This window comes from Bifidobacterium callitrichos DSM 23973, from assembly GCF_000741175.1.
GTDB classification, from domain to species: Bacteria; Actinomycetota; Actinomycetes; order Actinomycetales; family Bifidobacteriaceae; genus Bifidobacterium; species Bifidobacterium callitrichos.
In genome coordinates, this window is record NZ_JGYS01000022.1 from 57,672 (window position 1) to 173,014 (window position 115,343).

At 64.2% G+C, this 115,343-nt stretch carries 93 protein-coding genes and 2 riboswitches (2 of these 95 cut by a window edge); of the genes, 34 read left to right on the forward strand and 59 right to left on the reverse strand.

Annotation, left to right across the window (positions count from 1 at the left end):
* From BCAL_RS10225 to BCAL_RS13325, 4 genes are all read right to left on the reverse strand, one after another.
* Nucleotides 1–90, reverse strand: the start of a protein-coding gene (locus tag BCAL_RS10225; protein WP_052119211.1) for an ABC transporter ATP-binding protein. The gene continues 1,464 nt to the left of window position 1, outside the view; only the first 90 of its 1,554 coding nucleotides appear in the window; it begins with the start codon at nucleotides 88–90; its stop codon lies off the left edge, out of view.
* The gene (locus BCAL_RS10230) at nucleotides 90–689 is read right to left on the reverse strand and encodes an ECF transporter S component (protein ID WP_043166385.1); all 600 of its coding nucleotides are present in this window, start codon (nucleotides 687–689) and stop codon (nucleotides 90–92) included. Before BCAL_RS10230 ends, BCAL_RS10225 begins: the two co-directional genes overlap by 1 nt.
* Nucleotides 690–950: 261 nt before the next feature.
* Nucleotides 951–1,496 carry a hypothetical protein gene (locus BCAL_RS13320; RefSeq protein WP_043166384.1) on the reverse strand — a complete coding sequence of 182 codons (546 nt, stop codon included), beginning with the start codon at nucleotides 1,494–1,496 and terminating at the stop codon, nucleotides 951–953.
* Nucleotides 1,497–1,586: 90 nt separating this feature from the next.
* Entirely contained in the window at nucleotides 1,587–2,096 is a 510-nt protein-coding gene (locus BCAL_RS13325) for a hypothetical protein (protein WP_152600374.1), read from the reverse strand.
* A 138-nt stretch (nucleotides 2,097–2,234) separates the two neighbouring features.
* Here BCAL_RS13325 and BCAL_RS10240 point away from each other — a divergent pair, with 138 nt between their 5' ends.
* Together BCAL_RS10240 and BCAL_RS10245 are read left to right on the forward strand one after the other, a co-directional pair.
* Nucleotides 2,235–2,897: a response regulator gene (locus tag BCAL_RS10240; protein WP_043166382.1), complete on the forward strand. Its 663-nt coding sequence runs from the start codon at nucleotides 2,235–2,237 to the stop codon at nucleotides 2,895–2,897.
* Between the two features lie 11 nt (nucleotides 2,898–2,908).
* Complete coding sequence (locus BCAL_RS10245) at nucleotides 2,909–4,051, forward strand: sensor histidine kinase (protein WP_152600372.1); 1,143 nt, start codon at nucleotides 2,909–2,911, stop codon at nucleotides 4,049–4,051.
* A gap of 95 nt (nucleotides 4,052–4,146) precedes the next feature.
* On the opposite strand, the gene BCAL_RS10250 is transcribed toward BCAL_RS10245, so the two are convergent.
* A complete protein-coding gene (locus tag BCAL_RS10250) occupies nucleotides 4,147–5,514 on the reverse strand; it encodes a dipeptidase (RefSeq protein WP_043166378.1) in 1,368 nt (455 codons plus the stop codon).
* A gap of 144 nt (nucleotides 5,515–5,658) precedes the next feature.
* Between BCAL_RS10250 and BCAL_RS10255 the strand changes: the two genes are divergently transcribed.
* From BCAL_RS10255 to BCAL_RS10280, 6 genes are all read left to right on the forward strand, one after another.
* Complete coding sequence (locus tag BCAL_RS10255) at nucleotides 5,659–6,282, forward strand: DUF3043 domain-containing protein (protein WP_043166376.1); 624 nt, start codon at nucleotides 5,659–5,661, stop codon at nucleotides 6,280–6,282.
* 75 nt (nucleotides 6,283–6,357) lie between these two features.
* Nucleotides 6,358–7,902, forward strand: coding sequence for an FAD-dependent oxidoreductase (locus tag BCAL_RS10260; RefSeq protein WP_043166375.1), 1,545 nt, complete (start codon nucleotides 6,358–6,360; stop codon nucleotides 7,900–7,902).
* Between the two features lie 81 nt (nucleotides 7,903–7,983).
* Nucleotides 7,984–8,769 carry a DUF4191 domain-containing protein gene (locus tag BCAL_RS10265; protein WP_043166373.1) on the forward strand — a complete coding sequence of 262 codons (786 nt, stop codon included), beginning with the start codon at nucleotides 7,984–7,986 and terminating at the stop codon, nucleotides 8,767–8,769.
* 321 nt (nucleotides 8,770–9,090) lie between these two features.
* A complete protein-coding gene (glnA, locus tag BCAL_RS10270; RefSeq protein WP_043166424.1) occupies nucleotides 9,091–10,524 on the forward strand; it encodes a type I glutamate--ammonia ligase in 1,434 nt (477 codons plus the stop codon).
* Nucleotides 10,525–10,677: 153 nt separating this feature from the next.
* A complete protein-coding gene (locus tag BCAL_RS10275; RefSeq protein WP_043166371.1) occupies nucleotides 10,678–11,709 on the forward strand; it encodes a cation diffusion facilitator family transporter in 1,032 nt (343 codons plus the stop codon).
* Between the two features lie 564 nt (nucleotides 11,710–12,273).
* Nucleotides 12,274–12,939, forward strand: a complete 666-nt coding sequence (locus BCAL_RS10280) for a hypothetical protein (protein WP_238549687.1) — start codon at nucleotides 12,274–12,276, stop codon at nucleotides 12,937–12,939.
* A gap of 148 nt (nucleotides 12,940–13,087) precedes the next feature.
* On the opposite strand, the gene BCAL_RS10285 is transcribed toward BCAL_RS10280, so the two are convergent.
* The 3 genes from BCAL_RS10285 to BCAL_RS13520 form a co-directional block, all read right to left on the reverse strand.
* A complete protein-coding gene (locus tag BCAL_RS10285; protein ID WP_043166370.1) occupies nucleotides 13,088–14,215 on the reverse strand; it encodes an Mrp/NBP35 family ATP-binding protein in 1,128 nt (375 codons plus the stop codon).
* Nucleotides 14,216–14,284: 69 nt separating this feature from the next.
* Nucleotides 14,285–16,960, reverse strand: coding sequence for an NAD-dependent DNA ligase LigA (ligA, locus tag BCAL_RS10290; protein WP_043166369.1), 2,676 nt, complete (start codon nucleotides 16,958–16,960; stop codon nucleotides 14,285–14,287).
* A gap of 221 nt (nucleotides 16,961–17,181) precedes the next feature.
* Nucleotides 17,182–20,646, reverse strand: a complete 3,465-nt coding sequence (locus BCAL_RS13520; RefSeq protein ID WP_238549692.1) for a tetratricopeptide repeat protein — start codon at nucleotides 20,644–20,646, stop codon at nucleotides 17,182–17,184.
* Between the two features lie 263 nt (nucleotides 20,647–20,909).
* Here BCAL_RS13520 and BCAL_RS10300 point away from each other — a divergent pair, with 263 nt between their 5' ends.
* The 3 genes from BCAL_RS10300 (at nucleotide 20,910) to BCAL_RS10310 (ending at nucleotide 25,844) form a co-directional block, all read left to right on the forward strand.
* Nucleotides 20,910–23,102: a hypothetical protein gene (locus BCAL_RS10300; protein WP_238549688.1), complete on the forward strand. Its 2,193-nt coding sequence runs from the start codon at nucleotides 20,910–20,912 to the stop codon at nucleotides 23,100–23,102.
* A gap of 209 nt (nucleotides 23,103–23,311) precedes the next feature.
* Nucleotides 23,312–24,988 carry an aryl-sulfate sulfotransferase gene (locus BCAL_RS10305; RefSeq protein WP_043166367.1) on the forward strand — a complete coding sequence of 559 codons (1,677 nt, stop codon included), beginning with the start codon at nucleotides 23,312–23,314 and terminating at the stop codon, nucleotides 24,986–24,988.
* A 64-nt stretch (nucleotides 24,989–25,052) separates the two neighbouring features.
* Nucleotides 25,053–25,844, forward strand: coding sequence for an ATP-binding cassette domain-containing protein (locus BCAL_RS10310; protein ID WP_043166366.1), 792 nt, complete (start codon nucleotides 25,053–25,055; stop codon nucleotides 25,842–25,844).
* Between the two features lie 46 nt (nucleotides 25,845–25,890).
* Here BCAL_RS10310 and BCAL_RS10315 read toward each other — a convergent pair whose 3' ends face one another.
* Entirely contained in the window at nucleotides 25,891–27,078 is a 1,188-nt protein-coding gene (locus BCAL_RS10315; RefSeq protein ID WP_043166365.1) for a pyridoxal phosphate-dependent aminotransferase, read from the reverse strand.
* A gap of 181 nt (nucleotides 27,079–27,259) precedes the next feature.
* Nucleotides 27,260–28,030, reverse strand: a complete 771-nt coding sequence (gene ppgK, locus BCAL_RS10320; protein ID WP_043166364.1) for a polyphosphate--glucose phosphotransferase — start codon at nucleotides 28,028–28,030, stop codon at nucleotides 27,260–27,262.
* An 89-nt stretch (nucleotides 28,031–28,119) separates the two neighbouring features.
* Here ppgK and BCAL_RS10325 point away from each other — a divergent pair, with 89 nt between their 5' ends.
* The 4 genes from BCAL_RS10325 (at nucleotide 28,120) to BCAL_RS14105 (ending at nucleotide 32,253) form a co-directional block, all read left to right on the forward strand.
* The gene (locus tag BCAL_RS10325; protein ID WP_043166419.1) at nucleotides 28,120–28,902 is read left to right on the forward strand and encodes a nitroreductase family protein; all 783 of its coding nucleotides are present in this window, start codon (nucleotides 28,120–28,122) and stop codon (nucleotides 28,900–28,902) included.
* A gap of 117 nt (nucleotides 28,903–29,019) precedes the next feature.
* Nucleotides 29,020–29,175: riboswitch (FMN riboswitch) on the forward strand.
* A 7-nt stretch (nucleotides 29,176–29,182) separates the two neighbouring features.
* Entirely contained in the window at nucleotides 29,183–29,782 is a 600-nt protein-coding gene (locus BCAL_RS10330; RefSeq protein ID WP_043166363.1) for an ECF transporter S component, read from the forward strand.
* A 25-nt stretch (nucleotides 29,783–29,807) separates the two neighbouring features.
* Entirely contained in the window at nucleotides 29,808–30,806 is a 999-nt protein-coding gene (locus BCAL_RS14100; RefSeq protein ID WP_043260112.1) for an ATP-binding cassette domain-containing protein, read from the forward strand.
* Between the two features lie 40 nt (nucleotides 30,807–30,846).
* On the forward strand, nucleotides 30,847–32,253 hold the full coding sequence (locus BCAL_RS14105; protein WP_162178551.1) for a CbiQ family ECF transporter T component: 1,407 nt from the start codon (nucleotides 30,847–30,849) through the stop codon (nucleotides 32,251–32,253).
* A gap of 9 nt (nucleotides 32,254–32,262) precedes the next feature.
* On the opposite strand, the gene BCAL_RS10345 is transcribed toward BCAL_RS14105, so the two are convergent.
* Complete coding sequence (locus BCAL_RS10345) at nucleotides 32,263–33,549, reverse strand: MFS transporter (RefSeq protein ID WP_081887442.1); 1,287 nt, start codon at nucleotides 33,547–33,549, stop codon at nucleotides 32,263–32,265.
* Nucleotides 33,550–33,560: 11 nt separating this feature from the next.
* Nucleotides 33,561–34,898 carry a type I glutamate--ammonia ligase gene (glnA, locus tag BCAL_RS10350; RefSeq protein ID WP_043166362.1) on the reverse strand — a complete coding sequence of 446 codons (1,338 nt, stop codon included), beginning with the start codon at nucleotides 34,896–34,898 and terminating at the stop codon, nucleotides 33,561–33,563.
* A gap of 72 nt (nucleotides 34,899–34,970) precedes the next feature.
* On the opposite strand from glnA (BCAL_RS10350), the gene BCAL_RS10355 reads away from it, so the two are divergent.
* On the forward strand, nucleotides 34,971–36,428 hold the full coding sequence (locus BCAL_RS10355) for a DUF2252 domain-containing protein (RefSeq protein ID WP_043166361.1): 1,458 nt from the start codon (nucleotides 34,971–34,973) through the stop codon (nucleotides 36,426–36,428).
* Between the two features lie 7 nt (nucleotides 36,429–36,435).
* Here the strand turns inward: BCAL_RS10355 and priA are convergent, their stop codons facing one another.
* From priA to BCAL_RS10395, 8 genes are all read right to left on the reverse strand, one after another.
* Entirely contained in the window at nucleotides 36,436–37,161 is a 726-nt protein-coding gene (gene priA, locus BCAL_RS10360; RefSeq protein WP_043166360.1) for a bifunctional 1-(5-phosphoribosyl)-5-((5-phosphoribosylamino)methylideneamino)imidazole-4-carboxamide isomerase/phosphoribosylanthranilate isomerase PriA, read from the reverse strand.
* Between the two features lie 33 nt (nucleotides 37,162–37,194).
* Nucleotides 37,195–37,839 (reverse strand): imidazole glycerol phosphate synthase subunit HisH, encoded by a 645-nt coding sequence (gene hisH, locus BCAL_RS10365; protein WP_043166359.1) that lies wholly within the window; start codon nucleotides 37,837–37,839, stop codon nucleotides 37,195–37,197.
* A 52-nt stretch (nucleotides 37,840–37,891) separates the two neighbouring features.
* The gene (locus BCAL_RS10370) at nucleotides 37,892–38,644 is read right to left on the reverse strand and encodes a hypothetical protein (protein ID WP_043166358.1); all 753 of its coding nucleotides are present in this window, start codon (nucleotides 38,642–38,644) and stop codon (nucleotides 37,892–37,894) included.
* Nucleotides 38,644–39,246, reverse strand: coding sequence for an imidazoleglycerol-phosphate dehydratase HisB (gene hisB, locus BCAL_RS10375; RefSeq protein ID WP_043166357.1), 603 nt, complete (start codon nucleotides 39,244–39,246; stop codon nucleotides 38,644–38,646). The genes BCAL_RS10370 and hisB overlap by 1 nt, the downstream gene beginning before the upstream one ends.
* A gap of 63 nt (nucleotides 39,247–39,309) precedes the next feature.
* Entirely contained in the window at nucleotides 39,310–40,494 is a 1,185-nt protein-coding gene (locus tag BCAL_RS10380; protein ID WP_043166356.1) for a histidinol-phosphate transaminase, read from the reverse strand.
* Nucleotides 40,491–41,870, reverse strand: a complete 1,380-nt coding sequence (gene hisD, locus BCAL_RS10385; RefSeq protein WP_107044887.1) for a histidinol dehydrogenase — start codon at nucleotides 41,868–41,870, stop codon at nucleotides 40,491–40,493. The genes BCAL_RS10380 and hisD overlap by 4 nt, the downstream gene beginning before the upstream one ends.
* Before the next feature lie 296 nt (nucleotides 41,871–42,166).
* Complete coding sequence (locus BCAL_RS10390) at nucleotides 42,167–43,681, reverse strand: xylulokinase (protein ID WP_043166354.1); 1,515 nt, start codon at nucleotides 43,679–43,681, stop codon at nucleotides 42,167–42,169.
* 69 nt (nucleotides 43,682–43,750) lie between these two features.
* Nucleotides 43,751–44,311 (reverse strand): GNAT family N-acetyltransferase, encoded by a 561-nt coding sequence (locus tag BCAL_RS10395; RefSeq protein WP_238549689.1) that lies wholly within the window; start codon nucleotides 44,309–44,311, stop codon nucleotides 43,751–43,753.
* A 95-nt stretch (nucleotides 44,312–44,406) separates the two neighbouring features.
* On the opposite strand from BCAL_RS10395, the gene BCAL_RS10400 reads away from it, so the two are divergent.
* A complete protein-coding gene (locus BCAL_RS10400) occupies nucleotides 44,407–45,234 on the forward strand; it encodes an aldo/keto reductase (RefSeq protein ID WP_043166353.1) in 828 nt (275 codons plus the stop codon).
* Between the two features lie 220 nt (nucleotides 45,235–45,454).
* On the opposite strand, the gene BCAL_RS10405 is transcribed toward BCAL_RS10400, so the two are convergent.
* The 4 genes from BCAL_RS10405 to BCAL_RS12895 form a co-directional block, all read right to left on the reverse strand.
* Nucleotides 45,455–45,877, reverse strand: a complete 423-nt coding sequence (locus BCAL_RS10405; RefSeq protein ID WP_043166352.1) for a hypothetical protein — start codon at nucleotides 45,875–45,877, stop codon at nucleotides 45,455–45,457.
* Entirely contained in the window at nucleotides 45,874–46,614 is a 741-nt protein-coding gene (locus tag BCAL_RS10410; protein WP_052119204.1) for an ABC transporter ATP-binding protein, read from the reverse strand. The genes BCAL_RS10405 and BCAL_RS10410 overlap by 4 nt, the downstream gene beginning before the upstream one ends.
* 45 nt (nucleotides 46,615–46,659) lie before the next feature.
* Complete coding sequence (locus BCAL_RS10415) at nucleotides 46,660–48,615, reverse strand: hypothetical protein (RefSeq protein ID WP_043166351.1); 1,956 nt, start codon at nucleotides 48,613–48,615, stop codon at nucleotides 46,660–46,662.
* Nucleotides 48,616–48,692: 77 nt separating this feature from the next.
* The gene (locus tag BCAL_RS12895; RefSeq protein WP_081887429.1) at nucleotides 48,693–49,100 is read right to left on the reverse strand and encodes a lactococcin 972 family bacteriocin; all 408 of its coding nucleotides are present in this window, start codon (nucleotides 49,098–49,100) and stop codon (nucleotides 48,693–48,695) included.
* Between the two features lie 192 nt (nucleotides 49,101–49,292).
* Here BCAL_RS12895 and BCAL_RS10420 point away from each other — a divergent pair, with 192 nt between their 5' ends.
* Both BCAL_RS10420 and BCAL_RS10425 read left to right on the forward strand, forming a co-directional pair.
* Nucleotides 49,293–49,982, forward strand: a complete 690-nt coding sequence (locus BCAL_RS10420; RefSeq protein WP_052119203.1) for a response regulator transcription factor — start codon at nucleotides 49,293–49,295, stop codon at nucleotides 49,980–49,982.
* A 59-nt stretch (nucleotides 49,983–50,041) separates the two neighbouring features.
* Nucleotides 50,042–51,274: a sensor histidine kinase gene (locus BCAL_RS10425; protein WP_052119202.1), complete on the forward strand. Its 1,233-nt coding sequence runs from the start codon at nucleotides 50,042–50,044 to the stop codon at nucleotides 51,272–51,274.
* 246 nt (nucleotides 51,275–51,520) lie between these two features.
* Here BCAL_RS10425 and BCAL_RS10430 read toward each other — a convergent pair whose 3' ends face one another.
* Nucleotides 51,521–53,398, reverse strand: a complete 1,878-nt coding sequence (locus BCAL_RS10430) for an oleate hydratase (protein ID WP_043166350.1) — start codon at nucleotides 53,396–53,398, stop codon at nucleotides 51,521–51,523.
* Nucleotides 53,399–53,687: 289 nt separating this feature from the next.
* On the opposite strand from BCAL_RS10430, the gene BCAL_RS12900 reads away from it, so the two are divergent.
* Nucleotides 53,688–54,149 (forward strand): DUF4258 domain-containing protein, encoded by a 462-nt coding sequence (locus BCAL_RS12900; RefSeq protein WP_081887430.1) that lies wholly within the window; start codon nucleotides 53,688–53,690, stop codon nucleotides 54,147–54,149.
* A gap of 3 nt (nucleotides 54,150–54,152) precedes the next feature.
* Nucleotides 54,153–54,386 carry a DUF2283 domain-containing protein gene (locus tag BCAL_RS12905; RefSeq protein ID WP_081887431.1) on the forward strand — a complete coding sequence of 78 codons (234 nt, stop codon included), beginning with the start codon at nucleotides 54,153–54,155 and terminating at the stop codon, nucleotides 54,384–54,386.
* Between the two features lie 237 nt (nucleotides 54,387–54,623).
* Here BCAL_RS12905 and BCAL_RS10440 read toward each other — a convergent pair whose 3' ends face one another.
* Nucleotides 54,624–55,982 (reverse strand): ABC transporter substrate-binding protein, encoded by a 1,359-nt coding sequence (locus BCAL_RS10440; RefSeq protein ID WP_043166346.1) that lies wholly within the window; start codon nucleotides 55,980–55,982, stop codon nucleotides 54,624–54,626.
* Between the two features lie 141 nt (nucleotides 55,983–56,123).
* Between BCAL_RS10440 and BCAL_RS10445 the strand changes: the two genes are divergently transcribed.
* Nucleotides 56,124–57,284, forward strand: coding sequence for a LacI family DNA-binding transcriptional regulator (locus BCAL_RS10445; RefSeq protein ID WP_052119201.1), 1,161 nt, complete (start codon nucleotides 56,124–56,126; stop codon nucleotides 57,282–57,284).
* Between the two features lie 8 nt (nucleotides 57,285–57,292).
* Here the strand turns inward: BCAL_RS10445 and BCAL_RS10450 are convergent, their stop codons facing one another.
* Nucleotides 57,293–57,718 (reverse strand): DUF4186 domain-containing protein, encoded by a 426-nt coding sequence (locus BCAL_RS10450; protein ID WP_052119200.1) that lies wholly within the window; start codon nucleotides 57,716–57,718, stop codon nucleotides 57,293–57,295.
* Between the two features lie 548 nt (nucleotides 57,719–58,266).
* Between BCAL_RS10450 and BCAL_RS10455 the strand changes: the two genes are divergently transcribed.
* Nucleotides 58,267–58,479: a hypothetical protein gene (locus BCAL_RS10455; protein ID WP_043166344.1), complete on the forward strand. Its 213-nt coding sequence runs from the start codon at nucleotides 58,267–58,269 to the stop codon at nucleotides 58,477–58,479.
* A gap of 122 nt (nucleotides 58,480–58,601) precedes the next feature.
* Here BCAL_RS10455 and BCAL_RS10460 read toward each other — a convergent pair whose 3' ends face one another.
* Nucleotides 58,602–59,288, reverse strand: coding sequence for an ECF transporter S component (locus BCAL_RS10460; protein ID WP_081887432.1), 687 nt, complete (start codon nucleotides 59,286–59,288; stop codon nucleotides 58,602–58,604).
* Nucleotides 59,289–59,640: 352 nt separating this feature from the next.
* Here BCAL_RS10460 and purB point away from each other — a divergent pair, with 352 nt between their 5' ends.
* The 3 genes from purB to BCAL_RS10475 all read left to right on the forward strand — a co-directional run bounded on the left by purB (nucleotide 59,641) and on the right by BCAL_RS10475 (nucleotide 63,951).
* Complete coding sequence (gene purB, locus BCAL_RS10465) at nucleotides 59,641–61,077, forward strand: adenylosuccinate lyase (protein WP_043166343.1); 1,437 nt, start codon at nucleotides 59,641–59,643, stop codon at nucleotides 61,075–61,077.
* Nucleotides 61,078–61,093: 16 nt separating this feature from the next.
* Nucleotides 61,094–63,550, forward strand: a complete 2,457-nt coding sequence (locus tag BCAL_RS10470) for a lysylphosphatidylglycerol synthase transmembrane domain-containing protein (RefSeq protein ID WP_052119199.1) — start codon at nucleotides 61,094–61,096, stop codon at nucleotides 63,548–63,550.
* Between the two features lie 116 nt (nucleotides 63,551–63,666).
* Complete coding sequence (locus tag BCAL_RS10475; protein WP_043166340.1) at nucleotides 63,667–63,951, forward strand: HU family DNA-binding protein; 285 nt, start codon at nucleotides 63,667–63,669, stop codon at nucleotides 63,949–63,951.
* Between the two features lie 143 nt (nucleotides 63,952–64,094).
* Here the strand turns inward: BCAL_RS10475 and BCAL_RS10480 are convergent, their stop codons facing one another.
* The 6 genes from BCAL_RS10480 to BCAL_RS10505 form a co-directional block, all read right to left on the reverse strand.
* Nucleotides 64,095–65,636: a proteasome accessory factor PafA2 family protein gene (locus BCAL_RS10480; RefSeq protein ID WP_420796831.1), complete on the reverse strand. Its 1,542-nt coding sequence runs from the start codon at nucleotides 65,634–65,636 to the stop codon at nucleotides 64,095–64,097.
* Nucleotides 65,636–65,842, reverse strand: coding sequence for a ubiquitin-like protein Pup (locus tag BCAL_RS10485; protein ID WP_043166336.1), 207 nt, complete (start codon nucleotides 65,840–65,842; stop codon nucleotides 65,636–65,638). The genes BCAL_RS10480 and BCAL_RS10485 overlap by 1 nt, the downstream gene beginning before the upstream one ends.
* A gap of 123 nt (nucleotides 65,843–65,965) precedes the next feature.
* Nucleotides 65,966–66,814 (reverse strand): inositol monophosphatase family protein, encoded by an 849-nt coding sequence (locus BCAL_RS10490; protein WP_043166335.1) that lies wholly within the window; start codon nucleotides 66,812–66,814, stop codon nucleotides 65,966–65,968.
* Nucleotides 66,815–66,860: 46 nt separating this feature from the next.
* Nucleotides 66,861–68,552 (reverse strand): depupylase/deamidase Dop, encoded by a 1,692-nt coding sequence (gene dop / locus BCAL_RS10495; RefSeq protein WP_043166333.1) that lies wholly within the window; start codon nucleotides 68,550–68,552, stop codon nucleotides 66,861–66,863.
* A gap of 18 nt (nucleotides 68,553–68,570) precedes the next feature.
* Nucleotides 68,571–70,148, reverse strand: coding sequence for a proteasome ATPase (gene arc / locus BCAL_RS10500; RefSeq protein WP_043166331.1), 1,578 nt, complete (start codon nucleotides 70,146–70,148; stop codon nucleotides 68,571–68,573).
* A gap of 46 nt (nucleotides 70,149–70,194) precedes the next feature.
* Nucleotides 70,195–70,803: a DedA family protein gene (locus tag BCAL_RS10505; RefSeq protein ID WP_238549694.1), complete on the reverse strand. Its 609-nt coding sequence runs from the start codon at nucleotides 70,801–70,803 to the stop codon at nucleotides 70,195–70,197.
* A 149-nt stretch (nucleotides 70,804–70,952) separates the two neighbouring features.
* Here BCAL_RS10505 and serB point away from each other — a divergent pair, with 149 nt between their 5' ends.
* Nucleotides 70,953–71,642 (forward strand): phosphoserine phosphatase SerB, encoded by a 690-nt coding sequence (gene serB / locus BCAL_RS10510; protein WP_043166329.1) that lies wholly within the window; start codon nucleotides 70,953–70,955, stop codon nucleotides 71,640–71,642.
* On the opposite strand, the gene fmt is transcribed toward serB, so the two are convergent.
* The 18 genes from fmt to BCAL_RS10600 form a co-directional block, all read right to left on the reverse strand.
* On the reverse strand, nucleotides 71,639–72,640 hold the full coding sequence (gene fmt / locus BCAL_RS10515; RefSeq protein ID WP_043166328.1) for a methionyl-tRNA formyltransferase: 1,002 nt from the start codon (nucleotides 72,638–72,640) through the stop codon (nucleotides 71,639–71,641). The genes serB and fmt overlap by 4 nt on opposite strands.
* 38 nt (nucleotides 72,641–72,678) lie before the next feature.
* Nucleotides 72,679–73,392, reverse strand: a complete 714-nt coding sequence (locus tag BCAL_RS10520; RefSeq protein WP_043166326.1) for an HAD family hydrolase — start codon at nucleotides 73,390–73,392, stop codon at nucleotides 72,679–72,681.
* Between the two features lie 113 nt (nucleotides 73,393–73,505).
* Nucleotides 73,506–75,893: a primosomal protein N' gene (locus BCAL_RS10525; RefSeq protein ID WP_043166323.1), complete on the reverse strand. Its 2,388-nt coding sequence runs from the start codon at nucleotides 75,891–75,893 to the stop codon at nucleotides 73,506–73,508.
* A 244-nt stretch (nucleotides 75,894–76,137) separates the two neighbouring features.
* Nucleotides 76,138–77,367, reverse strand: a complete 1,230-nt coding sequence (gene metK / locus BCAL_RS10530) for a methionine adenosyltransferase (RefSeq protein WP_043166322.1) — start codon at nucleotides 77,365–77,367, stop codon at nucleotides 76,138–76,140.
* Nucleotides 77,363–77,442: riboswitch (SAM riboswitch) on the reverse strand. It overlaps the preceding gene by 5 nt.
* A gap of 248 nt (nucleotides 77,443–77,690) precedes the next feature.
* Complete coding sequence (gene rpoZ / locus BCAL_RS10535; protein WP_052119197.1) at nucleotides 77,691–78,023, reverse strand: DNA-directed RNA polymerase subunit omega; 333 nt, start codon at nucleotides 78,021–78,023, stop codon at nucleotides 77,691–77,693.
* A 195-nt stretch (nucleotides 78,024–78,218) separates the two neighbouring features.
* A complete protein-coding gene (locus BCAL_RS10540) occupies nucleotides 78,219–79,064 on the reverse strand; it encodes a sugar phosphate isomerase/epimerase family protein (RefSeq protein WP_043166320.1) in 846 nt (281 codons plus the stop codon).
* 30 nt (nucleotides 79,065–79,094) lie between these two features.
* Nucleotides 79,095–80,315, reverse strand: coding sequence for a DUF993 family protein (locus tag BCAL_RS10545; RefSeq protein ID WP_043166318.1), 1,221 nt, complete (start codon nucleotides 80,313–80,315; stop codon nucleotides 79,095–79,097).
* Between the two features lie 50 nt (nucleotides 80,316–80,365).
* Complete coding sequence (locus BCAL_RS10550) at nucleotides 80,366–81,517, reverse strand: Gfo/Idh/MocA family protein (RefSeq protein ID WP_043166316.1); 1,152 nt, start codon at nucleotides 81,515–81,517, stop codon at nucleotides 80,366–80,368.
* A 228-nt stretch (nucleotides 81,518–81,745) separates the two neighbouring features.
* Nucleotides 81,746–82,786: a LacI family DNA-binding transcriptional regulator gene (locus BCAL_RS10555; protein WP_043166315.1), complete on the reverse strand. Its 1,041-nt coding sequence runs from the start codon at nucleotides 82,784–82,786 to the stop codon at nucleotides 81,746–81,748.
* A gap of 107 nt (nucleotides 82,787–82,893) precedes the next feature.
* Nucleotides 82,894–84,504, reverse strand: coding sequence for an MFS transporter (locus tag BCAL_RS10560; protein ID WP_238549691.1), 1,611 nt, complete (start codon nucleotides 84,502–84,504; stop codon nucleotides 82,894–82,896).
* A gap of 41 nt (nucleotides 84,505–84,545) precedes the next feature.
* Nucleotides 84,546–86,093 (reverse strand): glycosyl hydrolase family 28 protein, encoded by a 1,548-nt coding sequence (locus tag BCAL_RS10565; protein WP_052119073.1) that lies wholly within the window; start codon nucleotides 86,091–86,093, stop codon nucleotides 84,546–84,548.
* A gap of 135 nt (nucleotides 86,094–86,228) precedes the next feature.
* On the reverse strand, nucleotides 86,229–88,367 hold the full coding sequence (locus tag BCAL_RS10570) for a beta-galactosidase (protein ID WP_052119072.1): 2,139 nt from the start codon (nucleotides 88,365–88,367) through the stop codon (nucleotides 86,229–86,231).
* Between the two features lie 68 nt (nucleotides 88,368–88,435).
* Nucleotides 88,436–90,475: a hypothetical protein gene (locus BCAL_RS10575; RefSeq protein ID WP_043165214.1), complete on the reverse strand. Its 2,040-nt coding sequence runs from the start codon at nucleotides 90,473–90,475 to the stop codon at nucleotides 88,436–88,438.
* 62 nt (nucleotides 90,476–90,537) lie between these two features.
* Complete coding sequence (locus BCAL_RS10580; RefSeq protein ID WP_043165212.1) at nucleotides 90,538–91,452, reverse strand: family 43 glycosylhydrolase; 915 nt, start codon at nucleotides 91,450–91,452, stop codon at nucleotides 90,538–90,540.
* Between the two features lie 92 nt (nucleotides 91,453–91,544).
* Nucleotides 91,545–93,335 (reverse strand): ABC transporter ATP-binding protein, encoded by a 1,791-nt coding sequence (locus BCAL_RS10585; protein ID WP_043165210.1) that lies wholly within the window; start codon nucleotides 93,333–93,335, stop codon nucleotides 91,545–91,547.
* Nucleotides 93,336–93,660: 325 nt separating this feature from the next.
* Nucleotides 93,661–94,623, reverse strand: coding sequence for a carbohydrate ABC transporter permease (locus BCAL_RS10590; RefSeq protein WP_043165208.1), 963 nt, complete (start codon nucleotides 94,621–94,623; stop codon nucleotides 93,661–93,663).
* A gap of 24 nt (nucleotides 94,624–94,647) precedes the next feature.
* Nucleotides 94,648–95,640 carry an ABC transporter permease gene (locus BCAL_RS10595; RefSeq protein WP_043165206.1) on the reverse strand — a complete coding sequence of 331 codons (993 nt, stop codon included), beginning with the start codon at nucleotides 95,638–95,640 and terminating at the stop codon, nucleotides 94,648–94,650.
* Nucleotides 95,641–95,805: 165 nt separating this feature from the next.
* Nucleotides 95,806–97,401 carry a type 2 periplasmic-binding domain-containing protein gene (locus BCAL_RS10600; RefSeq protein WP_043165205.1) on the reverse strand — a complete coding sequence of 532 codons (1,596 nt, stop codon included), beginning with the start codon at nucleotides 97,399–97,401 and terminating at the stop codon, nucleotides 95,806–95,808.
* Between the two features lie 456 nt (nucleotides 97,402–97,857).
* Between BCAL_RS10600 and BCAL_RS10605 the strand changes: the two genes are divergently transcribed.
* Nucleotides 97,858–98,916, forward strand: coding sequence for a LacI family DNA-binding transcriptional regulator (locus BCAL_RS10605; protein ID WP_043165204.1), 1,059 nt, complete (start codon nucleotides 97,858–97,860; stop codon nucleotides 98,914–98,916).
* Here the strand turns inward: BCAL_RS10605 and BCAL_RS10610 are convergent.
* Nucleotides 98,910–101,117, reverse strand: coding sequence for a beta-galactosidase (locus BCAL_RS10610; RefSeq protein ID WP_043165202.1), 2,208 nt, complete (start codon nucleotides 101,115–101,117; stop codon nucleotides 98,910–98,912). The genes BCAL_RS10605 and BCAL_RS10610 overlap by 7 nt on opposite strands.
* 197 nt (nucleotides 101,118–101,314) lie before the next feature.
* On the opposite strand from BCAL_RS10610, the gene BCAL_RS10615 reads away from it, so the two are divergent.
* Entirely contained in the window at nucleotides 101,315–102,349 is a 1,035-nt protein-coding gene (locus BCAL_RS10615) for a LacI family DNA-binding transcriptional regulator (RefSeq protein WP_043165200.1), read from the forward strand.
* On the opposite strand, the gene BCAL_RS10620 is transcribed toward BCAL_RS10615, so the two are convergent.
* A complete protein-coding gene (locus BCAL_RS10620; RefSeq protein WP_043165198.1) occupies nucleotides 102,330–103,013 on the reverse strand; it encodes a YesL family protein in 684 nt (227 codons plus the stop codon). The genes BCAL_RS10615 and BCAL_RS10620 overlap by 20 nt on opposite strands.
* A 493-nt stretch (nucleotides 103,014–103,506) precedes the next feature.
* On the opposite strand from BCAL_RS10620, the gene BCAL_RS10625 reads away from it, so the two are divergent.
* The 4 genes from BCAL_RS10625 to BCAL_RS10630 all read left to right on the forward strand — a co-directional run bounded on the left by BCAL_RS10625 (nucleotide 103,507) and on the right by BCAL_RS10630 (nucleotide 107,197).
* A complete protein-coding gene (locus tag BCAL_RS10625; RefSeq protein ID WP_043165197.1) occupies nucleotides 103,507–104,391 on the forward strand; it encodes a Fic family protein in 885 nt (294 codons plus the stop codon).
* A 563-nt stretch (nucleotides 104,392–104,954) separates the two neighbouring features.
* Nucleotides 104,955–105,080 (forward strand): hypothetical protein, encoded by a 126-nt coding sequence (locus tag BCAL_RS13985; protein WP_258175602.1) that lies wholly within the window; start codon nucleotides 104,955–104,957, stop codon nucleotides 105,078–105,080.
* Nucleotides 105,081–105,268: 188 nt separating this feature from the next.
* Nucleotides 105,269–105,397 (forward strand): hypothetical protein, encoded by a 129-nt coding sequence (locus BCAL_RS13990; RefSeq protein WP_258184550.1) that lies wholly within the window; start codon nucleotides 105,269–105,271, stop codon nucleotides 105,395–105,397.
* A gap of 270 nt (nucleotides 105,398–105,667) precedes the next feature.
* On the forward strand, nucleotides 105,668–107,197 hold the full coding sequence (locus tag BCAL_RS10630; protein WP_043165195.1) for a xylulokinase: 1,530 nt from the start codon (nucleotides 105,668–105,670) through the stop codon (nucleotides 107,195–107,197).
* A gap of 710 nt (nucleotides 107,198–107,907) precedes the next feature.
* On the opposite strand, the gene xylA is transcribed toward BCAL_RS10630, so the two are convergent.
* Together xylA and BCAL_RS10640 are read right to left on the reverse strand one after the other, a co-directional pair.
* The gene (gene xylA / locus BCAL_RS10635) at nucleotides 107,908–109,254 is read right to left on the reverse strand and encodes a xylose isomerase (protein WP_043165193.1); all 1,347 of its coding nucleotides are present in this window, start codon (nucleotides 109,252–109,254) and stop codon (nucleotides 107,908–107,910) included.
* A gap of 253 nt (nucleotides 109,255–109,507) precedes the next feature.
* Nucleotides 109,508–110,737, reverse strand: a complete 1,230-nt coding sequence (locus tag BCAL_RS10640) for an ROK family protein (protein ID WP_043165191.1) — start codon at nucleotides 110,735–110,737, stop codon at nucleotides 109,508–109,510.
* Between the two features lie 692 nt (nucleotides 110,738–111,429).
* Between BCAL_RS10640 and BCAL_RS10645 the strand changes: the two genes are divergently transcribed.
* The gene (locus BCAL_RS10645; protein ID WP_052119070.1) at nucleotides 111,430–112,647 is read left to right on the forward strand and encodes an ATP-binding protein; all 1,218 of its coding nucleotides are present in this window, start codon (nucleotides 111,430–111,432) and stop codon (nucleotides 112,645–112,647) included.
* A gap of 280 nt (nucleotides 112,648–112,927) precedes the next feature.
* Here the strand turns inward: BCAL_RS10645 and BCAL_RS10650 are convergent, their stop codons facing one another.
* From BCAL_RS10650 to BCAL_RS10660, 3 genes are all read right to left on the reverse strand, one after another.
* The gene (locus BCAL_RS10650; RefSeq protein ID WP_156101984.1) at nucleotides 112,928–113,203 is read right to left on the reverse strand and encodes a hypothetical protein; all 276 of its coding nucleotides are present in this window, start codon (nucleotides 113,201–113,203) and stop codon (nucleotides 112,928–112,930) included.
* A gap of 400 nt (nucleotides 113,204–113,603) precedes the next feature.
* Nucleotides 113,604–114,491: a sugar phosphate isomerase/epimerase family protein gene (locus tag BCAL_RS10655; RefSeq protein WP_043165187.1), complete on the reverse strand. Its 888-nt coding sequence runs from the start codon at nucleotides 114,489–114,491 to the stop codon at nucleotides 113,604–113,606.
* A 2-nt stretch (nucleotides 114,492–114,493) separates the two neighbouring features.
* Nucleotides 114,494–115,343, reverse strand: the 3' portion of a protein-coding gene (locus tag BCAL_RS10660) for a glycoside hydrolase family 43 protein (RefSeq protein ID WP_043165185.1). It continues 815 nt past the right edge of the window; only the last 850 of its 1,665 coding nucleotides appear in the window; its start codon lies beyond the right edge, outside the window; its stop codon occupies nucleotides 114,494–114,496.

Sequence of the window (115,343 nt, forward strand, 5' to 3'; positions counted from 1 at the left end):
GAGTTTCACGTCACGCAGCGCGAAGTCCTTGCGCGTGGAGTGACGCCATCCCCATTCCCTCGCTTCGACGCCGGCGGGTGTGATGCGCATCAGACGCGGGCCTGACTACGGCCGGACGGGAAACGGTCGAGCGCGCCGGTGGCGGCGATCGCCTTGTGCAGGAACCACACGACGAGTCCGGCGATGACGATGCCGGAGATGATGGAACCGATGAGGTACCAGCTCACGCGCAGCATGTTCCAACCCGGGTTGGTCATCCAGTAGTAGGCCCAGCAGCCGACGCCGGCGAGCGCGCCGGAGAGGATGGTGGTGCCGATGTTCCACTTCCTCCATGCGAAGACCGCGAAGCCGATCTCGGCGCCGAGGCCCTGGATGATGCCGACGATCAGCGATCCGCCGACGCCCCATTGGTTGCCGAGCGTGAGCTCGAGGAACGCGGCGAGGGTTTCGGCGAACAGGGCGGCGCCCGGCTTGCGCACGATGATCGCGGCGAGCGGGCCGGCGAACAGCCAGAAGCCGTTGAGCAGTCCCTCGAAGCCCGGGGTGACGGCCTCGAACAGGGCGATCGGGGCCGCGCAGACGATGTCCCAGCCCCAGAAGATGACGCCGGATGCGACGGCGATGATCGCGGCGACGACGATATCGACGACGCGCCACTTGTAGTTGGCTTTGGCGACGGTTTCGGCCATGGTGATGTGCCTTTCCTCTCTCAATCGAAGGCACGGGTGAAGGTAAGAGCGACAATTCCGCGGCCGGCATTGCCCAGCCGCGTCCCATCGGTCGAGACCCGTGAGGTCTCCTCTCAGCCGCCTCAAGGCAGCTCCCGTGTCAGCGCACCACCATAAGTGACGTAGCCGACGAAATCAAGAGTCAAATCGTCAAAGTCCCAGCGCAAACCTTGTTGATAAGGCACCGACCGTCATGTCGCAGCCGTCGATGATCGTGGTCGTTTACGAATAGGTGAGGCGCTCGTCGCTTCCCTTCCACTTGGAGTCGATCGGATAGTGGGAGGGGATATTGACCAGATCGACTACGTGGCGTCCATCCTCGACGCGTACCCTCATGTCGCGCGAGAAGCGCTTGTCGTACGTCACCCATTGCCGAGTGGAGCAGTCGTAGATCCACTCGCGGATCTGCCCGGGTCCGGATGCCTTGCTCACCGTGACGGCGTGATCGCTCGTCGTCACGCCGCCGAGATCCTCCTGATAGAGGTCGAACATCAGCACACGAACCTTGGGGCCGTCACCGGATGAATCGTCTTCGATCATTCTCAGCACGGACTGTCTGTTGGCGTTGACGTCATCGATGAAATTCGCAACGGCATTCGTACTGTCCGCTTCGGATGAAGAGAGATAACCGAGTTCACGCAGCCGACCATCGGATGCATCGGCACTCAGCGAAAGCATCTCCCGTTCGATCGTCTTTCCGGTGACCTCCCTGGATGTCTGCCATATATATGAGATCCCGACGAACGCCACAAGCACGATCAGCGCCACGACAGGACCCCATATGAGTCTGCTCCCATAACTTTTGCCGTTCATCATATACCCCCTCCGCTTGCATAGGGAACTATAGTTCCATCATTATTATTTTACCCGCTGCACAAAACCAGAACAATTAATATAAGTGCTATGGTTCAATGTGGTTGAGTATTTATAAACACCATATTCATAATAATCATGACGAACTCTTTGAATGAGGTACTTCTTCTTCAGCCTTGCTATATAATAATGATTATCTGCAGGAACATTAATTGTTATCCCTCTCAAACCGGTAGCAACATATCCCACGCTGACACCGGTCGACACGACACCCCAACTGACACTGAACGATGCAGTGACCGTAGGACCACCAGTCGGATTCACAATAATAGAACCGCCACCGGGGAAATTGAAGCCACTCCCCTGATTGGCAGGCGTTACAGTATAATACTTGTATTCGGAATTCAAGATCGTGGTTTTTTCACTTTCTCCATATCTCAATGACGACGCAACAGTATCATGCTGCAATAAATCATTATCTTCCGCAGAAGCCAAAGGACAAACAGTCATCATCACAACGATGCAAAGCACCCATGACACCAGCTTCTTAAACATCAGATTCTCCTTTGAAACGATGTATCATTTACTTTTTATAAGATATCATACCCAATACATGGAAACAACTATTCGTGTACGCGTTTCGTGTATGCATCCATACGCGATCATCACATGAACGCGCTACCATCATGTGCCATGAAGGATCAGAAGCATACGTCTCACCCAGCCCTTTCGCCAAGCATCGCGATCGTCGACAACGACACGCGCTCATTGGAATCACTGCGACAGCTGCTGTCGGACCGCCTGCCATCGGCACGCATTGCATGGATGACAACCTCTGGCAAGGAGGCACTTACCATGATTGGTGAGCATACACCATCCCTGTTGCTGCTGGACATGTCATTGGAGGACATCCAAGGACCCAGCATATGTAGACGTATACGACGGGAGTCTTCAGCCTTCCCGGTGCTCGCAATGACCAGTTTCTCGCTGAAACTCTACGCAGCAAAAGCAAAAACGGCGGGAGCGCAGGGGCTGGTGAGCAAGAACGTAGATGAGGATCTCGTTCAGACAGTCATATCAGTGCTGCGCGATGGCTCGATGCATGGATTCGAATCGCAACAAATTGCACACATCCGTATAGCAAATGAACAAACCAGCATCCCGCAACTCACTCTTCGTGAGGAGGAAATCATCAACCTATGTGCGGACGAGGGCCTACTCGACGCCGAAATCGCCGACAAACTCGACATCTCAGAGGCGACTGTACGCAAGCACATGCAGCATGTCCTACAGAAGCTCGGTGCGCGCACATCACGCCAGGCGGTGGCGATATGGCTCTCCCCGCGCAGCTACTAGGATTCGACAAGATGAAGCGGCTGCTGCTCCCGACCGATCCTCCGTTGCCCGTGAGAGGCACACTAGTAATGGCCTTTTTCGTACCGGTCGTCATTCAGTGGCTCTTCGTCCCTCCATCCGATGGACTCTCGCTTGTCCTATCGACCATGTTGGTGATTGTGCTTGCCGCGGTCGTCGTCCTGCCTGCACCGTCGTCCGCGGCACTCATCGCCATCGACGCCCTGACTACGGTCCTTTCCAACGGCACTGGCCCTACATCCACGTACGGAGCTCTTTTCGGATTAGGTTTGCTGTCTTACCTATCATCCAACTGCACGACGACGATACTGACCGCCATAACATGCGTGATGCAAATCGGTTGCGCAATGCTATCGAACGACTGGCATCTCGATTGGTACATGTTCATGTCGATCGTTCCGTTCAATATCATCGCGGCGATGACGGGCAGATCTCTGCACTGGCGTGAGGACACCTTCAAGCAGCGGGAGGAATTGCTACGGGCGCAGGAACGTCTCAACCAGACGGAATTCACTGCCCATACCGCACAACGCATGCATGACGCCGTCACTGGGGAGCTGTCGTTCATCGCTCGCATGGCACAGCGCAGAATCGGGGAGGGCAGCGCAGACGCCGAAGACTGGAGACAGATCAACGAGTCGGCTCTCAATGCCTTGGACAACACACATCAGGTCATTGACTCTCTCGACGAATGGGCCCGAGGCTCAAAGCGCGAGCGATCCAGCAACGTCGAAAGGGATACCATCGCCCATCTTCGCCACATATTGGATGACAACGACCGGCGCATCCGGCATCTGGGATTCCATGGCCAGAGCATTCTCAGTATCAGCGAGATGCATGGGACCATGGACGGGCAACGGATCAAACTCTGCATCGAGTTCATCGGCGAGGTGTACTCCAACATCATTCGCCACGCCAAACCGGAGTCGAAGTACGAGATATCCGTGATGTGGACCGCCGAGGGGATCGAGATCACCACGTCCAACCAAGTAGACGATGATCAGCTGCCACAGCACGGCCAAGGACTGGAATACTACCGACGGCAGGTTGAGCGCATCGGCGGCAGAACCGTCACCGAACGCTCGGATGACGGTTCATGGTTCTCTTTCACCCTCGTTCCCGCACTGCGGGAATAATACGGGAATAAACGACGATGGGCCGGCGGACTGCATATCCCGCCGGCCCATCGTCATGGTGTCCTAAAGAATCGGAGATCGAATATCGAGGATCGTCACGCGCCGAGCTTGGCGAGCAGCAGAGCCTCGGTGACGACGTTGTTCTTGAGTCCCGACAGCGAGATCGACTCGTTGGGGCTGTGCGCGTTGGCCTTCGGATCCTCCGGACCAGTAACGAGCACCTGCGCGGACGGGAAGAGACGCTGCAGTTCGGGGATGAACGGGATCGAACCGCCCTCGCCCTTGTTGATCGGGGCGACACCGAACGCCTCCTCCATCGCCTCGAGCGCGTCCCTGGTGGCCACGGCGTTCGGGTCCATGGCCCAGCCCATGCCGTTTTCAAGCCTGGCCACCTCGACCTGAGCGCCGAACGGCGGGTTGTTCTCGAGGAACGTGGCGAGTGCGTCCTGCGCCTGTTCGGGGCGCTGGTTCGGCGCGGTGCGCAGGGACAGACGGAATCGGGTCTCGGGGGCAATCACGTTGAACGAGCCGTCGACCGGATGGGCGTCGAAGCCGATGACCGTCAGGCTCGGCTTGGTCCACAGGCGCGAGGCGAGCGAGCCGGAGCCGGCGAGCACGTAGGAGTCGACGATGCCGGCGTCCTCGCGCACGGTGGCCTCGTCGAGGTCGCGCTGCAGGCCGCCGATCGGTTCCTCGGCGGCGATGCCCGGCACCGCGAGGTCTCCGTTGTCGTCGTACAGGGAGGCGATGAGCATCGCGGCGAGCGTGTTGGAGTCGAGAATCGGGCCGCCGTACTGGCCGGAGTGTACCGGGTGCTTCAGGGCGCGCACGGTCACGTCGACGCAGGTGTTGCCGCGCAGCGAGGTGGTCAGGGACGGGATGTCGGCGGACCAGTTGCCGGAATCGGCCACGATGATCACGTCGGAGGCGAACTCGTCGCGATGCGCCTCGATGAACGGGATGAAGCTCGGCGAGCCCATCTCCTCCTCGCCTTCGATGAAGATCTTCACATTGACCTTGAGGTCGTCGCCGAGGGCCTTGAGCGCGCCGGAGTGGATGGCGATGCCGCCGCCGTCGTCCGCCGAGCCGCGGCCGTAGAGACGGCCGTCGACCTCGGTGCCAACGAACGGGTCGGTGTCCCAGGCGGCCGGATCCGGCACGGGCTGCACGTCGTGATGGGCGTAGAGCAGGACGGTCGGAGCGTCGGAGTCGACGACGCGCGAGCCGATGACCTCCCACGCGCCCGGCGTGCCGTCCGGGTTGACGGACTGGACGACCTTCGCGTCGACGCCGACCTCGCGCATCTGCTCGGCGACGAATTCGGCCGAGCGCTTCATATGCTCGCCGGTGATGCCCTTGGCGGACACCGAGGCGAGGGCGATCTTGCGGTTGAGCACGTCGACGATGCGGTTCCAGTCCGCCTCCACGCGGGAGCGGATCTCGTCTGCGCTGATCTGTGCCATCAGTGGACTCCTTCTACTACTACCTATCTGTCTGCGGTTGTCCGCATGGCCCGGCCCCAAATGGCCTCAAATGGCCTTCACCGGCGGAATACCGCCGTTCGCACGCCTTCGACGCGCGTCTAGACGTCACCGTAACCTGCAAGCATGACATGGAATCCGTTCAAGAAGAAGGAAGACGCGCAGGAGTCCGTCGAGGCGACTCCGGCGAGGACCGAATCGGTCAGGGGCGAGAAGAAGAACCGTCCCACCCCGAAGATGAAGCAGGCGCAGGCCGCCGGCATCCGACCGCTGGTGCCGACCGACCGCAAGGCCGCGGGCAAGGCCGCCAGGGAGCGTCTGCGCGAGCGTGAGAACGCCGAGTACGAGGCGATGCAGAAGGGCGACATCAACCACATGCCCAAGGCCGAGCGTCTGCCCTACCGCGTCTACATCCGCGACTACGTCGACGCCCGCTTCAACATCGGCGAGTTCTTCATCCCGGTCGCCATCGTGATCCTGATCGGCTCGATGATCATCAGCACCGTGTGGCAGAGCCCGCTCGCCTCGATGATCATGATGATCCTCATGTACGTCTACCTGTTCGCCGTGATCATCGACGTGTGGATCATGTGGCGAGGTCTCAAGAAGAAGCTCATCGAGAAGTTCGGCGAGCGTTCCGTCGCCAGGGGCAGCCGTTCCGGCTCCTACGCGTGGAGCCGTGCGATCCAGGTGCGCCGCTGGCGTCTGCCGAAGCCGCGCTATGACAAGCGCGGTCACTGGCCGGAGTGATCTCGTCCGACACCATCCTTTGGAGGCCCCGATCGGGGGCCTCCTTTTTTGTTCCACGCGGCTACGATGGATGGCATGAGTGAATCATCCGACATGGAAGCATTCGACAACGTCATCATCGGCGCGGGTCCGGGAGGCTACTCGACCGCACTGCGCGCCGCCGAACTAGGCAGGCGCGTCGCGCTCATCGAACGCGACGCCACCATGGGCGGCACCTGTCTCAATCGCGGCTGCATCCCCTCGAAGGCCCTCATCACCGCGACGCACACGATCGACACCGTGCACCGCGCGGCCGAACTCGGCGTCCAGGCGCACGTGGACGGCATCGACTACGGCACGCTGCGCGACTATCGCGTCCATATCGTCGAGACGATGACGCAGGGCCTGTCGGCGCTGCTCGCCCATCGCGGCGTGACGGTCTTCCGCGCGTCGGGATCGCTGGAACCGGCATCGGACGGCGCGGGGGCGACGACGCGTACGGTCCGTCTCGTCGCCGCCCCCGGTCAGACGGACGTCCTGCGATCCGACGAGGCGGACGAGCCGAAGCCACAGGGCGCATCGCTGGAGCTGCACGCCACGGACGTGGTGCTTGCGCTCGGCGCATCCCCGCGGCCGCTGCCGGGCAATCCGTTCGCCGGAGCGCTGATCGACTCGACCAAGGCGCTGGAGCTCGACGAGTTCCCCGCCTCCGCGGTGATCATCGGCGCGGGTGCGGTCGCGGTCGAATTCGCGTCGATGTGGAACGCCGCCGGGGTGGACGTGACCATGCTCATCCGCCGCGATCGCGTGCTCTCGCACTGGGACAGGCGCACCGGCGTGACGCTCACGCGCGAGCTGGTCCGTCAGGGCGTGAAGGTCGTCAGGAACACGGCCGTCAGGCACGTGGACACGGGCGCGAACCTCGGGGCGACCGTTCACTACATGCAGGGCGGCCCGTCCGGCGCGAACGGCGCGAACGGCACGGAGCACACCGTCGAGGCGGAGATGGTCCTCGCCGCGATCGGACGCGACCCGAACACCGACGCCGACTGGCTGGAGGCGGCCGGCGTGCGGCGCGACGCCGACGGCTACGTCACGTGCGATCCGCTCGGACGCACATCGGCGGAACACGTGTGGGCGGTCGGCGACATCGTAGCTGGGCACGCGCTCGCGCATCGCGCCTTCGAGCACGGCATCACCGTCGCCGAGGCGATCGCGGGCCTCAACCCGAAGCCGGTCGACGAGGCGAGCGTGCCGCAGGTCGTCTTCTCGCATCCCGAGGCCGCGTGCGTGGGGCTCACCGGACGCGAGGCGATCGACGACCCGCGCTTCAACAACGTCAAAGAGACCATCTATCCGATGATGGGCAACTCGCGCATGCTCATGAGCGGCGTTGGCGGTTCGATGACCGTCGTCAGCGGCGAACGCGCCGACTCGGATCATCCGGACACGCCCGAGGTGCTTGGCGTGCACATCGTCTCCCCCGTCGCCTCCGACGTGATCGCCGAGGCCGAGCAGCTGGTCGGCAACCACGTGGCGCTCAGCGACGCGGCACGGCTCATCCACCCGCATCCCACGTTCGGCGAGACGCTCGGCGAGGCGCTGCTCAAGGCGGATGGCCGCCCCCTGCACACGCGCTGAACCCGCCGCAGGCACGCGCGGTCACAGCTGCTGGTAGAGTGTAGGGCCAGTATGCGTACATTCCGATGCAAGTGAGGGAGCATGGCCGACAAGGACGAGAAGAAGCCCAAGAAGCAGAGCACGATCAAGCAGATCATCCAGATCTACAAGTACACCGTCAAGGACGACAAGCAGCTGCCGTGGCTGCTGGCCGGCGCCATCCTCGCCCCGATCGTCGTGGCCGTGATCATCGGACTGATCTTCCAGTGGAACTGGCTCAACTGGATCTTCATCATCATCGCCGCCATCATGCTTGGCCTGCTCTTCGGCACGATGACGCTCACCAACCGCGCCGACAAGGTCGGCTACAGGCAGCTCGAAGGCCGTCCGGGCGCCGCGATCGGCGTGCTGAGCAACATGAACAAGGCCGGATTCAACTTCCCCGAGCAGCCCGTGTGGGTCGATCCACGCACCAAGGACGCGATCTGGCGCGGCACCGGCTACAACGGCATCTACCTGCTCGGTGAGGGCGACTACGGCCGCGTCAACCGTCAGATGGACCGTGAGGAGCGCGCCATCAAGGGCGTGACCGCCGGCTCGCAGATCCCCGTCTACCGCATCCTCGTGGGCAACGGACCGAAGCAGACCAAGCTGAGCGACCTGCGCAAGACCGTGACCCGTCAGAAGAGCTATGTGCCGATCCAGCACAAGAGCAAGCTGATGGACAAGATCCACCCGCGTCGTCGCTTCATGCTCACCAAGGAGGAGCTCGCCATCCTCAACGACCGTCTACGCACGCTGCAGATGAAGAGCGGCTACGGCATCCCGAAGGGCGTGGATCCGAACCGCGTGCAGAAGGTCAGCCGTCGCGCGATGCGCGGCAAGTGATCGACTTGGCTGTTACCAGAACGATGGGCCCGGCGGCAAACACCGCCGGGCCCATCGTCGTATCCGCCCATGCGTCCCCATCCGTCCATAGGACGGACGCGCACGCGTATGCGCCGATCCGCTCCCGAAAAGGTGCGATCGGACGCAAAACAAGTCATCGCAACGGAAATCGCACGCATAGACGCTCCTCGTTACCGTTCACGAAACATTCTCGTAACCGAAGTTTCGAGCGGGCGAAACGCTTGTTCCTATGCTTAACCCTTGTAAGTTGTCAATCAACAAAACGTTCTCACCAAAGGAGCGATCGTGGCAGAGAATAAGATCTTCGCCCATACGCCGGAAGAAGTCGAGGCCCTCATCAACAAGGAAGGCATCGAGTACGTCTCCGTTCGTTTCACCGACCTCATCGGCGTTCAGCAGCACTTCACCGTGCCGGTCAGCGAGTTCCTGGACAACGCGTTCACCGACGGCATGCCGTTCGATGGTTCCTCCGTGCAGGGCTTCCAGGCCATCAACGAGTCCGACATGAAGCTGGTCCCGGACGTGACCACCGCCTTCGTCGACCCGTTCCGCAAGCACAAGACCCTCGACGTGGCCTTCTCCATCGTCGATCCGCTGACCGACGAGCCGTACTCCCGTGATCCTCGTCAGGTCGCCGGCAAGGCCGAGGCCTACCTGAAGTCCACCGGCGTGGCCGACACCGCGTCCTTCGCGCCCGAGGCCGAGTTCTTCATCTTCGACAAGGTCCGCTACGAGAACTCCATGCAGCGCTCCTTCTACGAGGTCGACTCCATCGAGGCCCCGTGGAACTCCGGCGTCGACACCGAAGAGGACGGCACCCCGAACATCGGCTTCAAGAACCGCATCAAGCGCGGCTACTTCCCGGTTCCGCCGATCGACCACAACCAGGACCTGCGCGACGACATGGTCGCCAACCTGCAGAAGGTCGGTCTGCAGCTCGAGCGCTCCCACCATGAGGTGGCCGGCGCCGGTCAGCAGGAGATCAACTACCGCTTCAACACCCTGCAGCACGCTGGCGATGACCTGATGAAGTACAAGTACATCGTCCACGAGACCGCCGCTCTGGCCGGCAAGTCCGTGACCTTCATGCCCAAGCCGATCGCCGGCGACAACGGCACCGGCATGCACTGCCACCAGTCCCTGTGGAAGGACGGCAAGCCGCTGTTCTACGATGAGCAGGGCTACGGCGGCCTGTCCGATATCGCCCGCTGGTACATCGGCGGTCTGATCAAGCACTCCTCCGCGGTCGTGGCGTTCACGAACCCGTCGCTGAACTCCTTCCACCGTCTGGTCCCGGGCTTCGAGGCCCCGGTTTCGCTGGTCTACTCGGCCCGCAACCGCTCCGCCGCCATCCGCATCCCGCTGGCCGGCACCTCCCCCGCCTCCAAGCGCATCGAGTTCCGTGCCCCGGATCCGTCCTGCAACCCGTTCCTGGCCTTCTCCGCCCAGATGATGGCCGGCCTCGACGGCATCCTGAACCACATCGAGCCGCCGGCACCGGTCGACAAGGACCTCTACGAGCTGCCGCCGGAAGAGCACGCCAGCATCAAGCAGGTGCCGAGCTCCCTCGGCGAGGCGCTGGACGCCCTTGAGGAGGACAACGACTTCCTCACCGCCGGCAACGTCTTCACCCCGGATCTGATCGAGACCTGGATCGACCTCAAGCGCGACGAGATCGATCAGGCCCGTCTGGCCCCGACCCCGCTCGAGTACGAGCTGTACTACCACATCTGATAGTCGCATGACTCGCGCCTGAAGCGCAATGGAAACGCCCTGACCACGCTGCTGGTCAGGGCGTTTTCGTATGCACGCATGCGCACTACAATGACGTTCCGGATGCCCGAGGGTTTTACGGGCGAACACATGCACATCTGGGAGATGGGAATCATGTCGCAGGATACTGCGGACGGCAGCATATCAGTCACTAGGCCGGATCGGGACGGCCAGGCCAGTCCCAAGGCCAATCCCAAGGCCAAGACCGGAGTCGCGGTCAAGGCCGCGCTGGCCGCGAACGTCGGCGTCGCCATCGCGAAGTTCGCGGCCGCGGCGTTCACCGGATCATCATCCATGTTCTCCGAATCCGTGCACTCGGTCGCCGACTGCGCGAACGAGCTCGTGCTCATGGTCGGAGACAAAGCATCCGATCATCAGACCGATGGCGATCACCCGTTCGGTCTGCACCGCGTCAAGTATCTTGCGAGCTTCATCGTCGCGACGCTGCTGTTCTTCGTCGGCGGCGTGTTCGCCGTATCGCAGGCGGCGGGCAAGCTCACCGGGCTGATCGAGGGCACGCTCCCCCGTCAGGCCAACTCGCTCGAGCTCGTCGCCGCGCTCGTCGTGGTCGGCGTCTCCGCATGTCTCGAGGGCTACGGTCTGCACACGTCCGTGCATGAGGCACGTGGCCGCATGAAGCGCGTCAAGGTGGAGAGCACGTCGCTGGTCCGGTTCTGGCGTCGCACGAAGTCGGCCGAACTCGCCTCCGTGATGATGGAGGACACGCTCGCCCTGATCGGCCTGGCCTTCGCAGGGCTCGGCATCGGCCTGTCCATCGCCACGGGCGACGAACTCTACGACGCGATCGGCGGCCTGATGGTCGGCCTCGTGTTGGTCTGCGGATCGGCGGCCCTCGCGTTCAAGTCCGGCTCGCTGCTGATCGGCGAGGACATCGACCCGCGTACACGCGAGATGCTCGTCGAGGCGATCGAATCCACCCCCGGCGTCGACCGACTCATCAACATGCAGGCCATCCACATGGACGAGGATGCGGTGCTGCTGTGCATGAAGGTCGAGACCTCGAAGCTCGACCGCGATTATGACGTGCAGACCGTCGACAAGATCGAATCAAGCATCCGCAGCCGAATGCCCTGGTACGAATGGGAGATCTATGTCGAGCCGGACATCTGGAGGAGTGGGAAGTAAGCCAGCTCGCTTGCAGCGAATCGTTCTCAATAAGGAACGTGTGAGGCAACCGCACTGAAACGCACAATCGCACATCACCCTTTAACGGCGGAATACCGACGATTCCAAGCAATCGGATGTGTGATTGACAACCCGTCAACCCTCACACTTTTGTTATCGAGAACGATTCGCTGTAAGGTCACCCATGCCGCCGTCCCCATATGGCAAGTCTCCTGCCGAGCACTGCGTCGGCCACATGATCGGCATACAGCGAGGAATGTTTGCCGATCAGATATTCTGTCATGTGCCCGATGTGGCTCATCCACCGTGTTATGCACCATATGCACATGGGAAAGTGAGCGGCGGAGAACATCCCGTATGGTCGGGGGCATGGTCTCATTCATGCAAAGCAACATCGTGGCGAACAGGAAGATGGAGCGGGACCGATGCAATGCGGCGGCCCGACGCACGAGTGCACCGTTGCACGTCGGGTATCTCAACGCGGTGCGGTATTGGGGTGCGCCGATTCCGGGTGACTGTGATCTCAGGGATGACACCGTGCATGTCTCGGTTCCGGAATCGTCCATGCGCAAGCGGGTCGCGGGAGTCACGTTCCATGTGTTTCGCGGAATGGAATCCTATCGCAAACAGGACTATGAGCGGTTCTGGGTGGCGTCGCCGGCGATGACCTGGGCGCAGATGGCGGGCCATTGCGGCGTGGAGGACCTTGCGGCGATCGGCTCGGCGATGCTCAGTCGCGATGAACGGCGCAAGGTAGCCACCCTCGCCGAGCTTCGGGAATACGTCGAGAACAGTCCCCGATTCCGAGGACGGAAGAACTGTCTCGCCGCATTGCCATATATCACCGAGAACACCGACTCGCCTCCGGAGACGCAGCTGTTCAAGGCGTTGAAGGATGCCGGCTTGGGGAATCCCTCGCCGAATCACCGAGTGGAATTGGACAGGTCCTACGCACTGCTGGACATGGCGTATCCCGACTGCAAGGTCGCGTTCGAATATCAGGGGTATCACCATGCCGAACCCGATCAGATGATGGCCGATGCGGCAAGACTGAACCGGCTGCAGGTGCGCGGATGGGTGATCGTGTACGTAACGGCCGACGACTTCCGCACGCCGGAGGCGCGTCGATCGTTCATGGCTCTGGCGCGGACCATGGTCGCACGACAGCGGTATCTGGCGGAATTTTGCAAGTTGTGGCAAACTCCCGTTGCAGCGAATCGTTCTCACTAAGGAACGTGTGAGGCAACCGCACGGGAACACACAATCGCACATCACCCCTTAGCGGTGGAATACCGCCGGTTTCAGGCAATCGGATGTGCGATTGACAGCCCGTCAACCCTCACACTTTTGTTATTGAGAACGGTTCGCTGTAAGGGAACTAGCCGATCAGCCGCTCGGCGAGCGCCTTGAACTCGGCGCCTAGGCCATCGGCCCTCAGTGCGCCGTCCTCGTCAAGGACCGCGGGGCGCCCCGCCTCGCCGGTCTCACGCAGTTCAGGCTCCAACGGCAGCTGCGCCATCAGCGGCACGTCATAGCCGAGGGCATCGGTGAGCTGGCGGGAGACGCGCTCGCCGCCGCCGCGGCCGAAGATGCGCAGTCGCTCGCCCTTGTGCTCGTAATAGCTCATGTTCTCCACGACGCCGCGCACCTTCATCGGCACCTGCAGCGCGACGAGTCCGGAACGCACGGCCACGTCGGAGGCGGACGGCTGCGGGGTCGTCACGACGACGAGCTCGGCGTTGGGCAGCGCCTGGGCGACGGAGATCGCCATGTCGCCGGTGCCGGGAGCGAGATCGAGCAGCAGCACATCCGGCTCCCCCCACCACACGTCGGACAGGAACTGTTCGAGCGACCGCTGCAGACGCGGACCGCGCCACAGGATCGCGCGGTCGGCGCCGGCGAACATGCCGATCGAGATGAGCTTGACCCCCCATGCGGTGACGGGCATGAGCATGCCGTTCAGGTTCGTGGGCTGCGTGTGCACGCCGAACAGGCGCGGCAGGGAGAAGCCGTAGATGTCCGCGTCGATGGCGGCCGTGTCGTAGCCGAGGGCCGCGAATGTGGCGGCGAGGTTCGCGGTGACGGACGACTTGCCGACGCCGCCCTTGCCGGAGGCGATCGCGAAGATGCGCGTTTTGATGCCGGGCTTGTTGAACGGGTTCTGCTTGCGTTCGGCCTTGAGGTCGGCGACGAGATCGTCGAGCTTGTCTCGGCTCATCGAACTGACCTCGATATGCGGGGTGAGCGACGCGTTCGGATAGGAGGCGACCGCGCCGTTGATCTGGTTGGTGATGGTCTCCGACAGAGGGCAGCCTTCGACGGTGAGTTCGACGTGTACGGTGACGTCGTAGGCAGGGCGATTGCCATCGGTCGACGACTCGGCCGGGACCGCGTTGATCGCGGCGATCATCCCCAGATCGGTGACGGAGCGGCCGAGCTCCGGGTCAATGACGCGGCTCAGCCGCTCGTAGATGTCCGCTTCGATCCGTCGGGTGTCTGCTGTCATGAATCCTCCTTAATTGCCGCGTACCACACTAGCGTGCCAATCGGCGGATTGCCAGACCCTTCGATCGCCCTATTCGCCGTCCGCTTCGCCGGTCTCCAGCAGGCGGTTGAACCCGGCCTCGTCGAGCATGGGGATACCGAGCTCCTCGGCCTTGGCGGCCTTGGATCCGGCGTTTGCGCCGACGACGACGTAGTCGGTCTTTTTGCTCACCGATCCGGCCGCTTTGCCGCCGCGTTCGATGATCGCCTCCTTGGCGGAGTCGCGCGAATAGCCTTCCAGCGAGCCGGTGACGACGACGGTCTTGCCGGCGAGAGTCTGCGGCAGCGTGCTTGTCTCCGCGGCGGCGACTCCCACGCCGGCCGCCCTCCACGCACGCAGCGTCTCGCCTCGCCAGTCGCCCGGCTCGCGTGCGGCGGCGAACCAGCCGACGACCGATTCGGCGATCTCCGGACCCACGCCGTCGATTTCGGTCAGCTCGTCGACGCTCGCCTCCGCGATCGCATCCAACGACCCCAGCGACGAGGCGATGAGACGGGCGGTGGGCGGCCCGAGACGCCTGATCGACAGGGCGACCAGCACGCGCCACAGGTCGGCGTGACGCGCCTTGTCGATCTCGTCGAACATCTTGCGCGTGTTCTCGCCCGGACGGATGTACACCGGCACGTCGGTCTCGCCTGCGCGCGTGCGCTTATGGTCGACGCGCACGATCTCGGCGTCCGCCGGCACGTCGTAGTCCGGATACGCCGATTCCGCCGACTCGTCGCGCCCCGCAAGCTGCTTGGACGTAAGCTTCCTCGCCGCCGTGGGCGTGGTCCAGAACGCCGGCACCTGATGCCACAGGCCCGATCCGCCGACGCGCCGACGCGTCTTCTTCTTGCGACCGTTCGCGTCGACCGTCTCGTGCACCTCGATGATCGGCGCTTCACGCCACACGCGCACGTCCTTCAAGTCGGCGGCGGTCAGGGCGAACAGTCCCGCCTCGCTGGAGAGCACCGGCACCTGCGGCTCGGGCAGGGCAAGACCCGGCACCGGATCGTACGGTTCCGGCTCCTCGCCCGGCGCGACGAGGATCTCGGTGGTGTTCGGCGCGAACGTCGCGACCGAACCGGGCCGGTTCTCCTCCGGGTTCGTCAGCGCGATCGCCGACTGGTCGCCCAGATGCTCGATGTCGAACGCCTTGCGCGAGGCGAGCGAGATCACGCGTTCGGTCAGCTGCGCGGGGCAGCTTTCGACGTTCGGGCAGCGGATGTCCTTGTCGCCCTCCTTGGCGGGGGCGAGCTTCGCCCCGCACGACGGACAGTATTCGGGCATGACGAACTCGCGCAATTCGCCCTCGCGGCCGCGGCGACGCTCCAGCACCGGTCCGACAAGCTCGGGGATCACGTCTCCCGCCTTGCGCACGACGACCGTGTCGCCGATCAGCACGCCCTTGCGCTTGACCTCGAACGGATTGTGCAACGTGGTGCGCGCGACCGTCGACCCGGCCACGTACACGGGCTTCAGAATCGCGACGGGCGTCACACGTCCGGTGCGTCCGACCTGCACGGTGATGTCGAGCAGTTCGGTGTTGACCTCCTCGGGCGGGTACTTGTAGGCGATCGCCCATCGCGGCGCGCGCGAGGTCGCGCCGAGGGAGCGCTGCAGCGCGAGATCGTCGACCTTGACGACGATGCCGTCAAGCGCATGCTCGATGTCGCCGCGATGCTCGCCGTAGTAGTCGATCATCGACAGGATCTCGTCAAACGACTTCACGGTGCGGTTGTGCGGGGAGACCGGCACGCCCCACTTCTCATACAGCTCGTACGCCTCGGATTGGTCGTTGACCTCATCGTGGGAGTCGGCCGCGCGTCCCGCACCCCAGCGCAGCGTGCCGATGCCGTGCGCGTAGAAGCTCAGCCGGCGGGTGGCGGTGATGCGCGGATCCTTCTGACGCAGCGATCCGGCCGCCGCATTACGCGGGTTCGCGAACGGCGTGCGACCGGCGTCCTCCTGTTCGTCGTTGAGCTTGCGGAAGTCGTCCCAGCGCATGAACACCTCGCCGCGGATCTCGACGAATTCGGGGATGTCGTCCTTGTCGCCGCCGAGATTCACGGGGATCGACCCGATCGTGCGCACGTTCAAGGTGATGTCCTCGCCGGTGACGCCGTCGCCGCGCGTCAATCCCTGCTCGAGCACGCCGTTCCTATAAATGAGATTCAGGGCAAGGCCGTCGATCTTGACCTCGCAGCTCATCGGCAGCGCCTTGCCGTCCGGCCAGTCGAGATCGCGGCGTACCGAATCGTACCAGTCCCTGAGCTCCTCGATGGAGAACACGTCGTCGAGGCTCATCATGCGCGACGGGTGACGGACGGACACGAAATCGTTGGAGAACGTGCCTCCGACGCGATGCGTGGGACTCTGCGGGTTGTCAAGCGCGGGGAACGCGGCCTCGAGCCGCTGCAGGCAGCGCAGTCGCGCGTCATACGCGGCGTCGGAGGAGACCGGCGAGTCGTCGATGTAATAGGCGATCTGATCCGACTCGACCCATGCGGCGACACGCGCCCACAGGCGCTGTGCGTTCTCCGCACTCAGCGATGCGACATCAAGCCGGTCGAGTCGCACCGCGTCGGAGTCGGTGGGCTGGAGCGCGGCGATCCATTGCTCGCTGCCGGGCCGGCCCTCATCGGCGACGATGTCGGGCGACCCATCCGCCGTATCGAAGTCCCACGCAAGCTGTTCGTCTGCCATATTCCCGCCTTTGCTCATGGTCCGATTGCTCTGTCGATTGTACCCATGGAGCGATCACGGCTTACAGCGAACCGTTCTCGATAACAAAAGTGTGAAGGTTGACGAGCTGTCAATCGCACATCCGATTGCCTGCAATCGGCGGTATTCCGCCGCTAAGGGGTGATGTGCGATTGTGCGTTCCCGTACGGTTGCCTCACACGTTCCTTATTGAGAACGATTCGCTGCAACGGGTTGGAGCCTCACACGCTCAGGGAGCGGATGAACTGGGCCTGCACCACGTCGATGCCGCTGTCGTCGTCATCGGCCATGCGCGCGGTGGCGACGGAGAGTGTACGGGCGGGCACGAACAGTCCCTCGTCGACCGTAAGTCGTGCGGCGTCGGCCACGATGCGCGCCACCTCGGTGTGCGGCCACACCGGCAGATCATGCGCGGCAAGCACCGCGGCCGCGTCGGCCACGCTCTCCGGCACGCGGATGCACTGCGAGTCGGCGCGGGCGACGAGCTCCTGCAGTTCCCCCTCCAATGCGGAGATCTGCCCGGGGGCGATGTGGTCGCTCATGATGTACGCGGCCACCGCCACATCGAAATGATCCTGCATCCACTCGTCGTAGGCGAGGCGATAGTAGGCGAACGCGGCGTCGTCGCGATCGAGGGCGACCCGCAGGGCGTTGAGGCATGCGGCGCGCGCCGAATCCCAGTCCTCGTTGCGTGCCAGCTGCACGGCGAGCTTCAGGTGCGTGAGCGGATAGGCGGGCGCGTAGGCCACCATCGCGTTGAGATGCTTGAGGGAGTGGGAGGCGCCCTTGACCTGCGCGAGCACGTCGGCAAGCTCCATGTGCGCGTAGAACAGGTTGTCGGGGATCAGCACCGTGCGCTCGCCGGATGTGGCGAACAGACGATTGTAGATGACGCGTTCAGCGTACGAGTTGAAGTAACGCGGCACGCCGCCGCCCTTGGCGTACAGCGCGTCGACGTGTCCGATCGCGGCCTCGGCGGCCTCGAACGCCTGATCGACCTGTCCGTTGAACAGGAGGTCGCGAGCCTTGAGCCGTTCCCTGTCGAGCTCGTCGGCCATGCGCAGCGCGACCGATGGCGTATCCCGCCCGTCGATGAGCGCGCTGGTGATCAGCGGCGCCTGTTCACTCAGTTCCGGGTCTCCGATCATGTCGACGATGCGCATCGCCTCCTGGGCCTTGGCGACGGACGGCATCGTCTCGTCGGAGGCGAGACGATGGAAGTCCGTGTCGGCGCGCTGCATGAGGTCGACGCGCTGGATCGACAGGCCGGAGGCCCTCGTGGTGCCGAGCACGCGAGCGGTCTCGCCGGTGAAGACGCGGTCGGACATCTCCGGCTCCTCCTGGGCGCCGGCGGGCGCGAACGCCGGGTCGCGCAGGTCGAAGCCCTCGTTGACGGGCTTGAGCGCACCGGAATCGACGTCCATCACGGCGTCGAACATGCGATACGTGCTCATCGGATGCGAGAGCGAATCCTGTTCGACGCGCATGAGGAACGCCTCGCGCGTGAACGTCACGGTGGCGAGGTTGCGGACGGTGGGATTGCGCCTGAGCACGCTCATCGGGTCGTCCGCCGCGCCGGAATCGCCGTCATCGTCACCATCCGGTCCGGAGCCGAGACCTGCGCCGGAGATCAGTCCGTTGGCGCCGAACTCGTCATCGGCCATATCGTCGGAATCGGAGACGTCATCGACGGTATCGTCGCCGTCCGCCCGTCCGTCGATGCCGTTGCGGCCATCGCCCGGATTGGCGAACGCCGTCTCGTCGATGTCGATGTCGACGTCCCTGACCAGATCCTCGAACCGCTGATCGAGCGTGTCCCCGGAGACGCCGGAGGCGGCCGTCGCGTCGGCGGAGGATTCACCCGCTTCGCTCCCGTCCCCAGCATCGCCCGACTGGTCGGACGCACGATCCGCGATCGGACGGGAGGGCGACGGCGTACGCGTCGGATCGCCATGGAAGTCACCGTCCTTCGGCTCGGACTTGCCACCGTGCACCGCGCCCACGTTGCCGGTGTGCATGCGTTCGAACGCGCTCAGCGCCTCGCTCATCATCTCCTCGATGGCGGAGTCCTGTTCGGCGAGCGCCTCCTCGAGCCCCAGCGAGTCGACGTGCAGGGACACCTCGTGCACGCGCTCGGAGGCCGCGAAGCTCAGCGCCGCCATGATCAGGCCGACGCGCAGGTTGTAGTCGGCGCTCATTTCGGCGCGTTCGCGGTCGGAGAGCTTGACCCAGCTGTGCGACTGCTCGTCGTACCGGCTCGCCGGCATCATCGAGACGCCGGCGGTGGTGAAGCCGACGGCCACGCGTCCGGCGGCGAGGTTGGAGCGGATCTCCACGTCGAAGCGGTACGGCAGGCGCAGTTTCCTCACGAGCAGCGCCATGCTCTGACGGTAGGTCCATTCGGAGTCGGTGCCGCCGCGTTCCCTCGCTCTCTCGCCGATGTCGCGTGCGATGCGGCGCGCCTGTTCGATGAGCGCGAGCATCGAATTGGCGTCGTCCTGCTGCCCGGAGCCGAGGGATCCGTCCGTGGGGTCGCCTCCGCCGAGGGCGATCAGCGCCGGATCGTTGAGAAGCTTCAGGTCGAGGGTCGAGGCCTGGGCGCGGGTGATCGTCTCCTCGGTGGGTTCGAGCCCAAGGCGCGTGTTGCGTTCCAACCATGCGCTCACCTGCGCGAAGCGGTTGAGGTTGCCTTCGATGGCGAGCGCGCGCAGGGCCGGGGCGAGCGACAGCGAGGAGTCCCAGTTGAAGAAGTAGGAGCCGGAATAGCTGGAGGTGTACAGGTGCAGCGGTTCGGCCCCGTGGACGGCCTCGAGGCCGGGGGCGTCGTCGAGCGCGCCGGCCTCGTGCATGAGTTCGGCGAAGTGGTCCTCGAGCCCGGACACGCGCATGCCGTGGGCGCGCACGGCGAGCATGTCGCGTACGGAGCGGCGGATCGCGCCCATCGACGCCTCGCGGTTGAGCCTGCGGAAGATGTTGCCCGCGCCGAATCCGAGCATGAGGCCGCTCATCTGCGGCAGCATGTAGGCGGCGAAGAAGCCGATGGCGATGGCGTCACGGTATTCGAGGTCCTCGCGCATCTCGCGAGGCAGGGGGTAGCGCATCTGTTCGAGGCGGTATCGGCCGCCGCGCGACCCCCAGCCGTCCCTGCCGACGCCGACGCCGATGCCACGGCCCTTGCCGTCGTCGGTGCGGCTCCATGCGGCGAGCCAGGTCATGCGTCCGCGGTCGTCGCGGCCGACGATGCCGCCGCCGACGCGGGGGCTGCCGGCGGCACCGGAGACGTTCGAGGAGCCCGGCTTGCGGCCGTCGGCTCCGTTGCCGTTCGCGAGGCCGCGCGGCTCCTTGGTGAACATGAACCGCGGTTGCATGTTCTGCACGTCCATGCCGATCTCGGGGCCGACGAACACGCGGCCGCGGCCGTCGGCGTATGCGATCTGGGAGAAGTGGTCCTTGTCGGCGAACACGCCGAGCGAGAAGCCCTCCCCGGACGAGGAGGACGGGCCGCTGCCCGACAGCTGCGCCCAGCCGAGCGTGAGCTTGCCGGGCACGTCATCGAAGTCAAGCAGGTGACGTTTGACGAGCGGGCCGAGCCTGCGAGAATGGCTGGCGAGCTCCCGGGCCACATCGAGCTCGACGTCGCTGGGGTCACGTCCGACGTCGGAGGTGTCGGACGCGGCCCGGTTCATCGCCTCGGCCGCCGCACGGTCGAGGGTGGCACCGAACGGGTCGGCCGATTCCATGGCGCCCTCCACGGCGCCTCGACCCGAGCGAGTCAGGCGCGACGCGAACCGCAGCGCTCGCGTCATCGCGTCCCTGATCGGGTCGGGAATCGGTGCGAACGGGAAATTGCGATGTGGCTTACGTACTGACATGCCTCACATTGTTTCAACGCAACCCGACATGGCGGTCGGCCGTGAAGCCTACAGAATAATGCCTATAGAATAAGGGGGTGCCTCATCTTCCCCGGCTTTCCTTTGGGCTTTCCCCGCTGCCGCGACGGCTGCTGCGCCGTCACCGACGCGCGATCGTGCTGACCGTCGTCACGGCGCTGCTCATCCTGCTGATCGAATGCTTCGGGTTCAACATGCCGTTCTGGCGCACGCTCGGCGCGAGCATGGATTCGGCAGCATACGAGAACACGATGGGACCGGGATTGGAACGCACTGACACGGGTTCGCTGCGCGTCACCGATCCGAGCGGGGCCTGGCTTCAGGTCGAGACGGACGGCACGTCCGATTTCGCACGCGTCGATGCGCTCACGCCGAAGCAGGATGCACTGCGCATCGTGCATCTGCGCGCCTCGCTCGACGGCGGCACGGCCACCTCCCGCACCGTCTCATTGGTCTCCCAGCGCTCCCTGTTCATCCCGACGCATGGCGCGGGAACACTACGCGTGTGGATCGAGGAGGGCAGGAATCAGATCATTCCGATCGAGGCGATACGCGCGAACGTGCGTGTTCCGTTCACGTTCGACGTGACGCGGGTGGCGCTGATGGCGGGCGCGGTGCTGATGGTCGTTCTGCTCGGCCCGTGGTCGAGGCTGTGGCGCATCGCATTGGACACGTCGAGTCTCCGGCAGCGTCTGGGATTCGCCGCATTGCTGACGCCGTTCGCCGTGTCCATGGTGACGAACGTCGTCTGGCAGATGATGTACTCGCAGCCGCTGGTCTTCCACGCCCTGGGAGGCTACACCTACGATTTCGAACAGTACGGCCGGCTGGCCGACTCGCTCCTGCACGGCCGCACCTGGCTCGATCTGATGGTGCCGCCGGAGCTTGCCGCAGCGGCCGATCCGCATGACGTCATCACCCGCAATCGCCTGTTCGCCGAGGGCGTCGACCCGATCTACTGGGATCACGCGTACTTCGAGGGACGCTGGTACACGTATTTCGGCGTGCTGCCGGCGGTGCTGCTGTTCATGCCCTACCGGGTGTTGAGCGGCAGGATGCTCTCGAGCGCCGCGGCCGTGCATCTGCTCATGTTCCTGGCGCTGCTGTTCACCTGTCTGCTGGTCGTGCGCGTCATCGCCCGTCTCGCACCGCGCACGTCGGTGGCGGCCACGCTGATCGCACTGGTCTTCGTACCGCTGGCCGGCAACTATGGGTACCTGTTCTACCGTACGAACTTCTATTCGGTGCCGTTCGCCGCCTCGCTGACCCTGACCGCACTTGGATTGTGGCTGTGGGTGGGGGCGCAGACCGCCAAGCCGCCGCTCAACCCGGCCGACCGGTGGCAGGTCGGTTCGGCGCCGGAGATCTCCCTGCCGCGCCTGGGACTGGGGGCGCTGTGCATCGCCTCGAACTTCGGATGCCGCCCCACGTTCTGTCTGGCGGCGCTGCTCGGCTTCCCGCTGTTCTGGCCGCAGATCCACGCACTGGTCTCGCATCTCGCCGCCGGCAAGGTGTCGTGGCGCAAGGCACTGCGCGCCCCGGGCGTGGTGATCGCGGCCGCCGCGGTGCCGATCGTGCCGCTCATGCTGTACAACCGCGCGCGTTTCGGCTCCCTGTTCGACTTCGGCACCGCCTATCAGATGACCGTCACCGACATGACCCGGTTCAGGGAGCCGATCGCGGACATCCTGCCGGTGATCGGCTACTACCTGTTCCTGCCGTTGCGCTTCGGCGACGGCTTCCCGTGGCTGCGCCTCTCCCCCACGCCGCTGCCCGAATGGTCGTTCGCCGAGCCGATGGTGGGCGGCCTGTTCGTCCTGTGCCCGCTGCTGCTGGCCGCCTTCGCGCTGCCGGCGCTGCTGCGCGTGCCGGATACGGGCCGTACGCCCGGATTGCGTCCGATGCTGATGGGGATGCTCGTGCTGGGCCTCGCCCTGGTGGCGTTCGATGCGGTGAGCGCCGGCCTCGGCTGGCGGTACATGTGCGATTTCGGCTGGCTGTTCGCGCTGTCCGCGCTGCCGGCCCTGCTGCGCGTGATGGGGGACGTCGTCGACCATGACGACATGGCAGCGGCCGACGCATCCTCCCGCGTCTGCCGCATCCGTCCGGCGTTGCGTCTGATCGTACTCGCGATCCTCATGTGGTCGCTGCTGGTGGCTCTGACCTGCTGGTTCACTCCGGGCCGTCAGGATGTGATGCTCTCCGGCAATCCGCGCCTGTTCGGCGATGTGGCCTCCTGGTTCCTCGCCTGAGAGAGAAAACCGGATGCGCTCCCAGCGAACATTCAGCGAACGAGTCTTGCACGTACAGGCAAACCCCAAGAATTCCAAGGGTCCGCGCATACTATGAAATGGTTTCTTCACAAATCGATAACCTTCCGATCCCCAGTCGGCGGCTATCCTCGGAACCCTCACCGCAGGGATCCCTCGCACATCGAACAACGAAAGCCGAACACCACTTCATGAAGCGCATCGCAACCAGGAACCTCGCCGTACGCATCGCGGCCGCGGCCGTCACCCTCGCCATCGCCATCGGCCTGTGCCTGTTCTCACAGGACAACGTCCAGGCGTCGATCAAGGAACGTCGCGTGGAACGCCTCAACGCCCGCATCGCGAACGTGTACACCACCGATTACCAGAAGATGGCCGACGAGCAGCTGACCTCATCGCGCGATAAGGCCGAGGCGACGCTCGACAAGCCGTTCGTCGCCGAGAACCCGTACGGCACGAACACGACGTCGCTCTACGTCTACTTCACCACGGACAAGGCCACCGACGTCTCCTATACCGTGCACGCCGAAGGCTACCCCGACTTCTCCGCCACGGCCGAACAGGGCGACGACTACTCCACCGAGCACGAGTTCCTCGTACTCGGTCTCATTCCGGGCACAAGCAATACCATCACCTTCACGCTCAGGGACTCCACGGGCGAGACCGTGGCCACCAAGCAGATCACGCATCAGGGCGCGAAACTCCTCGGCGAGGAGGAAGTCCGTCTCGACCAGCCGGTCGAACCGACCGACTCCGCCACGCAGGCGCTCGGCAACGGCCTGTACGCGATCCTCGGCAACGACTCCAACGAGCAGGACTTCATGTACTACTACGACGTCAACGGCGTGCTGCGCGGCGAGGTGCCGGTCATGTACTACCGTTCGCACCGTCTCCTGTTCGACGACGACGGACTCATGTGGTTCTCCGCCTCGACGAAGCACTTCGTCGGCATGAACCGGCTCGGCAAGCTCGAAAAGATCATCAACCTCGGCAGCCGGTTCATCCTCCACCACGACTACGCGCTCGACTCGGACGGCAACATCGTCTCCCTCGCCACCGATCTGACCCGCTCCGACCATGCGGTGCAGGATCAGGTCATCAAGGTCGACACCACCACCGGCAAGGTCACGCAGCTCGTCGACTTCGGCGAGATCTTCCCCGACTACAAGTCGTCCACCGATCATTCGGGCATCGACGAATCCGATCCGACCGCCACGAACCGCTGGGACTGGATCCACTTCAACACGATCCAGCTGCTGCCCGACGGCTCCGCGCTGCTCTCCGCGCGCGAGACCTCGACGATCATCAAGATCGACGACATCGAAGGCGAGAACGGCGAGCCGACGGTCGACTACATGATCGGCGAGCCGAGCGTGTGGGACGGCACCTCGTACAAGGACCTGTTCCTCACCAAGTCGGGCGACTTCGGCGACACCGGCGGCCAGCACTCGATCACGTACGAGGCCGACCCGTCGCTGCCCGACGGCCAGTACTACATCTACATGTTCGACAACAACTTCGGCTACGCGATGACCCGCCCCGACTACGACTGGACCACGATCAAGGGCATCTCCACCGCGCAGAGCTCGAAGGATAAGAACTCGAACTCGCAGTTCCGCAAGTACCTAGTCGACGAAAAGGCCGGCACGTACACCGAAGTGCAGAGCTTCGACGTGCCGTACTCGCCGTACGTGAGCTCCTCGCAGGAGATCACCGACTCGATCAACCTCGTGGACACCGGCATGCAGGGCGTCTTCGGCGTGTACGACGACGACGGCAACCTCCAGGCCCAGTACACGATGAAGCTCGGCACCTCGTACATCTACCGCGTGTACCACTACGACTTCAAGGGCTTCTACTTCGCCTGACGTACACCATCCGTTCGGACGGACGGTCATCCAAGGCCCATGGCACTCACTAGACTGAAGTGCCATGGGCTTTTTCTTTTCTCGCAAGGACACTGCGAAACCGACCGCGGTCACGTTCACGCTCGCAGGCGCCGGACACACCTACGACGACGGGCATGTGGGACTGACGCCGCTGGACCTCACGATCACCGAGAAGCGCGTCGCCATCATCGGCCTCAACGGCTCCGGCAAGTCGACGCTGCTGGGTCTGCTGGACGGCTCGCTCAAGCCGACCGCCGGAAAGGTGACGCTCTCCGGAGCCGACATGACGCTCGACACGTCCTCGAAGAAGGACCTCAAAACCGTCGACGAATGGGTCGGCAAGGTGCGCCGCGAGGAGATCCCGAACGTGTTCTACCGCGCCGAGAACATCGTCAAGGCGGTCGACGAATCGCTCAAGAAGCACAAGATCCCGGACGCGGAGCGCTCCGCGCGCATCGGCAACCTGTTCGCGCACTTCGGCCTCCAGCAGATGCGCGGCGCGAAGGCCGCCGAACTCGACTCGGAGAAGCGCCATCTGCTCGCGATCGCCGCGGCCCTCGCGTTCAACCCGTCCGCGATCGTGGCCGACGAGCCGTCGAAGGGACTGGACGAGATCGGCACACGGCATGTGGCCGAGGCGCTGTTCACCTACGACAAGCAGGTCATCGTCGCCACGCATGACACGGACATGATCGTCCGCCCCGAGTATGCGATCGACCGCACGCTGGTGCTCGACGCGCAGCATGTCGTCTTCGACGGCACCCCGAAGGACGCGGTCGCCTTCTACATGGACCTGATCCGCAGGAAGTACGAGGAGGGTCAGGCCGTAGGCTGATCCGGCCACGCGTGCCCGGTCCACGGCCGCCGGCCGGGCGTCGCGGTCAGCCGAGCATCGCGGCGACCGTGTCCAGCACGGCCCGGATATTGCGGCGGAACTCGTCCGGCTCAGGCAGGAGCGAAACCGCCAGATACCCGTTCGAGGTCATGTCGAAGAAGTAGCCCGGCTGGCCGGTGAGCCCGTGCGATTCGATCAGACGCAGCACCAGCTCGTTCTCGTCGATGACCGAGGGCACGCGCAGCAGGATGTTCCATCCGCCCTCGGCGCGCAGCACGTCGACCAGACCGTGCTCGTCGCCCTCGAGCATGCCGTGCAGGGCCGCGAGGTTGCCGCGAACGCGCTCGCGCACGCGCGCGACCTGAGCGGGGGCGGCCGCCAGCAGCTTGGGCAGACGGTCGGCGATGATGTCACTCATCGGCAGGTAGTCGTCGGCGATCACGTCGAGTCGGCGCTGCGCCTCGATGACATCGCTTTGAGGCCCGGAGACGCGGATCCAGCCGACCTTCGCGTGCGGGGCGGCGAGCATCTTCGAGAAGCCGTCGAGCGCGAATGTGAGCACGCCGGTCTCCCCCGCGAGCCGCGCGTTACCGTCGAACGGCTCGAGCGCGTAGTCGTAGAACACCTCGTCAGCGATGATCGCGATCCCGCGCTCGGCGCACAGACGCACCAGCGTGGCGCGCTCCTCGGGTTTGACATAGGAGCCGGACGGGTTGTTCGGATTGATGAGCACCAGCGCGCGGATGCGTTCGCCCTGCTCGCTGTAGAGCAGCTGCTCGATGGCGGCGGTGTCGATGAACCATGAGCCGTCGAACCGCAGCTGGTATTCGATCGTATCCACGCACTCGAGGCGTGCGATCGATTCGATGAGCGGGTAGCCAGGCTTCGGGGCGAGCACGGCGTCACCCGCGTCGCACAGGAGCTTGATGAGCCACGAATACGCCTCTGACGTGGAGCTCAGCAGGTAGAGGGAATCCGGGTCGACGGGCACGGAGCCGGCAGGGGAATCGCCGGCGTCGCTCAGATACCGCGCCAGCGCCTCGCGTGCCGGGCGGGGCCCTCGCGGTTCGGCGGTGTACACGCCCGGCACCTCGGCCGGGGCGAGCCCGTGCCGGGTCGGGTTGGAGTCGTTGAGTTTGCCGAGGACGACGCCGTGCGCCCTGGCATCGGCCTCGGCGGCGGCGATCGGATTGGGCGCGGAGATGTCCACGCGAGAGGAGAAACGAACGGTCATACCCCCTACTGTAGCCGCTGTGGCCGGCCTGTGGCCGGTTCGACGTCGGCCGGTCTGACCGCCGGTCGCTATTCCCAAAATGAAGGGGAGAGACCCCGTTTTCCGGAAGTCTCTCCCCTCATATGTCTATATCCTCGTACGCCCTCACATCGGGCACCCAAGGATACCTGCGATCAGACGATCAGGCCTGCTGCTTGGTGCTGGCGTAGTAGGCGGCGCCGACGATGCCGGCCTCGTTGCGCAGCTCGGCGGGCACGATCGGAGTCTTCACGTCGATGAACGGGATGAACTTCTCCGACTTGCGGCTCACGCCGCCGCCGATGACGAACAGATCCGGGTTGAAGTACTTCTCGAGCAGCGCGTAGTACTTGGTCAGACGCTTCGCCCACTTCTTGAAGCCAAGATCCTCGTTCTCGCGCACGGCGCTGGACGCGTAGCGCTCCGCATCCGGGTGGTCCTCGTCGAGGATCAGATGGCCGAGCTCGGTGTTCGGCACGAGCACGCCATCCATGATCAGCGCGGTGCCGATGCCGGTGCCGAGGGTCGTGGCGATGACGAGGCCGTCCTTGCCCTTGGCCGCGCCGAACTGCTGCTCGGCCAGGCCCGCCGCGTCGGCGTCGTTCACCACGGTGACCGGGCGACCGCACGCCTCGGAGAACACGGCGGTGACGTCCACGCCGACCCAGGACTGATCGAGATTGGCCATAAAGTCGAGCTTCTGGCCGGGCTTGATCGGCGCCGGGAACGCGATGCCGACCGGCGCGCTCTCCGGAACCTCGAAGTGATCCAGCTGCTGCCTGACGATCGCGGCGACCGCCTGCGGGGTGGAGACCTCCGGAGTCAGAATCTTGAGTCGGGGCTCGGCGAACTCGCCCTTCTCCAGATTGACGGGCGCCGCCTTGATGCCGGAGCCGCCGATATCCACGCCGAATGCCTGTGCGGTTTCAATCATCGTTGACCTCTTCTCCTCTTTGTACGTTGGGATATGCCGATATGTGCATCCTACTCCCCCGTGCGCCCGATGGTGGGATAATGGGTCGCATGGAACATACGCAACTCATTGACGCGGTGAACATCCGCACCGCGATTCGCTCCTATGACGCCGACCCGATCGACGACGACGTGGCACGGCAGCTCAGCATGACGCTCGACCCGATCAACCTCATCTCCGGACTCGACATCCAGCTCGTGCGCGACCAGCCGAAGGTGTTCGCGGCGGCGAACGAATCCGGGCACCTGAAGAACGCGGCCAACTATCTGGCGATCGTCGGGCCGAAGGACGACGACGAGGCCAAGGAGCGCGCCGGCTTCTACGCCGAACGCGTCGTGCTGACGGCGACGCTGCGAGGACTGGGCACCCTGTGGGTCGGCGGTTCGTGGGACCGTGAGGAGGCTGCGAGGCACTGCCGCATCGCCCGCGATCAGGAGCTGTATCTGGCCGTCGTGATCGGATACCCGGAGCATCATCTCGAACGTCTGCAGCGCGGCTACGACGAGCTCGTCGAATACCAGCGCAAGCACCGGCCGACCAAGACGTACGAGCAGTTCACGGCCGGCATGTCCGACGAGGAACGCGCGGCCGCGCCCGAATGGTTCAGGGCCGGCGTCGAAGCGGCGATGAAGGCGCCGAGCGCGATGAACCGCCAGCCGGTCGTCTTCTCCTACAATCCCACCGACGGCACGGCCGCGGCGCGCATCGACCCGACGGCGGGCGACGAACACTGCGCGGCGAACGACCTCGGCATCGCGAAGCTGCACTTCCAGATCGGCGCCGGCCAGGGCCAGTGGGCGTGGGGCGACGGCGGACTGTTCCTGCACAGGTAGCGCACGCCTCGCCGCGCGCCAGCGCGCCAGCACGCCATAAGCAGCGTCTATAGCCGACATTCCCGCACAGTGGAATGTCGGCTTTCACATATCCGCTCATACGTGTATACAGGGTTCTGTCAGTTTCAGGGAAGGTGCAATTCCTTACTGGCGGTAATCCGCACCCCGGGATTCATAACGGGAGCATGCGGAAAGCCCGCGAGCCGCCCTAAGGCGGCCGATCCGGTGCGATTCCGGAGCCAACGGTTACAGTCCGGATGGAAGAAACGAGGAACTCAGCATGAGTGCGTCTTCTGATAACCATATCCAGACCAACGTCGACCACGCCACCGGTTCGCACGCGACGGGCGTCGCCGACTCCGGCCGCTGGTCCACGCGCCGCATCGCCGTCTACGCGTTGTTCGTCGCGCTCGCGATGGCGTTGAGCTTCGTCGAATTCCCGATCATTCCGGGCATCGCATGGCTCAAGTACGATCCGTCCGGCATCGTGTGCCTGATCGCCGGCTTCGCCTTCGGGCCGTCCGCCGCCGCGATCGTCTCCGTGCTCGGCTTCGTGCCCCACCTGTTCATGGATCCGTGGGGCACGCTCATGGCCGTGCTCGTCGCGCTCGCACTGTCCGTGCCGGCCGCGTTCATCTACCGCAGGAACCGCAGCCGCAAGGGCGCGCTGATCGGACTCATCGTCGGCGCCGTCGTCGCGCTGGTCGTCGCGATCCTCGGCAACCTCGTCGTGACCCCGATCTACGCGCACATGACCGTCGCTCAGGTCGCCGCGCTCATCGTGCCGGCTCTCCTGCCGTTCAACCTGCTCAAGTTCGCGATCCACGGCGTCGTCACGTTCCTGATCTACAAGCCGATCTCGAACCTGCTGGACCGCTGATCCGAAGGCCGTCCCATCCGACCGTATGACTTCATATGACCCCACCTCCACCGCAGACGCGGCGAGCCTGTCCGGCATCCGATTCAGCTACGACGGCGGCGCCACATGGGCGCTCGACGGCGTGGATCTCGTCATCCGAGACGGGGAATACGTCGCGCTGACCGGTCCCAACGGATCGGGCAAGTCGACGCTGGCCCGACTCGTCTCCGGGCTCACCGCGCCGGACGCTGGTGAGGTGACCCTGCTGGGACGGCATGTGTTCGGACGGACGCAAACGCCGGCCGGCATCGTGTTCGCGCCGAATCCGGACGCGTATCGCGCGGCGCGACGCGGCATCGGCGCGGTGTTCCAGAACCCGGAGGATCAGATCGTCACCACGGTCACGCAGGACGACGTCGCCTTCGGCCCGGAGAACCTCGGCGTGCCGCGTGAGGAGATCGGACGACGGATCGACGTCTCGCTGCGTGACGTCGGAATGGGGGCATACGCTGCCGCCGACCCGACGCGGATGAGCGGCGGCCAGCAGCAGCGCATCGCCATCGCCGACATGCTCGCGATGCGACCGCGCATGCTCGTGCTCGACGAACCGACGGCGATGCTGGATCCGGCGGCGCGCGCGGAGGTCCTGCGGATCCTCGACTCGCTGCATGCCTCCGGCACGACGATCGTGCATGTGACGCATCATCGTGACGAGGTTTTGCGGGCGAATCGTGTCGTGCGGGTTGCCGCGGGGCGAATCGTCTTTGATTCCGGCTCTTCCGGTGACCGCTCATCTGAATGCTATGACGAGTCCGTTTCCGGTTTTTCCGGTGACCGCTCATCGGGGGGCGGTGTGCGTGCCTCGACACGCTCAAGGCCGCTCGGCCAAGCCTACGGTCGAGACACGCACACCGCCCCCCCGTTCGCTCGAATCGCTCGAATCGGTGCGTTCCTGCGTTGCCTCCGCGCAGTCCGGCGATGTTGCGGTTTCGGTTTCGGGGATTTCGTTTGCCTATGCTCCGGATTCGCCGGCGGTGTTGCGTGACTATTCGCTTACCGTTGCGCGGGGCGAGACCGTGGCGATCATGGGGAGCAACGGGGCCGGCAAGTCGACGCTGGCTCGACTGATCTGTGCGCTGGATCGGCCTGATTCGGGATCCATCACCGTTGAGGGTATCGCGGTGGCCCGCACGCGTGGCAAAGACCGCAAGCCGCGAATGCTCCGACGCGCGGATCGCCGTCGGCTGCGCGAGGTTGTGGGGTTCGTGATGCAGCGGCCGGAACGGCAGCTGTTCGCCGAAACCGTGGCCGAGGATGTGGCGTATGGACCGCGCAACCAGCATCTCAATGAGAACGAGGTGCGCGAGCGGGTCGACTGGGCGCTCAAGCTGCTGCATATCGAACATCTGGCCGATCGATCGCCGTTGGAGCTCTCCGGCGGACAGCAGCGACTGGTGGCGATCGCCGGCGTGATCGCCTGCAGGCCTCGCGTGCTCGTCATGGACGAGCCGACCGCGAGTCTCGATACGGCGGCGACCGCGCGCATCCATGAGCTGGTGCATACCCTGCATGATCAGGGCGTGACCACGCTCATCATCACGCACTCCGAAGCGGAGGCACACGAAATCGCCGATCGGATCGTCGTCATGCCGTCGCACGGCGACAACGGCAATCCCCCGGTCCTCGCAGCCTCCGATCAGAACGATGGCCGGCGGTCGCTCCCCCTGATCGCGCGGCTTGATCCGCGGGTGAAGATGGTGTCGTTCCTGGCGATGATGTTCACGGCGTTCGCGATCAACACGCCGGCGCAGCTGCTGCTTGGCGCGCTCGCCGTGGCGAGCGTCGTCGCGGCGGCGCGTATACGGCCCGCACGGCTCCTGCGTTCGGTGCACATGTTCCTCGCGCTGTTCGTGGTCGCGGGTCTGCTCAACATCTTCTTCGTCAGATCGGGAACCGTACTGGCGCAGCTCGGACCGATCCCGATCACCGACGACGGCGTGGCCGTGGCCGTGCTGTACGCGTGCCGTTTCGCGCTGGTGATCATTCTGGGCGCCGTATTCCTCGAAACGACCACGCCCACCTCGATGACCGACGCGTTCGGGGCACTGCTCTCCCCGCTGCGTCGCCTCGGCATGCACACGCAGGAGATCGCGCTGGTCATGTCATTGGCGTTGCGATTCCTGCCGACGCTCGGCAACGAGGCGAAGGCGATCGCGGACGCGCAGGCGGCGCGCGGCGGTTCGATCGAAACCGGCTCCCCCGCCGAACGCATCCGCGCGATGGTCGCCACAATCGTGCCGATCTTCGCCGGCACGCTGCGTCACGCGGACAATCTCTCCCTCGCGCTTGACGCGCGCTGCTACGAGGAGGGCACGCGACGCACCCACTGGCGTGTGATGCGCGTCGCGGCCCGCGACATCACGTTCCTTGCGTTCGCGGCGGTCTACATCGCCGTGCTGGTCACGCTGGGACTGCTGCTGCCGTCCATCTGATTCGACCGACTACGCCGTCTTGGCCGTCTTGGCCGGCATCGCGCGGCGCAGCAGCGTCGTGATGACGATCGCGCCGACCGAGAAGATCGCGCCGACCGGGCCGAGCCAGGTCAGGCCCAGATGGTCGTTGACCAGTCCGCCGACCGCCGAGCCGAGGGCGATGCCGATGTTGAAGCTCATCGAGTTGAGCGAGGCGGCGAGGTTCATCGAGCCCGGGTGCGCTTCGGCGGCCACGTCCATGTACAGCACCTGCGATGCGGAGTTGAACAGGTACATCATCATGCCGAGCGCGACGAGCAGGACCGCACCGTAGAGTGGCACGATCGAGGCGAGTGCGAGCGAGCACAACAGGATCGCGTGCAGGCAGAAGATCGGGCGGGTGCGTGCCAATGGTTCGACGCCGCGCCCGCGTTCGGCGATCCTGCCGCCATACAGGTTGCTCCACAGGCATGCGACGCCGTAGAGCACGAGCCCCACGCTCACATACTGTTCGGGCACGCCGATCTCGTCGCGCATGATCGGGGTCAGATACGTGTAGAACACGTAGCTTGATCCGGCGCCGAACACGACGGTGAGCACGCCACCCCAGATGCGCTTGTCGAAGAAGAGGCGGAACTGGCGCAGGAATCCGATGGTCACCGGATGCGAGTTGCGCGGCAGGAACGTGGCCATGAGACCCATGAGCACGGCGGTCAGGCCCGTGATGATGAAGAACGTGATGCGCCATCCGAACGTGTTCGCCACCCACGTTCCGAACGGCACGCCCACCACCGAGGCGATGGAGAAGCCGGAGAACACCCACGCGATGAACTTGGTGCGGTATTGTTCGGTGGTCACGTCGGGCGCGTAGGTCATCGCGATCGCGACGAGCGTTCCGGAGACGAGCGCGATCATGATGCGGGCGATGAGCAGCACCGGATAGTTCGGCGCGAGCGCGCACAGGAGATTGCCGGCGAGGAATACGCCCATCAGGGTCAGGTAGGTCGCGAAACGCGGGAATCGCGCGGAGATCGCGGATCCGAGCGGCGTGACCGGCGCATACACGAACGCGAACAGGGCGACGAGGTTGCCGACAGTGACCTCGGAGACCTTGAGCCCCTGCGCGATGTCCGGCAGGATGCCGACGACGACGAACTCGCTCATGCCGAGCATGAAGCTCGCGAGGATGAGGATCGTCACCGGCAGGTTGAAGAAGCGATCGGGCTTGGTCGCCTTATTCGCTGCGGTCGCTGCGGTCGAAATCGGTGCCGGATCATGCTGATCATGCTGCGGCGCAGGCACGGAACCATTCGTCATCTTCACGGGCTTCAGAGCTTCGGCAAATACGTCTTCAGCTCGTATGCCGTGACCTGACGGTTGTATTCCTCCCACTCCCGGCGCTTGTTGCGCAGGAAGTACTCGAAGGCGTGCTCGCCGAGGACTTCAGCCACGAAGTCTGACTTCTCCATGATCTTCAGGGCGGCGCCGAGCGAACGCGGCAGCGGCTCGATGCCCATCGCCTGACGCTCCTCGTCGGTCAGCTCCCACACGTCGTCGCTGGTCGGCTCGCCGAGCTGCATCTTCTTCTCGATGCCGTCGAGGCCGGCGGCCAGCAGCACGGAGTACGCGAGGTACGGGTTGGCGACCGGGTCGAGCGCACGGAACTCCATACGCGCCGAATTGCCCTTGCCGGGCTTGTACTGCGGAATGCGCAGCAGCGCGGAACGGTTGTTGTGGCCCCAGCAGATGTAGCTCGGAGCCTCGTTGCCGCCCCACAGGCGCTTGTACGAGTTGACGTACTGGTCGGTGACCGCGCAGATCTCCGCCGCATGGTAGAGGATGCCGGCGGCGAACTGACGGGCCGTGATCGACATGTTGAACTCCTGACCGGCCTCGTAGAAGGCGTTGGCATCGCCCTCGAACAGGCTCAGGTGGGTGTGCATGCCGGAACCGGGTGCGTCGGCAAGAGGCTTGGGCATGAAGCTGGCGTGGATGCCACGCTCCAGCGAGATCTCCTTGACGACGGTACGGAAGGTCATGATGTTGTCGGCCGTGGTCAGCGCGTCCGCGTACCTCAGGTCGATCTCGTTCTGACCGGGACCGGCCTCGTGGTGCGAGTACTCCACCGAGATGCCCATCTGTTCGAGCATGTTCACGGTGGCGCGGCGGAAGTCCATGCCGGGGCTGCGCGGCACGTGGTCGAAGTAGCCGCCCTCGTCGATCGGGGTCGGGGCCTTGGACCAGTCGGTCTGCTGCTCGAAGAGATAGAACTCCATCTCGGGGTGCACGTAGAACGTGAAGCCCTTCTCCTTGGCCTTGGCCAGCGAGCGCTTCAGCACGTGACGGGGATCGCCGAGGCTGGGCTCTCCCTCCGGGGTGAGCACGTCGCAGAACATGCGGGCGGTGCCCTGAGGACCGCCGCGCCACGGCAGGATCTGGAAGGTGGACGGGTCCGGCTTGACGATCATGTCGTCCTCGGAGACTCGGGTCATGCCCTCGATGGCCGAACCGTCGAATCCAAGCCCCTCCTCGAACGCCGCCTCCAGCTCCGCCGGTGCGATGGCCACGGACTTCAGGGTGCCGAGCACGTCCGTGAACCATAGTCGAATGAAGCGCACGTCACGTTCCTCGACCGTGCGCAGGGCGAACTCTTGCTGCTTATCCATAGGCACATATCCTCACACCCGCGTGTTATCGCTTTGTTTCGTCCTGCCCGGAAGGCGCTAGAGTAGAGGTCTATGAGTGAAGTTAGCGAAGTTGCACAGGACCATCTGACCCCGTCCGCCAATCCTCCCGTCGACGTCACGTCGTGGAGGCAGGCCGACGATCCGCGCGAGCGATCCCGCGCCGGCATCGCCGCCCGCACGAAGGCGCCCCTCGAATCGCACGCCATCTGGCAGGTGAGGCCGGACCGCAGCGAGGCGATCGCGCTGCTGGAGGAGCAGTCGGCGATCCGAGTGCCCGATCTGATCCCGCTTAGATACAAGCGCATGAGCGTGAGCCCCTTCACCTTCTACCGCGGCACCGTGCTCATCATGACCAACGACCTCGCCACCACGCCGGTCAGCGGCATCCCGGTGCAGTGCGTCGGCGACGCGCACATCGGCAACTTCGGCATCTTCCGCTCCCCCTCGGCGCGACTCGTGTTCGACATCAACGACTTCGACGAGACCGCGATCGGCCCGTGGGAGTGGGATCTGAAGCGTCTCGCGGTGTCGGTGGAGATCTGCGGACGCGCGAACAGACTCAAGGAGAAGGACGTGCGCGCGGCGGTCCTCAAGTGCGTGCAGACGTACCGAGAATGCATCAAGCAGTTCTCCGAAATGGATTACCTCGACGCATGGTACGAGCATCTCGACGTCGAGGAGACGCTCGACCGCTTCGAGACGAACGAGGGCGGCAAGCGCAACCGCACGCTGCGCGAGGCCGCGATGAAGGCGCTGCTCAAGGACAATGACGCGGCCGCCGCGAAACTGTGCAGGCTCAAGGACGGCAAACTGCGCTTCAAGTCCAATCCGCCGGAACTGGTGCCGATCAACGAGCTGACGAGCTATGCCGATCCGGAGGCGCTGCAGGCGCGTCTCGACACCCTGTTCGACAACTACCGTCACTCCCTGTACGAGGATCGCCGCTGGGTGTTCGACCACTTCCGCTATCAGGACAGCGCACGCAAGGTGGTGGGCGTCGGATCGGTCGGCCAGCGCGCGTGGGCGAGCGTGTGGATCGCTCGCGACATCGACGATCCGATGATGATCCAGATGAAGGAGGCCACGTATTCGGTGCTCGAGCACTACTGCGGCGCCTCCCCGTACACGACGCACGGCGAGCGCGTGGTGCAGGGCCAGAAGCTGATCCAGTCGACCGCAGACGTGCTGCTCGGCTGGACCAGTTTCCTCGCCGAGGACGGCAGGAAGCGCGACTACTACGTGCGCCAGCTGTGGAACGGCAAGGGGTCGATCGACATCGACAACCTCAACGCGACCGCCCTGTCCGACCTGTCCCGCATGTGCGCGTGGTGTCTGGCGCACGCGCACGCGAGGACGGGCGATTCGATCGCGATCGCGAACTATCTGGGCGGCTCGGACGACTTCGACCGGGCGATCGCCTCGTTCGCGGTGAGCTACGCCGAACAGAACGACGAGGACTACGCCGTGTTCAAGCGCATGATCAAGAAGGGCGAGCTGCCCTGCGCCTGATCGCCGCTCAGCGGGCGACCTCCAGCGCCTCCTCGAGGGTGAAGGCGCGGGCGTAGAGCGACTTGCCGAGGATGGCGGAGTCGACGCCAAGGTCGGCGAGCGTGCGGATGTTGCGCAGGTCGTCGAGCTTGGCGATGCCGCCGGAGGCGGTGACCTTGGCATCGGTGCGTTCAGCGACCTCACGCAGCAGGTCGAGGTTCGGTCCGCTCATCATGCCGTCGCGGGCCACGTCGGTGACGACGTAGCGGGAGCAGCCGGCGTCGTCGAGCATCTTCATCGTCTCGAACAGGTCGCCGCCCTCACGGGTCCAGCCGCGAGCGGCGAGTGTGTGGCCGCGCACGTCGAGGCCGACGGCCACGCGGTCGCCGTACTTGGCGATCGCCTTGCGCGTCCACTCGGGGTTCTCGAGCGCCGCGGTGCCGATGTTCACGCGGGCCGCACCGGCCTCGAGGGCGGCGTCGAGCGAGGCGTCGTCACGCACGCCGCCGGACATCTCGATGTTGACGCGATCGCCGAGCTCGTGGACGATCTCGCGCAGCTGGGCGCGGTTGTCGCCGGTGCCGAACGCGGCGTCCAGGTCGACCAGGTGGATCCATTCGGCACCGGACTCGACCCACGTGCGGGCCGCCTCGAGCGGGGAGCCGTAGTCGGTTTCGGAGCCGGATTCACCCTGACGCAGGCGCACGGCCTTGCCGTCACGCACATCGACGGCGGGAAGCAGAGTCAACGACATGTCAATAACCTTTCGTAGATAGGTGTCCGCCCGTTAGAACGTGGCGATCCAGTTTTCGAGCAGCTGAGCGCCGGCGTCACCGGACTTCTCCGGGTGGAACTGCGTGGCGAACAGGGGTCCGCGCTCGTAGGCGGCGACGAAACGGCTGCGGCCGTACGTGCACCACGTGACGCGCTGCTCGTCGGGCAGTTCGATCTGGAACTCGCTCAGGTCCTTCGCCTTCGCGTCGAGCGCCGCGTAGGAGTGGACGAAGTAGAAGCGCTCGTCCTCCACGCCCTTGAGCAGCGCGGAGCCGTCGGCGGCCTCGACCGTGTCCCAGCCCATGTGGGGCACGACGTCGGCGTCCAGCGGATCGACGCTGCCGCCGATCAGTCCGACGCCGTGGGCCTCCTCGCCATGCTCGTGACCGAGCTCGAAGAGCACCTGCTCGCCGACGCACACGCCGAGCACGGCGCGGCCAGCGCGCAGGCGATCCGTGATCACACGGTCGCCGCCGACCTTCTTCAGGCCCTCCATGCACGCGGCGAACGCGCCGACTCCCGGCACGACGAGACCGTCGGCCTCGAGAGCCTGCCGGTAGTCGGAGGTGAGTGAGGTGTCGACGCCGAGGCGCGCAAGGGCGCGCACCATGGAGCGCACGTTGCCGAATCCATAGTCGAACACGACCGCAGTGGTCATTGATCCCCCTTAGGTACTTACAGTGTGATCAGTGTGATCAGTGTGATGCAGGTCAGTCGATGCTCGACCCGCGCGTGGCGCCTCCGCGGCCGAACCGCGTGTGCTCTGCGATCACCTTCATCGCGGACTCGTGATCGAGACTGCCGGAGTCGACCACCTCGAAGCCCTGCGTCTTGAGCTGGGCGACGGTGGTGATGCCGAGCATCAGGTCCTCGACGAATCGCGGCGTCGAGTTGAACAGAATCGGCGGGGCGAGGGTCTCCCCCGCCTTGCCGCCCGCGTAGATCGAGACCTCGAGCTTGTCGGCGCGGTTGACGCCGAGCACGACGCTCATGCCGCCGACCACGGTGGTGATGTCTCGGGCCGCGGCCTCGGGGCCGTCGCCGTCGAGATTGCGCAGGACCGCGATCGCGCCCTGATTCGAGCCGACGCAGTCGGCGGAGATGTCGGACAGCTGGCAGAACGCGGCGAGCAGCGGCGCGGACGCGATGCGCGTGACCAACGCCGCCATCTTGGCCTTGTTGCCGAGCAGACCGTCAAGCGCATCCTCGAAGCCGAACGACGGGTCGATCGACGAGGCGTCGTCAGGAATGTCGATGTCGAGATCGTCGGACAGGTCGTCGACGCCCGAGTCCGGATGCGGGTCGAGGTCGTCCACGTCGGACAGGTCGGAGGTCTCCTCGTCGGCGAACTCCTTCTCGAATCCCTCCAAGGCCTTGGCGATGTCCTCGTCGGTCAGATGCGAATCGCCCGGGTCGGAATCACGGCCGGAGCGATCCTTGTCGTCGTCGAAGTCGTCCGCCATCACAGGCTTCCCTTCGTGCTCGGGATCAGCCCCTCGATGCGCGGGTCCGGTTCGATGGCGAACCGCAGCGCGCGTGCCAGCGCCTTGAACTCGGCTTCGGCGATGTGGTGCGGGTCGCGGCCGGCGAGCACCTGCAGGTGCAGGCAGATGCCGGCGTGCAGGGCGATCGACTCCATGACGTGACGCACGAGCGAACCGGTGAAATGCCCGCCGATCATGCAGTATTCGAAGCCCTCCGGCTCGCCGGAACACACCACGTACGGGCGTCCGGAAATGTCGACGACGGCCTTGGCGAGCGCCTCGTCGAGCGGCACGGTGGCGTCGGCGAACCGACGGATGCCACGCTTGTCGCCGAGCGCCTGCTTCAGCGCCTCGCCGAAGACGATGGCCGTGTCCTCCACGGTGTGGTGCACGTCGATGTCGGTGTCGCCGTGCGCGTGGATCTTCAGATCGATGAGCGAATGCTTGCCGAGCGCGTTCATCATGTGGTTGTAGAACGGCACGGAGGTGTCGATGTCGGTCTGTCCAGTGCCGTCGAGGTTCAGCTCGAGGTCGATGTGCGATTCGCTGGTCTCGCGAACGATGTGCGCGGTGCGCGCCATGATGCTCTACGCTCCTTTATCGATTGGAATCGAATGATTGGTTCCGATGGCCGCCGACGGCTCTTAGCGGGCCTCGACGAGACGCATCGACTCGACGAGCGCCTCGCGGAAGCGGGCCATCTCCTCGTCGGTGCCCATGCACACGCGCAGCCAGCCGTCGGGGCCGACGACGCGGATCAGCACGCCGCGCTTCAACAGTTCGTCGAAGATCGCCTCGCGGTCGTCGAAATGACCGCCGAACAGCAGGAAGTTGGAGCCGGATTCGGCGACTTCGAGCGGTTCGCCCTTGTAGGTCTGGGCCTTCAACCACTCGGCGGTGGCCTCACGGGTCTCGCGCAGGTGCTCGACGCGGCTTAGCTGCTCGTCGGTGTGCTCGAACGCGGCGATCGCGGCGGCCTGCGTCACGGCGGACAGGTGGTACGGCATGCGCACGATGCGCACGCAGTCGATGATGCCCTTGCTCGCGGCGAGGTAGCCGACGCGCGCGCCCGCGAAGGCGAACGCCTTGCTCATCGTGCGGGAGACGGCGAGGTTCGGATGGTCCTTGATGAGAGTCACGGCGCTTGGCGTGCCGGGCTTGCGGAACTCGACGTACGCCTCGTCGATGACGAGGATCGGGTGCACGCCCTCGCCGGCGCCCTCGACCTCGGCGGTCTCGCAGGCGGCGAGGATGCGTTCGATGTCCTCCATCGCCAACGGCGTGCCGGTGGGGTTGTTCGGGCTGGTGAGCAGCACCATGCTCGGCTTGACCTCGTGGATCGCCTCGATGGTCTTCTCGACGTTCAGCGTGAAGTCCTCGTTGCGGTGGGCGAGCTTCCAGCCGGTGAACGTGTCGCGCGCGTACTCGGGGTACATCGAGTAGGTCGGGTCGGCGCCGAGCGCGGTGCGGCCCGGGCCGCCGAACGCCTGGAACAGCTGGAGCATGATCTCGTTGGAGCCGTTCGCGCCCCACAGCTCGTCAACGTCGAGACGGGCGCCGGATTCACGCGCCAGGTAGTCGGAGAACGCCTTGCGCAGCTCGATGTGCTCGCGATCCGGGTAGCGGTTCAGCGTCGGCGCGATCTCGCGCACGCGCCTGGCGATCGTGTCGCACACGGCCGGATCCGGCGCGTACGGGTTCTCGTTGACGTTGAGGCAGACCGGCACGTCGAGCTGGGGCGCGCCATACGGCTCCTCGCCGATCAGATCGTTCCTCAGCGGCAGGTTCGCCGGAATCGCGTTGCCGTTGGTCTCGTTGTTCCCGCTCACAGCAGACCGGCCTCCTTCTCCTGCTCGCGCAGGGTGGCCTTGTCGTACGGATCCTTGACGAAGCGGGACAGCACGCACTCGCCGTGCGCGGGCAGATCCTCGGAGACCGCGAACGCGTTGATGCGCGCGGCCAGGGCCTTCAGGCCCTCCTCGTCGTATTCGATGACCTCGACCGGCTTCATGAACGTGTGCACGCCGAGGCCGGCGGCGAAGCGGGCGGTGCCGCCGGTGGGCAGCACGTGGTTGGAGCCGGACATGTAGTCGCCCAGCGGCACCGGGGAGTACGGGCCGCGGAAGATAGCGCCGGCGTTCTTGATGCGCTTGACGACCGCATCCGCATCGGCGGTCTGGATCTCCAGATGCTCGGCGGCGTACGCGTTGGCCGCGTCGATCGAATGATCAAGGTCATCGGTCAGGACGATCGCGGACTGCGTGCCGGACAGGGACGTGTGGACGCGTTCGGCGTGCTCGGTGCGCGGTACGCGGTAGTTGAGGTTCTCCTGCACCTTCTCGGCGATCTCGGTGGAGTCGGTGAACAGCACGGAGCCGGCCAGCTCGTCGTGCTCGGCCTGACCGATGAGATCGGCGGCCAGAAGGCTCGGGTTCGCGGTCTTATCGGCGATGATGCCGATCTCGGTGGGGCCGGCGACAGCGTCGATGCCGACGAAGCCGGAGACCAGCGACTTGGCGGTGGCCACGAAGATGTTGCCCGGACCGGTGATCTTGTCGACCGGATCGCACAGCACGTCGCCGTCCTGCGGCTCGGAGCCCTTGGCGCCGTATGCGAACATGGCGACGGCCTGGGCGCCGCCGACCGCGTACACCTCGTCGACGCCGAGGATCGCGCAGGTGGCGAGGATCGTACGGTTCGGCAGGCCGGAGCCGTCACGTGCCGGCGGGGTGGCGATGGCCAGCGATTCGACTCCGGCGGCCTGCGCAGGCACCACGTTCATGATCACCGAGCTCGGGTAGACGGCCTTGCCGCCCGGCACGTACAGACCGACGCGCTGGATCGGGATCCAACGCTCGGCGACGCGGGCTCCCTCGGCCAGATCGGTGTAGAAGTCCTTCGGCACCTGATTGGCGGCGACGGCGCGGGCGCGGCGCACGGACTCCTCGATGGCGGAGCGGACCTCGGGATCAAGGGTCTCGAGGGATTCGGCGAACGCCTCCTTCGGCACGCGAAGGTGCTCAGGGCGCACATGGTCGAACTTCTCCTCGAAATCGCGCAGGGCCGCCGCTCCGCGCTCCTTGACGTCATCCAGAATCGGACGCACCAGATCGGTGGCCTCGGAGGTGCCCATGGCGGCGCGCGGCATCGCGGCCAGCAGCTCGGCACGGGAGAGGCTCTTGCCTCGAAGATCGATGATTCGCATGATGTTTTCGCTGTTCTCGCTCATAACAGCCCATCGTAACAACGTTCGCGCACGAATCGTCGGGAAGCGTCCAATTCCAGCCGAATCGTGAGATTTCGTTATCTTGTCGCCTTTCCCGCGGCTGCGGAGGACGGCGTCCGCTCTTTTATATTTTTGCTTTGCTCAGTGGCCGCGGAGGACGGCGACGCGCTGTTCGGGACACGCTCAAGGCCGCTCGGCCAAGCCTACGGTCCCGAACAGCGCGTCGCCGTCCTCCGCTCCTTTGCGTTGCTCTGTTACGTTTTGTTTTTCTCCTCTTACATCAGAGATGACAGTGCGGGATAGAGCTTCAGAAACTTGGGGTAGAGCTTGCCGTATACGGCTGCTGCGGCCGGGTCGGGGGTGTAGGGCGTGCTTTGGATCGCGTCGGTGAGGATCCGCGGGTTCTGGAATACGAGGGAGGCCAGAGCGACCGCGGGGAGGATGTCGGCGTTGGTGAAGACCTTGATGTCGTGCGCGAGCACGTCGGCCATGATCTGGCACCATGCGGGTTCGCGGGCGCCGCCGCCGATCAGGGAGATCTCCTCCGGCGCCGCATCGAAGCTCTCCATGCCCTGACGGATCGAGAAGGCGACGCCCTCAAGCGCCGCCCGGACGAGATCGGCGCGCGTGGTGTCCGGCGAAATACCCACGTACGCGCCGCGGATCGACGGGTTCATGACCGGGAAGCGCTCCCCCACGAGGTACGGCAGGCACAGGACGCCGTTCGCGCCGGGCCGGGATTGTTCGATGAGGTCGTGTGCCGCGGCGTAGTCGGACGTCTCGGGGTTTGCGGAGGTGACGCCGGCGAGCGCTCTTGTCACCCACTTGTGCACGTCGCCGGCGTTGAGGAACGGGACGGCGTTGACGAATCCCGGGGCCACACCGAACGCGAGGTTCGCCGCGCCCGGCTTGTCGACGAACGGCTCGGGCGAGACGGTCGCGATCCAGCCGGACGTGCCGAGGTTGATGTTGTAGCGTCCCGGACGGTCGACGCCGCTGGCGAACGTGGTGGCGCCGGCGTCGCCGATGCCGGCGAACACCGGGGTGCCAACTGCGAACCCGGTCAGGGCGGCGGCTTCCGGCATCACCTCGCCGACAACGTCCTGCGGGCGATGCAGTTCGGGTAGGATCCTCCGTTCGATTTCGCTCGTCTTGAGCAGTCCCGCATCCCACTCGCCGGAGCGGATGTCCATCGCGCCGGCGGTCGAGCATGCGGCGACGTCGCCGACGCAACGGCCCGCGAGCCGCGCGATGAGATAGTCCTTCGAACTGATGAGCACGTGGGCGGTGCGGGCGAAGAGCTCCGGCTCGTGCGCGCGCATCCACATGAGCTTCGGCAGCGGCAGGCAGCCCTCGAGACGGTTGCCGACCACGTCGAGGAATCGCTGGGACCCGTAGCGTTCCGCGAGTTCGATGGCTTCCTTCTCCGCCCGGCCGTCGGAGTAGAGGATGGCGTTGCGCACCGGATTGAGGTCGCGGTCCAATGCGATCACATCCTGCATCTGCCCGCTGAAGATGAGTCCGGCGATGCGATCTTTGCCACCCGAATGGAAACCGGGCTCGTTCTCGGCCGCGTCGGCGAGCATCCGCCGGCTCACCGCGACGAACGCGTGCCACCACTGGTTTGGATCCTGCTCACGGTATTCGCCGTGAGGCCCCGCGATGATCAGGTCCAGATCCTCGCTCGCACTCGCCACGATGCGGCCGTCTTCCGCGACCAGCGCGCCCTTCAACGCCGTGGTCCCCGAATCGAACGTCGCCGCGTAGCGCGGCGGTTCCCCACATGCCATTCGCTCTTCATCCCGCATATCCATGCCGCCCATCGTAGTCAGTAGTCACCATCCGATCGCACGTCGACGTCAGAACGTCAATCGCATCTGATGCCAGACGACGCCTCCGTGCGTGGAGCCGCTGATCCCCTCGTCCACGTAGCCGAATCGTGCGTAGAAGCCGACGAGCCGGTCCTTGCAGGTGAGCACCAGTCCCTTGCGGCCGGCCGCTCGCGCGTCGGCGATGACGCGTCGCATCAGGAGGCTCGCGTATCCACGATGCCGGTATTCCGGTGCTGTGTCGACCCCGAAGATCATCTGCCACGCGCCTTGGGGGTGGTGCCCGGACGGGTCGTCGTACATGTCGTCGGTCAGATCCGCGCGGTCCGTGGCGAACCCGTTGATGAACGCGACGATGCGTTCGTCGGCGGCATCCGCCGGACCATCATTGCGGCACAGCAGCCAGAAGCACTCCGGATATGCCGCAATCCGTCTGCGGATCGTCTCCCCGTCGGCGGCCTCCGCCGGCGGGAAGCACAGCGTCTCCACGGCCGCGATCGCGTCGACGTCCGATGCGGTCGCATGCCGGATCGTCAATCCCGACGTCGTCAAGGCGTTCGTATTCCCATTTCCGCTACCCATCTGATCCATGCCCCCAATTATCCGTCCGGGCGTATGAGGTGATACGCGCCCCGACCGTACAATGGCCGGTGAAGGGAAAACACCATTGCCACGAAGGGAGCATCATGGCGATTCAATCGACGATCACGCTGAACAACGGAACGGTCATCCCGCAGGTGGGACTGGGCGTGTTCCGGACGCCGGACGGCGACACCACGGTCAACGCGGTCACTGCGGCGCTCGAGGCCGGGTACCGCCACATCGACACGGCGATGATCTACCGCAACGAGGCGTCCGTGGGCGAGGGCATCCGCCGTTCCGGCGTGCCTCGCGACGACATCTTCGTGACGACGAAGCTGTGGAACGACGACATCCGCGCCCGCCGCGGACAGGACGCGTTCGAGGAGAGCCTCGAGCGTCTCGGCCTCGACTACGTGAACCTGTACCTGATCCACTGGCCGGCCGACGGCTGGCAGCAGGCGTGGGACGACCTGCAGGCGATCTACGCGTCCGGCCGCGCGAAGGCGATCGGCGTGAGCAACTTCCAGCGGCATCACTTGGAGGAGCTGCTCGCGAATTCGGACGTGAAGCCGGCGGTCGACCAGATCGAATCCTCACCGCAGTTCGCCAATCAGGAGCTCATCGACTTCGCGCACGCGCAGGGCATCGACGTGGAGGCGTGGAGTCCGCTCGGCGGCACCGGCGGCACGCTGCTCGCCGACCCGCGTCTGTCCGAGATCGGCGCGAAGTACGGCAAGTCGGCCGCGCAGGTCGTGATCCGCTGGCACATCCAGCGCGGCGTCATCGTCCTGCCGAAGTCCACGCACGCCGATCGCATCCGTCAGAACCTCGACGTCTTCGACTTCCAGCTGTCCGACGCCGACATGGCCGCCGTCAACGCGATCGACACCGGCCGCCGCAACGGCGCCGACCCGGACGACTTCGACTTCTGACTGGCGATAGCCTGCCGGCACTTTCGTTCCGCCTGTCCAGCGTTGACCGCGGGGGATGACGGTACGCTGATCTGGACACGCTCAAGGCCGCTCGACCAAGCCTACGGTCTCGATCAGCGTACCGTCATCCCCCGCTCCATGTTGGTTTAGCTGTGGTTTCGTTGCGGCTTCGTCATCACTCCAATGACAAAGAAACCCACTAGTCGATATCTGTGCCTTGTCAGAACAATCCTGCTCCTCCAGACTGAACCAACGAAGCGTATATTCCGAGTTCCGACTGGTCAAGGATCTTCATGATGGCGTTTCGCTCGTCCTCATCTCGGTACGTGATCTCCAGATAGCCTTCATCTTGCGATGCCGTGGGACAATCGGCATGTTTGACGGTGATCGAGACGCCTTTCCCAACGGCTTTGATCGAATCGATGGTAGATCGATGCGTATCATAGGCATCCTGCGTCGATTGATACGACGTGAGGTCATCGCATGGTAGTCCCGCGCTGCCTCTTCTCATCGGGATGACGCCCGTCAGGATTAGACCGACCGCGATCGCCGCGGCTACGACGAAAGCGACGGCTGCGTATACCACTTTCCGACCGAGACTTGTCTTACGGTTGGCCTTTGTCGAATTGTCCGCGTACTTCATTGAGGCTCCTTATGTGTTTTTGCGACATTCGCACTGTAAGTGACGGATCGTTCGTCGGATGCCTCTGTTGCAGTATCGCCCAAACTCGCGTTGCTGTGATTGCCCACCGGATAATTCCAGTCGCATGAAGACATCAGAACAGGGTCATGAGTGGCGATAATTACGGTCGTTCCCTCGCCGGCCCGGCGTCGCAGTAGATCGATGACGATCTGACGATTGTGCGCGTCGAGTGATGCAGTGGGCTCGTCCGCGAAGATCACCGATGCATTCTTGTATATCGCGCGCGCAATACCGAGGCGCTGCTTCTCCCCTCCGCTGAGGTGGGATGCAGGTTCCTGGATTCGCTTCGCCAAACCTGTTGCTCTGAGCGCCTCATGGATTCGTCTACGGTCTCCCCCGGCACGCTGACCGAATGGGCCGAGTTGCATGGATACGTTGAACTCCACGCTTTCCTCGTCCATGATGCCGTAATCCTGGAGGATGAACGAGGCCGTATCGTGCCAGAATCGTCTGCGTCTGCCGGACGACGCATACGTGACATCCTCATGGTCGATGATCAGCCGCCCGTCATCGGATTGTTGCAGAAGTCCAAGAGTGTGCAGCAGCGTGGTCTTCCCGCATCCGCTGGGTCCGGTGAGGGCGATCATGCCACTTTCCGGAATATGCAGATTGATGTGCTCAAGAATTGTCCGTCCGGCGATGTGCACCGTCAGATTGTCACATTCTATGGTGGTCATGAGCTTCCTTTCCATGGCGTGTTCAAAATATCCACGCAAAAACGGTTACAGAGTGCGGGTGTTGACGGCCTTGAACATACGCCGCACGGACAGGATGTGGGACAGAGCCGAGACGAGGATCGCCAGTATCGTCAATGCGCCGGTTGCCAATGCCGCCGTGGCGCCCGTCGAATGGAGCGCGATCATGGTGATGACGGCTCCCGCCGCCAACGCCGCGCCGCTTTCCGCCAGTATCGTGAATTCCGCCAAGCGACCGGCGAGGATACCGTTCAACATGAGCGGGTAGTCGTGTCTGGCACGTAGTGCGGCGCGCACCATCGCATGCACCATGACCGTCAGTGCGAACGAGACGATGAGCATGACGAACGCCGCGGCCTGCAGCCAGGCGAAATACGTGGAGAACTGGCTCTGCAGGATCTGTTCCTCGGCGACATAGCGTACCTGAGCCCGTTGCGCTAATCCGGCACGCTGCAATCTGGATCGCACGTCCTGTAATCCCGTCATCACAATGTTGCGGGTGGTTGCCGCCGGCACCAGAAATCCGGAGTCGGAGAATCCTGAATAATCGTCAAGGACGATGAGCGTCAGTCGTTTCGGGAAGAGCATGGTGTCCGAGCCTCCTTGAAGCACCGGTATCGTGTCGCCATCGATGATGTAGTATCTGGCCTGCCTGATCATGTCCTCACCGTGGCGTGAATCCGATGCCCATCCCGGCAGCTGGGAGACGACATCCTTCGCCTCCGTCGACAGGCGGTCCTGCGAGACACGTATGGCATGTTTCATATGTTTCGGATCGACCCGCACCAGATCAAGCCAATCTTCCGTGACCAAGGCCACCGGATCGGTACCGGTCTCCCCGGTCGTTTCCGGGGTGAACGTATAGGAGAGGGCCCCCTTCCCCTCACTTTCCATGGCGCGTAACACGTTCGCGACCTTGGCATCCAGTCGCGGATCGTCATTGTAGGACAGGGCTATCGAAACTTGATCGGACAGACGTTCCCACACGCGCTGCTCGCGTGCCGACGAATCGGCTGACGCCATGGCGGACATCGCAGGCGCGGTTACCGCCAGTACCGCCACGAACACAACCGACTTCATCGCGAGAGCCGACCGTCGCAGACCGATGTTGCCGGATGCGCGACGCATGATCATCACGGCCGAAGGCCATGAAACCGCGCCCACGATCAGCATCGCCACGAACAGTCCGGACAACATCACGCCCTCGAGCACCAACAACATGCGAAAGAAATATGGTATAAACACGAGCCCCTTGATCACACCAACCGCCGTGACCGCGGTGATGTCGATGCAACTTGCCGCGCACAGCGACGGCACCAGAACACCCATCATGTCGTCCTTCTGAATGCGCCATGTCGAAACGCCCGCCAACACACGCAATGCCCGCGAACGAACCTTGGATGCCATCCAGTACAGGACCATCGTCGCTATCAGAGCAAGAGCCGCCGCCATCGACATCATGAAACTCAACTGCGATACCAGCAGACGTATATCATCACGTAGCGAATCAGTGCCCCATGTCACCGTCACCCCGTTGCGGTTCAGCCAGTCATGCAGCCCGACATCTGACTGGTCGCCGCGAATCAGGTAGTACTGTCCGCTGGCGGATGCCGACGATAGACGAGAATCCGACACCACTGTGGAATCCGGCATGTTGCCGAAACGTCTGATGGATGTTCCCACGGGAAGCCGTCCGCGTGCCGTAGCATCCATCGCGACAAACACCTGCCGTTCCGCGGCATCGCCGTCAAGATCAGGCATGACCTTGACGATGCCGAGCTTGCGCTGATCGCCGATGTTGGTGAGTTCCCGCAGCGCCCGAGCGTCATCCATGCCGGATGATTGGAAATCCAGCATCATCGAAACGTTGGCGTGGATTCCTTGTGGCAATGCACGATCATGTAGATCACTGGATATGACGGACAGCAATGAAGCGAGCAGGAATACTAACGTGGATACCGCGAAAAACAATCGACGATGCATAAACCACACTCTCAATGAAAAAAAGAAAAGCCGATGCCAATCTTGAAAAAAAATGCCACCGACTAACTACATGACAATTAAAGAACGCGGTAGTAATAAGCGTCGTTATTTCCCCAATAATTCACAGCATACTTCTCTGCAATAGAACGCTTGCCACGAGCGGTATCAATACTGCGAACAGTCGATCCGTTCAATGAAACCGAAGAACCATGAACTCGCGTACTATGCGTGTAATACGAACGAATCTTAACATTCCAGAAGCCCCATTCCCAAACTCCCCCTTGGGCAGGATACTGAGTGTGCTTACCCTCAGGATTAAGCCACAAAGGCTGAATTTCGTATTCTCCATTCTCCGAAGTAGGAACGATAACATCCAACTCTGCCGCAGATGCAGATGCCACTGGAATAAATGTCATCGAAACACACGTCAGCAGTACAACTGCCAACTTTTTAATCCTAGATGCTTTATCCTCAATAATAGACATAATGTCCTCCAATTTATATCAATACTACATATACACAATCCAATTGATATCAATAGGAACTATGTATTGTAGTGATCTGGATTATTTCCAGAACAATTTCAATGTATCAACACTCAGGCAGAGTGCTCCACCCATGTCCCTCCATAAGTGACATAACAGAGTGTCGAAAACAACCAGCCGTATCATCAAGGTATGAAGCAAGACGGGGAAAAAGTGACGTTGGGGATCGTGGACAACGATCACCTGACGCTGGCCGCGCTCTCGAGCATACTGCGCGATCTGCCATGGCTGCGCATATTGTGGACCACAGTCTCGGGAGATGATGCGGTTGACAACTGCCTGAATCCGGGAACGCGACCGCAGGTGGTGCTGGTCGACATGTCCATGGAGGTCACAAGCGGCGCGGAGGTGTGCAGAACGCTGCGTCGCCGATCGTTACCGGTCGGATTGGTGTGCATGACTTCGTTCGCGTTGGGCAGCTATGCCCGCATCGCCGCCGAGGCTGGAGCTCAGGCATTGATTTCCAAAACGGATCTTCGTGGATTAACCAACGCGATTCGGCATGCGTCGGCAGGTCTGGCAGTGCAATGTCCCGTTGACGCTTCAGTCCAATTTCCCGATGTGCAGTCCGCGACCTCAGCCAATGATGCTGATGCAATGGATTCTCGACATACACACCATGCGGATGAGAATCGACTGTCTGCTCGAGAGATCGAGATCCTGCGCATGTACTCTGAGGGATTGGAGACCGAGGAGATCGCCCATTCACTATCCTTAAGCAAATTCACCATCGGCACATATGCCAAGCGAGCGATGGCCAAACTGCATGCACGAAACCGAATCCACGCCATCATTCTGTGCGAGAAACGCGGTCTGTTATGAATCGGAGCAACAGCAATGAAACCAGCACAATCGGATATCTCTCGCATGAACAACGAACCATGCCCAACGACGCCGTATGGCAGGTCGCACGCATAATCGCAGTTGCTGCGAGTTATGGATATGGAATCGTTCTATTGGCAGCCGATCAGATAGTGGGAACGATCGATTGGATCGGTTGCATACTTGCCGCGGCCGTCATGGCGCTGTGCATCATCACCTTACGGTTCCCCGTAACCGCCGTATCGATGCAGACGACGCTGCTGATAGGCATCAACGCCATCCCTGCACTGTCACCATTGATGCTACCGTTGTTCCCATCATTCGCCACCGCGTTGATGGTGTTGTCCTATCGGTTATCACTTCCGGGGATTGCCCTAGGGATAGCCCAATCCGTCATCGTCATCATCATTCATGACATGCTGGGCATGACCGGTGTAAACCCGTCGCACACTCTGGACATGATCATTGCGGTTGCGCTTCCCGCAGCCTCGTATCTCGGCATCGGATTGCACTGGCGCAACGACGTCGCGAACATGCGTCGCATGAATCGGGAACTGGAACGGCAACGAGAGATCAATGCGGAACGGCAACGGCGCGAAACGATAGCCGCCACACTTCATGATCAGGTGACCAATAGACTCGCCTATCAGATACTACGCATGCAGCATGATTTGCAAGCATGGCAGGAGCGGCCTGCACAACCTGACCAATACCGGGCTGAGATCATCCAACTTGCCGATATATCGCAGGAACTGCTCAAAATCGTACGATCAACGATCGACGTTCTCAGCTCGGAAACACCGATCAATGCCGATTCCACTGGCCGGAATTCGTTTCCCAAAACCGATGCATCGCTTGCATCACCTGATCCCGATACCGAAATGGAAATGTTTGTGGCCCATCTCGCACAGTCCGAAGAGGAAATGCGCAATATTGGATTCACCATCAGCACGTCCATCACGGGCAACATTCCTCAGAATTACGACCCAATGACACTGGATATTATCCACGCAGGCATCGATGAATTCACCAGTAATATGATCAAATACGCTGACCCAAACGATGCGTGCAGTCTTGGCATCACTATCACGCCAACTGATATAACAGTCGCTTCGAGCAATGCAGACGCCGCTTCCACCCGCACGCACACCACGCGATCCTTTACCGGCGGCAGAGGCCTGTCTCGGCTCGATAGAACGGCTGCCGCAGCCGGCGGAACGCTATCGCGGGAACGGCACGGTCCGATACGAGCATTTCACCTCCGTGTGCCGTGGCATCAGTTAGGCAAATGAGACATACCCGCAGTCTCATGACCAAGGTCTCTCGCTGAAGGGCGGTCAGCGAGAGATCATTGCTTATCTCTGACGGAAATCTCTCGCTAACCACCCCCGTAGTGAGAGGTTGCCGTCTCTGAACAACGATAACCTCTCGCTACAAGGGTAGTTAGTGAGAGATGACGGCTGGTCAGCTACCGTTATCTCTCGCCGTATGCCCCGCAACGGATGCAGCGAGCGAGGCGCGGGGTGTCGTACTGGGCGTCAGATGACGTGGTACTCGCGCAGCAATGTGGCGATGTCGGTGCCGTCGAGCTTCTTGAGGATCTTGCCGAGTACGGCCTTCTCCACGAAGTTGAGCTTCATGTCGGTCACGGGTGCGCCGTCACGCAGCTTGACGGTGGCGTTGAGGAGGTTGCGCACGTCGTAGACGCTGCCCCACACCTCGGGTACGCCGCGATCGACGTCGAGCAGCGTGTACACCGCCTCCATGCCGGTGCGCATCGAGTACTCGGTGGTGAAGATCGTGTCGCGCGGGGTCTCGGCGAACTGGCCGAGGAACGCGAAGTTGACGGCGCCGTCGGGCACCACGTCCGGACGGTCGCCGGCCGCGCGCGGCATGAAGAAGGCCGTGATGTACGGCATCATCACCGGCACGGTGTTGGCGTGGGTTTTGGCGAGCGCCTCGATCTTCTCCGTGGGAACGCCCATATGGTAGAGCCATTCGGCGCAGATCTCCTCGCCGGTGCATTCGGTCATCGGCTTCTTAATGTAGTTGCCGGGCTTGTCGGGGAACAGGCCGTAGACCCACACGCACAGCTGGTCCTTGGGCTGGTCGCGGAACTGCTGCTGACGGTTCAAGGTCCAGCTCATGAGCCAGTTGGAGTCGGTGACGGTGATGATGCCGCCGGTGACGACGTGGCCGCTGAACGGGTCGCGCTTGCAGATGCGCTTGATGTACGGCGGGATCTCGCCGTCGAGCGTGGTGACGGTGGCGCTCATCCACTTGGTGGCCTGCGGGTCGGAGCAGAACTTGTCCGGGTGGCCGAAGCTCGGGTCCTGTTTGGCGATGCGGCGCCACATGTCCCAGCCGCCGCCGGGCTTCAGGTCGGGGTTCCATGCTGCAGGCGCGTGCTGCGATCCCATGGTGGAGTTCTCGACGCAACCGCCGTTGGTGATGAACACGTAGTCGTCGGGGGTCAGGTCGATGGACGACTTGTCGCCTTCGTGGTCGATGTCGATGCGCACGGCGAGCTTCTTCGTGTCGGAGCTGAACGGGTTGCGCTTGAACACGCCGGAGGTCGCCTGGATCTTGAGGATCGTGTCCTGGCCGACGCCGGTGCGTTCGCGCTTGGGGCCGTCTCCGCCGCCGATCGCGAATTCGACGTTCTCGACCTTGGTGTTGTAGTGGAACTGCACGCCGTGCGATTCCAAGTACTTGACCATCGGCAGGATCATCGACTCGTACTGGTTGTAGCGGGTGAATCGCAGCGCGGAGAAGTCGGGCAGGCCGCCGATGTGGTGGATGTAGCGCTTGATGTACAGCTTCATCTCGAGCGCGGAGTGCCAGTTCTCGAAGGCGAACATGGTGCGCCAGTACATCCAGAAGTTGGAGTTCAGGACCTCGTCGTCGAAGAAGTCGGTGATCGGCTTGTCGTAGAGCTCCTCGTCGGGTGTGAAGAAGAGCTTCATGATCTCCTGCGACGCCTTGTCGGACAAGCCGAACTTGCCGTTCGTCTCCGCGTCCTTTCCGAGATCCTTAGTGGCGCGGCACAGCGAGTAGTTCGGGTCCTCCTTGTTGAGCCAGTAGTATTCGTCGAGGACGGAGACGTCGGGCGTCTCGATGGACGGGATGGAGCGGAACAGGTCCCACATCACCTCGAAATGGTTGTCCATCTCGCGTCCGCCGCGCATCACGTAGCCGAGTCCGGGGATTTCGGCGCCATCGCATGCGCCTCCGGGGACCGCGTCCTTTTCGAGGATGTGGATGTTCTCGCCGGGCATCTGCGCGTCACGCACGAGGTAGCATGCGGCGGACAGGGCCGCCAGTCCGGTGCCGATGATGTAGGCCGACTTGCCGTCGACGCCTGCGGGCTTCTTCGGGCGGGCGAACGCCTCGTAGTTGCCGTTGGAATAGTACATGTTCCGCCTCCTTGGGGATATGTTGACATGCTGTCAACTTTTCTTAATGGACATCTTGTCGCATTTACTTCCCTCTTGCCATAGACACTACGCTGGGTTTCGCCGAATATCCACCCAAATTCCATGACATCCGGCACGGCGGACGCATCTCGCAACCCGCCATCGCACAGCCATAACCATGCACCTTACGCCAGGAGCGTAAAAAACTAGACAAAAAAAAGATTTATTTCTTATTTTCATAGAGTCACATTGCCGCGCGGCGAAATCCACCCAACACGACAGGAAAAAGATGACCAAATTACGAAGCTGTTTGCTAGCTATAATTCTTTCTGCTGCTTTGACTTTATCGGGGACAGTGCCCGCAAATGCGGTAACTGTAGACTACAACACTCAAGTCGCAAATTACGGTATTACGACTGAAGACACTTCTAATTTTCCCATAGAAAGCTCTGACTCGGAGTACAACACTTCGGTACCTTCGTCTGAAAATACAGAATCCACCCCTTCCGCACGAGTCGCCCCTATCTTAATATGGTTGGGTGGCATTGCAGTTCGTCTGACGGCGCACGCGATTCAGCAGATGGCAGCAAGAGGCATTTCGCAACAATTAGTTAAGCAAGTTCTCCTTAATGGCGTTAAAAGTAATGCCAATAAAGGAACTTGGAAATATGTCATGGGAAAGGGGAAAAATAAAATCACAGTTATTCTTAGCAAAACGACCCATAATGTAGTTACCGCCTATCGAGGATAACCAATGAACATCACCTACGATCCTGATGCCGACGCCGCATACATCAGCATAGCCGACAACATCGTTGAGGAACATGTACATCATACCGTTGAGGTGCCGTTCTCCCCCAATGATGAAAACTCATATGTGAATGTGGATTTCAGCCAGAATGGAAACGTTCTTGGAATTGAAATCCTCGATGCATCATCACATCTCGATCCTCATGTCATTGCCTCTGCGCAACCGATTCACAATTGAGCACAGCGAGGTATGTCTTCAGCATTGCCGTGAAAATGCCTGTTGACAGTCCCTGAGCCAGACCCCGGCGGGACGAAGAATCGGCCCGTCGAGCTGGTTCCGCCAACCATGCAAGCAGGATGAAGCCGGTCCTCCCCGAGGAAGTGGGAGGACCGGCTTCGCGGTTGGAGTGTTCAGGACAAGTATTGAGATGCGGCGGTCAGACCAGCCGGACCAGCGGATCAGTCGGATCAGTGATCAGTTGGTGACGGTGAAGCCCTGATCCCTGCCGTAATCGGTCAGCGCCTTCTGGAAGTCGGCGAGCGCCTGGTTCAGGGTCTTCTGGCCGCGGTATGCGGGTCCGAGGCTGTCGCCGTAGATGCTCATCGCGTGGGCGCTGAACGGCATGTACGAGAAGCCTTCGGAGACTTCGTCGGAGGCCTGGGCGAGCACCTTGTTGTATTCCTGGCCTCCGAAGTATTCGGTCAGTTTCGCCGACCCCTTGAGGAAGTCGTCGGACTTGAGGGTCTCGCGGTCGGCGGGGAACGCGCCGTTGTCGACGCGCGCGTTGATGCCGTTGCGTTCGTGGTTGACGAAGTCGATGTACTTCCATGCAGCCTCCTGCTTCTTGCTGGAGGCGAGGATCGCGAGCGTGGATCCGCCGGCCTCGCCGTTGCTCGGCTTGGCGGAGGCGTCCCATTGCGGGATGGTGGCGACGCGGAACTTGCCGGATGCCTGCGATGCGCTGGCGAGCAGGTTGGCGCTCATCCACGCGCCGTAGTTGAGCGAGGCGATGGTGCCGTCGCCCAACCCCCGGTTCCATTCGTCGGACCACGAGTTGATCTGCGTGTTGATGAGCCCCTCGTCGATCATCTTCTGCCAGAAGTCGGCGACCTTCTTGACGGCCGGGTCGCTGGTGAGGGTGATGGAGACGTTCTCGGCGTCCTTGATCTCGTACGGGCGGCCGCCGGCGGCCCAGATGAGGCTGGCGAGCATGGTGTACGAGCCTTCCGAACCGGTGTCGGCGGTGATGTAGTGGCCGCCGCCGAGCGCCTTGATCTTCTTGGCGGCCTCGTAGTACTCGTCCCAGGTCTTCGGCGGTTCGGTGACGCCGGCGGCGTCGAACACCTCCTTGTTGTAGAACAGGGCGGTCGGGCCGGAGTCCATCGGCAGGCCGTAGATGCCGCCGTTGATGTTGACCTGGCTCCAGGTGCCGGGCGTGTAGAAGTCGGCGTAGTCCTTGGCGCCCTTGTCGGACAGGTCGGACAGCGATCCGGCGAGTGCGAACTGGGGCAGGGCGTGGTATTCGAACTGGGCGACGTCCGGCGCGCCGGAGCCGGCGTTGATGGCGTTCTGCAGCGAGGTGATGGTCTGCACGGCGGAGCCGACGTTGGTGACCTTGACCTTGATGTTGGGGTTCTCCTTTTCGAAGGCGGCAGTCGCCTGCTTGAGCGTGGGCTCCCAGCCCCATACGGCGATCTCGACCGGGTTGTCGGCGGTGCCGATGGTGCCGGACGCGCCGTTGCCTCCGTCTCCGCCGCCGCAGCCGGCCAGTCCGATGCCCAATCCCACGACCATCGTCGCCGCGGTGATTCTGCGCAGAGCCGTTCGCTTCATGTCGTTCCTTTCCTCGAGCGCAACGGCTACTCTGCCGCTGCGTTTTCGGCTTGCCATAAGCCGTGTAATCGTTTACGAGATGACAGTGTACACTGATATGGAAACGTTTACAAACCAGTTGTCTGCGATCGGAGGCGCGCCATGGGCGATCAATCGGGCGAAAACGGCGGAAACAGGCGCAAGCGCACGCCCAAAAAACCGACCATCATGGACGTCGCCCGCGTGTCGGGGGTGTCGTACGCGACGGTCTCCAGGTTCCTCAACGGCAACCCCCACGTCTCCCCCGAGGCCGCCGAACGCATCGCCGCCGCCGTGCGCGAGGTCAACTACATCCCCAACAACGCCGCCCGATCGCTGGTGCGCCAGCGCACGCAGACCGTGGCCTTCGTCATGCACGGCGAGCCGGAGACCATCACCACCGATCCGAACATCAACACGATCATGGTCAACGCCAACCGCAGGCTCGGCGAGGCCGGCTATCAGCTGGTCGTGCTCATCTGCGACACCGACGAGGCCGCCGAACGCATCGCGCGACTGGTGCGCAGCGGGTTCGCGGACGGATGGATCCTCAACAACCTGCACGTCGGAGATCGCCTGTTCACCGTCTTCCGCGAATCGAACGCCCCGGTGGCGGTCTCCGGCGTGGGCTACGGCGGACAGTCGCCGTTCCCGACGGTCGACATCGACAACCATGCGGCGTCGACGGCGCTGACCCGATACATGCTCGATCAGGGGTACCGGCGCATCGCCTACCTTCGCGGCCCGAACTTCATCCCCTGCTCGTACGGGCGATTCGAGGGGTTCCGCAGCACGATGAGAGGCCTGTTCGATCCCGATCTGGTCGTCGACGCCTACGGCTGGAGCCGCGCCGACGGACGCGAGGCCGTGCGCCTGCTGCTCGCGAAACTCGCCGGTATCCGCGACGACGCCGCCGATGGCAACAGGCCGGACGTCGCCCCCGATGCCGACTTCGCCGGGGTCAATCCCGACGCCCTCGACATCGCGCAGCTGCTGCGCGATCACGGCATCGACGCGATGATGTGCGCCAACGACTGCATCGCCGCGGGTGCCATGCAGTATCTCGTCTCGCATGGGGTGCGCGTGCCGCAGGACATCGCCATCGCGGGGTTCGACGACAGCCCCGATGCGGCCGCGTCCACTCCCCCGCTGACCACCGTCCGCCAGCCGATCGGGCGATTCGGCATCGAGATGGCGGACATGGTGCTCGCCCAGATCGAGGGCGACGAGCCGAAGCGCATCGTCTGGCTGCCCACCGAGGTCGTGCCGAGACAGTCGGCGTGACGTCCGGATCAGAACAGGGTCGGCTCTAAGGCGGACGGCTCCGGCTTCGCGGCCGGCGCCGGATGGTCTTTGAGGTCGCGTTCGATCCATGCCATGACGAGGTCGGCGAGACGGTTGATCTCCGTCTCGCTCAGCGCACGGCCCTTGGGGATGTGATGCCATTTCTCGATGCAACCGCGGCAGCAGGTGGCGGTCGCATGCTGCGCGGTGAACACCGGATGGCCCTTCCACGGGGTCTGGCGACCGTCGTTCCTCGGGGTCGCGTCGCCGACCCGATCGCACAGCATCTCATGCGCGTGGCGCTCGATCACGTCCCTGCCCTTGGCGCGCGCATATGCCCGGTCCTTGGCCGCGAGCGCGAACTTCGCCCGGAACGCCGAATGGGACAGCCGCTCCAAAGTGTCCTCGATCCACCGCCGCTCGTCGTCATCCATACGACACCCCCATCCGATCCGCCGCGTCCAGTCGAATCCAAGACTGTCGAATCCAAGACGAGCGTACCGCTTGTCACAACATGCGATTTCGGATGATTGTCGCGCGTCGTGACACAAATCACCGACGCGGCACGCCACCGACCGCGATCAAAGCAACGGGCAATATCGTGAAAATGGCGGAATTCCAAGCATTTCGACAACGCTCACCCAACCCCCTCCGCGCAAGCGATACACCGACCCCGCCACAACCCGCAATTCACACCGATTCCAGCACGTCGTGACAACGAAATATGCCACAACGCGCCGGAAGGACGATGAAAAGCGAGTTGTGACAATCCGTGGCGTCCCCGGCGGACATGACTCGCGAAAGATCCGAACCGCCGTCCCCTTCGACCGCGGAAACGCCCGATACCCCCTACTCACCAACGACGGAAACGACTACAATACCGCTCTAGCCAAGGAATTCCGAGGGCGGGGTTCCCCACACCGCCTTCTGCGACGCCGATGACGTCGGACGCGGACGGCGGCATGCAAGTCAAGGAGTCATCATGACCGGCATTGACGAAAAGGAACTGGACGAGAAGCTGGCCGAGGCGCAGACCATCGACGAGGTGATGGCGATCGCCAAGGAGGCCGGACACCCGCTGAACTACGAGGAGGCGGACGCATTCTTCGGACGCATCGAACAGGCCAAGTCCGACACCGCCGAACTGGTCGGCGACTCCGTCAGAACGCAGGCCGAGAAGGAGTTCGGCATCTGAGGAATCTGGCGCATCCCCCTGATACGCAAATGGCTTCCGTCCCCACGCAACGCCCATGCGATGCGGGGATGGAAGCCATTTTTTTCTTATGCGACCGGTCTTATGCTGCCGGAATCAGGGCATCACACCCGAGAGGAGGACTCGGTGTCGAGCAGTGCGCGGCCTGAGGCGAGACGGTCGAGGGCGCCGGTCCGGACGAGTCCCAGCATGAGGAACCACGGCATGACGCCGCTTAGGATCGCGCCGCCCGTGAGCTCGGAGATCATGTGGACGATGCCGCGGGGGCTCATGATCGAGACGCCCTGATAGCGGAAGAACAGCAGGTAGAGGCCGTATTCGAGCGCAACGAGCAGTCCTGAGGCGATCGAGACCGGCAGGTTGAAGACGCGGTACCGGGTCAATGCGAACGGGATCTCGGCGAACAGGCCCTGCAGCAGCGCGGAGACGATGACGAATCCGACGCCGTACTGGCTGCCGATCACCGTCTCGACGAGCGTGCCGACGACGTTGACGTACATCGCGGCGCCCGGTTTGCGCAGGATCAGCAATGCGAGCGTGCCGGAGAAGTACCACATCGCATGCGTCACGGATGCCAGTCCCGGCAGCACGGCGCCCAGCACGGAGGAGATCGGCATGTACGCGAAGTTGAATCCCCAGAAGATCACGCCGCAGGCCGCGCCGAGCGCCGCGCCGACGGCGATGTCGACCGGACGCCACTTGAGACGGGAGACGCCGGGGACGCCCGGGATACCCGAAGGAACGGATGAAGACGAAGAGGACGAAAATGGACGATTGTCGATTGCGGACATGGTACTCCCCCTGCCGGTTACGGCCGCGCACAGTGATGCCTACAGAGACGCTCCTTGACCTGCGCGGCTCGGGCGGGAACGCCGATAGGCCAGTATAGGGATGATTCGCACGTTTCAGGTAACAAGGTATCCGCGCCGGAAGTGTACTGACGAACTCCGCTACTCCTCAGTCCCGCTTCGCGGGCCAGCTCGTCCCGCAATTACGGACGCGCTACACGCGCATTCTGCCGGCTCGCCTGTCGGCTCGCACGTTGCCTACAAACAGCTCTGCTGTTTGCTTCACGGCAACGTCCGACAAGGGGAGCCAGTGTGCGATGTTCGCGGTTCACGGCTGGAAGTACCCTAAAGAGTTATGAAGCTTACCGATATTTCCCCCGCAATCGCACTGACGCCGCTCGACGGCCGCTACCACAACGCCACCGCCCCGCTCGTCGAATACCTGAGCGAGCCGGCCCTCAACCGCGAGCGCATGCGCGTCGAGGTCGAGTGGATGATCCTGCTGGCCAACGGCTTCGAGGGCAACGGCAACCGGCCGATCATCGACGGCGTCGAGCCGTTCACGGACGCCGAGAAGGCGTTCCTGCGCTCCATCCCCGAGGATTTCGGCGCCGAGGGCATCCGTCAGCACGCCGCGCACGAGGCCGTCACGCATCATGACGTGAAGGCCGTCGAGTACTACATCGACGATCAGTTCGACAAGGCCCCGGCCGACCTGACGCACATCAACGATGCGCTCAAGACCCTCGTGCACTTCGCCTGCACGTCCGAGGACATCAACAACCTGTCGATCGCCCGTTGCGTGAAGAACGCGATGGAGCAGGTGTGGACGCCCGCGTTCGAGGAGATCATCGATCATCTCGCCGCCAAGGCCGACGAGTTCCGCGACCTGCCGCTGCTGTCCCTGACGCACGGCCAGCCGGCCACGCCGACGACGCTCGGCAAGGAGCTCGCCGTCTACGTCTACCGTCTGAACCGCCAGTTGAAGCACATCACGCAGCAGGAGTATCTGGGCAAGATCAACGGCGCGACCGGCACGTTCGGCGCGCATCTGGCCGCCTGCCCGGACGTCGACTGGATCGCCGTCTCCCGCGAGTTCGTCACCAACCGCATGGGCCTGACCTGGAACCCGCTGACCACGCAGATCGAAAGCCACGACTGGCAGGCCGAGCTGTACTCGACCGTCTCCCATGCGAACCGCATCATGCACAACCTGTGCGTGGACGTGTGGATGTACATCTCGCGCGGCGTGTTCGCGCAGGTCCCGGTCAAGGGCGCGACCGGCTCCTCGACGATGCCGCACAAGGTCAACCCGATCCGCTTCGAGAACGCGGAGGCCAACTTCGAGCTGTCCTGCTCGCTGCTGGACACGCTCTCCGCCACGCTGGTGGAGTCCCGCTGGCAGCGCGATCTGACCGATTCGACCACGCAGCGCAACATCGGTTCGGCGCTCGGCTACTCGCTCTTGGCCCTGTACAACCTGATGGGGGGACTGAAGTCCATCCACCCGAACGAGCACGTCATCGCGCACGAGCTCGACACGAACTGGGAGGTGCTCGGCGAGCCGATCCAGACGGCGATGCGCGCCTGCGAGCTGCGCGGCCTGCCCGGCATGGACAAGCCGTACGAGAAGGTCAAGGAGCTGATGCGCGGCCACACGATCGACCAGGCGCAGGTCGAGGCGTTCATCGACCAGCAGTCCTTCGACGCCGACACCGCCGCGCGTCTCAAGGCCCTCACCCCCGCCACCTACACCGGTGTGGCGAGCAGGCTGGTGGATTTCGACCGCTGACGGACCGCTGACGGACGTGACTTCCATCGATTTCGACGAGACGGCGCCGGGCGACCCCTCCAACCCGCATATCGACGACGTGCCGCCCAGACGCATCCACGATTTCGGCGATCTGCTGCACGCGGGCGCCTCGGTGCTGCTCGCCGTCGTCGCGATGCTGTCGGCGATCTACCTCAACGGCTTCGTCTCCGGCATCGAATCGGACGCCCATCACGTGGCCGGCCAGACCCTCAACTGGATGGTCGACCTGCCCACGTCGATGCTGCAGCAGCTGGCGATCGTCGTGATCGTCGTCATGGCGATCGCCCAGCTGCTCATCGCCCGCGAATGGCTGCAGGCCGTGCTGGCACTGCTCGCGCTGTTCGGCGGCATGGCCTTCATCTGGGGCATCTCGCTGGCCGTCTCCTCGTTCGGCGGCGCGACGATGATCTCCGCGCTCGGCTCGGCGAGCAGCACGTATGGCGCCGGCCTGTTCCCCGACTTCTATGCGGGGGCGGCGGCCCTGCTGACGGTGGCCGGTCCGCGTCGCACGCGCACGACGGTCAAATGGGGGTGGAACATCCTCTACACGGTGGCCGCGCTGCTCATCCTGCTGTCGGTCAACTCGGTGGCCGGCGTGCTCGTCTCGTTCGCCGCCGGACGCCTGATCGGCATGCTGCTGCGCTTCGGCATCGGCACGAAGAACCAGGGCACGTGGGGCGCCGACCTCGTCCAGGCGTTGAACGGCATCGGCCTTCGCGTCACCTCGCTCGAACGCCGCGTCGAATCGGATCCGACGTCGCGCGGATCGTTCCGTACCACGCTGGACGACGATCTGGTCGAGGGCTCGCGCGTCTACGACGTGCGCGACGACCTCGGCCGCCGGTTCATCGTCTCCGCGCTCGACACCCAGGTGCACACCGCCGGATACATGCGCCAGCTGTGGCAGTGGATCCGCTTCACCGGTGTGTCGATGCGCCGCGACCGTTCCCCGCGAGAGGCCACGCAGCATCACATGCTGATGATCCTGGGCCTCAAGAACGCGGGGCTGTCGACCCCGCACGTCTACGGCGCGGCCGACACCGGGGAGACGTCGATCCTCGTGCTGCGCGGCAGCGAGTCGATGCGCGAATGCAATCTCAACACCCTGTCCGACGACGACGCGATCGCCCTGATGCGCTACCTGTCCGTGGCGAACCGCCGCGGGTACACGCACCGGCGCATCACCCCGGACACGCTGGCGAGGCTCGAATCGGGTACGCCGATCATCGCGGGATGGCAGAACGGCGACGATTCGAGCGCCGCGCCGAACGTGGCGCTCGACCAGGTCCAGCTGCTCACGCTGCTGGCCGTGCTCATCGGCCCGGAACGCGCCATCGCGGCGGGACGCACGGTGTGGGGCGACGAGCAGATGATCGCGCTGACGCCGTTCGTGCAGAAGGCCGCCGTCCCCGCCGGCACGCGCGCGCTCATGGGGTGGGACAGGCATGTGATGGACGATCTTCGCGCCCGTCTGCGCGCGCTCGCGCCCGAGGAGGACGAGCGTGCGCTGGAGCCGGTGAAGCTCTCGCGTTTCTCGCCGCGCTCGTTCATCGGCACGGCGCTGCTCATGGTCGCGGTCGTCGTCGTGTTCACGCAGCTGAAGCCGAACGAGGTGATCGCGGCCGTCAGGAACGCCAATCCGGTGATGGCGGTCGTCTGTCTCGTCTTCGAGTTCCTCGCGATCCTCGGCTCGTCGATCGAGCTGGGCGCGTTCATCGAGAAGGACAAGCGCCGTCCGCTCGGCATCTTCATGTCGCAGGTGGCGCAGGGATTCGCCGTGGTCTCGATGCCCGCGGGCGTGGGCCCGGCGTTCGTGAACCTCCAGTTCCTGCGCAAGGCCGGGTATCGCAACACGACGGCCACCGCGATCATGACCGCGGTGATGGCGGTCTACTACGGCGGCACCGTGATCATGCTGGTGCTGATCGGCCTGTTCACCGGATCCACCGCGTTGAGCTCGATGATCCCGACGAACACGCTCATCACCGTCATCGGCGTCGTGCTCATGACGCTGGCGATCGCGATGATGATCCCCCCAGTGCGCAGGCTCGTCGCCGAGAGGCTGCTGCCGCTGGCCAAGGCGTACGCGCGCCAGCTGATCGACGTGCTCTCCAACCCGCGCCAGCTGACCTTCAGCGCGATCGGCATGCTGCTGCTCAACGCGGCGACCGGTCTCGAGTTCTGGGCGTCCCTGCTGGCGTTCGGGCATATGACCAACCCGTTCGAGACGATCTTCCTGTTCCTGCTGGCCAACGCGATCGGCTCTGCCGTGCCCACTCCGGGCGGCCTCGGAGGCGTCGAGGCGGCGCTGGTCTTCTCGTTCGGCGCGGCCGGAGTCCCGGCCGGCGTGGCCCTGTCGGCGACGCTGCTGTACCGTGCGCTGTTCTACTGGCTGCGCATCCCGCTCGGTGCGTTGGCGATGCGCTGGCTCGACAGGCGCAATATGGTGTGAAACCAGTAAAAACGTTGGAAAATGCGGCATCTGGTCACATCATGCGCTATCATCATTCATGACAAACAACGGACCGGCAATGCAGTAGCCAGTCCCCGGACAAAGAAGGATGCTTTATGGCATACAACAAGTCTGATCTCGTCTCGAAGATCGCCCAGAAGTCCAACCTGACCAAGGCTCAGGCTGAGGCCGCTGTCAACGCCTTCCAGGATGTGTTCGTCGAGGCCATGCAGTCTGGCGAGGGCCTGAAGCTCACCGGTCTGTTCTCCGCGGAACGCGTCAAGCGCGCCGCCCGCACCGGCCGCAACCCGCGCACCGGCGAGACCATCGAGATCCCCGCCACCTACGGCGTGCGCATCTCCGCTGGCTCCCTGCTCAAGAAGGCCGTCACCAACAACTGATTGTTGGCCAGCCGCGCTGCGGCGCGCGAGGCACGAATAAACCCCGACCATGACGGTCGGGGTTTTCGTTTAGGTCAACCGAGAACGGTTGGCCTTCCTGTTCGGCTTCTCTCCCCCACCCGGCTCCGCCGGGAGCCCCCTCGTCAGAGGGGGCCAGAAACTAATTTCCAATCTGGGCCATCAGCGCCCGGTATTCGGGGGTGGCTCGGCGCTGAACGGGTCGAGGAGCGTCGCCTCGCGGCGCACAGGCGAGGAGACGACCAGCGTCGTCCAATCGCAGGAGAACTGCACGCCGGCGTCGAGCGCACGCCGCACGAACGCGCCGCGCAGTGCCGCGCGCGTGTCCTGCGGCGGGGTGTGACGCGGATCCGGCGCCTCGCCCTTGTCGGCGATCCCGCCGCCGAGAGCGCGGGATCGACCGCCTCGTCCAGCTGGCCGTGCGAGACCAGCGAACCGTACAGTCTGCCGTTGGCCACGTCGTGATAGTCGAGCTCCATGCGTTCGAGCTGCGCGAAGCCCACGTCGGGGCGACGCCGCCGCAGCGCCTCGGCCAGACGGTACTTGGCCGCCCAGTCGACGCGCTTCGACAGTTCGGCGATGTCGCGGCGTTCCAACGCGTCCAACGCCCACCGCCAGTGATCGAGCACCAGAGTCACCGGCGTCTTCGGCAGCGAGGCGTTCATCGCGTCCGCATGGTCGCGCACGAACGATTCGACGACGCCCAGGTATCGGCGTTGCATCGCGAGGGCGCCCGCCGGATCGGCGGCATCGCTCCCGGCACCGGCGGTACCGGCGTCGGCACCGGCACCACCGTCCAGCCAGCGGCTCACCGCGCGGTTGGCGGCGGCCGGATCGTCGAACGCGAGGTCCTCGAATCCGCTCGGAGTCCCGCGTCTGACCGCGTCCTCGATCACGCACAGCACGAGATGCGTGACGGCGAGCTTCATCCACGTCGCCCAGTGGGAGCGGTTCGAGTCGCCGATGATCACATGCAGACGACGGAACGACTCCGGATCGGCGTGCGGTTCGTCACGCGTGTTGACCATCGGACGGGATCGTGTGGTGGCCGACGAGACGGCCTCGTCGAGGAAGTCGGCGCGCTGCGTCAGCTGGAAGCCGGTGCCATCGGGCGTGAACCGCCCCGCGCCGGTGTACAGCTGGCGGGTGATGAGGAACGGCAGCAGCTGGCGTTCGATCGTCTCCAGCGGCACGATACGGCGCACGAGATAGTTCTCGTGACAGCCGAACGCGTGTCCGGCGGAGTCGACGTTGTTCTTGAACACGTGGATCGCGGCGTGATCGCCGTGACTCGCGCGAAGACGCTCCTGCGCCTGGGCGGCGAGCGAGGCCATGATCCGCTCCCCCGCCATGTCCTGTGCGAGCGCGTCGAGGGGGTCCCTCGCCTCGGCGGTCGCATACTCGGGGTGCGATCCGACATCCAGATAGAGGCGCGAGCCGTTGTCGAGATACGTGTTCGTCGACCGCGCGCGGGAGACGACCGGCTGGAACATCGTCATCGCGACCTGACCGGCGTCGACCGGCCCCCGCGCGCCGGACGTGCCGGTGACGGCCACCCCGTACTCGGTTTCGACGCCGAAGATGCGTTCGAAGCCGTTCAGTTCGGCCGCGGGAGTGCCGTTCGATTCGTGGGCCGCCCGCGTACCGCTGTCACGCAGCTGCGGCATCACTCGCCGCCCTTTTGCACGAAGCTCTTGACGTACTCCTCGGCGTTGGTCTCCAGCGTGCTTTCGATGTCGTCGAGCACGGCGTCGAGCGCATCGACGTCCGTATCCGCTGCGGTCTCGGTCTGTGCGGCCGCGAGCGGCGCGTCCTGCTCGACCTGCTCGTTGTCGTTGCGCTGCGACTGACCCTGTTCGAATTGCTGAGGCATGATGGCCCGCTCCTTCCTGTTCGTTTCGATTCCTCTACGATACGCGACGGGCCCCGGGAACATGCTCCCGGGGCCCGTCATACGGCCTGACTCGCGTCTTGCCGGCCACTTCTACCTCTGGTTCTACTCCTGGACGAGGTAGGGCTTGAGTTCACGGTCGATCATGCCGTTGGTGCACAGCACGTCGTTGGCGCAACGCCAGTGGATGCCGTTGCCGTTCCAGCGGCGCAGCGTGCCCTGCGCCTCCCAGACGACCACCGCGCCGGCGGAGATCGCCGGGATGTCCCACTCGTGCAGCATCGGCTCGAAGTACGCGTCGTACGTGCCGTCGGCCACCTTGCACAGGTCGAGCGAGGCCGGGCCGACGCGCTTGATGTCGGCGGGGCCTGCCTCGGCCAGTCCGGCCACGGTCTTCAGGGCGCGTTCCGCCTCGCTCGGCACGTAGGACATGCCGTAGCTGACGACCGCGCCGTCGAGCGTCGAGGTCATCGAGGGCACGACCTTCTCGCGCTTCTCACCGACCGGCGTGCTGCGGATGCGCACCGCGCCGGCGCCGCGGGCGGCCAGATAGGTCTCGCCGAGCGCCGGGGCGTGCACGACGCCGAGGATCGGCTGGGCGGACCCCTCCTCGTTGAACTCGAACAGGGAGACGGTCACCGTCCATTCGCTCATGTTGCGAATGTAGTTGATGGCGCCGTCGATCTTGCCGACGCACCAGTAGCGCTGTCCGGGGCGGGACTGCGCGGGACGCGTCTGCCAGAAGCCGTCGAAGTGCTCCATGTCGGCCAGACGGCCGGAGATGTAGCGCAGCAGACGGCCGTCGACGTCCACGTTGAACTGTTCGGTGGGGTGCTCGCGGGAGATGATCATGTTGTGCGGGGCCATCTGGTCCTGCAGCGCATGCTTGCCGGCCGCCTGGACGATTTGGGCGACCTTCATCGCGAGGTCACGCAGATTCTCTTGTTGTGCCATGGCTCACAATCTTATCGTTCGCTCGCAGGGGTGTACAACCCGCACGCTATCTGCCGCGAGCCGCGAGTTCGCCGATCGCCTCGGCGGCGTTGGCCGCACGGGCGACGACGCTCTCGACGTTCTCCCTGCGGAAGGCGAGCGGATCGGACATGTCGAGGCTCACCAGATCCCCCGGCCGCACGCTCGTCGCCTCGGCCGCGGACGAGTTGCCGTACGTGTCGGCCAAGAGGTCCTGACCGTCCTCACGCGGCACGCGCACGGTCAGATGCGACCAGCTGGCGGCGACGACGTCGGACGGGAACGCGCGCACGATCGCGGCGCGCAGCCAGGCGCGGGTGTCGGACGGCGGCTCGGACGCGGCCGCGGCGAGCCGGTCGTCGTCGACGAGACGCTCGACACGCCCCGCCTTCTCGAGCTTGGCGAACACCGATGCGGCCGGGTCGAGCGCCGCCCAGGACAGATCGACGGCGGCCAGACGCGGATCGCCCCACCCGGTGTCACCGGCACCGGCACCGGCACCGGCGATCTTGCGGCGCAGCTTCTCCAGCAGCTGCCATTTGAGCAGCCACTCGATGCGTCCGGCCTCGGCCCTGAGCGTCAGTCGCGTATCGTCGTCGACATGGCGGATCGTGGCGACGTCGGCGAGCGCCTGTCCCCACATGGCCATCACGTTGCGGGTCTGACGGTCCTCCCACGCGGGTTCGCCCTTCGTATCGGTGCCGAGGATCGCGGCGGCGACCTCGTAGACGGCCCGGCGCAGTTCGATCTGCATGAGCCACGCGTTGGTCTCGCCGCCGGTTTCGAGCGGCAGTGCGGCGGCGAGGCTCAGGTCGTGGGAGACGACATGCATGGCCTCGACCGGATCGGCGAGCTGGAGCCGGCCGAGCAGGGCGTCGAGGTCGTAGCCGGCGTCCCGCGCGTGTTCGAGCGTCCACAGGAGCATCGAGGTGACGCCGAGCTTCAGGACCTGCGGCACGTCCATGCGGTTGGCGTCGCCGACGATGACGTGCAGACGGCGCTTGTCCGATGTGGAGTGGGATTCGTCGCGCGTGTTGATGATCGGGCGGTCGAACGTGGTCTGCAGGCCGATCCTCGCGTGGATGTAGTCCGCGCGCTGGCTCAGTTGGAATCCGGCGGTCTCGCTGTGCTCGCCGAGGCCGACGCGCCCCGATCCGGCCCAGATCTGGCGGGAGATGAAGTGCGCGGTCATCAGGGCGGCCACGTCGGTGAACGGCACGGCGCGCGCCATCATGTAGTTCTCGTGCGTGCCCCAGCTGGCGCCCTTGCCGTCGACGTTGTTGCGATGCAGGACGATCGGCCGGCCGGTGTCGCGGATCTGAGGCTGCGCGCTTGCGGCGCGGGCGGCGGCGAGCATGAGCCGGTCGCCGGCGTGGTCGTAGGCAAGCGCCTCGAACGGATCGGTCGTTTCGGGCGCGGAGTATTCGGGATGCGCGTGGTCGACGTAGATGCGGCCGCCGTTGGGCGCGATCACGTTGGTGATGTTGAGCTGCGGGGAATCGGTGAGCATCTCGGGACGGGCCGAGGCGCGGTCGAGGCGGGTGCCGCGTGCGTCGTTGACCGGATCCTCCTGCCGGTAGTCCCATCTGATGTGCCGTGTGGCGTCATCGGCCGCCGCCCCCACCACGGTGAAGCTCAGCCTGACCGGCTGGCCGTACGCCTCACCCGGCTGCGAGACCGCGTACTCGGTCTCCGTTCCCATTACTCGTCGAACGCTCATGAGCGCGATTCCTTTCCGTCAGTGTTCCACGGCGCGGATGGCTTCGACGCTGCCGGCGTCGAAGCCGTTGACTCGCGACCATTGGACCGGGTCCGCGTCGAGCAGCGAGTCGCGGGTCTCCCGGTATTCGTCCTCGACGGCCCGCGCGAGCATGTCGACGTTCAGCGCGACGTCCCGTCCGGACGTGATCGACGCCTTGACCGCGTAGGTCTTGGCACGGTCGACGACGTTCTTCAGCGAGGCGCCGGAGACCACGTCGGCGAGGAACAGCGCGTTCCACACGCCGTGCTCGTCGCGCACGTCGGCCAGATGGCGGCGTTCGGAGCGCGTGTAGATGTCGCGTACGAGCACGCGGGTCAGCGCCTCGGCGTCCACGCCCTCCTCGAGCGGCAGATCGTCGGTCAGATAGTGGCGCACGATCGCGGCCGCCGCGTCACCGTCCGGACGGTCGATGCGGATCTTCACGTCGAGGCGACCGGGGCGCAGCACGGCCGGGTCGATCATGTCCACGCGGTTCGACGCGCCGATCACCATCACGTTGCCGATCGATTCGACGCCGTCCAGTTCGGCGAGGAACTGCGGCACGATCGTCGTCTCCACGTCGCTCGAGACGCCGGAGCCGCGCGTGCGCAGCAGCGAATCCATCTCGTCGATGAACACGATGACCGGTCTGCCGTCAGTGGCGCGTTCGCGGGCGCGCTGGAAGATGAGGCGGATGAGCCGCTCCGATTCGCCGACGAACTTGTTGAGCAGCTCCGGACCCTTGACCGACAGGAACACGCCCCTGCCACCCATGTTCGAGCCTTCGGCGAGCGCGTGCGCGACCGCCTTGGCGATGAGCGTCTTGCCGTTGCCGGGAGGCCCGTACAGGAGCACGCCCTTCGGGGGCGTCAGATCGTAGCGTGCGAACAGCTCGCGGTGCAGGAACGGCAGCTGGACCGCGTCCCTGATGCGTCCGATCTGCTCGTCGAGGCCGCCGATGTCGGAGAAGTCGACGTTCGGGGTCTCCTCGAGCACGAGATCGGCGTCGTCCTCGTGCGGCAGGCTCTCCAACGCGATGCGCCCGGAGGGGTCGACGATGACGCGGTCGCCCTTGTCGAGGGACGTGCCCGCGAGCGCCGTGGCACGGCGGATGACGGTGGGGTTGCCGCCGCCGTCGGCGACGACGAGCCGGCCGTCGGCGAGCGTCTGGGAGACGACGCGGATGGATCCGACGGTGTCGGTGTCGCGCTGTTCGACGAGGACCATCTTCTCGTTGAGCAGTACGGTGCGGCCGGCGGCGAGTCGCGCGGCGTTGAGGTTCGCGGCGACGGGCACGATCATGCGGCGCGTGCCGGTGATGACCTCGGCGGAGGCGTGCTGGACGCCGAGATCGTCGAGGTGCGTGGAGTCGACCTTGATCATCGTGGCGAAGGTCATCGGCGGCTGGGCGAGCTGCGCGAGCTGTGATTTGGCCTTCGTCAGCTCCTTGCCGGCGCGGGTGAGCGCCTCGGCCAGCGCATGGTTCCTGGCCATGAGCCGGTCGTTGAGCGAGGCCAGTTCGCGGGCCGTCTCCTCGCGCGCCTGCCGGTTGAGCTGCTCCTGATCGTCCGTCATGTGTTCCTCGGGTCTCCTCGTCGCCTATCGTGATTGCTCGTTGGCGTCACCGCCGCCTGTCACGTACCACTGTACGGATCTTGCGTGCGGCGAACACGACGATGACCACGATGAAGGCGACGATCACCGCGTCCTCGAACACGTTGAGGTAGCCGAGGATCGAACACCAGCCTTCGCCGAGGAAGTATCCGGTGGACACGAGGATCGTGTTCCACACGGCCGAGCCGAGCAGCGTCCAGCCGGTGAACTGCGCGAAGTTCATCGCGTTGAATCCGGCGGGGATGGAGATGAGCGAGCGCACGACCGGGATCACGCGGCCGATGAGCACCGACCAGGTGCCGTACTTCGTGAACCAGTCGTTGGCCTTGTTGACGTCCCTGCGGCTGACTCCCGGGATGACGTCGACGGCCTTGTGGATGCGGTGCAGACCAACCCAGCGGGAGATGCCGTAGAGCGCCCATGCGCCGAGCAGCGAGCCGACCGTGGCCCAGATGATCGCCTCGATGAGGCCGAAGGAGCCGCGTGAGGCGGTGAATCCGGCCAGCGGCAGGATCACTTCGGAGGGGATGGGCGGGAAGATCGATTCGAGCGCGATGGCGAGGGCGACTCCAAGGCCTCCGACCGTCTCCATCAGGGAGACGAGCCAGTCGGTGATCGAGCCGATGAGCCCGCTTTCTCCGGTGGTGCACACGGGGGTGGCCGGGGCTGCGATCGTGATTGCGGAATTCGCCTGGATTGCGGCGTCATGAATGGCGTCAAAAATCATAATGGGCATTGTCCCAAGGTTTTTCGACAATCAAAGGCATGATGCAAGAACATGCGCAATCCCTTGACGACAATACTGCCGACAATCCCACCCTGTCGAAGCCCGGTCTGCTGGTGATGGACGTCGATTCCACGCTCATCGACGAGGAGGTCATCGACGAGCTGGGCGAGGCGGCCGGCGCCGGTGATGAGATCGCGGCCGTGACCGAGCGCGCGATGCGCGGCGAGCTCGAGTTCTGCGACGCCCTGCGCGCCCGTGTGGCGCTGCTCGAGGGACTGCCGGTCTCCGTGTTCGACACCGTGCACGACAAACTGCATTTCACCAACGGCGCGTTGGAGCTCATCGACACGCTGCACGCGCACGGCTGGAAGGTCGGCGTCGTCTCCGGAGGATTCCACGAGGTGGTCGACCGACTCGCCGAGGAGGCGCATATCGACCACTGGCTTGCGAACCGTCTCGAAGTGCGCGACGGCAAACTCACCGGCAAGGTGCTCGGCGAGATCGTGTGCAAGACCGTCAAGCTGCATGCGCTGCGCGAGTGGGCGAGGCGCGACGGCATCGACATGGCGCAGACCGTCGCCGTGGGCGATGGCGCGAACGACATTCCGATGATTCAGGCCGCGGGCCTCGGCATCGCGTTCTGCGCGAAGCCGAAGACCCAGCTCGCCGCCCATGAGTCGATCAACGAGCGCGACCTGACGAAGGTGCTCGGGTTCCTGCGCGACTAGTCGAGGCGGGCGGCGGGAGCGAGGCGGGCGCCTCGGGCCCAGTCGGCGGCGCGCATGGCCTTCTTGCCCTGCGCCTTGACTTGGAGCAGTTCCAGCGGATCGGTGCCGGTGCCGACCCACACGTTCCTCTTGCCCGCCTTGATCTCGCCGGGGGCGAGCGCCTGCGGCGCGTTCGGATTGGTGAGGTCGGCGGGGCGGGCGGCCAGCACGTGCAGGGTCAGGGGCCTGGCGTGCTCGTCAGCCTCGGCCACCGTCTCGCCGGCGGCCGGCTTTCCTTCCGGATACAGTTCGCACCATGCGCCGGGGGCGGGCGTGCAGGCGCGGATCTGCCGGTCGATCGCCTCGACGGGCTGGGTGAGATCGATGCGCGCGTCATCGACGGTGATCTTGTGCGCGTACTCGAACTCACCTTCCGGCTGCGGGGTGAACACGGCGGTTCCCTCCCCCACGCTGGCGAGCGCGTCCACGCACATCGGCGCGCCTTCGACCGCGAGACGGTCGAGCAGTTCACCGGAGGTCTCCCGTCCGGTCAGGTCCACGCTCATCGTGGCGATGACCGGGCCGTCGTCCAGTCCCTCGCCGACCTTGAACACGTCGGCGCCGGTGGTCCTGTCTCCGGCCCAGATGGAACGCTGCACGGGAGCCGCGCCACGCCAAGCGGGCAGGTTGGAGAAGTGCAGGTTGTACCAGCCGAGCGGCACGGCGTCGAGCACGGCCTTGGGCAGGATGTTGCCGTAGGCGATGACGGCGGCGATGTCGACGTCGAGACCGGCGAGCGTGTCGAGGAAGCCCGGATCGCGCGGCTTCGCGTCGATGACGGGGATGCCGAGTTCAAGCGCCGCGGCCTTGACCGGGCTGGGGGTGAGCCTGCGGCCGCGGCCGGTGGGCGCGTCGGGGCGGGTCAGGACCGTCTTCACGTCGAATCGCGGGTCGGCGGCGAACGCCTTGAGGGACGGCACGGCCACGTCGGGAGTGCCTGCGAACAGCAGTTTGAGCATATGTGTGGTGATTCCTTTTGTCCTTTACTTCGAAGATCTCACTTCACGGTCTTGACGTCGGGGATGTCGACGCCGGCGTCGATGAGCAGCTCGCGCAGCTTGACCGGGTCGCGGAAGCGGATGCCGCGGATGCCGGCCGCGTTCGCGCCGACGATGTTCATCGCCTTGTCGTCGATGAACACGGCGCCGTCGGCAGTGATGCCGAAGTCGGCGAGCGCACGCTCGTAGATGTCCTTGTGCGGCTTGCGCAGCCTGACGTATCCGGAGACGACCTTGCCGTCGAGCTTGGAGAGGATCGGCGTGGCCTTTTCGGCGATCGGGAACAGCTCCTTCTCCCAGTTGGACAGGCCCCACACGCCGATGCCGGCGGCCTTGAGGTCGTTGATGAGCACGCGCGCGCCGGGCACGACGCCGACGAGGGAGTCCTCGAAGTTGTCGAGGTAGTACTTGAGCATGTCGGCCCACTGGTCGCCGCTGTGCTCGCGCATCCACGCGACGCCCTCCTCGGGGGTGGCGCCGCCGTCCATCAGGTCGTTGGCGTCGTAGAAGCGGGAGACGTCGTTGTCGAGGAACCGGTCGATGGTCTCCTTGTCGTATCGCGGGATGAGCACCGCGGACGGATCCCAGTAGATGAGCACGTTGCCGAAGTCGAAGATGACGTCGGTGATCGGCTTGCCGGCGTTCGCGGCGGCCTCGCCGTCCGCCACCAGCACGTCGTAGTCCATGTCCGGTTCTCCGGGCCAACCCTTCATCGCGGTTCCTTTCGTTTCCATGATTCGTGGGGGCCATCAAGCCCCTTGCCGACATCATGTTCCCATGCGCGCGGGACGCCTCCGCGTGCGGGATCGGACGGGCTCCCATGCGGTCAGATCAGGTCCTTGCGATCGAGCTGGAACCTCAGTTCCCCGCCCTCGCGCGCGGCGACATGGCGTGCGACCTCGGTTTTGAGGCGTGCGGCCAGTTCCTCGCGTCTCGCGTGCGGCACGCGGACGACGGCGCGCACGCGGTCGGCGGTCACCTCCAGTTCGCGCGCGTCTACCGTGCGCGGCTGCGGGATCGGCACCGGGCCCAGTACGCCGGGCATCGCCATCCCGATGGCACCGACGGAACCACCCGGCATCGGGCAGACGGCCATGTCGCCGTCCAGCGCGCCGATGGCCCTGAGCGCGCGCATGACCGCGTCCCGGCGTCCCCAGACGCAGGCGACGGCGACGACCGGCGGCATGCCGGTCTGCGCGCGTTCGTCGAGTTCGCGCGAGGCGAGCAACGAGGAATCCCAGAGCATCAGCGACTGGGCGATGGCCGGGTCGGTCTCCCCCAGGAGCAATGCCTGTCCGCCGGCGGTACGCGGCGCGCACAGGGACACCGCGCGCATCCACGCGGCAAGCGTGTCGACGCGCGCGTCGAGTCCCGGCGCGTACAGGCTGGTCCACGCGTCGAGGATCGCGACCGCCGCGTAGGAGCCGTACCCCGGACCGCTCTTCGCGCGCACGCGAGGTTCGGCGCCGGGAGTCGCGATGACGATGACCGGACGATGGTCGATCTCCTCGATGACGCCGCGCGGCTGGCTGGGGCTGGACAGCAGCATCGGGACGCCTCGGAACAGGCCGCGCAGTTCGTCGGCGGTGCCGGCGGCGCCCACGCGTATGACGCGCAGACGGTCACCATGACAGTGCGGGCAGGTCCAGTTGGAGGCGGCGGCCCCGCACCAGCGGCATCGGGGCACGGCCACGCCCTGCACGCGTTGCAACGGTCCCGCGCATTTACGGCATCGCGCCTGACGCAGGCATTTCGGGTTGGCGCAGCTCAACGCTTCGGCCACGCCGTCGGCGGGGATGGAGAACAGCACCGGCCCGCCCGCGTTCAACGCCACACGGATGTTGGCGACGGCGGTGTGCGGCACGCGCGCGCCGATCGACGGGTCGGCCAGACGCGCGAGCTCCTCGCGGCTGAGCCAGCGGATCCACGGCGAGGCGTCCTTGAGCACGCTGGGCAGCGGACGGATCGCGACGCTCGGCCCGCTCACCGCGTCGGACAGGTCGGACGAGCCAGTCGAACCGGACGAACCAGACGAACCGGACGGGGCCGTCGCAGCGGACATCGCGGGCACGCCGACATCCGGCAAACCTGCGACCTCCATCTGGCTTAGGGGGCTGCGCGCGTTGGCGAGCGCGACGAACACGCCGCCGTGCGCCTTGGCGCGCAGTCGCAGCACGCCGCGCGCGTGGGCGTAGGGCATCATGCCGTCGGCCTGCTGGTAGGCGATGTCGTCCATGATCGCGAAGAGACCGGGGCCGTCGACCGGCGCGTACATGGCGGCGCGCGGTCCGATCACGCATTTCACCTGTCCGGTGGCGACGGCGAGGTAGGCGCGGTACCGGTCGATGGGCGGGGTTTCGGCGCTCAGGACCGCGACGTCGCCGCTCCAGCCGCCGGTGCCGGATCGTCCGGGACCGAACGGCGTCAGGCCGAGCGCGCCGAGGGAGTCGAGGACGTCGCGCGTCTCCTTCATGCCGGGCAGAACGATGACGGCGGTGCGGGAGGCGGCGAGCGATTCGGCGGCCATCCAAGCGAGCACGGCCGCGGCCTGTCCGACGCCGGGCAGCGGGTCGAACACGAAGGATCGGAAGGCGGCCGCGCGGGCGTGCAACGCGTCCTGCAGGGCGGCCAGATTGCGGTCGTACATGCCGCTCAAACGATCGAAGCGGGCGGCGATGCGTGCGGCCGGCGAGTCGGAAGTGGTTCCGTCGCCGTTCCCTGCGCCGAATCGCCCGTCATCCCGGCCGTCGCGCGCGAATCCGGCGACGAGTCGCTGCTCCTTCTCGACCTTGGCGACGCGCGGGGGCACGGCGAGTCGCAGGATGTTGGCGCGCGTGCCGCCGTATGCGTCGGCTATCAGGGTGATGTCGCGTCGCATCGAGGCGGGGACGAGGATGTCGTCGCCGAGAACGCGTTCGAGATAGCGCAATGAGGAGGATGGTGTGTCGCTGGTGGCGGCACGCTCCCAGATGATGCCGGTGACGCGCCGTCCGCCGAAGCGGACACGCACGAGCATGCCGGGGATGGCCGCGTCCGACTGCTTCTCGTCGATGAGATAGTCGAAGGTCTGCCCCAGATGCGTGGCCTGCACGTCGAGGACGACGCGGGCGATGGGGTGTTCGGCTGCCGGCGTGTGCTCCGCGGGCGCGCGACGCCGACGCCTGCGGGGGGCGAGCCCGTCAAGCGTCAGCTGTTCCGCGTCCATGTCACTCATAGGAGCCATCGTAGCGGCATGTGCGCGCCACCCGACGCACCCCGGCCCGTTCCATCGCGCGGTCAGACACCCCATCGCGCGGTGAATACGACATGACGCGGTGAATGTCCCATCGCGCGGTATAGGAAAACGGCTTCATTCCAACGATTCGGATTTCGGCCTCACCGCGCGATGGGATATTCACCGCGTCATGGGTGGCCTCACCGCGCGATGGGAGGGCGCAGGTGATGCTCGGTCAGTCGATTCAGGCGAGTTCAGCGATGGCGGCCTTGAGCTCGTCGACCTTGTTGGTCTCCTCCCACGGGAAGGCGACGTCGGTGCGGCCGAAGTGGCCGTAGGCGGCGGTTTTCGCGTAGATCGGGCGCTTCAAGTCGAGTTCGTCGATGATCGCGGCGGGGCGCAGGTCGAAGACCTTGCGCACGGCCTGCTGGATCTGGTCACGGGTCACGCCGCCGATCTCGGTGCCGAACGTCTCGACGTTGATGGACACCGGGTCGGCCACGCCGATGGCGTAGGCGACCTGCACCTCGACGCGGTGCGCAAGTCCTGCGGCCACGATGTTCTTGGCCACCCAGCGGGTGGCGTACGCGGCGGAACGGTCGACCTTGGACGGGTCCTTGCCGCTGAACGCGCCGCCGCCGTGGTGCGCGGCGCCGCCGTACGTGTCGACGATGATCTTGCGGCCGGTCAGGCCCGCGTCGGCCGCAGGGCCGCCGAGGATGAACGAACCGGTCGGGTTGACGAGCTGACGGTAGTCGTCGTGCTTGAGCGTGTCGCCGAGGATCTCGTCGAGCACCGGGTCGATGACGTGCTCCTTGAGCTCCTTCTCGAGCCACTCGTGGGTGGCCTCGGGGTCGTGCTGCGTGGAGATGAGCACGGTGTCGACGCGCAGCGGGTGATCGTGCTCGTCGTATTCGATGGTGACCTGCGTCTTGCCGTCCGGGCGAAGATGCGGCACCTCGCCGCTCTTGCGCACCTCGGCGAGGCGGTAGGCCAGTCGGTGGGCCAGATGCACGGGCAGCGGCATGAGCACGTCGGTCTCGTCGGTGGCGTAGCCGAACATCACGCCCTGATCGCCGGCGCCCTGCGCCTCGTAGCGCTCCTCGCGGCTGGCGGCGGACTCCTCGGCCCCGCTCAGGCGGGAGACGCCCTGGTTGATCTCGGCGCTCTGGCCGGTGATGGCGACGATCACGCCGCAGGAGTCGGCGTCGAGGCCGACCTCGGACGAAGTGTAGCCGATGCGGCGCAGCGTTTCGCGCACCTTCGCCTGCACGTCCACGTAGCCTTCGGAGGTCACCTCGCCGAAGACGAGGAACACGCCGGTGGCCGCGGAGGTCTCGACGGCGACGTGGGACTGCGGATCCTGCCTGAGCAGATCGTCGAGGATTTCGTCGGAGATCTGGTCGCAGACCTTGTCGGGGTGGCCTTCGGTGACGGATTCGGCGGAGATGAGCTTGCGCTCGTGGTTGGTCATATCATCCCTCTTTCGGACTTATCGCCTCGCATACGCGGCCGCTTCGGGCCCGGAAGTGCGGGGCACAATGATACGTTTCTTGAATTGTTGGTTGTACATCAGGACCGACACTGTCCACGGCAGGCCGGAAACGGCTGCCTTCGGCGGTGATACAAAAGGGCCCGTGCCAGACCTTGCGGCCGGCGCGAGCCCTACGTTGTTCGCTCCTGAGGGTCAGTTGTACTCGTCCGCGTACGCTTGGGCAAGCGTGTCGGACGAGTTCGGACCGGAGTTCTTCGATTATCGGTCAACCATGCGGCCGGTGTCCACCGGCCTCGCACGGATCAGTTGCCTTCGGACAGGTCGTCCTCGCCGAGGGTCTCCTCGAGCAGGCCGTCGTTGATCTCGCGGAACGCGATGGACAGCGGCTTCTCGTTGTTCTGGTATTCGACGAGCGGACCGACGTTCTGCAGCAGGCCCTCGTTGAGCTGGGTGAAGTAGGAGTTGATCTGACGGGCGCGCTTGGCGGCGAAGATCGCCAGAGCATACTTGGAATCGGCGTGCTCCATGAGCTCGTCGATCGACGGGCTGGCCAGACCGTCCGGGGTGGGCTTGGTGCCGAACTCCTCCTCGACGGCCTTCGGCTCGGTGTCCTTCGCCTCGGTGTCATTTGCCATAACGGTGCATCTCCCAACATGCGGAAAAACTATCTCAACCGCAGCAAGTATAGTCCCGCCCGGGGACTCCCCCGAAGACCCGGAATTCGGCGTATCATCGACGATGGATCGTCCTCGCCGGCCGGCGCGTCGTCCAAGGGTGACCGCGGTCATGCTGCGCGCTTCCTTAGTTGGCGCGCGATGCATAACGAACAATCAGTGCTCCGGCCAGTACGGGGCCACTTCCTTGTCGAAGGCGTCGGAGACCTTCGCGGCGACCTCGGCGAACGGTGTGTCCCAGACGGCCTGGTTGAAGATCTCACATTCGATGTCGCCGCGCCATCCGGTGGCGGCGACGGCCTCGGTCAGGGACTTGAAGTCGATGACGCCCTCGCCCATGTAGTGGCGGGAGAGCAGCACGTCCTTCTCGAACGGGGTGCGGTAGTCACACACCTGATACGTGGCGATGCGGCCCTCACGGCCGGCGCGGGCGATGGAATCGAGCACCTGCGGATCCCAGAAGATGTGGAACGTGTCGACGGTCACGCCGACGGCCTTCGGGTCGAAGGGCGCGGCGAGGTCGAGCGCCTGGCCGAGCGTGGAGACACAGGCGCGGTCGGTGCAGTACATCGGGTGGAGCGGTTCGATGGCGAGGGTCACGCCGGCGTCGAGCGCATCCTTCTCCAGCTCGTAGAGCGCGTCGGCCACGCGTTCGCGGGCGCCGATCAGGTCCTTGGAACCTTCCGGCAGTCCGCCGACGACGAGGACGAGGACCTTGCAGCCGAAGGCCGCGGTCTCCTCGATGAGTTTGCGGTTGTCGTCGATGGAGGCGCGGCGGGCGGGTCCCCCCGGCATCGTGAAGAAGCCGCCACGGCACATGGTCGAGACCCTCAGGCCCGAGTCGGCGACCATCCTGACGGCGGTGTCGAGGCCGACTGCCTCGACCGGCTCGCGCCACAGGCCGACGCTGCGGTATCCGGCCGCAGTGAGCGTGTCAAGGGTCTGCCTGAGGTCGGCGTATTTGATCGTCGCCTGATTCATGGAGAGGATCGGATTGGTCATGATGTTCTTCCTTTCAGACGTTTCAGGCGTTCACTTGATGCCGTTGATCGCGAGCAGCGCGTTCCAGCGTTCGGTGGCGAGCTCGGGGTTCTCGAAGGCGCCGCACGCGTTGGCGAGTTCGACCACGTGGGAGAGGTTCGGCAGGCTGCGCGCGGACTGCAGGCCACCGACCATCTGGAAGGCATCCTGATGGCCGTTGAGCCAGCTCATGAACGCGACGGAGGTCTTGTAGAACTCGGTGGGGTGCACGAACACCTGCTGCGCGAGCGCCTGGGTGGGTTCGAGGATGCGCAGGTATTCGGCCTCGTCGCCCCTGTCAAGCGCCTGAATCGCGGCGGAGGCATGCGGGGCGAGCACGGAGAACGCGCCGAGCAGCGCGTTGGAATGCATGACGGCACGGCCGCCGTGCTTCGGATCGTCCTGTTCGGTGTCCTTGATGAGGTCGACGTAGTGGAAGTCGTCGCCGGTGAGCATCATCGTGCCTTCGGGCAGCATCGCGCGCATGTAGCGTTCGGAGTCGGCGTCGAGCAGCGACATCTTGACGCCGCGCACCTTGCCGGGGTTGTGTTCGATGATGGTCAGGACGGTGCGGGAGGCCTCGCGCCAGTCGGGAGAGCCGAAGTAGCCGTGCAGCTGGGCGTCGAACACCTCGCCGAGCCAGTGCAGGATGACCGGGCTCTTGGCGGCGCCGATGACCTCGTCGTAGACCTTGATGTAGTCGGCCGGGCTCTTGGCGGTGCGGCACAGGTGGCGCGAGCACATGATGACCGGGCCGTCGCCGGCGGATTCGCACACGTCGAGCTGTTCGAGATACGCGTCGACGATCTGGGCGAGAGTGTAGTCGCCGCCTTGCTTCAACTGGTCGGTGTTGACGCCGACGGACACGAGGTCGGCGACGGAGCGCCCCCAGCCCTCCTTGGCGGCGTATTCCCTGGCGGCGGCGCCGGAGCGGCGCATGAGTTCGGCGGTGGCGGCCCAGTCCATGCCGAGGTTGCGCTGGGCGGTGTCCATGCAGTCGGCGACGCCGAGCCCCCACGACCACACCATGCGACGGAATCCGATGGTCGACTCCCAGTCGACCTCGGCGGGCCGTCCGGGCGTGTTGTCGGCCCACGCCATCGGCACGACGTGCGCGGCCGCGTAGGCGATGCGGGACCTGAGCGGCTGCGTGGGCTTTGCGAACGCCGGGGCCGGATTCGCCTCGACCCTGCTGGTCTCGCCGGACTTGTCGATCAGTGTGAATGTTGCCATGTGTAGGTCCTTTCGTGAAGGCTCTTTGTCAAAAGACGGGATCGGTACGATCAGTAGCGGCCTTCGGGCACGATCACCTTGGCGCCCTTGGCGGCGGATTCGTAGCCGAGCTCGGCCAGGCGCACGCCGCGGGCTCCGGAGGCGAAGTCGTACGGGTAGTCGGCGCCTTCGGCGAGAGCGCGGATGTACTCCTCCCACTGCGCCTTGAAGCCGTTCTCGTAGGTTTCGTCGGTGCCGATCTCCTGCCAGCCGTCCATGTACTTGTGCGGGTCCGGAACGTCCGGGTTCCAGAACGCCTTCGGAGTGGCGTCGCGCACCTGGATCTCGGCGCCGAACAGGCCGACGACCGCGGAGCCGCGGGTGCCGTCGATCTGGAACTCGAGCAGCTCGTTGCGGTAGACGCGGGTGTTCCAGGAGGAGTTCATCTGCACGGTGATGCCGTTGTCGAGCTCGAAGATCGCGTAGGCGGCGTCCTCGGCGGTGGCCTGGTAGGTGTTGCCCTTCTCATCGACGCGCTCGGGGATCTCGGTCTTCGCCTCGGCGTAGACGGTCTTGATCTTGCCGAACAGGCCTTCGATCACGTAGTTCCAGTGCGGGAACATGTCGGAGATCATGCCGCCGCCGAGCTCCTTCCTGTAGTTCCAGCTGGGGCGCTGGGATTCGCGCCAGTCGCCTTCGAACACCCAGTAGCCGAATTCGCCGTGGACGGAGAGGATGCGTCCGAAGAAGCCGGACTTGATCAGGCGGCGGAGCTTCAACAGACCGGGCAGGAAGAGCTTGTCGTGCACGACGCCGGTCTTGACGCCCTTGGCCTCGGCCAAGCGCACGAGCTCGCAGGCGTCCTCGTAGGTTTCGGCAAGCGGTTTCTCGGTGTAGATGTCCTTGCCGGCGGCAATGGCCTTCTTCAGGGATTCGACGCGCGCGGAGGTGACGAGGAAGTCGCCGTAGAGCGGGTAGTGCGGATCGGCGAGCACCGAGTCGAGGTCGGTGGTGTACTTGAGCCCGCCGTGCTTCTCGGAGGCCTCCTTAAGCTTGGATTCGTGGCGTCCGACGAGGATCGGGTCGAGCTGCACGCGCGATCCGTCCGACAGCTCCACGCCGCCCTGCTCGATGATCGGCAGAATCGAGCGGCATAGGTGCTGACGGTAGCCCATACGGCCGGTGGCGCCGTTGAGGATGACTCCGATGGTCTTGTCTGCCATGTTCTTTCGTGTCCTTTCGCTGATTGCGGCTTTGCAGTCACGTGTCCTTGACTTTGCGTTGTTCTGGCCCTCGTGCCCACCATGTTTGGTAAGCGCTTTCCATTGCTTTGCACTATACACCACCGAATGACGTGGTGCAAATCACACGAACCGTCGCACATATACGAAAAATGGCCGCCTTCCGGCGACCATGTAAACGGTAAACGATTGCTTTCCGACCGACGTCCGTCACTCCCAGGGGACGTATTCGGTTTCGGAGCCGCGCAGGCAGGGACGGCCCTCGACCACCTCGACGCGCGGCTGCGGCGCATCGGTCCCCTCGCGCTTGGCCCTGACCTGCTCGTAGAGCATGCGGAAGGCGCGCTCCCCCATTTCGAGGAAGTTCTGGCTGTAGCTCGTCAGCGCCGGCTGCCATAGGGGAGCGAACCGCTGGTCGTCGAAGCCGACCACGCTCACATCGTCCGGGATCTGCCGTCCCGACTCCTTCAATCCCTTGATCACGGCGATCGCGGTCTCGTCGTTGCCGGCGAACACTGCGGTCACGTCGTCGCGCTCGCCGAGCTGGCGTCCGGCGTCGACGGCCTCCTCCAGATCGTCGGGAGAGACGATGATCGGCTCGTGGATCACGGCGCCGCGCTCCTCCAGCGCGTCACGCCAGCCGTTCGTGCGCGTGTTGTCGTTCGGACCCGCCGGGCGTGCCACGTGGAATACGGTCCTGTGCTTCAGGTCGAGCAGGTGCATCGTCATCCATCGCCCGCCCTCGCGTTCGGCGTTGACGACCTGATAGTCGCCGTCACCGAAGCTGCCGCCGACGACCACTAGCGGCAGATCCTTGGGGATGTAGTCGAGCGCCTTGATGCCGGCCTTGTCGTACAGGTAGACCACCGCGCCGGCCGGGCGGACGGACAGGCCCATCCGCACGCGCTGCTCGACCGAATCCATGTCGGATTCGTCGAGCGAGACGATGTTGAGCAGGAAGCGACGCCTGCGTGCCGCCGCCTCGACGCCGTGGTTCGTCTCGGAGGTGGAGAAGGCGGACGGGTTCGCGGCGAACGCGACGACCGTGTCCATCTCCTGATTGGACAGGGCGCGCGCGACGACGCTCGGCTCGTACCCGAGCTGCTTGATGGCCTTGGCGATGCGTTCGCGCTTGTCCTCGGAGACCTTGACGGTGCCGTTGAGATATCGCGAGACGGTCGGCGCGGACACCCCGGCGAGACGTGCGACGTCCTTGATTACCGGACGGGAATGCCCCGTGTTTCTCGCCATACCTCACCGCTCCTTGTCTGCAACCGCCATCACCAATCCTCCATGAAAATGCACACGTTCGACATGGCGCCGGGAGACTCCGCCGGCATGGTTACCGGACAGCCCCATTACCGTCCGCCGTTGAGCCAGACCTGGTCGTAGGGCATGCCGGTGAGCTTCTCGATCGTGCGACGGGTCTCCTTGTCGACCGCCGACTTGCGGCCGCCGGACTGCAACCGGTTGATCTCCGAGAGCACCATGCCATCGGTCCGCTTGTCGATCCTTAAGTGCGCGGAGATCAGCCAGCACAGGATCATCGAGATCCCGAACCAGCCCAACAGCACCGCGCCCACGCCGATCCGCGCCGTCGGCGACTGCACCGACCGGGTCGCATCGAACCCGACCGCACCCAGCACCACACCCACCAGGATCGTCGCCAACCCCGAGAACAGCTGACGGAACGACGCCTGAATCGCCGAGAACGTCGCCGACCGGTAACGCCGCGTCACCACCTGATCCACGTCGGCCATGTACGGGAACACCGCCCACGGCAGATAACCGCACAGGGACTTGAACGCGAAGAACCACAACGAGGCCGCCACCGCCACCACCGTCCACACCGGCCCCGGCACACGCCCCGCCAGCACCCACACCAGCAGCAACCCAGCCACACCGGAGAGGCATCCGGCGAAGTTGATCGCGTACATGCGACGCGGGCCCAGCTTCGTCATGCCGATGCCGAACAGCGGCATCAACGGCAGGGACACCGCCGCGCAGCCGAGCAGGAGCGAGGCGAACGCGGCGGTGCTGCCCCAGTCGAAGACGACGAAGAACACGAACGTCTGGCCGAACACGTCCATCGACACCTGCACCATCAGATAGATCGCCAGATGCTTGCGAAACTCCTTCACGTTGAGCGTCGTCGCGTACTCGCGCAGCACCTTGACCGCGCGCCGCATCCACCGCGCCAGACCAATATGCCCGTCACGAACCTCGCCACGCGCATAGGCGCCGAAACCGGCCTGCTCCGGCGTCAGCTCCCAGGTGAACCGCCATGCGGCGAACACCGCCAACGCAAACAATACGGTCGTCGCGATCGTGAACACCATATACCCGATCGGCCGGTCCTCGCCCGTCACGGACAGGACCGCACTACCCGCCAACGGGATCAGCGTCGCCGCGCCGGTCGACACGAACAGGCGCACCGTCGACAGCTTCGTACGCCCCGCGAAATCGGTCGTCATCTCCCCCGGCAGCGGATTGTATGCGGTGGCGAACACCTGCGCCAGCACCACCCAGATCACATACATGCCGGCGTAGGCCGCGATCGGCAGTCCCGGAATCCACAGGAACACGCCGGTGAGCAGCAGCGGCGAGATGAGCATCAGCAACAGACGGCGGCGTCCGAACCGCCGGCCCACGTCATAGCGGTACAGATTGTCGTCAAGCACGCCAAACAACAGGGCCGCCACCGCGCTCACCAGCGCGCTCATGCCGATCACCGACTGCGAGGTGGCGATGTCCATCCCGCAGAACCGCGTCCAGAACAACGACAGATACGTGGCGATGAGCGTCAACTGGCCGCCGCCGTAGAAGTCGCCGATGCCGTAGCCGAGCGCCTGCCGCATCGTGATCGCACGTTTCTGGGACGATGACATCGCCCTATGCAACGCCTCGCTGCCGCTGTCGTCGTTACTACTGCCGCCGCCTTCACCGGCGACGCTCGCGTTAGCGTTCATGTTCTCCGTCGTATTCGTTTGCATGAGTTGGATTCCGTCCGTCAATCGACCTTGGTCGTAACTACGCCGACGGCGCTCACGCCATCCATCCGCACGTCCCTGCAGTTGGCCAGTTCGATGCGCCCACTGCCATCGGGCACTGCGCCAAGACGGATATCACGTAGCGTGACGTCACGCACCCAGTGCTCGGGATCGTCGAATCCGCGGATCAGGATGGCCGTGGTCGGCCTGTCGGAGCCGTTCTCGGTGCGTAGCCTACCGAGCACATCGAGGTGCTCGAACCGGTACCGCTCGAACATGGGCGCGCTTCCGGCCCCTTCTCCGTCGTCGTTGTACGAGACGGCGTGGATCGTGATCGCGGCGATGGCGCAATCGCGCACCGTCACGTCACGCACGTAACCGCCGCGTTTCGCCGTGCCTTTGATGTGGATGCCGTATCGGCAGGCCGCGAAATCGCAATCCCAGATCCGTATGTCCTCGACGCCTCCGCTCATCTCGCTGCCGATCGCCACGCCGTGGCCGCTGCTGGATGAGCATCCGAAGATGCGCACATGACTTGTAGGTCTCCCGATGGCGTTGCCTTCCGGATTCTTGCCGGATTTGATGGCGACCATGTCGTCGCCCGTATGGAACCGGCAGTCGAACAGCACACAGTCCTCGCTCGAATCCGGATCCCAGCCATCGCCGTTCCATACACCGACCGATTCGAACGTGCAGCCGCAGGTGACCACCTGCTCGCAGTAGGTCATGTGGATGTTCCAGCTGGAGCTCCGGCCGACGGTGAGACCATCAAGGGTGAAGCCGCGCGTGTTGTTCACGTCGATGAGTCGGGGGCGGACACGACCGGGGATGGTGTCGGCGTTCTCGTATTCGTGGATCGCCTCGCCGAGACGGGCAAGCTCGTCCCGCAGTCGTATGCGTTCGGAGTCGATGACTCGGTGCATGAGCTCCGCTCCCCCGCCGAGAATCGATCCCTTTCCACGGATGGTCACGTCTTCGGTGGTGCATCCGACGGTATGGTCGAGCTCGCCCACGGTGATGAGACTCGCATAGCATTCCATTTCGAGCCCCTCAAAACGTGCCTTCACGCGAGGTTCGTAGTCGCGCGGATCGGTGCTGCCTTGCAATGTGGCATCTTCGGCGAGGACCAGCTCGCTATGGGATCGCATACGCAATGCCCCAGTGAGGAATACGCCGGCTGGAATGAGTACTGCCTCGTCCTGCCCGCAGTCATCGAGCGCACGCTGGATTGCGTCGGTGTTGAGCGTCCTGCCATCGCCGATCGCGTGATACGGCGCGGCGGTGACGTCGATCATCCTTTTGACGACGGCGGTGCGGAATGTCGCAGCGGCAAGCGCTTCCGGTTCCGTACGAGTCCGCCGTTGCAATGACAGCTCGACCGAGTACTCGGTATCCGGATCCAATCCATCGATCACGGCGAACGTACGGTCGATACCGTCGATGACGCGATCACCGATACGGAGCCGATACCGGTCGGATGCTCCGGCCGTCTCCGGCTTGTCCCAGTAGACGGTGAGCGAGTACGCACGCGGCACCGCCCGGAACAGGAATCCCGTCTTCGTCGTCATTCTTCACCCCAAACTTGTTTCATCGCCTGGAACATCTCCTCGTCGGTCTCGTGGTTCTCCATGTTGAGCACACTGCGTCATGCCGTCATGTCCTTGTCACTGCGTGTTACGTTGTTGCCGATGCGATCACAGCGCTCATGCCGTTTCGAGGATGAGTACGGCGTAGGGGGCGAGGGTGAGGGGTCCCGCGGCGATGTCCGTGTCGGTGAGCAGGTCGTGTCCGGCGAGCTCTTGCGGCAGGTCGACGCTGACGGTCGCGTACGCGGGGTTGAGGACGAACGTGAACGTCGTGCCGTCGTCGGCGATGCGGCGGGTCACCTCGATGGTGACGGGCGTCCCATCGGCCGGTGCGGCGATGTCGGCGACGGAGTCGACGGGCGTGCCGGTCAGCGGTTCGGCGGTCAGGCCGGCGATGCCGGTGCCGTCCAGGATCCGGTCAACGAACAACGGCATGGCCGTCTCGTCGGGGAACGTGGCGGCGTAGTACACGCCGCCGTTGCCCGCACTCGGACGGAACGTGAAGGCGGGCGTGCCGGCATAGTACTGGGTGCCGTAGGTGGCAAGCACCTGCGTGCCCTCGTCGGCCTCGAGCACATCGAACAGCACGCGGCCGTTCGGCGTCGCCGCCGTCCCGTCGCCGGCGCCGTCCGCGAACCGCAGCGGCACGACGGTCTTCGCCGGGTCGAGCGCGTCGGTCTCCTCGACCCACACGCCTGCCAGATCGCGCAGCGGCACCGGGATCTCGCCCTGGTAGAGGCTGTCGTGCTCGTCGGCCAGGGCGCTCAGCGAGGTCAGCAAGAGTCGCCCGCCGCCATCGACGAAGGCGTGCAGACGGGAGACGAGCGAGGCGTCCATCATGTACAGGCAGGGTGCGAGCACCACGTCGTAGCGATCGTACGAATCGTACGGGCCGACGATGTCGACCGGGATGTTGCGGCGGTGCAGTTCGGCGTACCAGCGGCGCACCTCGGCAACGTAGTCCATCGAGATCGTGGGCCCCGCGGACAGGCCGATGCCCCAGCGCGACTGCCAGTCGAAGACGAGCGCCACCTTCGCCGGCGCCACTCGGCTGCCGAGAATGCGGCCGGAGACGCGTTTCAGTTCGGCGCCGAGTTCGGCGCATTCGCGGAACGCGCGCGTGCGGTCGGTGCCGTCGGAGCCGATCAGCGCGCCGTGGAACTTCTCGCAGCCGGCACGGTTCTGCCGCAGCTGGAAGAACTGGACCGTGTCGGCGCCGTGGGCGACGGCCTGCCAGCTCAGCTCGCGCATCTGGCCGGGACGCTTCTGCGTGTTGTACGCCATCCAGTTCTGGCGGCTCGGCGTCTGCTCCATGAGCATGAACGGCCTTCCGCCACCAACGCCGCGCATGAGCTCGTGGTTCATGGCCACGTCCGCCGCCGGGGCGTCGGGACGCGGGTAGGAATCCCAGGAGACGACGTCGACGCTGTCGCGCCAGCGGAAGTAGTCGTAGGTCGGGTACGTGCCCATCATGTTCGTGGTGACCGGATTGACCGGGTCGAAGCGGCGAATCGCGGCCTTCTCCTCGTTGTACGAGTCGAGCACGCACTCGCCATAGAAGCGCTGGTAGTCGAGGGAGTAGCCGCCGAGAATGGCCTTGCCGCCCCAGCTGGTCATGTCGCCGAGCTCGTTGGGCGGGAAGATCTCGTCGAAGCTGTGGTAGGTGTGGGACCAGAACGCCGCGTTCCACGCCTCGTTGACGGCCTCGATGCTGCCGTAGCGCGCCTTGAGCCAATCGCGGAACCGTTCGGCGCACGTGTCGCACCAGCACATGCCGCCGTATTCGTTGCCGACGTGCCACGCGACGAGATTGTCGAGATGCCCATAGCGTTCGGCGAGCTTGCCGGCGAGCGCCGCCGAGTACCTGCGGAAGGTCGGGCTGTTGATGCACGCGTTGTGGCGTTCGCGATGGCGCATCCTGCGCCCCTTCTCGTCGACGCGGTTGACGTCGGGGTGACGCAGGGCCATCCATGCGGGCAGTGCGCCCGTGGAGGTGGCCATGACGATCGAGAGCCCCGCGTCGGTGACGGTTTCGACGATCCGGTCGAGTCTGGAGAAGTCGTATTCGTCCTCGCTGGGCTGCAGCTGCGCCCAAGAGAACACGTTGAGGGTGACCTCGTTGACGCCGGCCTCACGCAAGAGGTGCATGTCCTCGTGCCAGATCTCCTCCGGCCACTGTTCGGGGTTGTAGTCGCCGCCGTAGAGCATACCGCCCTGCGAGGCGAGGCGGTCGGCGAAGGTCGGTGTGTCGGCCATGGCGATCGGTGTCCTTTCTCTACCGTCCGTAACGGTCGTCTTCGATGCCGCTGGTTGGATTGATGACATCACTCGGCGTCGAGCCTGTGACGAAGGATGAAGTACAGCGCCCAGTCCTGGTCGTTGGCCATCGGATCGGCGAAGTGCGTACGCTCGCCGTTGACGGAGAACGGGAACACGTAGGCGCAGGAGGCGGTACCATCCGGGAAGAACAGCTGCAGCAACGCCTTGCGAGAGGCGTCCGCACGACGGCGGTATTGCGAAGCCCGCTCGCCGTCGTCCATGAGATCGGCGGCCAGATCGAACAGGTCGCCGGTCAGCCCGCTCCAGTAGTGCGGGAACGTGTCGCCGTACTGCTTGCGCTTGCCGAACCAGAATCCGTCCCAGTGGCGGATCGCGACCTCGTTGAGATGCGCGTCGGGCTGGCAGCCGTTGAACTGGTCGAGCACGTGCAGCTGTTCGAATCCGGCGGCGAGCAGCGCCCGATCGCCGGTCAGTGCGGCGGTCTGCAGGATCACGCTCGTGGCCGGGGCGACGATCGACTGCTCGTAGTTGACCTCATGCTTCGGGTAGTTGAGCCCGAGTCCTGCGAGTTCGCGCGCGTGACGGACGAACAGGTCGCGCATCTCGTCGTGCAGATCAGCCTCCCCGGCTTCGTCGAGCGCGTGTTCGAGCGCGAGGATCGGCAGTTCGATCGGATAGAAGCGGAACGACCCCTGCGCGTAGAACCATGCGAGGATGCGGCAGGCGATCCTGAGATCCTCGACGTCGCCGTCGAGCTTCCACAGCTCCACGTACAGTTCGGCGTACCAGGGCGCGTTGTACAGACGGCGATACGAATTGTCGCGGGGCGCGTCGTTGAACACCTCGCCGGTGGCGGTGTCGACCAGTTCGCGTTCGACGAACGCGCGGTAGTCGCGCAGACTGTCGGCGAGCCTCTCCCGCAGACCGTCGGAATCGCGCTGAGCGGTACCGTCCACGAGGGTTCCGTCGCCCAACGCCCGCAGGGAGGCGACGAGGAGCAGTCCCATGCCGACGCGCTCGCGGCCGGCGTTGTAGTCGTTGACGACCAAGCCGCTGTCGTCGCCCGCATAGTAGTACTGTCCGCCGTCCTCGTTGTCATACGGTAGGTACGCGCCCCTGAGATGCTCGTCCTGCCCGCGGTACTGCTGGCGGTCGGCGATGAAGCGGACACGTTCGGCGATCAGTCGGTCGATCGGTGCGGAGACGAACAGACGGGTCGTGACCGTGCGCTCGCCGGCCCGGACGGTGAAGCGGTGTTCGCCGACTCGGTCGCGGTAGGTGTCGTGCGTGAACGCGTCCGCGTCGTCGGGCGTGTAGGAGAACAGGTATCCGCCTTCCCCGTCCGGGGAGGCCGGCAGTCCGTTGACGCTGACCGTCTCGCCCGGCTGAAGCGCGAACGACGGGTGGATGCGCAGCACGGCCGTCTCGTCGGGGAACATGACGTACGAGTTCCAGCGTGCGTCGATGAACCGGCTGCGGGACGCGGCCTGGCGTAGGAAGTCCTCGCGCGAGGCGCAGGGGAAGATCGTCCATGAGATCGTGCGCGTCTGCCCGGGGGCGAACTCCATCGCCTCGGGATGCAGCACGAAGCATCCGCGGTCGTTGCTGTAGTGGCTGAAGTCGCGACTGACGCTGTAGTCGGCGAGCGCACCCTCGGTCAGGACGAGTCCCAGATGCGGCGCCTTGCCGCTCATGCGCAGGGCGAGGATCCAACTGCAGGTGCCGCCGCAGAAGAGGTGCGCGTTGCAGTGGCGTTCGATCGAGTAGTCGCCGGTCTCATCCCAGTAGCGGTCCTCGAGCGGCAGGGTGATGCCGATGTCGCCGACCGCGGCGCTGATGGTCTTGGCGGTGGCGTTGCCGAGCAGGATGGTGGTGACGATCGTGTCGCCGTCGCGCATCATGTGGACGGTGGACTGGATGCCGGCCGGCGCGCTCACGGCGGCGTACGGGTGGTCGTGGCGCAGCCAGTCCATGCCCTCCGGGTCTGCGGAGAATCGGATCGATACGTCTGCCAACTGGGAGGTCATGGCCTTGGTGTCGGCGTACGCCGGTGTCACCGGTGAGTTGCTGCCGAGTGCGTACATGGGTTGTTCCTTTCCCGAGATGATTCCCGAGATGATCCCCGAGATAATCCCGGGTGAGTGTCCTACAGGCGGTTGTCCCATTCGTCGTGCCATTCGAGCAGCGCCTTGCGATCGCCGATCTCGATGGGCAGGGTGACGAGTTGCGAGTTGCCGAGGTCCTTCGGGTTCCAGCGGTCGCCGATGTAGAGGAAGCGGGTGGCGTGCCACTGGTCGGCGCCGTCGAGCGGGACGATGATGTCGCACTGCGAGTCGAACGTGCGCGAGCCCGCCGGGGTGAACGGCTTCCAGTCGCTCCAGGGGCCGCGCAGGTCGGAGGCGGTCGCGTACATGTTGTCGTTGCAGTCCCAACCGGTCAGCTGCGAGCCGAACCAGTAGTAGACGCCGTCACGCTTGACCATGATCGGCGACTCGTAGCCCGCCCAGTAGTCGGTGCCCTTGAGGCAGGCCACGTCCTCGACGACGCTCAGATAGTCCTCGGACAGGCGGTAGATGTGCGTGCCGTGCGGGCGGTCCTCGGACAGGATGTATCCGGTGCCGTCCTCATCCTGGAACACGCCGATGTCGCGCGATTCGTAGCCGCGGAACTGGAACGTGGAGAGGAATTCAAACGGGCCGGTCGGCGAGTCGGCGATCGCGGTGCCGATGTGCGCATACGAATAGTTGTTCTCGCCGTCGACATGCAGGTACATGACGTACCTGCCGTCCGAGGGGCGGCGCAGGACCTTCGGGCGTTCGATGATGCGGGTCGGCCCGAAGATCTCGCCCTCCTCGCCTACCGGCAGGACGGTGCCCTCGTGACGCCACTGAACGAAGTCGGTGGTGGAGTAGCAGGCGACGCCCTGGAAGAGGTTGCCGTCGTTCTTGATCTCGCCGTACGCGTACCAGCGCTCGTCGAAGCGCTGCACGCCGATGCCGTGGAGCTGGGCTACGTTGCCTTCCGTGTCGCGGAACAGCTGGACGCCTTTGAGAGTGGCCATGTCGGATTCTCCTTTGATGGTTCTGATGATGTGATGGTGGGTCGGTGGATGGTGATGGTTGCGGCAGGGACCTTCGGGAAGGTCATCTCCCGCTACTCCTGCATGGTCTTCAACCGCCAGAACTTGCCGCGGGCGGCCATGAGCTCCTCGTACGGTCCCTGTTCGACGATGCGCCCGTGTTCGAGCACGATGATGCGATCCGCGTTGCGGATGGTGGACAGCCTGTGCGCGACCATGAACGTCGTGCAATGGCCCATCATCCGCTCGGTGGCGTGCTGCACCTTCTTCTCGGAGACCGAGTCGAGGGCACTGGTCGCCTCGTCGAACACGATGATGCGCGGGTGGCGGATCAGGGCGCGCGCGATCGAGATGCGCTGCTTCTGTCCGCCGGACAGGGTGCCGCCGTGCTCGCCGATCAGCGTGTCGAGCCCGTCGGGCAGCTGGGCGACCACGTCGTCGAGACCGACCTCGTCGATGATCCGCTCGACCTCCGCGTCGTCGACGTGTTCGAGACCATACGTGATGTTGTCGCGCAGGGTGCCGGAGAACAGGATCGTGTTCTGCGGCACCACGGCGATCTGGCTGCGGTAGGCGTCGAGGTCCATGCGCTTCAGGTCGACGCCGTCGACGAGCACGGCTCCCGACTCCGGTTCGCCGAAGCCGATGAGCAGTTTGATGAGCGTCGACTTGCCGGAGCCCGAGTCGCCGACGAAGGCGATCGACTCCCCCGCCCTGACCTTGAGCGAGAAGTCGTTGAGGACGAGCGGCAGGTCCGGCTTGTAGCGGAAGTCCACATGCCGGTATTCGACGTCGCCGTCGAGCCTGCCCGGTTCGACGCCGTTCTGCTTCGGATTGTGCTCGACGTCGTCCTCCTGGAGCACCTCGCCGATCGAGTTGATCGACTCGACGCCCTTGGTGAGCAGCGGGTACATGTTGATCATGTTGGACACGCCGTTGACGATCTGCGTGAAGTACGTCTGGAACAGGACCACATCACCCACCGAGATCCGCCCGCGATAGGCGAGATACCCGGTGAAGCCCAGACACAGCAGCTGGAAGATCTGGAAGATCACCCAGCTGGTGGCGCCGAACACGATGTTGATGATGTCGAGCCTGAGGCCCGCGGAGCGGATGAACTCAAGCTTGCGGTCCATCTTGCGGATCTCGACGTTCTCCAGACCGTGGGCGCGGGTGACCGGGATCATCTCGATCATCTCGGCGACCGCCGCCTGCGTGCGCTCCATCTGATTGCGGAAGTCGTGGTTGGACTCGCGGATCGGACGGCGGAAGAACCAGATCGCGAAGATCGCGGTCGGGATCGCCAACGCGAAGAACACGAGAACGGTCGGACTGCTCACCGCGGTGACGGTCACGGCGATGATGATGTCGAGGATCACCAGCGGCAGGCTGCGGTAGGTCTGGTCGAGCAGCACCTCCACATTCTCCACGTCGCGCATGATCTTCGACATGAGCCTGCCGGACTGCGTCTCCGTGTGGAAGCGGATCGACAGCTGCTGGAGCTTGGCGATGAGACTGCCGCGCAGACGCCGTTCGATGAGCCTGTTCACCTTGCCGAAGTGCCTGATGTACAGGTACGCGGTGCCGATGTTCTGCGCGATGAAGAAGATACCGATGATGAGGTTGATCACCATCTCCGTGACGGAATGCGACGCCGGATCCGTGGCGCAGTTGATGATGTTGCGGGTCACGATCGGCGTGACCCACATCGGCGACTGCTTGGCGATCAGCGCGATCGTCGAGATGGTCAGATCCCTGCCGCTGCCCTTGAAGAAGTGCAGCAGGATGCGGATCGGATGACCGCTGTTGCGCCGATAGTTCTGGATGTATTCGTCGAACGTGGCCGCTTGAGCTTGTGGAGCCATGTTCCCATACCTTCCCTATGCTCCTAAGCTCTCCCTCCAAGGGAAAAGCCTAGCATCAGCACATTGCGGACAAGCCGCCTCGGATCGACTACGTTGGATGTTCACGGATGAGGAATTGAGGATGCCAGAACCGACGTCCGAACCGGTTGGCAGGAAGGAGAGGGATTGCTTTCCGGTTCGGTCATCGACCCCGGCAAGAGTTATTTCAGCCCTTGACCGCTCAGCAATTAAGGACCGGCCTTCGACCGGACTCAATGCTGCCTTCGCTCGGCTCTCGCCTCACTCAGGCTGAGCCTACGGGAAGCCCACTGGGCTTCCCGTAGGCTCAGCCCTTGACCGCGCCGATCATGACGCCCTTGTTGAAGTACTTCTGGAGGAAGGGGTAGAGGACGAGGAGCGGGAGGGTGGAGACGATGATCACGCCGTACTTGATCTGGTTGGCGAACTCGCGCTGCTGGAGGAGGTCCATGCCGCCGGAGCTCTGGCCGGTCATGCCGGTCTGGTTCGCGAGCAGGATGGAGCGCAGCACGTTCTGCAACGGGAGCTTGTCGGAGTCGCGGATGTAGACGAGGCCGGTGAAGAAGTCGTTCCAGTGGCCGACGAAGTAGTACAGCGCGAGCACGGCGATGATGGCCGAGGACAGCGGCAGCACGATCCGCAGGAAGTAGCCCCAGTATCCGAGGCCGTCGATCTGCGAGGCGTCATGCAGATCCTCCGGGATGGACGTCTCGAAGAACGAGCGGGCGATGATCACGTTCCACACGGACACGGCGGTCGGCAGGATGAACACGAGCCAGTTGTCCAGCAGTCCAAGCTGCTTGAAGAGCAGGTAGTTCGGGATCAGGCCGCCGGCGAAGAACATCGTGAAGGTGAAGAGGAACAGGATCACGCGGCGCGGCTTGAATTCGCGGCGGGACAGCGCGAATGCCACCGGGATCGTGACGATCATGTTCAGGGCGGTGCCGACCACGGAGTAGATGATCGTGTTGAGGTAGCCGGTCCAGATGCGGCCGTCGGAGAACACCTTCTCATAGCCGCCGAGGCTGAAGCCGACCGGCCAGAACGTGACGCGGCCTTGGTTGACGGCGCCTTGGTTGGATACGGACGCGATGATCACGAACCACAGCGGATAGATGATCGCGACGACCACGAGGGCGAGGATGACCCAGATCACGATGTCGGTGATCCAGTCGGAGACGGTCCTCTGCTGACGGACCTTCGGGTTCCAGGGGATGTCGTCCGAGCTGGCCTTGGGCGCGAGGGACGGCTGCACGGTTGCACTTGTCATGATGATTGCCTTTCCTTTCGCGGCTTAGAAGATGCTCGTGTCGGACGCCTTCTTCGAGATGATGTTCGCCAACACCAGGAAGAAGAAGTTCACCAACGTATTGAACAGACCGATTGCGGTCGCGTAGCTGAACTGGTTGCCGAGAATACCGATGCGGTAGGTGTACGTCGAGATGACCTCGGACGCGGACAGGTTCATCGAGTTCTGCATGAGGAAGACCTTCTCGAAACCGACGTTGAGCACGTTGCCCATGTTCATGATGAGCAGGATGCCGACGGTGGGCAGAATGGTCGGGATGTCGACGTAGCGGATGAGCTGGAGACGGCCGGCGCCGTCGATCTTCGCCGCCTCGTAGAGCGCGAGGTCGACCGAGGAGAGCGCCGCCAGATAGATGATGCAGTTCCAGCCCACATGCTGCCAGACCTCGGTGATCCAGTAGAGCGGCGTGAACAGGTCGGCGTCAGCCAAGAGGTTCTTGCCCGGGAACAGACGGCCGATCAAACCGGTGTTCGGGGAGAGGAAGATGTTGATCATCGTCACGATGACGACGGTGGAGATGAAGTGCGGCAGGTAGGTGACGGTCTGCACGAAGGACTTGATCTTCGTCGAGCCTATCTGGTTGATGAGCAGGGCGAGGATGATCGGGCAGATGAAGCCCATGACCAGGGTCCACAGGCTGATGCGCAGCGTGTTGCCCAGGATGTTCGTGAACATACCGGACTTGAAGAACTGGTTGAAGTATTTGAATCCGGCGAACGTGCCGCCCATCAGGCCCTCGCGCGGGTTGAAGTTGTAGAACGCGAGGCGCAGGCCGTACATGGGCACGTAGGCGAACAGTGCGATGAAGCACATGGCGGGCAGGCTCATGAGCCACAGCGCGCCGTAGCGCTTGAAGTGGCGCACGATCTTGACGCCGAGCGGCGCCTGCTTGGCGAGTTGGATGTTGTCGACGACGACCGCGCCGTCGCCCGACGGTGCTGCAGCCGTAGTCGCCACAGTCTTACGAGATGCAGACATGGTGATTGCTTTCCTTGATGGCTGAAGAATCTGGATGCGAAAGTGTAAGAGAAAGGGCCGGACGGGTTTTGTGTGTGGAGAAAAGTCTCCCGTCCGGCCCCGTGCCGTCCGCGGGCGCGAATCACCCGCGGACGGCCGAATGGTTACGAGTCACTCGGGTGGCGATCACTTGGTGTAGGTGTCGTACCACTTCTGCCAGAGCTTGACGTTGTCGTTGAGGCCGAGGCTCTCGAGCTGCTTGACGTAGGCGTCCCACTCGCCGTCGATGCCGCCTTCGGCCATCCACTGCGCGGTCTTCTGAATGGCGGTGTTCATGATCTGCGTGTTGTTGTTGGAGATCGTGGTCGAATCGGTGGCGTCCGGACGCACGTAGTCGGGCATGTAGTCCTTGACCGGGTCGAAGTGCGTGCGCTGCTCCTCGTTCGCCTTGTTGACCTCCTGGATGTCCTCGGCGTTGTAGTCGCCCTTGATGGTCACCTCGTCCGGGATCCAGCCGGCGAGACGGTCAGCGAAGGCGGGCATCTTGTTGTCGGCCGTGAGCTGCTGCATCTTGTCGGCGTCCTCGGTGTAGGTGTGGTTGCCGTCATCGGTGAGCGTCACGCCGAAGGAGCCGGCGAACTGCTGGACGGAGTACTTCTCGGAGTAAAGGAGGTTGGCCACCTTGAACGCCGCGTCCTTGTTCGGCGAATCCGCCGCGATAGACAGCTTGAAGTTCTCGAACTCGTTCGACGAGCCGTCCCACACGACCTCGTCCGCGGACACGCCCGGAGCCGCCGGCACCGGCATCGCCTCGTACTGATCACGCATATCACCGAAGTCGGCCAGCGACCAGCCGAAGATCACGCCGGTCTTCGCGGTCTTGCCGTCGTTGGTCTGGTCGGCGTAGTAGGCGTCCGCCTGCTTGGTGGACCAGTCGGCCGGGATCAGACCTTCGGAGATCAGCTTGTTGTAGTACTTGATGACCTCCTTGTACTCGTCGGAGACCAGGTAGCTCTTGACCTTGCCGTCCTTGACGTAGATGCCCTGCGCGCTCGGCCCCTTGTTGTAGCCGGTCACGATGCCGGTCGAGTTGAGCAGCAGCATCGGGCTGTACCAGCCGAAGCCGCCCGTATCCAGAGCGCGGATGTTCATCGGGATCTCATCGGCCTGACCGTTGCCGTTCGGGTCCTTCTCCTTGAACGCCTTGAGGACCGTCTCCAGCTCGTCCCACGTGGTCGGGACCTTCAGGCCAAGCTTGTCGAGCCATGCCTTGTTGATCATCATGTTCTGGCCGGAGCCGGAGTACGCCTTGCCGCGGGAGGAGGGCAGGTTGTAGATGTGTCCTTCCGGATCGGCCACAAGCTTCTTCGCGTCCGGCTTCTCGTCGAAGAACTTCTTCACGTTCGGCAGCTTGTCCATGTCATCGGAGAGATCCTCGAACAGATCCGGGAACTGTGCGGCATCATCCGGACTGAACGCGCGCAGGGAGATGTCGGCGATTTCGCCGCCGGACATCGACGGGTTCTTCTGCTGGCCCCACTGGTCGTCGGTGACCTCCTGCCACTCGATCTTGACGCCGGCCTCCTTTTCGAGGTCCTTAGCCCACTGCATGTTCGTGGTCTTGTCGGTGTTGGTGTTCTTGACGACCAGGATCTTGAGGATCGGCTTGCCGTCCTCCGTGGTCGTCGGCTCGCTGCTGCCGCCGCAGGCCGCCACCGTGCCCAGCATCGCGATCGCCGAGATCGCCGCCAGCGCCTTCGTCATCACACTTCTGCGTGCCATTGATGTTCCTTTCCTCGCCCCCCGACCTCGTTGTGTCCGGGAGTGCCTCCCCTTCCCCATGCCGCCGTACGGGCCGGTTTCCACGTGAAAGGCTGACTGTGTTGTCTGCGTTACGAAACGATTCGGTGGGCTACAGTACCCTCCGGAGGTTCGCTTTGTTTTCGCAACGCTGCGATTCTATATCGATTCAACAGCGAAGTCAAATTCTTGCGACACGCTTTGTTTTTCCTAGAATCCCTTCAATTCCAACGAATATCACCTATCGAACGCGCGACACGCGCAATTCAAAGCGATGCGATTTTGCGAGTACCATCACAGTCAGATCGTATGAACCATCGAATCATTTCGATGCAGACGTACGAACACGCTCGTGCCCTTCCACACAGGAGGCCGTCTAAGATCCGGCCGATGAGGAGGCCGCACAGACCACAAGAGACAGGACGAAGGACGACGAAGATGGTCACCCTCAAGGACGTGGCAGCCAAGGCCGGCGTGTCACCATCAACCGCATCGGGCGCGCTGCGGAGACTCTCGTACGTGCGCCCGGAAACCGCCGAACGAGTGCTCAAGGCCGCCCAGGACCTGAACTACAGCACCAACGTCTCGGCTCGGGCGCTGCGCTCGGGCCGTACCGGCATCCTCTCGCTGGTCATCCCCACCGTGGACATCCCGTTCTACGGACGCCTCGTCACCGCGATGGAGGCAAGCATCGAACGGCACGGATATCAGCTCATCATCCAGCAGACCAGATTCGAGGCGGATCGCGAACGGCAGCTGATCGCGCAATCGGACGACACGCTTTCGGAGGGCATGTTCCTGCTGGCCGCCAAAACCGACAGCCGGGAAGTGGCGCGTCTCGCGGGCGACCATCCGACCGTGATGTTCGAGGACTACAGCACCGACATCGTCATCGATTCGGTCAACGCTCCCAGCACCGGCGGCATCGACCGGGCCATCCGCCATCTTGTCGGACGGGGCCGCACACGGATCTGCGTGGCAGGCGCCACCATACCGTTGCATGCCATGGCCGACGTATCCAGCAGCCGCGCGCGCTACGAACGGGCGCGCTCGGCGGTCAACGCCTTCGATGAGTTGGGAATCTCCGGCGATTGCGGCGCCATCGACTGCGACTGGGGCGCGAACGGCGGCACCGACGTCGGCCACCGCATCGCCGACACCGCGACCGGTCGGAGCAACGACGGCAGACCGAAGGGACTGCGATACGACGCGGTATGCTGCATGAACGACGACATCGCGCTCGGTGTGCTCCGCGGTCTTGCCGATCGCGGCGTGCGCGTACCCGAGGACGTGGCGGTGACCGGATTCGATGGCATTCCGCAGGGCGAATGGAGCGTGCCAAGCCTGACGACCATCGCGCTCGACTACGAGGGCATGGCCGAGACGGCCGTGGCCATGATGCTGCGCAAATTCGGCGACAACCCGGTCTCGATGCCCCAACGGGTCATCGCCGGATTCCGCCTCATCGAACGCGGTTCGACGGCCGTATCTCAGTAGTGGATCGGGTTGATCTCCTCGGGGATGCGGTCGAACGCCCCGCGCTCCCCCGCCGCGACCTCGTATAGCGACCGATGGCAGGCGCGCATCGCCTCGGCCATCTCCGGATACTTCTGCATGCACACGTCCACCAAGCCGATCTGGTAGTTCTCGCCGTCGAAGCGGCCAAGCGGACTCTGATCGTTGTACTGGAAGTAGTGCGCGCCGACGAAGTACGGGCTGCGCGCGGCCTGTTCGACGTAATACCGGTAGGCCACGCCGCGTTCGGTCTGCGTGGTGACGCCGCGGATGCCGTGGGCGGTCAGGCCGCGGTCGAGCGCTCCGTGGTGGAACTCGCCGACCATGACCGGCATATCGAGCATGCGCCCGACCTGCTCGACCTGGTCATAGGCGGTGCGCTGATAGCTGTTGATCGAGAACACGTCGTAGCAGTCGGCTCCGGCGAGCAGGCTTCGATCGGTGATGTACGCGTAGCGCATGCCGAGGTTCAGGTGATGTGGGTCGACACGGCGCAGCGCCTCGGCGGGCACGCGCACGTAGCGGTCGATAAGCAGCGTCGAGAACGCACGCAGATCGTCAAGACTGCCCGGCAACGCTGTGGCCAGACGGAAGCGCGGTTCGGCGATGATCGCGTCGAACGAGGCGAACGACGCCGCCCATGCCGCGTTGAGCGCGTCGACTTCGCCGTTGTAGCGCGCCTTCAGCCATTCGACGAACCGCCGCTTCGAGACGAGGTCGGCGGGGTTGGCGAGCATCTCCTCGGCGATGTTGAGGTCGTAGACGAACGCCCAGTTCGGCTCGTTGCGCATGAAGTAGCCGATCAGGTTCGTTTCGTCCTTCCACGGGAGCAGACCTTGCGCGTATCGTTCGGCGTCGCGCGCGTATTCGGGCGAGAACACATCCGGGAAGTCGCGAAACAGCATGAGTTCGGTCTTCGGAAATCCCCCGTTGAGCTCGTCGGCGGGAAGGACGTACGGGATGCCGGCCCTGCGAATGAACCTGCGATCGGACCAGTTGCCGATCGTGTTGACACCCCAGTCGGTCAGGTGATTGCGGGTGATGCGCGTCCACGCCTCATACCAGTCGTCGCCGAACGCGGCACGCAGATTGGCCTGCCCGTAGTCGTACGAGGCGTTGACGCCGTTGCAGCCCGCAGGATCGTGTCGCCACGAGAACGACGGGTCGCCGAAATCGGTGGCGATGTCGTCGGTGCCGTCAATGGCGTCAGTGTTACCGCCGTCGCCGGATTCGGACTTCGCGATGGTCCGATCCAGCAGTCCGGCCGCGTGAGCGTCCAGCCAGGGGCGCATCGGGTCGAGTCGGGTCTGGATGCCCGCGCCGACGCAGTCGACGCCGGTCGAGAGGAATGCACCGCCTTCCGGGTCCACAAGCCAGAATCGCCCCGGCGCGCCGTCGGGGTTCGTCTCCCGTTCGACGCGGAACCAGCCGGTCGCCTCGAATCGTCTGCCGGTCCAGCCGCCGAAGCGGTCCCATACGGGGAATGCGGCGTACGGGTGATCGACGGCATGCCGGACGACGTCATCGTTGATCTCATGCGTGGATTCGTGCAGGTCGGGCCCGTTTGCGATCTCGCCGCGCTTTTCATCGGGATCGGCGGAATCCGCCATGGTGTTTAGCCGCGCAGTGCAGGCCGCTCGCCCGGGAACCTTGCCGGGCCATTCGCCGGGCAGCCACTGGCCGAGTTCGTCGATCAGCGGTTTTGCAGGAATGTCGATCTGCGGCATGTCGTCCAGGAGCTCGCACGGCCACAGGCGGAGCCTGCGCCCCGGGAATCCGGGGGTAGCCGACAGCACGATGGACGCGATGTCGGCGCGGCGGATCCGCTTGCCGAACAGCGTCATCTTGAGCCGGCCCAATGTGCGAGGAGCGAACAGGGTCTGGCCGTCCAGCCAAGTGAAATCGAAAGGAACGGGCACCTCGACTCCGGGCAGGATGCCGAAGACCGCGCGCAGGGTCGGATCCTCGCCGCGCTCGCGCTGTCCGGCCTCGTAGAACGCGAGCTGCAGACAGACGGAATAGCTGTCGAGGCTCTGCGCGCGCACGAGAAGCGCCGCGGCGGATTCGAGCGCGACGGCCGCTTCGGGCATCGTGTCACGCTCGAACACCGTCAGATCGACGCCGTCGGTGGAATAGTCAAGATCGATCGGCCCGCTTTGGCCGGGAACGCAGGGTAACCGCATACTTCCTCGCTTCGGTTAACGTTAACCTCTCCCATCACCCTCCATGATAGGCCACAACCCGAAGCACACGACGCCATCGGCGACGCGGCATCGAATCGCAACGATATGATTCTATCCGAACCGTGCGATCTTCCACCCATGCGCTAGGCTGGAGTCCGCAAATAACGGCGAAAACGGAAATGGATGGCGTGGCGCCTATGGCGACTTTGAAGGATGTGGCGGCCCTGGCGGGCGTGTCGATGAGCACCGCCGGAGCGGCGATACGTGGGGAGGATATCGTTAAACCCGCCACGCGCGACAAAGTGCTCGCCGCGGCCAAGCAGCTCGGCTACTCCCCCAACCTGTCGGCGCGATTCCTCAAGAAGGGCCGCACCGGATCGATCGCGGCCCTGATCCCCAGCATCACGCACCCCTACTACGCGAATCTGGTGGCAGCCATTTCCAAGGCGGCCGACAAGCGCCACCTGCGCACGCTCATCATGCAGACCGGATACGACGCGGACACCGAAACCGACATCGTCAGCCAGATCAACTCGGCCGTATGCGACGGACTGATCCTCAATGCCAGCAACGTCGACGACAGACACCTCAAGGCGATGCTCGGCAATCATCCGACCGTCCTGCTCAACTATCAGGTCGACGATCCGCTGTTCGACAACGTGCTGCCGCCATTGTCCCGCGGCGCATCCGTGTCGTTCGGATATCTTGCCGGTCGCGGCTACCGGCATGCGTGCATCGTCGGCGGGCATCCGCTCGACAAACTCACCGACGATCTCGGCGGCCGTTCTCCGGCCATCCGATACACCGTCGCGGCGATGAAGGACAGCGGGCTGGGCGACGTGCACGACTTCGTGGAATGCAACTGGGAGACGACCTCGGCCATCGCCACGGCTCACAGACTGTGCGAGACGGATGCGGACGGCACCCGCATGGTCGACCGGTATGACGTGTTCTATTGCATGAACGATCTGATCGCCTACGGACTGATCCGCGGATTCCATGACGAGGGCGTGCGCGTGCCGCAGGACAAGGCGGTGTTCGGCAACGACGGCATCTACGCTTACGGCGAGCAGTTCACCGTCCCCGCCCTGTCGACCTTGGCGCTGGACTATGACGACACGGCCGAAAAGGCCTTGGACCTGCTGGTTGACCAGATCGAGCACCCGGATGTGCAGCGCGAACCGCGGGTGGATCAAGGACGCTGCCGGCTGATCATCGGGGAATCGGCGTAGGGGCGGTACCGGCGGTCTTCGGCGGCGCCAGGACGTGGATGTCCATGCCGGGCAGACGGCCGTACGCGTAGATCGCCACCATGGTGAGGAACACGGGCACGGTGATGCCGAGCGCGGCGCCCAGTCCCGGCCACGTGTAGTACGACCACACGCTCGCGACGAACAGCGTCGTCACCATCAGCGAGCACCACGGACGGGCGATCACCATCGAGACGGACGTGCGCACCACCCACCACGGCTTCTCATCGAAGTTCGCACGGATGGCCCAGGAGATGAGCACGAACAGGCCGTACACCACGTTGACCATGAGCAGGATGCCGGAGACCGCATAGCCGACCACGCCCATGTCGTTCCAGTTGGCGAGGAAGTAGTCCCAGACGAGCAGCGCCCAGACGACGAGCTGCGGCCAGCCGAACAGGTTCGCGGACTTCAGTTCCTTCCGCCATGCGTGGTGGAACGTGACCCAGCTCTGCTTGATGGTCCAGGACCGATCGTCGACGTCGAGCAGCCACGTGCGGAACGTGGAGTACAGGGCGGCGACCGAGGGGAAGAACCCCGCGACCACAAGGCCCATCAGCGTGTGCACGATGAACGCCACCTGGCACACCATCAGCATCATGATGATGCGGCATATGAATTCATAACCAACCGCGATCCGTCGCATGAACGCTCCTTCGCCTCCGGCCGCTTTCCGGCCGGTCCTTCACCGGTTGATCGGTCCTTCACCGGTTTACCGATCCTTGATCGACCCTTGATCGGCCCGGAATCCGTGACCATCTCCACGGCCCGTCCGCCAATCCATGATTGCCGAAATCCATCGCGGAGATCACCCGCAATCTATGGCAACGATACCATCGTTACGTTGCGATTTTCGTTCGACGCGCCGGCGGACAGCACCCGCCCGCGGACAGCCCCCGCCCATCGCGCCTGCGCATCGCACTACACAGCGCAATCGTGCCGACCGCCTTCCACACAGGCCAGTCATCCACTGGTGAGTCACAGGCATCACAGACTCACTACCGGAGAGACGAGAGTTCCCTACACCCATCGTTCCACGCCCCAGCCCGACCAGTACACAGGAACACGACCGGAAATGCGGTACGCTCGGAATCAGGACACAGAGTTATGCAACATCGGAAACGGCGAATCGGAGAGGCATGAAACGCATACGACTTGTCGAATGGCTCAGGCGAGAGCGCGATCAGCGGGTCGACGGCGGACTGTATTACAACACGCAGATCCTGTTCGCCTATAACTCGAATCATATGGAGGGTTCGACGCTCTCCCCCGAACAGACCGCCCAGCTCTACAGCACCGGCGCCTTGCTACCGGACGGTTCCGACGATCAGATCCGCGCCGACGACGTGGTGGAGACGCGCAACCATTTTCATGCGTTCAATTGGATTCTCGATCATGTCGACGACCCGGTCAACAGGACCATGGTGTGCACGTTGCATGCGATACTCAAGCGTGGTACGAGTCAGGAGCTCGACCCCGACCGCAATGTGGGCGGATACAAGGTCGTGCCGAACGTGATCAGCGAGATCCTCGGTGTGCATACCGCCCTGCCGGCCGATGTCCCGCAGGCCATGGAACAGGTGTTCACGTTGTATCGGAATCTGCGTGACGATCCGTATGAGATCGCGCATGCGCATTGGATGTTCGAGACCACGCACCCGTTCTCCGACGGCAACGGCAGGATCGGCCGGCTGATCATGTTCAAGGAGCTGCTGCGTCTGAACACAGTCCCCTTGATCGTGCGCGACTCCGACAAAAACCTGTACGTACGGGGCCTGAGCCGATTCGGCGAGGAGCCCGGTTACCTCGTCGACACCCTGCTGACCGAACGTGACTACTACGAGGGACTCATCGAACGCCTGGCACCGGATCGCATCCGTTATTCGTATGTGTCCGAGTGGGATCCGGACGCCGTGGCGGAACGACGCGGCGGACGGCGAATCTCCAACCCGTTCGTGAAGCGGAACTGGACCGAGGATGATATGCGGCCCCGCATCAACCCGCATCCGCCCGTTTCCCATTAGCATCTCGGTTCGCAGCACGTAATGGACGCCGATCGCGTCCATAGCGTCCGTTAGGCGTCGGCGTCCTCCGACTGTCAGGCGGAAACGGACGCGAAGTCGGCTCGAGGAGTCCGTTACAAACCAGCGTCGCTCTTTCACTAGCCGCAACCGGACGCCAATCCGACTTGAGGAGTCCGTTTTCTGCCAGCACAAGCCGAATCCTGAAGGGAAACGGACGGCTGGCGTCATCTCGGCATACATCCAGCGGCGGCAGACCACCAAAAGAGGTGCGGATATGCATCGCGGCGACCAAATCGGCTCGGATGGCGACGGCGGCCGACCGGCTCGGCCTGCAGCACCCCGGGAATCGGCCTTGGAGTAGGGATTGCCGCACCATCCGCATCGAACCGGTTCGATGGATAACCCACGAAATCGGTTTCAGAATTGTGAAGAAACGCCGAAAACCCGAATTTCGCTTGCATTCGTCATCATGATGCGTTATTCTGAAACCGGTTTCAGAAAGAAGCCAAGAAAACGAAGATATCGAAGCCGCAAGGCTTTGACCTGATGAAAGGAAAGACATTATGTCGTTCAAGGATTCCATGGTCCGCGGTCTCGCTCTCTACGGTGCAAGCACGATGGCCCAGTACACGATGGGCAACACCAAGGTTCTCGCCGACATCATCAACGACAACAAGATCGGCCGCTGACTTTAGCTCTTGAGGAGCGCGCCTGACGGCCGCCTCTGAAAACAGAGCAGCAGAGCCGCGCGCACTCCCCCGCAACCGCCGATGCCGAACGGATTCCGGCGATTGCAGCACACACAACAACAAACGTATACATCATCACGGAGCATGAGCCCAACGGGGACACGCTCCAAACCGAAAGGAAGTTTATTATGTCGTTCAAGGATTCCATGATGCGCGGTCTGGCCATGTACGGTGTCAACTCGATGGCCCAGAACGGTTACGCCAACTACAAGGTGATGTCCGACATCATCAACGACGTTAAGGAGACCAACCGCTGAATGATCCGATGACTGACCGGCTCGTTCCGGTCGTCACGGCTTCAGCCGCACAAGGAAACGGGATTCCGCGAATAATCGCGGGATCCCGTTTTTCATATGTCAACAGCCCATGCGCGTCCGCGACTGCGAGCCTTTCAGCTGGACATCGGCCTCGTATGCACGTACAATTAAATTAAATCATCTAACTATATGGGCGGTAGTGGAGTTGCCTGAGCTGCACTGACCACCGCCCATAGGGATCATCAGGCATCACCAACGAAAGGAACACCCATGGCACAGGTTCTGGTCGCCGGAGTCGACACTTCGACGCAGTCGACGAAGGTCCGCGTCACCGACGCCGCGACCGGCATGCTCGTCCGCTTCGGACAGGCGAAGCACCCCGGGGGCACGAGCGTCGACCCGAACGCATGGTGGAACGCGTTCCTCGAGGCGAGCGCGCAGGCCGGCGGACTCGACGACGTGTCCGCACTCTCGGTCGGCGGCCAGCAGCACGGCATGGTCATCCTCGACGAACAGGGCAACGTGATCCGCGACGCGATGCTGTGGAACGACGTGAGCTCCGCCCCGCAGGCGGCCGCCCTGATCGAACGCCTCGGCACCTCCCCCGCCGCTCCCGCCGAGGACGGCGAGCCGGAGGATGCCATCGCACGCGGCAAGCAGCGCTGGGTCAAGGCCACCGGCTCCTCGCCGGTCGCCTCGTACACGCTCACCAAGGTCGCATGGGTGGCCGAGAACGAACCGGAGAACGCGAAGAGGATCGCCGCGATCTGCCTGCCGCACGACTGGCTGAGCTGGCGCATCGCCGGCTACGGCCCGGTCGCCCCCGGCGAGGACGCGCATCTCGACGCGCTGTTCACCGATCGCTCCGACGCCTCCGGCACCATCTACTACGATGCCGCGCGCGGCCAGTATCGTCGCGATCTGCTGGCCACGGTGCTGGCCGCGGCCGAGGGCGAGGATGCCGCCAAGGCCCACACCGACGCGATCACGCTGCCCACGGTGCTCGGCCCCCGTGAAACCGCGGCGGTGAAGGCCTCCCCCGTTTTCGCCGGCAAGGAGATCGAAGGCGGATGCATCCTCGGACCCGGCGGCGGCGACAACGCGATGGCCGCGCTCGGCCTCGGCATGGCCGTCGGCGATGTGTCCATCTCGCTAGGCACCTCCGGCGTGGCCGCGGCCATCGCCAAGAACCCGGTGTACGACCTGACCGGAGCGGTCTCCGGATTCGCCGATTGCACCGGACACTACCTGCCGCTCGCCTGCACGATCAACGGATCGCGCATCGCCGACGCCTGTCGAGCCGCACTTGGCGTCGACTACGACGAGCTTGCCGCACTGGCCGCGCAGTCGGCGCCGGGCGCCGAAGGCGTGACCCTGATCCCGTACTTCGACGGCGAGCGCACGCCGAATCGTCCGGACGCGACGGCCACGCTGCACGGCATGACGCTTGCCAACACGACGAAGGCGAACCTCGCGCGCGCGTTCGTCGAGGGACTCCTGTGCTCGCAGCGCGACTGCCTTGAGCTGATCCGTTCGCTCGGCGCGGACATCACGCGCATCCTCTTGATCGGCGGCGGCGCGCGTTCCGCCGCGGTGCGCGCCTACGCGCCGGGCATCCTCGGCATGGACGTCGAGCTGCCGGCGACCGACGAGTATGTGGCGATCGGCGCCGCACGTCAGGCCGCATGGGTGCTTTCGGGCGAGCCCGAGCCGCCGGCGTGGCCGCTGACCATCGAGGAGACCCTGACCGGCGAGCCGACGCCCGAGGTGTATGCGCAGTACGCGAGGTATCGCGGCTGACAGTTGGCTGACAAGTCAACCATGCCCCGAGACATCACACTGCCACTCAACGACAAAAACGGCGGCAATTGCGTTGAGTGGCAGTATTTTTCTGCCACTCAACGACGATTTGACTGTTTTTCGCGTTGAGTGGCAGCAACGGATGGCATCCGTATGGCGCGATCCAGCTCAACTGCGGATGACGGATTCAAAAACCCTTGGGAAATAGCCGTTTTGACGATACGTCAATAATCGGATCTCTTATTCGATACGGGACTTCACAGTCGAGTTCTGCCACTCAACGCAAATAATTGCGAAATCCCCGTTGAGTGGCAGCATATTCTGCCACTCAACGAATGTAAAACGATTGACTTACGTTGAACGGCACATACAGGCATAGCAACGCCACATCAGGGCACACCGCGTCCCAGCACACGCCGGCACGTCACGTCACGCCGGCATACACCACACCGAGTCGCAGCCCGTCAAAGCGCACACCTCAGCAACCGAGCGACTTATGTGCAGTCGCGGCAATCATCATCTCGTGCCATACACGATATACACGCAAAAATACGCATGATCCGCCTGCGGATGACGAGTACCGCAGGCGGATCATGCGTTGATGGAAGGAAAACAGGAGAAGAAGAGAGAGAAGCGTGAGGCCCGGTCTCGTCGGGTCTCACGGTCGATCACGCCTAGACGATCACGCCTAGCTGATCACGCCTGGACGATCACGCCTCGGCGAGCGCGTCCACGATGTAGTTGTTGATCGTGGCCTTGACAGACTCGAGGTGATCGGACTTGGTGGCGGCGCGCAGCTCGGCCTGGGTCTTGTCGAGGCTGTACTCCTCGAGGGAGGCGAGGGTGGCCTCGCCGGATTCGATGGCGGCGCCGATACCGGACTCGTAGGAGCTGTAGCGATCGGCCTGCAGATCCTCAATGTAGTGGTCCTCGTGCATCTTGGCGGCGACGAGCAGACCTGCGGCGTAGGAGTCCATGCCCACGATGTGCGCGCGGAACAGGTCGTCGGCCTCGAAGGAGGTGCGGCGCGGCTTGGCGTCGAAGTTCAGACCGCCGTGGGGGCCGATCGAACCGTTGGCGAGGACCTCCCACATCACGGCGACGCAGTCGTACAGGTCGGACGGGAACTCGTCCATGTCCCAGCCGATGAGCTTGTCGCCCTGGTTGGCGTCGAGGGAGCCGAGCACGCCGTTCTCGCGGGCGAAGCGCACCTCGTGCTGGTAGGTGTGGCCGGCCAGGTTGGCGTGGTTGCCTTCGAGGTTCAACTTGAAGACGTCCTCGAGGTCGAAGGTCTTGAGGAAGGCGAGCGCGGCGGCCGCGTCGAAGTCGTACTGGTGGCTGGTCGGCTCCTTCGGCTTGGGCTCGATGAGGAACTGGCCGGTGAAGCCGATCTCCTTGGCGTAGTCGGCGGCGAGGTGGAAGAGCTTGGCCATGTGGGCCTGCTCGCGGTGCATCTGGGTGTTCCACAGGTTCTCGTAGCCTTCGCGGCCGCCCCAGAACACGTAGTTCTCGGCGCCGAGGCGCTTGGCGATCTCGAGGCTTTTCTTGACCTGGGCGCCCGAGTAGGCGAAGATGTCGGCGAACGGCGAGGTGGCGGCGCCGGCGACGAAGCGCGGGTTGGTGAACAGGTTCTGGGTGTTCCACAGCAGCTTGACGCCGGTGGACTTCATGTTCTCCTCGATCTTGTCGACGACCTTGTCGAGGTTGGCGTTGGTCTCGCGCAGGGTGTCGCCTTCGGGTGCGATGTCGCGGTCGTGGAAGCAGAAGTACTCGACGCCGAGCTTGGTGTAGAACTCGAAGGCGTAGTCGACCTTGGCGAGGGCCAGATCCATCGGCTTGGTGTACTTGTCGTACGGACGCTCGGCGGTGCCGTCGCCGAACGGGTCGACGAGACGCTGGTCGAAGGTGTGCCAGTAGGCCACGGCGAAGCGCAGCCAGTCCTTCATCCTCTTGCCGGCGACGACCTTGTCGGCGTCGTAGTAGCGGAAGCCGAGGCCTTCCTTGGCGCCGCCCTTGCGGCCGACGTATTCGATCTTGTCGATGTCCCACAGACCCATTGCTGTCTCCTTAGACTCGGGATGTGCGTGTTATTGTCCGTTGCGCCGTTCGGCCTCCGCATGGCGTTTCATCCGCCATGATCCCGGAGCGAACCAGCTGACGACTCTTATGTTAAATGACTGAACTATATTTGTCAAATGAATGAACTTATCTGCCGGATAAGGCGTGTTTCAGGGGTTTGGGTTTCATAAGCGGCTTCGACTCATATCATTGCCGACCAACCAGTTCAAGCCGCCGCGATCGCCCGACGGGCTAGACCGTCGTCATGTATTTGAGGGGCGAGTCGAACAGTCGGCGCAGGCCCATCACGGCGGCGCCGTGCAACGCGGGATGGTCGGTGACGGGAGAGACCATCACACGCATGTCCACGCCGTCGCGCGCGAGGATTCGCGAGGCGACCCGGGCGTGCAGGACGTCCGCCATCTCGTCTCCGAACTCACCCAGAAGGCCGCCGATCACGATGTTCTCGATGTCGACGATGTTGACGACGCTGGCGAGCGCGACGGCGAGCGCGGTCATCGCATGGTCGACGGCGAGCACGGCCCGTGCGTCACCGTGACGCCACGCCTCAAGCAGTTTCGGCGTAAGCGTCGTGTCGGCGGCGTGCGCCTCGTCGGCGAGTCCGGACGCGACCATGAGCGCGCGACGACCGGCGATCGTCTCAAGGCAGCCGTGGCGACCGCAACGGCACAGCCCCCCGTGCATGTCGACGCACACGTGGCCGATCTCGCCGGCGAACCCGTGGTCGCCGCGCACGATCTGGCCTTCGCGCACGTAGGCGCCGCCGATGCCGATGTCGGTGGACACGTAGATGAAGGAGTCGAAGGTCTTCAGCGGCCAGTCGCCGTCGGTGCGCTGCGAGGCGTAGCCGGGAATCTGCGCGAGGGCGGCGAGCGTCGCCTCGTTCTCGGCGTTCGCACTGAGCCGTTCGATCACCGGATAGCGGTTCAGATCGAGGTCGCGCCAACCGAGGTTGCGCGCGACGAGCAGTTCGTTGCCGCTGGTGACAAGGCCGGGCAGGGCGAGCTCGGCGCCGGCGATCGTGTAGCCGCGTCGGGTGAGGCGGGTTTCGACGGGGGCCATCATCGCGTCGAGTTCGCCGAGGATGTCGTCGGGGCGCACATCATCCATCGTGCGTTCGCACCAGTTCGATTCGACGACGTCGCCGTTGATGTCGAGCACGAGATAGCCGAAGCCGTCGGTGTTGACCTGCATGCCGACGCCGGCCCAGTGTCCGGGGGCGAAGGCGAGAGGGGTGCTCGGCCTGCCGTAGGCCGCGCCGACTGTGGGATCAAGCTGGCGGATCACATGGTTCTTCAGCAGCAGGTCGCCAAGCAGCGAGAGCGTGGCCTTGGTGAGCCCCGTCTCCTTGGCCAGTTCGGCGCGACTCAGCGGAGTGCGCGAGCGGGCGAGCGTGGAGAGCACCACCGACAGGTTGTGGTTGCGTAGATCGTCCTGGTTGATGCTCCTGACTCGCGGCACTGCGGCCCTCCCCTCGTTCCTTCTCATACTGCTCTCCGCCCGAAGCCATGCCGGCATCCCGACGACGCCTTCGGCACGCCGCCGAAGTTCGGACCGGTTCCGAGCCCGACCGGGTGCCGGCCCTATCCTTGCCCTCCTCGATTGTAAAGGCAGTGAACGAAATAGCCTTTACCCACAAGGCCACCCACGATCATTCCAGGACCGGTCCCCGCTGTTCGTGCGGGAATGAGATGGAGCCCAGAAAAGTCATAGCCGGAACCAGCGCCCCGCCCCCAACCACGGTAATGGATGAGCCGTTGTTTGCCTGCCATCCGCACCTGCCCGTGTCTATCTGCGTGCCTATCTGCGTTACAAGGGGTGCTTTTGCCGTTTTGCGGACCTCTATCCGCGTTACGAGGGGTACCTCCCACAGGTATGAAGGGCTGAAAACGGCTTGATGGCGTTGGGGTCAAGCCGATTTGAGGATGTAATACCTGGGGTATGCACCCCTCATAAGCGAGATAGATGTCCGCAGAACGCCGAAAGTACGTCTTATAGACGAGTTAGCCCCATATGGCACCGTCATCCAGCACCACTTTTACTAGCACACCAGCAAAACTCGCAAGACATCTGCGACTTTTACTAGCATGGTAGTAAAAATAGCCCACATCTCCTATACTTTTACTAGCACACCAGCAAAAATTCGGAACATCATGAAACTGAAGACGCGACCGCTGTATCTGGACAAGCTCCTTGCCGCCAAAGACAACGGACTCATCAAGGTCATCACCGGCATGCGCCGATGCGGCAAGTCATCACTCCTGAAGCTGCTGGGGCAAAGGCTCGTCTCGGCAGGCGTTCCATCGGATCATATTCTCACCATCAATCTTGAGTCATTCGAATTCGCCTCGTTCGACCGGATGCAACTGCATGACCACATCGCGGGGCTCATGCAAGATGACGATCGGTATTACCTGCTGCTCGACGAGGTGCAGCTCATCGACGGATGGGAACGCGTGGTCAACGCGTTGCAGGTGGATGCGAACGTCGACATCTACCTGACCGGATCCAACGCGCATCTGCCGTCAAGGCAACTGGGAACGCTGCTGTCCGGACGCTATGTCGAGATCAGGGTGTTCCCGCTGTCCTTCGCGGAGTTTCTTCGATACACCGGGGAACTCGACCGTAACACCGCATTTGAACGGTACATGCGATACGGCGGCCTGCCGCCGGTCGTCGATCAGGGGACCAACCAGGAACTGGCATACACCGTGCTCTCCGGCATCTACGACACGGTGCTCGTACGTGACATCTCCCAGTATCTGCAGATACGCAATCCCATGGTGTTCAATGACGTCGCCCGATATCTTGCCGACACCGCCGGCTCCCCCGTGTCCATCTCCAGGATCGAGCACAGACTTAAAAGCGCACGGCGTTCGGCGACCAACGACACCATCGAACGGTACATCTCCGGTTTGCTTGACGCGTTCCTCTTCCATCAGGCCCGGCGCATCAACGTGAAAGATGGCGACCACCTCCAAGGATTGAGCAAGTACTATCCTGCGGATCCCGGCATCAGAAACACGCTGGTCAGCTATCATCAGGGCGATATCGGGCCACTGCTCGAGCTCATCGTGCACAACGAGCTCAAGACACGGGGATACGACGTGCAGGTCGGCAGGATGGACAATCTCGAGATCGATTTCGTCGCCGACCGGATATCGGCCGATATGACCGATGAGCGGCTGTTCATTCAGGTGAGCGCGACCATCATGGACGCCTCGACCCGCGACCGTGAATTCGAGCCGCTGCGCAGGCTGCACAACGCATCTGGTCGCCGTATGATCCTCACGCTCGACACGTTCGGACTGGGTAGCGTCGACGGCATCGACGTGGTCAATGCGCTCGACTGGCTGACGCACTCCGAATGAGCGTTCTCACAGCGCGCCGAGTAGCGCATGCACAAACGGCATGGGGAAGGCAAAGGGCCCTGCCATACCGAACTGAACCCCGGATCCAATACTCAGACCGATAACACTCGGCAAACGCACGTACATCCGCACGATGGATGTCCGACACGACCGCACGCCTCACACTCTCGGAAGTGAGCCGAGAGAACGTATCCTGAATGAACGACTCGATCATGCCTTGCCACCGCCGAACGAGACTGGGGGGCCGGCGGCATGATTCAGCCACCGCCGGTCCCTACCATCATTCGATGGTGATGTCGCTGGCGTTGGGCAGGACGCGGATGTTGGCCTCCTCGAGGGTGTGGCAGGCGCGGCCGTCGCGGCGCATGTTCACCACATGCACGCCGCTCACCGGATGCTCCGCGTCGTATCCGCCGACCAGCGAGGGCTCCTCGTCGCCGGCGGTCACCGCGCCCGTGGTCACGTCCACGTCCTCTACGCGCACGTTCTCGATCAGACGACCCGGACGCGGATTGTAGTCCCGGTTCCCCAGCGCACTGTCCGTGACGTCGCGCAATGACCATGGCGCAGCATCGCACCGCATGACGCGGTGATATGCCCATGAAGTAGTGAATCATCCATGGAGCGGTGACGCAAAATGGCCTAATTCCGCCATTTCCCGAAAACAGCTCACCGCTCGATGGGGATTTCACCGCGCCATGGCACCATAGACCACTCGATGGGAAGAGGCAGCGGAGGGAACAACAGGCCAAAACGGCACTAACAGCACTAACACAGGCCAGACAGGCACTAACACAGACCGAAAGACACCACCACACACCAACACAGACACCGACATGCCGGCAGCAACAATAAGACCCCGTGGCACGTGTGGCATGCACACTCAGTAGGTGCATGCCACACGTGCCACGGGGTCACCAAGGTCGGCGGGCTGTGCGGCCGCGCCGATCATTGCGTCACAGCTGGGATTCGGCCGGCAGGGCCTCGATCGCCTTGCGGGCGGCGACAAGCGCCTCCTCGAGCGGCTCGACCTGCGGGTACCAGCGGCGCTCCCACTCCAGAGAGAGCGGTCCGGTGTAGCCGCCGTCCTTGAGGAGCCTGCAGCATTCGGCCAGCGGCACGCGACCGGTGCCCTGCAACACCGGGGTCTGGTCGCCCGGGAACGCGCAGTCCTTGATCTGCACGACGCCGCGGCCGCCCACGAGGTACGGCTTCAAGTACTCGAAGGTCTTGGCCGGGGCCTCGCCGACGCGCCACGGGTGCGCGAGATCCCAGATGGATCCGACCTGGTTGTCCGGGGCGATCTTATCGAGGTAGTAGTGGATGATCGCGTTGCGCTCGCCGTTGGTGTGGCTGTCGTGCGTCTCGATGAGCGGCTGCACGCCGAGCCTGTCGGCGGTCGGCAGCGCACGGGCGATGATCTCGGCGCCGCGCTTGGAGACACCGGCCAGGTTCATGCCTTGGGGAAGCACCATGCCCGGCAGACGGTCCGGATCCCAGCTCGGCTCGAGCGGCGCGGTCGGGAAGACGCGCACGTACTTGGCCCCCAGCACGTCGGCCATGTGCAGGCAGTGTTCGAGGCTTTCGACCAGCTCGTCCTCCTCGCGGGCGGTGTTGCATACCTGCACGCGCGAGTCGACGGCGAAGATGGTGACGCTCGCCTTCTCGGCGAGCTCGTCGCGCATCGCCTTGAGCTCGTCGTCGGTGGAGGTCATCGTGAACTTCATCTCGTCGCCGACGGCCACCTCGATCCTCTTGACGCCGGTGGCGTTGAACGTCCTGGCAAGCTCGTCCATCGAGTCGTACGGAGCGCCCAGAGTGGACGCGGCCAGTTCCCATGTCATGATTACTTGTTCCTTTCCTGATAGTCGAAGTACTGGAAGTCGGCGTGCGAGCGGTGGGCGTCCATGTCCTGCGAGCAGATGCCCACCATGCCGCCGGTGAACGCGCAGCCCTGGATCGTACGCTCGACGTAGTCGTCGCTGATGTGATCGGCCGGCTGCACGCCGCCGATCGCCTTCCACAGCGCGTTGTCGGCGTACATATCCTTGCCTTGCGCGAAGTGGAAGTTCGCCTTGTCACGGCGCACCTCCACCTTGATGCGCACCGGGCCTTCCTCGAGCGCGATCGCATCGGAGCCGTAGTCGAGCTTGCCGTGGTCGCAGCGCAGCACCTGGATGATGCGCCTGTCGGTGCCCTCCGAGTCGAAGCTCACGTACGCGTAGATCCAGTTCTGCGTGTCGTAGTAAAGGATCAGGCCGGCCATCTGCTGGTAATTGGTCGGATCGAAGTCAAGCACAGTCTGTGCGTCGAAGTCGTACGCCTCCCAACGGCGGGCGAACAGCGTCTGCCTGTGCTGCGAGCGCAGCGACTGCGCACCGTGGATGCGCAGCCAGCCGGGACGCTCGGTGAGCGAATAGTCCTGTTCGGCCACGAGCGCGGTGCGCAGGGTCTTGAGGCTCGGCGGGATGGCCGGATCGGTCACGGAATTGAGCGGCGCGTTGGCCTCGGCGGCACGATCCGCCTCGAACTCGATGCGTTCGGAATGGTCCATGACCTGCACGACGCCCTGCGCGATCCTCGGCGCCGGAACCTTCAGGTCCGGGCTGATCGTGTCGTTGATCAGGCGCGGCCAGCCGTCCGAAGTCCAGTAGATCTTCTGGATGCCGGTCTCACGGCCCAGCGTGCAGTTGCCG

What these genes read in the sequence shown, in the direction of transcription:
- BCAL_RS10230 (WP_043166385.1), bottom strand. Translation starts at nt 689, where the DNA reads ATGGCCGAAACCGTCGCCAAAGCCAACTACAAGTGGCGCGTCGTCGAT.
- BCAL_RS13325 (WP_152600374.1), bottom strand. Translation starts at nt 2,096, where the DNA reads ATGTTTAAGAAGCTGGTGTCATGGGTGCTTTGCATCGTTGTGATGATG.
- BCAL_RS10240 (WP_043166382.1), top strand. Translation starts at nt 2,235, where the DNA reads ATGAAGGATCAGAAGCATACGTCTCACCCAGCCCTTTCGCCAAGCATC.
- BCAL_RS10245 (WP_152600372.1), top strand. Translation starts at nt 2,909, where the DNA reads ATGAAGCGGCTGCTGCTCCCGACCGATCCTCCGTTGCCCGTGAGAGGC.
- BCAL_RS10250 (WP_043166378.1), bottom strand. Translation starts at nt 5,514, where the DNA reads ATGGCACAGATCAGCGCAGACGAGATCCGCTCCCGCGTGGAGGCGGAC.
- BCAL_RS10255 (WP_043166376.1), top strand. Translation starts at nt 5,659, where the DNA reads ATGACATGGAATCCGTTCAAGAAGAAGGAAGACGCGCAGGAGTCCGTC.
- BCAL_RS10260 (WP_043166375.1), top strand. Translation starts at nt 6,358, where the DNA reads ATGAGTGAATCATCCGACATGGAAGCATTCGACAACGTCATCATCGGC.
- BCAL_RS10265 (WP_043166373.1), top strand. Translation starts at nt 7,984, where the DNA reads ATGGCCGACAAGGACGAGAAGAAGCCCAAGAAGCAGAGCACGATCAAG.
- BCAL_RS10275 (WP_043166371.1), top strand. Translation starts at nt 10,678, where the DNA reads ATGTCGCAGGATACTGCGGACGGCAGCATATCAGTCACTAGGCCGGAT.
- BCAL_RS10280 (WP_238549687.1), top strand. Translation starts at nt 12,274, where the DNA reads ATGCGCAAGCGGGTCGCGGGAGTCACGTTCCATGTGTTTCGCGGAATG.
- BCAL_RS10285 (WP_043166370.1), bottom strand. Translation starts at nt 14,215, where the DNA reads ATGACAGCAGACACCCGACGGATCGAAGCGGACATCTACGAGCGGCTG.
- ligA (WP_043166369.1), bottom strand. Translation starts at nt 16,960, where the DNA reads ATGAGCAAAGGCGGGAATATGGCAGACGAACAGCTTGCGTGGGACTTC.
- BCAL_RS13520 (WP_238549692.1), bottom strand. Translation starts at nt 20,646, where the DNA reads ATGAACCGGGCCGCGTCCGACACCTCCGACGTCGGACGTGACCCCAGC.
- BCAL_RS10305 (WP_043166367.1), top strand. Translation starts at nt 23,312, where the DNA reads ATGAAGCGCATCGCAACCAGGAACCTCGCCGTACGCATCGCGGCCGCG.
- BCAL_RS10310 (WP_043166366.1), top strand. Translation starts at nt 25,053, where the DNA reads ATGGGCTTTTTCTTTTCTCGCAAGGACACTGCGAAACCGACCGCGGTC.
- BCAL_RS10315 (WP_043166365.1), bottom strand. Translation starts at nt 27,078, where the DNA reads ATGACCGTTCGTTTCTCCTCTCGCGTGGACATCTCCGCGCCCAATCCG.
- ppgK (WP_043166364.1), bottom strand. Translation starts at nt 28,030, where the DNA reads ATGATTGAAACCGCACAGGCATTCGGCGTGGATATCGGCGGCTCCGGC.
- BCAL_RS10325 (WP_043166419.1), top strand. Translation starts at nt 28,120, where the DNA reads ATGGAACATACGCAACTCATTGACGCGGTGAACATCCGCACCGCGATT.
- BCAL_RS10330 (WP_043166363.1), top strand. Translation starts at nt 29,183, where the DNA reads ATGAGTGCGTCTTCTGATAACCATATCCAGACCAACGTCGACCACGCC.
- BCAL_RS14100 (WP_043260112.1), top strand. Translation starts at nt 29,808, where the DNA reads ATGACTTCATATGACCCCACCTCCACCGCAGACGCGGCGAGCCTGTCC.
- BCAL_RS14105 (WP_162178551.1), top strand. Translation starts at nt 30,847, where the DNA reads ATGGGGAGCAACGGGGCCGGCAAGTCGACGCTGGCTCGACTGATCTGT.
- BCAL_RS10345 (WP_081887442.1), bottom strand. Translation starts at nt 33,549, where the DNA reads ATGACGAATGGTTCCGTGCCTGCGCCGCAGCATGATCAGCATGATCCG.
- glnA (WP_043166362.1), bottom strand. Translation starts at nt 34,898, where the DNA reads ATGGATAAGCAGCAAGAGTTCGCCCTGCGCACGGTCGAGGAACGTGAC.
- BCAL_RS10355 (WP_043166361.1), top strand. Translation starts at nt 34,971, where the DNA reads ATGAGTGAAGTTAGCGAAGTTGCACAGGACCATCTGACCCCGTCCGCC.
- priA (WP_043166360.1), bottom strand. Translation starts at nt 37,161, where the DNA reads ATGTCGTTGACTCTGCTTCCCGCCGTCGATGTGCGTGACGGCAAGGCC.
- hisH (WP_043166359.1), bottom strand. Translation starts at nt 37,839, where the DNA reads ATGACCACTGCGGTCGTGTTCGACTATGGATTCGGCAACGTGCGCTCC.
- BCAL_RS10370 (WP_043166358.1), bottom strand. Translation starts at nt 38,644, where the DNA reads ATGGCGGACGACTTCGACGACGACAAGGATCGCTCCGGCCGTGATTCC.
- hisB (WP_043166357.1), bottom strand. Translation starts at nt 39,246, where the DNA reads ATGGCGCGCACCGCGCACATCGTTCGCGAGACCAGCGAATCGCACATC.
- hisD (WP_107044887.1), bottom strand. Translation starts at nt 41,870, where the DNA reads ATGCGAATCATCGATCTTCGAGGCAAGAGCCTCTCCCGTGCCGAGCTG.
- BCAL_RS10390 (WP_043166354.1), bottom strand. Translation starts at nt 43,681, where the DNA reads ATGGCATGTGGGGAACCGCCGCGCTACGCGGCGACGTTCGATTCGGGG.
- BCAL_RS10395 (WP_238549689.1), bottom strand. Translation starts at nt 44,311, where the DNA reads ATGGATCAGATGGGTAGCGGAAATGGGAATACGAACGCCTTGACGACG.
- BCAL_RS10400 (WP_043166353.1), top strand. Translation starts at nt 44,407, where the DNA reads ATGGCGATTCAATCGACGATCACGCTGAACAACGGAACGGTCATCCCG.
- BCAL_RS10405 (WP_043166352.1), bottom strand. Translation starts at nt 45,877, where the DNA reads ATGAAGTACGCGGACAATTCGACAAAGGCCAACCGTAAGACAAGTCTC.
- BCAL_RS10410 (WP_052119204.1), bottom strand. Translation starts at nt 46,614, where the DNA reads ATGACCACCATAGAATGTGACAATCTGACGGTGCACATCGCCGGACGG.
- BCAL_RS10415 (WP_043166351.1), bottom strand. Translation starts at nt 48,615, where the DNA reads ATGCATCGTCGATTGTTTTTCGCGGTATCCACGTTAGTATTCCTGCTC.
- BCAL_RS12895 (WP_081887429.1), bottom strand. Translation starts at nt 49,100, where the DNA reads ATGTCTATTATTGAGGATAAAGCATCTAGGATTAAAAAGTTGGCAGTT.
- BCAL_RS10420 (WP_052119203.1), top strand. Translation starts at nt 49,293, where the DNA reads ATGAAGCAAGACGGGGAAAAAGTGACGTTGGGGATCGTGGACAACGAT.
- BCAL_RS10425 (WP_052119202.1), top strand. Translation starts at nt 50,042, where the DNA reads ATGCCCAACGACGCCGTATGGCAGGTCGCACGCATAATCGCAGTTGCT.
- BCAL_RS10430 (WP_043166350.1), bottom strand. Translation starts at nt 53,398, where the DNA reads ATGTACTATTCCAACGGCAACTACGAGGCGTTCGCCCGCCCGAAGAAG.
- BCAL_RS12900 (WP_081887430.1), top strand. Translation starts at nt 53,688, where the DNA reads ATGACCAAATTACGAAGCTGTTTGCTAGCTATAATTCTTTCTGCTGCT.
- BCAL_RS12905 (WP_081887431.1), top strand. Translation starts at nt 54,153, where the DNA reads ATGAACATCACCTACGATCCTGATGCCGACGCCGCATACATCAGCATA.
- BCAL_RS10440 (WP_043166346.1), bottom strand. Translation starts at nt 55,982, where the DNA reads ATGAAGCGAACGGCTCTGCGCAGAATCACCGCGGCGACGATGGTCGTG.
- BCAL_RS10445 (WP_052119201.1), top strand. Translation starts at nt 56,124, where the DNA reads ATGGGCGATCAATCGGGCGAAAACGGCGGAAACAGGCGCAAGCGCACG.
- BCAL_RS10450 (WP_052119200.1), bottom strand. Translation starts at nt 57,718, where the DNA reads ATGGATGACGACGAGCGGCGGTGGATCGAGGACACTTTGGAGCGGCTG.
- BCAL_RS10455 (WP_043166344.1), top strand. Translation starts at nt 58,267, where the DNA reads ATGACCGGCATTGACGAAAAGGAACTGGACGAGAAGCTGGCCGAGGCG.
- BCAL_RS10460 (WP_081887432.1), bottom strand. Translation starts at nt 59,288, where the DNA reads ATGTCCGCAATCGACAATCGTCCATTTTCGTCCTCTTCGTCTTCATCC.
- purB (WP_043166343.1), top strand. Translation starts at nt 59,641, where the DNA reads ATGAAGCTTACCGATATTTCCCCCGCAATCGCACTGACGCCGCTCGAC.
- BCAL_RS10475 (WP_043166340.1), top strand. Translation starts at nt 63,667, where the DNA reads ATGGCATACAACAAGTCTGATCTCGTCTCGAAGATCGCCCAGAAGTCC.
- BCAL_RS10480 (WP_420796831.1), bottom strand. Translation starts at nt 65,636, where the DNA reads ATGCCGCAGCTGCGTGACAGCGGTACGCGGGCGGCCCACGAATCGAAC.
- BCAL_RS10485 (WP_043166336.1), bottom strand. Translation starts at nt 65,842, where the DNA reads ATGCCTCAGCAATTCGAACAGGGTCAGTCGCAGCGCAACGACAACGAG.
- BCAL_RS10490 (WP_043166335.1), bottom strand. Translation starts at nt 66,814, where the DNA reads ATGGCACAACAAGAGAATCTGCGTGACCTCGCGATGAAGGTCGCCCAA.
- dop (WP_043166333.1), bottom strand. Translation starts at nt 68,552, where the DNA reads ATGAGCGTTCGACGAGTAATGGGAACGGAGACCGAGTACGCGGTCTCG.
- arc (WP_043166331.1), bottom strand. Translation starts at nt 70,148, where the DNA reads ATGACGGACGATCAGGAGCAGCTCAACCGGCAGGCGCGCGAGGAGACG.
- serB (WP_043166329.1), top strand. Translation starts at nt 70,953, where the DNA reads ATGATGCAAGAACATGCGCAATCCCTTGACGACAATACTGCCGACAAT.
- fmt (WP_043166328.1), bottom strand. Translation starts at nt 72,640, where the DNA reads ATGCTCAAACTGCTGTTCGCAGGCACTCCCGACGTGGCCGTGCCGTCC.
- BCAL_RS10520 (WP_043166326.1), bottom strand. Translation starts at nt 73,392, where the DNA reads ATGAAGGGTTGGCCCGGAGAACCGGACATGGACTACGACGTGCTGGTG.
- BCAL_RS10525 (WP_043166323.1), bottom strand. Translation starts at nt 75,893, where the DNA reads ATGAGTGACATGGACGCGGAACAGCTGACGCTTGACGGGCTCGCCCCC.
- metK (WP_043166322.1), bottom strand. Translation starts at nt 77,367, where the DNA reads ATGACCAACCACGAGCGCAAGCTCATCTCCGCCGAATCCGTCACCGAA.
- rpoZ (WP_052119197.1), bottom strand. Translation starts at nt 78,023, where the DNA reads ATGGCAAATGACACCGAGGCGAAGGACACCGAGCCGAAGGCCGTCGAG.
- BCAL_RS10540 (WP_043166320.1), bottom strand. Translation starts at nt 79,064, where the DNA reads ATGACCAATCCGATCCTCTCCATGAATCAGGCGACGATCAAATACGCC.
- BCAL_RS10545 (WP_043166318.1), bottom strand. Translation starts at nt 80,315, where the DNA reads ATGGCAACATTCACACTGATCGACAAGTCCGGCGAGACCAGCAGGGTC.
- BCAL_RS10550 (WP_043166316.1), bottom strand. Translation starts at nt 81,517, where the DNA reads ATGGCAGACAAGACCATCGGAGTCATCCTCAACGGCGCCACCGGCCGT.
- BCAL_RS10555 (WP_043166315.1), bottom strand. Translation starts at nt 82,786, where the DNA reads ATGGCGAGAAACACGGGGCATTCCCGTCCGGTAATCAAGGACGTCGCA.
- BCAL_RS10560 (WP_238549691.1), bottom strand. Translation starts at nt 84,504, where the DNA reads ATGAACGCTAACGCGAGCGTCGCCGGTGAAGGCGGCGGCAGTAGTAAC.
- BCAL_RS10565 (WP_052119073.1), bottom strand. Translation starts at nt 86,093, where the DNA reads ATGACGACGAAGACGGGATTCCTGTTCCGGGCGGTGCCGCGTGCGTAC.
- BCAL_RS10570 (WP_052119072.1), bottom strand. Translation starts at nt 88,367, where the DNA reads ATGGCCGACACACCGACCTTCGCCGACCGCCTCGCCTCGCAGGGCGGT.
- BCAL_RS10575 (WP_043165214.1), bottom strand. Translation starts at nt 90,475, where the DNA reads ATGTACGCACTCGGCAGCAACTCACCGGTGACACCGGCGTACGCCGAC.
- BCAL_RS10580 (WP_043165212.1), bottom strand. Translation starts at nt 91,452, where the DNA reads ATGGCCACTCTCAAAGGCGTCCAGCTGTTCCGCGACACGGAAGGCAAC.
- BCAL_RS10585 (WP_043165210.1), bottom strand. Translation starts at nt 93,335, where the DNA reads ATGGCTCCACAAGCTCAAGCGGCCACGTTCGACGAATACATCCAGAAC.
- BCAL_RS10590 (WP_043165208.1), bottom strand. Translation starts at nt 94,623, where the DNA reads ATGACAAGTGCAACCGTGCAGCCGTCCCTCGCGCCCAAGGCCAGCTCG.
- BCAL_RS10595 (WP_043165206.1), bottom strand. Translation starts at nt 95,640, where the DNA reads ATGTCTGCATCTCGTAAGACTGTGGCGACTACGGCTGCAGCACCGTCG.
- BCAL_RS10600 (WP_043165205.1), bottom strand. Translation starts at nt 97,401, where the DNA reads ATGGCACGCAGAAGTGTGATGACGAAGGCGCTGGCGGCGATCTCGGCG.
- BCAL_RS10605 (WP_043165204.1), top strand. Translation starts at nt 97,858, where the DNA reads ATGGTCACCCTCAAGGACGTGGCAGCCAAGGCCGGCGTGTCACCATCA.
- BCAL_RS10610 (WP_043165202.1), bottom strand. Translation starts at nt 101,117, where the DNA reads ATGCGGTTACCCTGCGTTCCCGGCCAAAGCGGGCCGATCGATCTTGAC.
- BCAL_RS10615 (WP_043165200.1), top strand. Translation starts at nt 101,315, where the DNA reads ATGGCGACTTTGAAGGATGTGGCGGCCCTGGCGGGCGTGTCGATGAGC.
- BCAL_RS10620 (WP_043165198.1), bottom strand. Translation starts at nt 103,013, where the DNA reads ATGCGACGGATCGCGGTTGGTTATGAATTCATATGCCGCATCATCATG.
- BCAL_RS10625 (WP_043165197.1), top strand. Translation starts at nt 103,507, where the DNA reads ATGAAACGCATACGACTTGTCGAATGGCTCAGGCGAGAGCGCGATCAG.
- BCAL_RS13985 (WP_258175602.1), top strand. Translation starts at nt 104,955, where the DNA reads ATGTCGTTCAAGGATTCCATGGTCCGCGGTCTCGCTCTCTACGGTGCA.
- BCAL_RS13990 (WP_258184550.1), top strand. Translation starts at nt 105,269, where the DNA reads ATGTCGTTCAAGGATTCCATGATGCGCGGTCTGGCCATGTACGGTGTC.
- BCAL_RS10630 (WP_043165195.1), top strand. Translation starts at nt 105,668, where the DNA reads ATGGCACAGGTTCTGGTCGCCGGAGTCGACACTTCGACGCAGTCGACG.
- xylA (WP_043165193.1), bottom strand. Translation starts at nt 109,254, where the DNA reads ATGGGTCTGTGGGACATCGACAAGATCGAATACGTCGGCCGCAAGGGC.
- BCAL_RS10645 (WP_052119070.1), top strand. Translation starts at nt 111,430, where the DNA reads ATGAAACTGAAGACGCGACCGCTGTATCTGGACAAGCTCCTTGCCGCC.
- BCAL_RS10655 (WP_043165187.1), bottom strand. Translation starts at nt 114,491, where the DNA reads ATGACATGGGAACTGGCCGCGTCCACTCTGGGCGCTCCGTACGACTCG.